Source organism: Methylolobus aquaticus (genome assembly GCF_054172105.1).
In genome coordinates this window covers 229,681-339,230 of sequence record NZ_JBSYXP010000006.1, presented here as the reverse complement: position 1 = coordinate 339,230, position 109,550 = coordinate 229,681, and the positions used below count along the sequence as shown (strand labels likewise).

At 63.1% G+C, this 109,550-nt stretch carries 116 protein-coding genes and 2 tRNA genes (2 of these 118 only partly in view); 79 read left to right on the top strand and 39 right to left on the bottom strand.

Going from position 1 to position 109,550, the window contains the following annotated elements; translation table 11 throughout:
* The 9 genes from secY to ACW73L_RS10690 form a co-directional block, all read left to right on the top strand.
* On the top strand, positions 1-1,258 hold the 3' portion of the coding sequence (secY, locus tag ACW73L_RS10730) for a preprotein translocase subunit SecY (protein WP_498921894.1). Its footprint begins 59 nt before the window's first position; 1,258 of the gene's 1,317 nt are visible here — the last part of the coding sequence; its start codon lies off the left edge, out of view; it ends in the stop codon at positions 1,256-1,258.
* Between the two features lie 37 nt (positions 1,259-1,295).
* Positions 1,296-1,409 (top strand): 50S ribosomal protein L36, encoded by a 114-nt coding sequence (rpmJ, locus tag ACW73L_RS10725; RefSeq protein ID WP_082054193.1) that lies wholly within the window; start codon positions 1,296-1,298, stop codon positions 1,407-1,409.
* A 74-nt stretch (positions 1,410-1,483) separates the two neighbouring features.
* A complete protein-coding gene (gene rpsM / locus ACW73L_RS10720) occupies positions 1,484-1,840 on the top strand; it encodes a 30S ribosomal protein S13 (protein WP_139556318.1) in 357 nt (118 codons plus the stop codon).
* 27 nt (positions 1,841-1,867) lie between these two features.
* The gene (gene rpsK / locus ACW73L_RS10715; protein WP_139556319.1) at positions 1,868-2,251 is read left to right on the top strand and encodes a 30S ribosomal protein S11; all 384 of its coding nucleotides are present in this window, start codon (positions 1,868-1,870) and stop codon (positions 2,249-2,251) included.
* A gap of 16 nt (positions 2,252-2,267) precedes the next feature.
* Positions 2,268-2,888, top strand: coding sequence for a 30S ribosomal protein S4 (rpsD, locus tag ACW73L_RS10710; RefSeq protein WP_498921893.1), 621 nt, complete (start codon positions 2,268-2,270; stop codon positions 2,886-2,888).
* 22 nt (positions 2,889-2,910) lie between these two features.
* Complete coding sequence (locus ACW73L_RS10705) at positions 2,911-3,891, top strand: DNA-directed RNA polymerase subunit alpha (protein WP_498921892.1); 981 nt, start codon at positions 2,911-2,913, stop codon at positions 3,889-3,891.
* A 59-nt stretch (positions 3,892-3,950) separates the two neighbouring features.
* Positions 3,951-4,322 carry a 50S ribosomal protein L17 gene (rplQ, locus tag ACW73L_RS10700; RefSeq protein WP_498921891.1) on the top strand — a complete coding sequence of 124 codons (372 nt, stop codon included), beginning with the start codon at positions 3,951-3,953 and terminating at the stop codon, positions 4,320-4,322.
* Between the two features lie 182 nt (positions 4,323-4,504).
* Positions 4,505-7,384, top strand: a complete 2,880-nt coding sequence (gene glnE, locus ACW73L_RS10695) for a bifunctional [glutamate--ammonia ligase]-adenylyl-L-tyrosine phosphorylase/[glutamate--ammonia-ligase] adenylyltransferase (RefSeq protein ID WP_498921890.1) — start codon at positions 4,505-4,507, stop codon at positions 7,382-7,384.
* A 39-nt stretch (positions 7,385-7,423) separates the two neighbouring features.
* Positions 7,424-8,362: a branched-chain amino acid transaminase gene (locus ACW73L_RS10690; RefSeq protein WP_498921889.1), complete on the top strand. Its 939-nt coding sequence runs from the start codon at positions 7,424-7,426 to the stop codon at positions 8,360-8,362.
* A gap of 88 nt (positions 8,363-8,450) precedes the next feature.
* On the opposite strand, the gene ACW73L_RS10685 is transcribed toward ACW73L_RS10690, so the two are convergent.
* From ACW73L_RS10685 to rpmB, 3 genes are all read right to left on the bottom strand, one after another.
* Entirely contained in the window at positions 8,451-9,818 is a 1,368-nt protein-coding gene (locus tag ACW73L_RS10685; RefSeq protein WP_498921888.1) for a DegQ family serine endoprotease, read from the bottom strand.
* A gap of 305 nt (positions 9,819-10,123) precedes the next feature.
* Positions 10,124-10,279, bottom strand: coding sequence for a 50S ribosomal protein L33 (rpmG, locus tag ACW73L_RS10680; protein ID WP_139556326.1), 156 nt, complete (start codon positions 10,277-10,279; stop codon positions 10,124-10,126).
* 30 nt (positions 10,280-10,309) lie between these two features.
* The gene (gene rpmB, locus ACW73L_RS10675; RefSeq protein WP_139556327.1) at positions 10,310-10,546 is read right to left on the bottom strand and encodes a 50S ribosomal protein L28; all 237 of its coding nucleotides are present in this window, start codon (positions 10,544-10,546) and stop codon (positions 10,310-10,312) included.
* A 108-nt stretch (positions 10,547-10,654) separates the two neighbouring features.
* Here rpmB and gshB point away from each other — a divergent pair, with 108 nt between their 5' ends.
* Genes gshB through ACW73L_RS10640 form a run of 7 tightly spaced genes read left to right on the top strand, consistent with a single transcriptional unit; the run spans position 10,655 to position 16,457 of the window.
* Positions 10,655-11,611 carry a glutathione synthase gene (gene gshB, locus ACW73L_RS10670; RefSeq protein WP_498921887.1) on the top strand — a complete coding sequence of 319 codons (957 nt, stop codon included), beginning with the start codon at positions 10,655-10,657 and terminating at the stop codon, positions 11,609-11,611.
* A gap of 3 nt (positions 11,612-11,614) precedes the next feature.
* A complete protein-coding gene (locus ACW73L_RS10665; protein ID WP_498921886.1) occupies positions 11,615-12,580 on the top strand; it encodes an energy transducer TonB in 966 nt (321 codons plus the stop codon).
* A 38-nt stretch (positions 12,581-12,618) separates the two neighbouring features.
* On the top strand, positions 12,619-13,185 hold the full coding sequence (locus ACW73L_RS10660; protein WP_498921885.1) for a YqgE/AlgH family protein: 567 nt from the start codon (positions 12,619-12,621) through the stop codon (positions 13,183-13,185).
* The gene (gene ruvX / locus ACW73L_RS10655) at positions 13,178-13,648 is read left to right on the top strand and encodes a Holliday junction resolvase RuvX (RefSeq protein ID WP_498921884.1); all 471 of its coding nucleotides are present in this window, start codon (positions 13,178-13,180) and stop codon (positions 13,646-13,648) included. The genes ACW73L_RS10660 and ruvX overlap by 8 nt, the downstream gene beginning before the upstream one ends.
* A complete protein-coding gene (gene pyrR / locus ACW73L_RS10650; protein ID WP_498921883.1) occupies positions 13,645-14,172 on the top strand; it encodes a bifunctional pyr operon transcriptional regulator/uracil phosphoribosyltransferase PyrR in 528 nt (175 codons plus the stop codon). The genes ruvX and pyrR overlap by 4 nt, the downstream gene beginning before the upstream one ends.
* Before the next feature lie 6 nt (positions 14,173-14,178).
* The gene (locus ACW73L_RS10645; protein WP_498921882.1) at positions 14,179-15,177 is read left to right on the top strand and encodes an aspartate carbamoyltransferase catalytic subunit; all 999 of its coding nucleotides are present in this window, start codon (positions 14,179-14,181) and stop codon (positions 15,175-15,177) included.
* The gene (locus ACW73L_RS10640; RefSeq protein WP_498921881.1) at positions 15,174-16,457 is read left to right on the top strand and encodes a dihydroorotase; all 1,284 of its coding nucleotides are present in this window, start codon (positions 15,174-15,176) and stop codon (positions 16,455-16,457) included. The genes ACW73L_RS10645 and ACW73L_RS10640 overlap by 4 nt, the downstream gene beginning before the upstream one ends.
* A gap of 1 nt (position 16,458) precedes the next feature.
* Here the strand turns inward: ACW73L_RS10640 and ACW73L_RS10635 are convergent, their stop codons facing one another.
* The 3 genes from ACW73L_RS10635 to ACW73L_RS10625 are packed head-to-tail and all read right to left on the bottom strand — an operon-like array spanning position 16,459 to position 19,863.
* Positions 16,459-16,635, bottom strand: a complete 177-nt coding sequence (locus tag ACW73L_RS10635) for a hypothetical protein (protein WP_498921880.1) — start codon at positions 16,633-16,635, stop codon at positions 16,459-16,461.
* The gene (locus ACW73L_RS10630; protein ID WP_498921879.1) at positions 16,635-17,444 is read right to left on the bottom strand and encodes a hypothetical protein; all 810 of its coding nucleotides are present in this window, start codon (positions 17,442-17,444) and stop codon (positions 16,635-16,637) included. Before ACW73L_RS10630 ends, ACW73L_RS10635 begins: the two co-directional genes overlap by 1 nt.
* Positions 17,434-19,863 carry a Lon protease family protein gene (locus ACW73L_RS10625; protein ID WP_498921878.1) on the bottom strand — a complete coding sequence of 810 codons (2,430 nt, stop codon included), beginning with the start codon at positions 19,861-19,863 and terminating at the stop codon, positions 17,434-17,436. Before ACW73L_RS10625 ends, ACW73L_RS10630 begins: the two co-directional genes overlap by 11 nt.
* Positions 19,864-20,035: 172 nt before the next feature.
* Here ACW73L_RS10625 and rdgC point away from each other — a divergent pair, with 172 nt between their 5' ends.
* Both rdgC and ACW73L_RS10615 read left to right on the top strand, forming a co-directional pair.
* Positions 20,036-20,950, top strand: a complete 915-nt coding sequence (gene rdgC, locus ACW73L_RS10620) for a recombination-associated protein RdgC (protein WP_498921877.1) — start codon at positions 20,036-20,038, stop codon at positions 20,948-20,950.
* A 40-nt stretch (positions 20,951-20,990) separates the two neighbouring features.
* Positions 20,991-22,313 (top strand): L,D-transpeptidase family protein, encoded by a 1,323-nt coding sequence (locus tag ACW73L_RS10615; RefSeq protein ID WP_498921876.1) that lies wholly within the window; start codon positions 20,991-20,993, stop codon positions 22,311-22,313.
* A 124-nt stretch (positions 22,314-22,437) separates the two neighbouring features.
* On the opposite strand, the gene ACW73L_RS10610 is transcribed toward ACW73L_RS10615, so the two are convergent.
* A complete protein-coding gene (locus ACW73L_RS10610) occupies positions 22,438-22,713 on the bottom strand; it encodes an oxidative damage protection protein (protein ID WP_498921875.1) in 276 nt (91 codons plus the stop codon).
* Entirely contained in the window at positions 22,710-23,825 is a 1,116-nt protein-coding gene (gene mutY, locus ACW73L_RS10605) for an A/G-specific adenine glycosylase (RefSeq protein ID WP_498921874.1), read from the bottom strand. The genes ACW73L_RS10610 and mutY overlap by 4 nt, the downstream gene beginning before the upstream one ends.
* A gap of 117 nt (positions 23,826-23,942) precedes the next feature.
* Here mutY and lptM point away from each other — a divergent pair, with 117 nt between their 5' ends.
* From lptM to ACW73L_RS10575, 6 genes are all read left to right on the top strand, one after another.
* A complete protein-coding gene (gene lptM / locus ACW73L_RS10600; RefSeq protein ID WP_139556337.1) occupies positions 23,943-24,065 on the top strand; it encodes an LPS translocon maturation chaperone LptM in 123 nt (40 codons plus the stop codon).
* 4 nt (positions 24,066-24,069) lie between these two features.
* On the top strand, positions 24,070-25,317 hold the full coding sequence (gene lysA, locus ACW73L_RS10595; protein WP_498921873.1) for a diaminopimelate decarboxylase: 1,248 nt from the start codon (positions 24,070-24,072) through the stop codon (positions 25,315-25,317).
* Positions 25,314-26,153 carry a diaminopimelate epimerase gene (dapF, locus tag ACW73L_RS10590; protein WP_498921872.1) on the top strand — a complete coding sequence of 280 codons (840 nt, stop codon included), beginning with the start codon at positions 25,314-25,316 and terminating at the stop codon, positions 26,151-26,153. Before lysA ends, dapF begins: the two co-directional genes overlap by 4 nt.
* A complete protein-coding gene (locus tag ACW73L_RS10585; RefSeq protein WP_498921871.1) occupies positions 26,150-26,866 on the top strand; it encodes a DUF484 family protein in 717 nt (238 codons plus the stop codon). The genes dapF and ACW73L_RS10585 overlap by 4 nt, the downstream gene beginning before the upstream one ends.
* Positions 26,856-27,767 (top strand): tyrosine recombinase XerC, encoded by a 912-nt coding sequence (gene xerC / locus ACW73L_RS10580; protein ID WP_498921870.1) that lies wholly within the window; start codon positions 26,856-26,858, stop codon positions 27,765-27,767. Before ACW73L_RS10585 ends, xerC begins: the two co-directional genes overlap by 11 nt.
* Positions 27,768-27,838: 71 nt before the next feature.
* A complete protein-coding gene (locus ACW73L_RS10575) occupies positions 27,839-28,900 on the top strand; it encodes a DUF2333 family protein (protein ID WP_139556342.1) in 1,062 nt (353 codons plus the stop codon).
* Between the two features lie 87 nt (positions 28,901-28,987).
* Here the strand turns inward: ACW73L_RS10575 and yjgA are convergent, their stop codons facing one another.
* Both yjgA and ACW73L_RS10565 read right to left on the bottom strand, forming a co-directional pair.
* Positions 28,988-29,503: a ribosome biogenesis factor YjgA gene (gene yjgA, locus ACW73L_RS10570; RefSeq protein ID WP_498921869.1), complete on the bottom strand. Its 516-nt coding sequence runs from the start codon at positions 29,501-29,503 to the stop codon at positions 28,988-28,990.
* A 21-nt stretch (positions 29,504-29,524) separates the two neighbouring features.
* Positions 29,525-29,707, bottom strand: coding sequence for a hypothetical protein (locus tag ACW73L_RS10565; protein WP_139556344.1), 183 nt, complete (start codon positions 29,705-29,707; stop codon positions 29,525-29,527).
* Positions 29,708-30,110: 403 nt separating this feature from the next.
* On the opposite strand from ACW73L_RS10565, the gene ACW73L_RS10560 reads away from it, so the two are divergent.
* Positions 30,111-31,076 (top strand): AEC family transporter, encoded by a 966-nt coding sequence (locus tag ACW73L_RS10560; protein WP_498921868.1) that lies wholly within the window; start codon positions 30,111-30,113, stop codon positions 31,074-31,076.
* Between the two features lie 41 nt (positions 31,077-31,117).
* Here the strand turns inward: ACW73L_RS10560 and ACW73L_RS10555 are convergent, their stop codons facing one another.
* Both ACW73L_RS10555 and ACW73L_RS10550 read right to left on the bottom strand, forming a co-directional pair.
* Entirely contained in the window at positions 31,118-31,582 is a 465-nt protein-coding gene (locus ACW73L_RS10555) for a DUF3429 domain-containing protein (protein WP_498921867.1), read from the bottom strand.
* A gap of 161 nt (positions 31,583-31,743) precedes the next feature.
* Positions 31,744-32,598 (bottom strand): M90 family metallopeptidase, encoded by an 855-nt coding sequence (locus ACW73L_RS10550; protein WP_498921866.1) that lies wholly within the window; start codon positions 32,596-32,598, stop codon positions 31,744-31,746.
* Between the two features lie 145 nt (positions 32,599-32,743).
* Between ACW73L_RS10550 and smrA the strand changes: the two genes are divergently transcribed.
* Both smrA and ACW73L_RS10540 read left to right on the top strand, forming a co-directional pair.
* Positions 32,744-33,349, top strand: coding sequence for a DNA endonuclease SmrA (gene smrA, locus ACW73L_RS10545; protein ID WP_498921865.1), 606 nt, complete (start codon positions 32,744-32,746; stop codon positions 33,347-33,349).
* Between the two features lie 3 nt (positions 33,350-33,352).
* A complete protein-coding gene (locus ACW73L_RS10540; RefSeq protein ID WP_498921864.1) occupies positions 33,353-34,438 on the top strand; it encodes a phosphotransferase enzyme family protein in 1,086 nt (361 codons plus the stop codon).
* Positions 34,439-34,491: 53 nt separating this feature from the next.
* On the opposite strand, the gene ACW73L_RS10535 is transcribed toward ACW73L_RS10540, so the two are convergent.
* Complete coding sequence (locus ACW73L_RS10535) at positions 34,492-35,076, bottom strand: 3'-5' exonuclease family protein (RefSeq protein WP_498921863.1); 585 nt, start codon at positions 35,074-35,076, stop codon at positions 34,492-34,494.
* A gap of 130 nt (positions 35,077-35,206) precedes the next feature.
* On the opposite strand from ACW73L_RS10535, the gene ACW73L_RS10530 reads away from it, so the two are divergent.
* The 4 genes from ACW73L_RS10530 (at position 35,207) to ACW73L_RS10515 (ending at position 39,016) form a co-directional block, all read left to right on the top strand.
* Complete coding sequence (locus tag ACW73L_RS10530) at positions 35,207-36,103, top strand: ATP adenylyltransferase family protein (RefSeq protein WP_498921862.1); 897 nt, start codon at positions 35,207-35,209, stop codon at positions 36,101-36,103.
* Between the two features lie 90 nt (positions 36,104-36,193).
* On the top strand, positions 36,194-36,583 hold the full coding sequence (locus ACW73L_RS10525; protein WP_498921861.1) for a hypothetical protein: 390 nt from the start codon (positions 36,194-36,196) through the stop codon (positions 36,581-36,583).
* Between the two features lie 58 nt (positions 36,584-36,641).
* Complete coding sequence (locus ACW73L_RS10520; protein WP_498921860.1) at positions 36,642-38,000, top strand: MBL fold metallo-hydrolase RNA specificity domain-containing protein; 1,359 nt, start codon at positions 36,642-36,644, stop codon at positions 37,998-38,000.
* Positions 38,001-38,071: 71 nt separating this feature from the next.
* A complete protein-coding gene (locus ACW73L_RS10515) occupies positions 38,072-39,016 on the top strand; it encodes a TraB/GumN family protein (protein WP_498921859.1) in 945 nt (314 codons plus the stop codon).
* Positions 39,017-39,060: 44 nt separating this feature from the next.
* Here the strand turns inward: ACW73L_RS10515 and ACW73L_RS10510 are convergent, their stop codons facing one another.
* From ACW73L_RS10510 to ACW73L_RS10490, 5 genes are read right to left on the bottom strand one after another with little or no spacing between them, the layout of a single operon-like run.
* Positions 39,061-39,429 carry a hypothetical protein gene (locus ACW73L_RS10510; RefSeq protein WP_498921858.1) on the bottom strand — a complete coding sequence of 123 codons (369 nt, stop codon included), beginning with the start codon at positions 39,427-39,429 and terminating at the stop codon, positions 39,061-39,063.
* 1 nt (position 39,430) lies between these two features.
* Positions 39,431-39,979 (bottom strand): GNAT family N-acetyltransferase, encoded by a 549-nt coding sequence (locus tag ACW73L_RS10505; protein WP_498921857.1) that lies wholly within the window; start codon positions 39,977-39,979, stop codon positions 39,431-39,433.
* Between the two features lie 54 nt (positions 39,980-40,033).
* The gene (locus tag ACW73L_RS10500) at positions 40,034-40,396 is read right to left on the bottom strand and encodes a GIY-YIG nuclease family protein (RefSeq protein ID WP_498921856.1); all 363 of its coding nucleotides are present in this window, start codon (positions 40,394-40,396) and stop codon (positions 40,034-40,036) included.
* Positions 40,397-40,410: 14 nt separating this feature from the next.
* Positions 40,411-41,187, bottom strand: coding sequence for a Nif3-like dinuclear metal center hexameric protein (locus tag ACW73L_RS10495; RefSeq protein WP_498921855.1), 777 nt, complete (start codon positions 41,185-41,187; stop codon positions 40,411-40,413).
* Positions 41,188-41,200: 13 nt separating this feature from the next.
* A complete protein-coding gene (locus ACW73L_RS10490; protein WP_498921854.1) occupies positions 41,201-41,671 on the bottom strand; it encodes a hypothetical protein in 471 nt (156 codons plus the stop codon).
* Positions 41,672-42,045: 374 nt separating this feature from the next.
* Here ACW73L_RS10490 and ndhC point away from each other — a divergent pair, with 374 nt between their 5' ends.
* The 24 genes from ndhC to ybgF all read left to right on the top strand — a co-directional run bounded on the left by ndhC (position 42,046) and on the right by ybgF (position 65,875).
* Positions 42,046-42,459, top strand: coding sequence for an NADH-quinone oxidoreductase subunit A (gene ndhC, locus ACW73L_RS10485; protein WP_498921853.1), 414 nt, complete (start codon positions 42,046-42,048; stop codon positions 42,457-42,459).
* Positions 42,460-42,470: 11 nt separating this feature from the next.
* Positions 42,471-43,109, top strand: coding sequence for a NuoB/complex I 20 kDa subunit family protein (locus tag ACW73L_RS10480; protein ID WP_498921852.1), 639 nt, complete (start codon positions 42,471-42,473; stop codon positions 43,107-43,109).
* 12 nt (positions 43,110-43,121) lie between these two features.
* Entirely contained in the window at positions 43,122-44,912 is a 1,791-nt protein-coding gene (gene nuoC / locus ACW73L_RS10475) for an NADH-quinone oxidoreductase subunit C/D (protein WP_498921851.1), read from the top strand.
* Between the two features lie 10 nt (positions 44,913-44,922).
* The gene (gene nuoE / locus ACW73L_RS10470) at positions 44,923-45,426 is read left to right on the top strand and encodes an NADH-quinone oxidoreductase subunit NuoE (protein ID WP_498921850.1); all 504 of its coding nucleotides are present in this window, start codon (positions 44,923-44,925) and stop codon (positions 45,424-45,426) included.
* Positions 45,426-46,703: an NADH-quinone oxidoreductase subunit NuoF gene (gene nuoF, locus ACW73L_RS10465; RefSeq protein WP_498921849.1), complete on the top strand. Its 1,278-nt coding sequence runs from the start codon at positions 45,426-45,428 to the stop codon at positions 46,701-46,703. Before nuoE ends, nuoF begins: the two co-directional genes overlap by 1 nt.
* Entirely contained in the window at positions 46,703-49,399 is a 2,697-nt protein-coding gene (nuoG, locus tag ACW73L_RS10460) for an NADH-quinone oxidoreductase subunit NuoG (RefSeq protein WP_498921848.1), read from the top strand. Before nuoF ends, nuoG begins: the two co-directional genes overlap by 1 nt.
* Positions 49,396-50,352, top strand: coding sequence for an NADH-quinone oxidoreductase subunit NuoH (gene nuoH, locus ACW73L_RS10455; RefSeq protein ID WP_498921847.1), 957 nt, complete (start codon positions 49,396-49,398; stop codon positions 50,350-50,352). The genes nuoG and nuoH overlap by 4 nt, the downstream gene beginning before the upstream one ends.
* A 50-nt stretch (positions 50,353-50,402) precedes the next feature.
* Positions 50,403-50,918, top strand: a complete 516-nt coding sequence (gene nuoI, locus ACW73L_RS10450) for an NADH-quinone oxidoreductase subunit NuoI (RefSeq protein WP_498921909.1) — start codon at positions 50,403-50,405, stop codon at positions 50,916-50,918.
* A 10-nt stretch (positions 50,919-50,928) separates the two neighbouring features.
* Positions 50,929-51,429 (top strand): NADH-quinone oxidoreductase subunit J, encoded by a 501-nt coding sequence (nuoJ, locus tag ACW73L_RS10445; protein WP_498921846.1) that lies wholly within the window; start codon positions 50,929-50,931, stop codon positions 51,427-51,429.
* The gene (gene nuoK / locus ACW73L_RS10440; protein ID WP_498921845.1) at positions 51,426-51,734 is read left to right on the top strand and encodes an NADH-quinone oxidoreductase subunit NuoK; all 309 of its coding nucleotides are present in this window, start codon (positions 51,426-51,428) and stop codon (positions 51,732-51,734) included. Before nuoJ ends, nuoK begins: the two co-directional genes overlap by 4 nt.
* A 12-nt stretch (positions 51,735-51,746) precedes the next feature.
* On the top strand, positions 51,747-53,582 hold the full coding sequence (gene nuoL / locus ACW73L_RS10435) for an NADH-quinone oxidoreductase subunit L (protein ID WP_498921844.1): 1,836 nt from the start codon (positions 51,747-51,749) through the stop codon (positions 53,580-53,582).
* Entirely contained in the window at positions 53,582-55,066 is a 1,485-nt protein-coding gene (locus ACW73L_RS10430) for a complex I subunit 4 family protein (protein WP_498921843.1), read from the top strand. Before nuoL ends, ACW73L_RS10430 begins: the two co-directional genes overlap by 1 nt.
* Entirely contained in the window at positions 55,063-56,511 is a 1,449-nt protein-coding gene (locus tag ACW73L_RS10425; protein WP_498921842.1) for an NADH-quinone oxidoreductase subunit N, read from the top strand. Before ACW73L_RS10430 ends, ACW73L_RS10425 begins: the two co-directional genes overlap by 4 nt.
* A gap of 646 nt (positions 56,512-57,157) precedes the next feature.
* Positions 57,158-57,904, top strand: a complete 747-nt coding sequence (locus tag ACW73L_RS10420; protein ID WP_498921841.1) for a YebC/PmpR family DNA-binding transcriptional regulator — start codon at positions 57,158-57,160, stop codon at positions 57,902-57,904.
* 100 nt (positions 57,905-58,004) lie between these two features.
* Positions 58,005-58,511 carry a crossover junction endodeoxyribonuclease RuvC gene (ruvC, locus tag ACW73L_RS10415; RefSeq protein WP_498921840.1) on the top strand — a complete coding sequence of 169 codons (507 nt, stop codon included), beginning with the start codon at positions 58,005-58,007 and terminating at the stop codon, positions 58,509-58,511.
* The gene (ruvA, locus tag ACW73L_RS10410) at positions 58,508-59,104 is read left to right on the top strand and encodes a Holliday junction branch migration protein RuvA (protein ID WP_498921839.1); all 597 of its coding nucleotides are present in this window, start codon (positions 58,508-58,510) and stop codon (positions 59,102-59,104) included. Before ruvC ends, ruvA begins: the two co-directional genes overlap by 4 nt.
* 13 nt (positions 59,105-59,117) lie before the next feature.
* Positions 59,118-60,146: a Holliday junction branch migration DNA helicase RuvB gene (ruvB, locus tag ACW73L_RS10405; protein ID WP_139556375.1), complete on the top strand. Its 1,029-nt coding sequence runs from the start codon at positions 59,118-59,120 to the stop codon at positions 60,144-60,146.
* Positions 60,143-60,568, top strand: coding sequence for a tol-pal system-associated acyl-CoA thioesterase (ybgC, locus tag ACW73L_RS10400; protein WP_498921838.1), 426 nt, complete (start codon positions 60,143-60,145; stop codon positions 60,566-60,568). Before ruvB ends, ybgC begins: the two co-directional genes overlap by 4 nt.
* On the top strand, positions 60,558-61,235 hold the full coding sequence (tolQ, locus tag ACW73L_RS10395; protein ID WP_498921837.1) for a protein TolQ: 678 nt from the start codon (positions 60,558-60,560) through the stop codon (positions 61,233-61,235). Before ybgC ends, tolQ begins: the two co-directional genes overlap by 11 nt.
* Positions 61,232-61,669 (top strand): protein TolR, encoded by a 438-nt coding sequence (tolR, locus tag ACW73L_RS10390; RefSeq protein WP_498921836.1) that lies wholly within the window; start codon positions 61,232-61,234, stop codon positions 61,667-61,669. Before tolQ ends, tolR begins: the two co-directional genes overlap by 4 nt.
* Positions 61,666-63,024 carry a cell envelope integrity protein TolA gene (tolA, locus tag ACW73L_RS10385; RefSeq protein ID WP_498921835.1) on the top strand — a complete coding sequence of 453 codons (1,359 nt, stop codon included), beginning with the start codon at positions 61,666-61,668 and terminating at the stop codon, positions 63,022-63,024. The genes tolR and tolA overlap by 4 nt, the downstream gene beginning before the upstream one ends.
* Position 63,025: 1 nt before the next feature.
* Positions 63,026-64,333 (top strand): Tol-Pal system beta propeller repeat protein TolB, encoded by a 1,308-nt coding sequence (tolB, locus tag ACW73L_RS10380; RefSeq protein WP_498921834.1) that lies wholly within the window; start codon positions 63,026-63,028, stop codon positions 64,331-64,333.
* 72 nt (positions 64,334-64,405) lie between these two features.
* On the top strand, positions 64,406-64,954 hold the full coding sequence (gene pal / locus ACW73L_RS10375) for a peptidoglycan-associated lipoprotein Pal (RefSeq protein WP_498921833.1): 549 nt from the start codon (positions 64,406-64,408) through the stop codon (positions 64,952-64,954).
* Between the two features lie 3 nt (positions 64,955-64,957).
* On the top strand, positions 64,958-65,875 hold the full coding sequence (gene ybgF, locus ACW73L_RS10370; RefSeq protein WP_498921832.1) for a tol-pal system protein YbgF: 918 nt from the start codon (positions 64,958-64,960) through the stop codon (positions 65,873-65,875).
* A gap of 84 nt (positions 65,876-65,959) precedes the next feature.
* Here the strand turns inward: ybgF and bamJ are convergent, their stop codons facing one another.
* Positions 65,960-66,682, bottom strand: a complete 723-nt coding sequence (gene bamJ, locus ACW73L_RS10365; RefSeq protein ID WP_498921831.1) for a BamJ family beta-barrel-assembly machinery protein — start codon at positions 66,680-66,682, stop codon at positions 65,960-65,962.
* 546 nt (positions 66,683-67,228) lie between these two features.
* Between bamJ and gltX the strand changes: the two genes are divergently transcribed.
* The 4 genes from gltX (at position 67,229) to ACW73L_RS10345 (ending at position 69,121) form a co-directional block, all read left to right on the top strand.
* On the top strand, positions 67,229-68,638 hold the full coding sequence (gene gltX / locus ACW73L_RS10360) for a glutamate--tRNA ligase (protein ID WP_498921830.1): 1,410 nt from the start codon (positions 67,229-67,231) through the stop codon (positions 68,636-68,638).
* A gap of 42 nt (positions 68,639-68,680) precedes the next feature.
* Positions 68,681-68,756, top strand: a tRNA-Ala gene (locus ACW73L_RS10355).
* Positions 68,757-68,783: 27 nt separating this feature from the next.
* Positions 68,784-68,859 (top strand) — tRNA-Glu (locus tag ACW73L_RS10350).
* Positions 68,860-68,959: 100 nt separating this feature from the next.
* Positions 68,960-69,121, top strand: coding sequence for a hypothetical protein (locus ACW73L_RS10345; RefSeq protein ID WP_201276122.1), 162 nt, complete (start codon positions 68,960-68,962; stop codon positions 69,119-69,121).
* A 582-nt stretch (positions 69,122-69,703) separates the two neighbouring features.
* On the opposite strand, the gene ACW73L_RS10340 is transcribed toward ACW73L_RS10345, so the two are convergent.
* A complete protein-coding gene (locus ACW73L_RS10340) occupies positions 69,704-69,868 on the bottom strand; it encodes a hypothetical protein (protein ID WP_498921829.1) in 165 nt (54 codons plus the stop codon).
* A 587-nt stretch (positions 69,869-70,455) separates the two neighbouring features.
* On the opposite strand from ACW73L_RS10340, the gene ACW73L_RS10335 reads away from it, so the two are divergent.
* Positions 70,456-70,692 (top strand): DUF2934 domain-containing protein, encoded by a 237-nt coding sequence (locus ACW73L_RS10335; RefSeq protein ID WP_139556383.1) that lies wholly within the window; start codon positions 70,456-70,458, stop codon positions 70,690-70,692.
* 378 nt (positions 70,693-71,070) lie between these two features.
* Complete coding sequence (locus ACW73L_RS10330; RefSeq protein WP_498921828.1) at positions 71,071-71,271, top strand: dodecin family protein; 201 nt, start codon at positions 71,071-71,073, stop codon at positions 71,269-71,271.
* 63 nt (positions 71,272-71,334) lie between these two features.
* On the opposite strand, the gene ACW73L_RS10325 is transcribed toward ACW73L_RS10330, so the two are convergent.
* From ACW73L_RS10325 to ACW73L_RS10315, 3 genes are all read right to left on the bottom strand, one after another.
* Complete coding sequence (locus ACW73L_RS10325) at positions 71,335-72,036, bottom strand: Crp/Fnr family transcriptional regulator (protein ID WP_498921827.1); 702 nt, start codon at positions 72,034-72,036, stop codon at positions 71,335-71,337.
* A gap of 124 nt (positions 72,037-72,160) precedes the next feature.
* Positions 72,161-72,373 (bottom strand): DUF2934 domain-containing protein, encoded by a 213-nt coding sequence (locus ACW73L_RS10320; protein ID WP_139556386.1) that lies wholly within the window; start codon positions 72,371-72,373, stop codon positions 72,161-72,163.
* Between the two features lie 420 nt (positions 72,374-72,793).
* Complete coding sequence (locus ACW73L_RS10315; RefSeq protein ID WP_498921826.1) at positions 72,794-73,531, bottom strand: PRC-barrel domain-containing protein; 738 nt, start codon at positions 73,529-73,531, stop codon at positions 72,794-72,796.
* 1,064 nt (positions 73,532-74,595) lie between these two features.
* Here ACW73L_RS10315 and ACW73L_RS10310 point away from each other — a divergent pair.
* The 3 genes from ACW73L_RS10310 (at position 74,596) to ACW73L_RS10300 (ending at position 76,275) form a co-directional block, all read left to right on the top strand.
* A complete protein-coding gene (locus ACW73L_RS10310) occupies positions 74,596-75,126 on the top strand; it encodes a hypothetical protein (RefSeq protein ID WP_498921825.1) in 531 nt (176 codons plus the stop codon).
* A gap of 115 nt (positions 75,127-75,241) precedes the next feature.
* Positions 75,242-75,700, top strand: a complete 459-nt coding sequence (locus ACW73L_RS10305; RefSeq protein ID WP_498921824.1) for a ferritin-like domain-containing protein — start codon at positions 75,242-75,244, stop codon at positions 75,698-75,700.
* A 203-nt stretch (positions 75,701-75,903) separates the two neighbouring features.
* Positions 75,904-76,275, top strand: a complete 372-nt coding sequence (locus ACW73L_RS10300; RefSeq protein WP_498921823.1) for a c-type cytochrome — start codon at positions 75,904-75,906, stop codon at positions 76,273-76,275.
* Between the two features lie 78 nt (positions 76,276-76,353).
* Here the strand turns inward: ACW73L_RS10300 and ACW73L_RS10295 are convergent, their stop codons facing one another.
* The 3 genes from ACW73L_RS10295 to coxB all read right to left on the bottom strand — a co-directional run bounded on the left by ACW73L_RS10295 (position 76,354) and on the right by coxB (position 80,343).
* Positions 76,354-76,725: a hypothetical protein gene (locus tag ACW73L_RS10295; protein WP_498921822.1), complete on the bottom strand. Its 372-nt coding sequence runs from the start codon at positions 76,723-76,725 to the stop codon at positions 76,354-76,356.
* Positions 76,722-79,289 carry a cbb3-type cytochrome c oxidase subunit I gene (locus ACW73L_RS10290; protein ID WP_498921821.1) on the bottom strand — a complete coding sequence of 856 codons (2,568 nt, stop codon included), beginning with the start codon at positions 79,287-79,289 and terminating at the stop codon, positions 76,722-76,724. The genes ACW73L_RS10295 and ACW73L_RS10290 overlap by 4 nt, the downstream gene beginning before the upstream one ends.
* Positions 79,290-79,356: 67 nt before the next feature.
* A complete protein-coding gene (coxB, locus tag ACW73L_RS10285) occupies positions 79,357-80,343 on the bottom strand; it encodes a cytochrome c oxidase subunit II (protein ID WP_498921820.1) in 987 nt (328 codons plus the stop codon).
* 196 nt (positions 80,344-80,539) lie between these two features.
* Between coxB and ACW73L_RS10280 the strand changes: the two genes are divergently transcribed.
* Both ACW73L_RS10280 and ACW73L_RS10275 read left to right on the top strand, forming a co-directional pair.
* Positions 80,540-81,112, top strand: coding sequence for a c-type cytochrome (locus tag ACW73L_RS10280; protein WP_498921819.1), 573 nt, complete (start codon positions 80,540-80,542; stop codon positions 81,110-81,112).
* Positions 81,109-81,633 (top strand): c-type cytochrome, encoded by a 525-nt coding sequence (locus tag ACW73L_RS10275; protein ID WP_498921818.1) that lies wholly within the window; start codon positions 81,109-81,111, stop codon positions 81,631-81,633. The genes ACW73L_RS10280 and ACW73L_RS10275 overlap by 4 nt, the downstream gene beginning before the upstream one ends.
* Positions 81,634-81,687: 54 nt before the next feature.
* On the opposite strand, the gene ACW73L_RS10270 is transcribed toward ACW73L_RS10275, so the two are convergent.
* The 11 genes from ACW73L_RS10270 to ACW73L_RS10220 form a co-directional block, all read right to left on the bottom strand.
* Positions 81,688-82,875, bottom strand: a complete 1,188-nt coding sequence (locus ACW73L_RS10270; RefSeq protein ID WP_498921817.1) for an NAD(P)/FAD-dependent oxidoreductase — start codon at positions 82,873-82,875, stop codon at positions 81,688-81,690.
* Positions 82,876-82,894: 19 nt separating this feature from the next.
* Positions 82,895-83,293, bottom strand: a complete 399-nt coding sequence (locus tag ACW73L_RS10265) for a hypothetical protein (protein WP_498921816.1) — start codon at positions 83,291-83,293, stop codon at positions 82,895-82,897.
* 254 nt (positions 83,294-83,547) lie between these two features.
* On the bottom strand, positions 83,548-85,689 hold the full coding sequence (locus ACW73L_RS10260) for a hypothetical protein (RefSeq protein ID WP_498921815.1): 2,142 nt from the start codon (positions 85,687-85,689) through the stop codon (positions 83,548-83,550).
* Between the two features lie 58 nt (positions 85,690-85,747).
* Positions 85,748-86,857: a hypothetical protein gene (locus tag ACW73L_RS10255; protein WP_498921814.1), complete on the bottom strand. Its 1,110-nt coding sequence runs from the start codon at positions 86,855-86,857 to the stop codon at positions 85,748-85,750.
* Positions 86,858-86,860: 3 nt separating this feature from the next.
* Positions 86,861-88,360 (bottom strand): MBOAT family O-acyltransferase, encoded by a 1,500-nt coding sequence (locus ACW73L_RS10250; RefSeq protein ID WP_498921813.1) that lies wholly within the window; start codon positions 88,358-88,360, stop codon positions 86,861-86,863.
* 194 nt (positions 88,361-88,554) lie between these two features.
* Positions 88,555-88,977, bottom strand: a complete 423-nt coding sequence (locus ACW73L_RS10245) for a GtrA family protein (RefSeq protein ID WP_498921812.1) — start codon at positions 88,975-88,977, stop codon at positions 88,555-88,557.
* 134 nt (positions 88,978-89,111) lie between these two features.
* A complete protein-coding gene (locus ACW73L_RS10240) occupies positions 89,112-90,125 on the bottom strand; it encodes a glycosyltransferase family 2 protein (protein ID WP_498921811.1) in 1,014 nt (337 codons plus the stop codon).
* Between the two features lie 254 nt (positions 90,126-90,379).
* Positions 90,380-90,868, bottom strand: coding sequence for a polyhydroxyalkanoate synthesis repressor PhaR (phaR, locus tag ACW73L_RS10235; protein ID WP_498921810.1), 489 nt, complete (start codon positions 90,866-90,868; stop codon positions 90,380-90,382).
* A gap of 22 nt (positions 90,869-90,890) precedes the next feature.
* On the bottom strand, positions 90,891-91,637 hold the full coding sequence (gene phbB, locus ACW73L_RS10230; protein WP_498921809.1) for an acetoacetyl-CoA reductase: 747 nt from the start codon (positions 91,635-91,637) through the stop codon (positions 90,891-90,893).
* Positions 91,638-91,714: 77 nt separating this feature from the next.
* Complete coding sequence (locus ACW73L_RS10225; RefSeq protein ID WP_498921808.1) at positions 91,715-92,893, bottom strand: acetyl-CoA C-acetyltransferase; 1,179 nt, start codon at positions 92,891-92,893, stop codon at positions 91,715-91,717.
* 97 nt (positions 92,894-92,990) lie between these two features.
* The gene (locus ACW73L_RS10220) at positions 92,991-93,320 is read right to left on the bottom strand and encodes a phasin family protein (RefSeq protein WP_498921807.1); all 330 of its coding nucleotides are present in this window, start codon (positions 93,318-93,320) and stop codon (positions 92,991-92,993) included.
* Between the two features lie 343 nt (positions 93,321-93,663).
* On the opposite strand from ACW73L_RS10220, the gene phaE reads away from it, so the two are divergent.
* From phaE to ACW73L_RS10195, 5 genes are all read left to right on the top strand, one after another.
* Positions 93,664-94,788, top strand: coding sequence for a class III poly(R)-hydroxyalkanoic acid synthase subunit PhaE (gene phaE, locus ACW73L_RS10215; RefSeq protein ID WP_498921806.1), 1,125 nt, complete (start codon positions 93,664-93,666; stop codon positions 94,786-94,788).
* Positions 94,789-94,809: 21 nt separating this feature from the next.
* A complete protein-coding gene (gene phaC, locus ACW73L_RS10210; RefSeq protein WP_498921805.1) occupies positions 94,810-95,865 on the top strand; it encodes a class III poly(R)-hydroxyalkanoic acid synthase subunit PhaC in 1,056 nt (351 codons plus the stop codon).
* 184 nt (positions 95,866-96,049) lie between these two features.
* Positions 96,050-96,283, top strand: a complete 234-nt coding sequence (locus ACW73L_RS10205) for a FeoA family protein (RefSeq protein ID WP_498921804.1) — start codon at positions 96,050-96,052, stop codon at positions 96,281-96,283.
* A complete protein-coding gene (feoB, locus tag ACW73L_RS10200; RefSeq protein WP_498921803.1) occupies positions 96,280-98,613 on the top strand; it encodes a Fe(2+) transporter permease subunit FeoB in 2,334 nt (777 codons plus the stop codon). The genes ACW73L_RS10205 and feoB overlap by 4 nt, the downstream gene beginning before the upstream one ends.
* A gap of 16 nt (positions 98,614-98,629) precedes the next feature.
* Positions 98,630-98,854 (top strand): FeoC-like transcriptional regulator, encoded by a 225-nt coding sequence (locus ACW73L_RS10195; RefSeq protein WP_498921802.1) that lies wholly within the window; start codon positions 98,630-98,632, stop codon positions 98,852-98,854.
* A gap of 12 nt (positions 98,855-98,866) precedes the next feature.
* Here the strand turns inward: ACW73L_RS10195 and ACW73L_RS10190 are convergent, their stop codons facing one another.
* The gene (locus ACW73L_RS10190) at positions 98,867-100,210 is read right to left on the bottom strand and encodes an alpha/beta hydrolase (protein ID WP_498921801.1); all 1,344 of its coding nucleotides are present in this window, start codon (positions 100,208-100,210) and stop codon (positions 98,867-98,869) included.
* A gap of 69 nt (positions 100,211-100,279) precedes the next feature.
* On the bottom strand, positions 100,280-100,540 hold the full coding sequence (locus ACW73L_RS10185) for a hypothetical protein (protein WP_498921800.1): 261 nt from the start codon (positions 100,538-100,540) through the stop codon (positions 100,280-100,282).
* On the opposite strand from ACW73L_RS10185, the gene ACW73L_RS10180 reads away from it, so the two are divergent.
* From ACW73L_RS10180 to ACW73L_RS10145, 8 genes are all read left to right on the top strand, one after another.
* A complete protein-coding gene (locus ACW73L_RS10180; protein ID WP_498921799.1) occupies positions 100,539-101,087 on the top strand; it encodes a hypothetical protein in 549 nt (182 codons plus the stop codon). The genes ACW73L_RS10185 and ACW73L_RS10180 overlap by 2 nt on opposite strands.
* A gap of 39 nt (positions 101,088-101,126) precedes the next feature.
* A complete protein-coding gene (locus ACW73L_RS10175; protein WP_498921798.1) occupies positions 101,127-102,605 on the top strand; it encodes an alpha/beta hydrolase in 1,479 nt (492 codons plus the stop codon).
* Between the two features lie 283 nt (positions 102,606-102,888).
* A complete protein-coding gene (gene parC / locus ACW73L_RS10170; protein WP_498921797.1) occupies positions 102,889-105,141 on the top strand; it encodes a DNA topoisomerase IV subunit A in 2,253 nt (750 codons plus the stop codon).
* A 218-nt stretch (positions 105,142-105,359) separates the two neighbouring features.
* On the top strand, positions 105,360-107,060 hold the full coding sequence (gene gspE / locus ACW73L_RS10165) for a type II secretion system ATPase GspE (protein ID WP_498921908.1): 1,701 nt from the start codon (positions 105,360-105,362) through the stop codon (positions 107,058-107,060).
* Positions 107,061-107,064: 4 nt separating this feature from the next.
* Positions 107,065-108,282, top strand: a complete 1,218-nt coding sequence (locus tag ACW73L_RS10160; protein WP_498921796.1) for a type II secretion system F family protein — start codon at positions 107,065-107,067, stop codon at positions 108,280-108,282.
* 71 nt (positions 108,283-108,353) lie between these two features.
* The gene (gene gspG / locus ACW73L_RS10155; RefSeq protein WP_498921795.1) at positions 108,354-108,788 is read left to right on the top strand and encodes a type II secretion system major pseudopilin GspG; all 435 of its coding nucleotides are present in this window, start codon (positions 108,354-108,356) and stop codon (positions 108,786-108,788) included.
* A gap of 5 nt (positions 108,789-108,793) precedes the next feature.
* Entirely contained in the window at positions 108,794-109,264 is a 471-nt protein-coding gene (locus tag ACW73L_RS10150; protein WP_498921794.1) for a GspH/FimT family pseudopilin, read from the top strand.
* A gap of 9 nt (positions 109,265-109,273) precedes the next feature.
* Positions 109,274-109,550 carry the beginning of a type IV pilus modification PilV family protein gene (locus ACW73L_RS10145; protein WP_498921793.1) on the top strand. It continues 344 nt past the right edge of the window, so only the first 277 of its 621 coding nucleotides appear in the window; the start codon lies at positions 109,274-109,276; its stop codon lies beyond the right edge, outside the window.

Sequence of the window (109,550 nt, the reverse complement as noted above, 5' to 3'; positions counted from 1 at the left end):
GCTGTTCGTGCTGGGCGCGCTATTCGTCTACCGAGTCGGAGCGCACATCCCGATTCCCGGGGTGGATCCGAAGGCACTCGCCGCTCTATTCTCGCAGCAGGGTGGCTTCCTGGACATGGTTAACATGTTCTCGGGCGGTGCCTTCAAACGGTTGAGCATTTTTGCTCTCGGCATCATGCCATACATCTCGGCGTCGATCATCATTCAGTTGATGACCGTCGTGGTGCCGCAGCTGGAGCAGATAAAGAAGGAAGGAGAATCCGGGCGTCGCCGGCTCAACCAGTACACGCGATACGGAACCGTCGGGCTGGCCAGTTTCCAGGCGATCGGTGTCGGGCTCGCGCTGCAGAATCAAACCGCCGCGGGATCATCGGTCGTGATTGCGCCTGGATTTCACTTTCTCTTCGTCACGGCCGTTTCGCTCGTCGCCGGAACGGTATTCCTGATGTGGTTGGGTGAGCAAGTCACCGAGCGGGGGATCGGGAATGGGATCTCGATCATCATCTTTTCTGGCATCGTTGCCGGTTTGCCGTCAGCGATCGGGGGTACGCTCGAACTCGCGCGCACCGGTGAAATGGGGCCGATGAGTATCGTATTGCTCTTCGCGTTGGCGTTGGCCGTGACGGCGTTGGTGGTTTTCGTCGAGCGAGGGCAACGACGGATCACGATCAACTATGCGAAGCGTCAGGAAGGGCGTCGGATGTATGCCGCGCACAAGAGCTTCCTGCCGTTGAAGCTGAATATGTCTGGTGTCATCCCGCCGATTTTCGCGTCTAGCATCATTCTGTTTCCGACGACCATCGCGGGTTGGTTTGGCAGTAGCGAAAACTTATCCTGGCTTCAGGATGTTGCCACAGCACTGTCGCCGGGCCAGCCGCTCTACGTGTTCTGTTACGCCGCTGCGATCATCTTCTTTTGCTTCTTCTACGCGGCGCTGGTCTTCAATACTAACGAGACGGCGGACAATTTAAAGAAGTCTGGGGCCTTCGTGCCTGGCATACGGCCTGGTCAACAGACAGCGCAATACATCGACAGCGTAATGACGCGTTTGACGCTGATCGGCGCGATGTACATCACAGCGGTGTGCTTGTTGCCGGAGTTCCTGATCGTGTACTGGAATGTGCCGTTCTACTTTGGTGGTACGTCGCTGTTGATCATCGTGGTCGTGGTCATGGATTTCATGTCACAGATCCAGACCTACATCATCTCGCATCAGTACGAAGGGCTTCTGAAGAAGTCCAACATCAAAATTAAATGACGATCGGCAGTCTGCCGGCGACCGGAGGGCATAAGTCATGAAAGTAAGAGCTTCCGTAAAGAAGATCTGCCGCAACTGTAAAGTTTTGAAGCGGAAGGGCACTGTCCGCATCATTTGTAAGGATGCGCGGCACAAGCAGCGCCAAGGCTGATTATTGGTCTTTGCGTTAAACAGTGATATGATTCGCGATTCACTTAAACGGGCCAGTATAGCTGGAGAAGGAAAATGGCACGAATTGCCGGCGTAAACATACCGGACCATAAACACGTGGTGATCTCGCTGCGTTCCATCTACGGAGTCGGGGCTACACGCGCCGGGGTCATCTGCGAGCGCGCCGGGATCGATCCCGCCGCCAAGGTCAAGACGCTCAACGACGAACAGATCGATCGGTTGCGCGAAGAAGTGGGTCGGTTCGTCGTTGAGGGTGACCTTCGGCGCGAGACCTCGATGAACATTAAGCGGCTGATGGATTTGAGCTGCTTCCGCGGGCTTCGTCATCGTCGCGGTCTGCCCGTTCGCGGTCAACGCACTCGGACCAACGCACGCACCCGCAAGGGGCCGCGCCGGCCCATTCGTAAGTAAGGTCTGGCTCAGAGGTTTCGGACAGAAATGGCAACAGGTCGCTCGACAAAAAAGATCAAGAAGGACATCAGTGATGGCATCGCGCATATCAGCGCGTCCTTCAACAACACGATCATCACGATCACGGACCGAAAAGGCAATGCGCTCTCTTGGGCCAGTGCCGGGGCTTCGGGCTTTCGCGGCTCTCGGAAGAGCACGCCATTCGCGGCGCAGGTTGCCGCTGAGAAGGCGGGCAACATCGCGAAGGAATACGGCATGCGCAACCTCGATGTTCGCATAACCGGCCCGGGTCCGGGTCGCGAGTCCGCGGTGCGGTCGCTCAACGCGCTTGGTTTCAAGATCACCAACATCGTCGACACGACTCCCATCCCTCATAACGGTTGCCGGCCGCCCAAGAAGCGGCGTGTCTGAATACGGAGCTGTGTAAATGGCAAGATATATTGGTCCCAAGTGCAAGCTGAGCCGCCGCGAAGGCAGCGATCTGTTCCACAAGTCGCGTGGCAAGTCGCTAGAGTCCAAATGCAAGCTCGATCAGCCTCCTGGGCAACATGGCCAGAAGCGTGCGCGGCTGACGGATTACGCTGCCCAGTTGCGGGCTAAGCAAAAGCTGCGTCGCATCTACGGCGTGTTGGAACGTCAGTTTCGCGGCTACTACCAGGAAGCTTCGCGCCGCAAGGGCTCGACAGGTGAAAACCTCCTCAGCATCCTGGAATGCCGGCTCGACAATGTCGTCTATCGCATGGGCTTTGCGTCGACCCGAGCGGAGGCGCGGCAGTTGGTCAGCCACAAGGCGGTTTGTGTCAACGAGAGCGTCTTGAACATCCCGTCCTACCTGGTGAAGAGCGGTGATGTGATCACCATCCGCGAGCGCGCCAAGGCGCAGCAGCGGATCAAGGATGCACTCCAGGTCACGGAACAGTACGGGTTTCCGTCCTGGGTCGATGTGGATGTAACCCAGATGAAGGGTACTTTCCGGATGCCTCCGGAGCGCGCGGAACTTGGCTCGGACATCAACGAGCAGTTGGTTGTCGAACTCTACTCCAAGTAATTACCTCCCCTCGGAAGCGTCTATGCAGAATCTTGCTGATTTGATAAGACCGCGACTGATAAGCGTCAGTCCTATCGAAAGCCACAGTGCGCGCATCGTCATCGAGCCGCTGGAGCGGGGCTTCGGTCATACGCTCGGCAATGCACTGCGCAGGGTGCTCTTGTCCTCCATCCCAGGATGTGCAGTCACCGAGGCGGCTATCGATGGCGTGCTGCATGAGTACGCCTTCATTGACGGCGTGCAGGAAGATGTGATCGACATTCTTCTCAACCTGAAGGACTTGTCGATTAAGTCGCATGGCGACGAGGCGAGTCTGCGATTGGAAAAGACAGGGCCTGGCGTCGTGCTGGCATCGGACATCGCTCTCACGCATGACGTCGAGATCATCAATCCGGATTTGGTGATTGCCCACCTGACAAGCCCCGTGAAGCTCTCGATGGCGCTGCGCGTACAGAAGGGGCGGGGCTATCAATCGGTCGCGTCCCGCTTGGTGGAGAGTGAGGCACCGATCGGTACGTTACATCTGGATGCTTGGTTCAGCCCGATCAAAAAGGTGTCATATTTGGTCGAGAGCGCGCGTGTTGAACAGCGCACCGACCTGGACCGCCTGGTGATCGAGATCGAGACCAACGGCACGGTCGATCCGGAGGAGGCGGTCCGCGATGCGGCGTCGATACTGAATCAGCATCTTTCGGTGCTGCTGGATCTCAATACGGAGATGGTCTCGAAGGTGGATCATCCGCCGACGCATTTTGATCCATTGCTCATGCGCCCAGTGGACGATCTCGAGTTGACGGTACGCTCTGCGAACTGCCTGAAGGCGGAAAACATCTTCTATATCGGTGACCTGATACAGCGCACCGAAGTTGATTTGTTGCGGACTCCAAACCTCGGCAAGAAGTCGTTGATGGAAATCAAGGACGTGCTTGCGACGAAGGGTCTGCAACTGGGTATGCGCTTAGAGAATTGGCCCCCCGAGGGGCTCAAGCGGCCAGGACAGTGAGCATCCGGTTGCGTGCGCGACCCTGAACACACTAAACAATAAGCTCGTAGGACAATTCCATGCGTCACCGTAAAGCCGGTCGAAAATTCAACATCGACAGCTCTCACCGCAGCGCGCTATTCCGGAACATGGTCAATTCCCTGTTCCAGGTTGAAATGATTCAGACGACCCTGCCTAAGGCCAAGGAATTGCGTCGTTATGCGGAGCCCTTGATCACACTGTCGAAGCGCAATGACAGCGTGGCCGGTCGGCGGCTAGCATTTGCGCGCATGCGTGATCGCGCTGCCGTAACCAAACTGTTTGACGAACTGGCACCGCGCTACAAGGATCGTCCAGGCGGGTATCTGCGTATCATCAAGTGCGGTTATCGTCCGGGCGACAACGCCCCGATGGCCTACGTAGAGTTGGTGGATCGCACTGTAGACACCTGACGGTGCAGGCCGCGGCGCAGCTCAAGTCGGCGCGGCCGTACCCCCGTAGTTTTGGACGCCGGACGTCATGTCTCGGCGTTCGTCCCTTCCCACGGGCACGATCGCGTGCCTGCCTTCACCCGTCCGTGGTGCCTAAACGGGCCGCGTTCCGACTCGCACACTGTGGTGGGTGAGCTTCCGGCATGACAGATTCCATCTCTGGGCCCGCCGCCGCACCGATCCTCCCTGACTTCGCAACGATTCCCGCTAGCATACAAGCTCGGGCCACAGAAAACTGGTCGGCCTTCCTGAAGCAGTACGGCGGCTTGGATTCGGTCCCGCAAGCGATCACCGATTCCGTCGTACTCGTGTGGTCCGCAAGTCCGTTCGTGATGCAATGGTGTTTGCGGGAGCCGGAGTGGCTCGCAGCAGCGGACACGGCCCAACGGCTGCTTAGGCCCACGTGCCTTGCGGCGTACCGTGAGTTGCTGAGGTCGGCACTGTCGTCCTGCTCCAACGAGGCGGACCTCGGGCCCGTCCTGCGGCGCTTCCGGATGCGGGAGATGGTGCGCCTGGCCTGGCGGGACATCGCAGGATTGGCCGACATCGATGCGACGCTACGCGAGACCTCCGAACTCGCGGAAGCCATCGTCTCCGAAGCGCTCGCCGTCCTTTTTGATCGCGCTTGCAAGGCAACCGGCACACCGCTTAACCCGGAAGGCGACGTGCAGCCGTTGTGCGTGGTCGGTATGGGCAAACTCGGGGCCTGGGAACTCAACTTTTCCTCGGATATCGACCTGATCTTCCTCTTTCGCAGCGAGGGAGCCTTTCCGGACCGGCGGGCAACGAGCTATTCGGAATTCTACACGCGCCTGGGTCGTCGCCTCATTCAGCTCCTTGACGAAACGACCGATGCGGGCTTCGTATTCCGCGTCGACATGCGCCTGCGGCCTTTCGGGGACAGCGGGCCACTGGTCATGAGTTTCGATGCGCTAGAGCTTTATTTCCAGACACAGGCGCGTGAATGGGAACGCTACGCGATGGTCAAGGCGCGTGTCATCGCGGGCGATTCGGTGTCGACGCGACAACTTGAAGCGTTGATTGAGTCCTTCGTCTACCGCAGGTATCTGGACTACCGGGCGTTCGGGGAACTGCGGGATCTCAAACAGAAGATCCTTACGGAGGTTCTGCGGCGCGATCGCCAGGAGAACATAAAGCTGGGTCTGGGCGGGATACGGGAAATCGAATTCGTAGCTCAGGTCTTCCAGTTGATTCGAGGAGGTCATGAACGCGGCTTGCGCGACCGTCGTGTCATTCAGACTCTGGCCGCGCTGGCGCGGCAGGGCCACCTGCCGGAAGCGGTGGTCCGTAAGCTGACGGAATCTTATCGATTCCTGCGCACGATCGAGAATCGGCTGCAGGAGTATCAAGATCAGCAGACCCACGACTTGCCGCAGGGGCCGGACCGTCAGGCGCTTCTGGCGTGGTCGCTCGGCTATGTGGATTGGCCCGCGCTAAAGGCTCGGGTCGATGACTTGCGGCGTCAGACGCACGAGGTCTTCGAGCAAGTGATGGCGGCGCCACATACCGAAGGGGAGGAGCAGGTCTATTGCGTCGGCGGGGAGTTACCATCCACTGCGTGGCTGGAGGCAATAGGATTTCCGGATCCGGAGCGGGCGTGGCGGTTGCTTGAGGATTTTGAGCACGCGCGCCCGGTGAAACGCCTGACGAGCCGCGGGGCTGCCGACCTCAATCGGGTGATGCCGCTGATTTTGCGGGCGGTCGCTACGAGTCTCGATCCCGAGTTGGCTTTAGGGCGCCTGCTGCGACTCCTTGAGTCCATCGCGTCGCGCAGCGTCTACTTCGCGCTATTGGCGGAAAACCCCCTGGCCTTGTCGCAACTCGTCAGGTTCGCCGTTGCAAGCCCCTGGATCATCCAACATATTACCCAGTTTCCGGTATTACTGGACGAGTTACTGGATCCCCGGGCGCTCTATCGTCCGTTGAGCCGCTCGGAACTGGCGGCAGAACTTCAAGAGAAACTCAGCCTGGTCGATTTGGGCGATGCCGAACAGCGAATGGTGGCATTCCGTGAATTCAAGCAGGCGAACATTTTGCGCGTGGCGGCGACCGACATCATGGGCGTGACGCCTCTCATGGTGGTCAGCGATTATCTGAGCTACCTCGCCGAGACCCTGGTGGAAGGCGTGCTGCGGGAGGCGTGGCGCATGACCGCTGGCCGGCATGGTGGGCCGCCCGGTTCGGCCGGTCCCGAAGACCTGCGTGGTTTTGGCGTCGTGGCCTATGGCAAGCTCGGGGGCCTGGAGTTGGGGTATGGTTCGGACCTCGATTTGGTCTTTCTCCACAACGCCCCGGATGTTACGACGTTGACCGAGGGCTCCAGTCCGGTGACGCTGGCCGAGTTCTATGCGCGGGTCGCCAAGCGTCTGGTCTCCCTGATGACCACACAGACGCACGCCGGTGCCTTGTATGAGATCGATCTGCGTTTGAGACCTAGCGGGAATTCCGGATTGCTCGTGAGCAGTCTGGAGGCGTACGAAACTTATCAGCGCGAGTCGGCGTGGACTTGGGAGCAGCAATCCCTAGTGCGGGCGCGCTTCATCGCGGGGGACGCGGCCGTGGGCGAGCGTTTTTCCGATATCCGGCGCGACACGCTGGCATGCCCGCGTGACAAGACGACGCTGCGCGCCGAGGTCGTGGAAATGCGCGAGAAGATGCGTCAGCACCTGCTCGTTGTTGATTCGCAGGTCTTTGATTTGAAACAGGGGGTTGGCGGTATTGCGGACATCGAGTTTATTGTACAATTTGGAGTCCTAGCTAATGCTGCCGCCGCCCCTGCGATCACGCGGTGGACCGATGTGGTTCGCCTGCTCGATGCCTTGCGGGATGTGAATTTCCTCTCGCCCGAAGACGCGGAGACGCTCCGAAACGTCTACTGCCACTATCGCGCCCAGGGTCACCGCTGCGCCTTGCGGGAAGAACCCGCGCTGGTTCCGCGCTGCGAGAATGCTGCCGAAAGGGCCGCTATTCAGCGGATATGGCAACGCATTATGCAAGATTAGTGACGCTTCACGATTAATTTCCCATGCAGGAGTGAGTCCATGGCGATGGAGGATAGAGACGGTGTGATCTGGCTGGACGGCGAATGGATCGATTGGCGCGACGCCAAAGTCCACGTGCTGACCCACACACTGCATTACGGGTGCGGCGTTTTCGAGGGTCTCCGGGCCTACCAGACCGACCGCGGCGCGGCGATCTTTCGGTTGCGTGACCATACTGATCGCTTGTTCCGCTCGGCACACATCATGGCGATGTCCATGCCCTATGACAGGGACACGCTCAACCGCATTCAGTGCGAAGCAGTCACCCGCAATCGGTTGGCGAGCGCCTACATTCGCCCGATGTGTTTCCTGGGCAGCGAAGGCATGGGGCTGCATGCGAGCAACCTGAAGGTCCATGTGATGGTTGCCGCCTGGGAGTGGGGCAGCTACCTCGGTGCGGAGAACATGACCCGGGGCATCCGCGTGCGCACCTCGTCTTTTACGCGCAGCCACGTCAACAGTGCCATGCTGAAGGCCAAGGCGAATGGCAACTACCTGAACTCGATCCTGGCGGTTAAGGAGGCAGTTGCAGCCGGGTGCGACGAAGCCCTGTTGTTGGACCACGAAGGCTTCGTCGCCGAGGGTAGCGGTGAGAATATCTTCATCGTACGGAATGGCTGCCTGTACACGCCGGATCTGACATCGGCCCTGGAAGGAATCACGCGCGAGACGATCATGACGCTCGCCGCTGATCTGGGTATCGAGGTGCGCGAAAAGCGCATCACGCGGGATGAGGTCTATGTTGCGGATGAAGCGTTCTTCACGGGTACGGCTGCCGAAGTGACGCCGATACGCGAAGTGGACTCTCGCAGCATTGGTCCTTATGGTGGTCGTGGGCCTATCACTGAAAAGCTGCAGTCGCTTTATTTTTCGTACGTGCATGGGAAACAGGCGGAGCGTACGGAATGGCTGAGCTATGTCGACCGCATAGCTGATTGACCCCGGGCGGTGCGGGTTGCGGCCATCGCTTCAACGGCGACGGCGCAACCCCTCAGCAAACTACCCGAGTACGAAGCGCGTCCTCGGGCTAACGCAGCATCAGGAAGAAGGCGCCGCTGCCGCGCTGCAGGTTGAGCAGTAACTCCTTGCTGCCTTTGGCGGCGGCGGCGAGATCATCCAGATTGGTGATCGGGCGGCGGTTCGCCATCACCAGGATGTCCCCCGGGCGCAGTCCCGCAGCCCAGGCATAGGAAGCGCTGTGGATCCGCTCGACGAGTACGCCTGTCGCAGGCGCATCCGGCGGCGTGTTCTCGAGCACGGTTCCAGCGAGTTTGGGGTGAATCTTGTTGCCGTCTTCACGGACGATTTTCGGTGCGGCAATCTCGGCGTTTCTTGTCACCGTGTCGCCCTTGTGGATCACCTCGACCTCGACCTTCTCGCCGACGCGCAGCAATCCGATGGCATTGCGGACGTCCATGCTATTCCTGACTTTGCGGCCGTTGATCGCAAGCACGATATCGCCAGGTTCGAGCTGAGCGCGGGCCGCCGGCGAGCCCGCCTGCACCGAACTGATCACCGCGCCGTGATTCTGCGGCAACGAAAAGGCCTGAGCGAGTTCCGGTGTCAGATCCTGGGCGCTGATGCCAAGTAGACCGCGGCGGATCTCGCCGTGCTCGATCAGTTGGTCCTTGATCTGGGCCGCCATTTTCGACGGGATGGCAAAGCCGATGCCGACGTTCCCGCCGCTCGGCGCGATGATGGCAGTGTTGATGCCGACCAGTTCCCCGTTCAGGTTCACGAGCGCGCCGCCCGAGTTGCCGGGGTTGATCGATGCGTCCGTCTGTATGAAATCCTCGTAACCCTCGATCCCGAGGCCCGATCGACCCAATGCGCTGACGATCCCGGAGGTGACACTCTGACCCAGGCCGAAGGGATTGCCGATGGCCACGACGAAATCCCCGACTTCCAACTTATCCGAATCGGCGATGGGTAGTGCGGTGAGATTCTGCGGCTCGGTCTTGATCACGGCAACATCCGATTCGGGATCGGTGCCGACCAGCGTCGCGTTCAGCTGTCGACCATCGCTGAGCGTGACCGTGATCTCCTGTGCCTTGTCGATCACGTGGTTGTTCGTGAGGATATAACCCCGCGCGGCATCGACGATCACGCCCGATCCGAGGCTGGAGGACTGGCGTTGTTGCGGTGCGTCCGGCATCTGGAAAAAATGCCTGAAAAACGGATCGCGCATGAGGGGGTGCTCTGCCGTTTCAATCCGCGTGCGCGTCGAAATGTTCACGACTGCCGGCGTTGTCTTCCGCAGCATCGGGGCGAGGCTGGGCAGCCGCTGTCCATCGATGCTGTCCGGCCAGGCGCCCAAGGCAGGCGCCATTGGCTGCAATCCGCCCAGGCAGGCCAGTGCGACGACGGGGAGTAAGGGAATCCGAACCTTGCGCATGAACCTCACCTTAAGTGTGCAATCGTTGGCGTTGGGGAGGAGCCGTGGGGCCCCTTGACCATCCTGCCGATATGCTTCGTGCGAACCCGAATTTCAAGGGGGCGAGGGCGTGCAATGGCGCACCGCGGGGCAGGGTGGGGCGTGCAGGTTTCAGCGCAGCATGCCGGCGGGGCTCAGAGGCGATGCTGGTAGGGGTTCAAGCGGAGTGAAGCGACAACTTCTTCCTCCGGGTGCGCCTGCGTTGAGTGGGGCGCGGTGGTTCAAGCGATGGGGGCAGGCGCGTCCGGGAGCGCCTGCCCAGGCGGTCATTTGATCTTGCCTTCCTTGTACATCACATGCTTTCGCACGACCGGATCGAACTTCTTGATTTCCATCTTTTCCGGCATGGTCTTCTTGTTCTTGCTGGTCGTATAGAAATGCCCGGTTCCTGCTGACGAAATAAGCTTGATTTTGTCCCGCATCAGAGTCGCTCCTGATTTCTGGCGATGGGTTTAGACGGTTACGCCGCGTTTCCGCATGTCAGCCAACACAGCTTCGATGCCGTTCTTGTCGATCGTCCGCAGACCCTGGTTGGATACGCGCAGCTTGACCCAACGGTTTTCGCTGGCAACCCAGAAGCGGTGATCATGCACGTTAGGGTTGAAGACCTTCTTGGTCTTGTTGTTAGCATGGGAGACGTTATGGCCTACAATACGGCGTTTACCCGTTACCTGGCACGTTCTGGACATCGTGAGCCTCGAAACCTTGAGTGAGATCAAACTCCGCTTTATATATGAAGCGAGTCGCAGTCGTCAATCCCTGCGGGCCGCGCCACACTGGGGTTCGGAGGGGCCGCGATGAGCCTGAAGCTCGGTATCGTCATGGATCCGATCGGCAAGATCAAGATCGAAAAGGACACCAGTTTCGCGCTGTTGCTCGAAGCGCAGGCGCGTGGTTGGTCGCTCTACTACATGGAGTTGAACGACTTGTTCCTGCGGGATGGCCGCGCCTTTGCTCGCGTTCGCTTGCTCAGCGTAACGCGCAACGAAGACGCGTGGTACCGCTTCCACGGCGAGGAAACACTGCCTCTGGACGCACTCGATGTCGTCCTGATGCGCAAGGATCCGCCCTTCGATCAGGAATATATCTACGCAACCTATCTGCTCGAGTGCGCGGAAAACCACGGCGTTCGTGTCATCAACAGGCCCCGCTCGCTGCGCGACGCCAACGAAAAGCTGTTCACCTCGTGGTTTCCACAATGCTGTGCGCCGACGCTGGTGGCACGGGAAGCGGCACGTTTGCGGGAGTTCCTGCACGAGCAGGGAGAGATCATCCTGAAGCCGTTGGATGGCATGGGTGGTGCCTCGATCTTTCGCGTTGCGCTGGGTGATCCTAATCTGACGGTGATCCTCGAGACCATGACCCGGCACAATACGCGGTTCGTCATGGCGCAGCGTTATCTGCCGGAAATCGTCGACGGCGACAAGCGCATACTCGTCGTCAACGGAGAGGCCGTTCCCTACGCTCTGGCGCGCATTCCCGCGGCGGGTGAGAGCCGTGGCAACCTCGCGGCCGGTGGTCGGGCCGAAGGCCGGCCGCTCACGGAGCGCGATTGCTGGATTGTGGCCCAGGTTGCGCCCGAACTGAAGAAGCGGGGACTGGCCTTCGTCGGGCTGGACGTCATCGGCAATTATCTGACTGAGGTCAATGTCACGAGCCCCACCTGTGTACAGGAGCTTGACCGTCAGTTCGGACTCAATATCAGCGCCCGCTTGATGGACCACGTCGCAGCGACTGTCGCCGAGGCTTCCTGATCCATGAACAGCTGGCCGCAGTCCGGCGATCGTTTGCTGCCCTTTCTGCTGGCAGCGCTGCTGCTGCACGGCGCGGTGCTGTACGCAGTGCGGCTCGATCTGCCGTCGGTCGCGATCAACCGGCCGCCGGCCACCGTGCTCGACATCGCGCTGGAGCTTACGCCGACGCCGGTGGCCGTTGACGCGGCGGGCCAGGTTCCCGCCCAAGCCGAGAGCCGGCCGGGCGCGATCGATGCGCCTGAGGTTAGCTCCAAGGCCGGACCGATCGGGCCACGTGTCGCCGACGGGCCTGCCGCAGTGGTCAGTGCCGGCAGTGCGCGAGCCTCTGCAGCAGACGCGCCGGCGATCGCAACTTCCACTCCGGTGCCGAAGCCTCTGCCGCGGAAGGAGCGAGTGGAACGCGCACCTGCGCGCAGCGTTCAGGCGGCGACGGAGGCGCCCGTCGCGGAGGCGCCGGTTTCGGCCGTGCCATCGGGATCGGACGCTGCTGAGGGGGCGGCGCCGCCTGTCGAGCGGCCTCGGGTGACGTCATCGCTCCTAGACCGGCAGATTAGCGAGTGGACGGCCTCGTACACCGAGACCCGGGCCAGGGAGTCCGCAATGCCGGCTCGGACGGCTTATGTAGCCCAGGTGACGACTCATCGCTATGCCGCGGATGCGTACGAAAGGGCATGGCAGGACAAGGTGGAGCGCATCGGCAACCTGAACTACCCTGAAGAAGCGCGCCGCAAGAACTTGAGCGGAGGTCTGCTGCTGACCGTCGGTGTCAATGCGGACGGCAGTCTAAAAGGCATCAATGTCGTAAAGTCATCCGGGCACGCGGAGCTTGATGAGGCGGCCGTCAGGATCGTTCGCCTCGCGGCGCCGTTCGCGCCGTTTCCCTCGCAGTTAAAAGCGGATTACGATGTGCTCGTAATCACCCGCACTTGGCGCTTCTTTACCGATCACCATCTGTCGACCGCGCCTTGACGCTCGGCAGCACCTTGCCGCTCCGACAAAGAACAGCCATGAACGAGCAAGCCGACAATCTGACCAATCATTTCCTGATCGCCATGCCGGGCCTGGCCGATCCGATTTTCGCCAAGACGGTGACCTACCTCTGCCAGCACAGCGCCGATGGTGCCTTGGGCATCATTGTCAACCGGCCGTCGGAACTCACACTGGGCGAGGTCATGGAGCAGATGAATATCGAAGTGGAGACGGCTTCCGTCGGACAGGCGCAGGTCTACTTCGGTGGGCCGGTCCATCGCGAGCGAGGCTTTGTGCTGCACGAGCCGGGCGAACAATGGGATTCGACGCTGACGGTCTCCGACTCCATCGCGCTGACGACATCCCGGGACATTCTCGAAGCGATCGGGTCCGGTCGCGGCCCCCGCCGTATACTGGTCGCGTTGGGCTATGCCGGGTGGGCGAAGGGCCAGTTGGAACGGGAGATCGGCGAGAACGCCTGGTTGAACGCGCCGGCCGAGGCGCCTATCCTGTTCGATCTCCCGGCCACGCAGCGCTGGAAGGCCGCAGCTGGGCTGATGGGAATCGATATCGGACTGCTGGGCAGTGCGGCGGGCCATGCCTGAAGTACGCCCCGAGAGTATCGCTGGCGTGGTCGTGGGCTTCGACTTCGGAACCAAGCGGATCGGCGTTGCAGTCGGTCAGACCGTGACCCGCTCGGCCGCGGCGTTGTGCACGATTCTGATGGGCCGTAAGCACGAACCTTGGAAGACCATTTCGGAGATCCTGACGACCTGGCAGCCGGCGGCATTCGTCGTGGGCTGGCCCTATGCCCAGCCAGGTGAGGAGAATCCCGTTCAGGTCGCGATCGGACATTTTGCCGCCGGCCTAGCCAGACGGTACCGTTTGCCTGTCTTTGCTTTCGACGAAACACTTTCGACGGCCGATGCACGCACGCGTTACTTTGCCGGAGATCACCACCGATCAGTTCGGTTTGCCGCTCAGAAGGACGAACTGTCCGCGCGACTGATACTGCAATCCTGGCTGGATGAACCGGCAGCCTCGACCCTTGCCGAGACAGTCCCATGAACGTCGTGGAGAGGCGAGACGCCACCGAGGATTTCGACGTGCCGACGCTGATCGATACGCTTGAAGCAAGCCTGCGGCGAGAGATCGAGCGGCGGGGCCTCGTGCATCCGGCGATGGTCGGTATCGAGACAGGCGGGGCCTGGATTGCGGCGGCCCTGCACACCCGCCTGGGTTTGGCGGAGCCGCTCGGCCTGCTGAACATCTCCTTTTATCGCGACGATTTTTCGACGGTTGGAGTCCATCCGCGTGTGGGTCCCAGCCGCTTGCCGTTCAACGTTGAAGGCCGTGACATCCTGCTGATCGACGACGTGCTATTTACCGGACGTACCATCCGCGCTGCGCTCAACGAGATTTTCGACTACGGCCGCCCGGCGCGGGTGGTGCTGGGTATTCTGGTGGAGCGCAGCGGGCGTCAGATTCCGATTCAGGCGGACTGCATTGGCGGGCACGCCTCGGCCGGACAGAATCAACGGATAAAACTGGTCGGGCCCGAGCCGCTGCGGCTGGTTACTCAGCAGGTGTGATGCCGCGTGAAGCACACTCAGATCGGATCCTTGCAACTCGACACCGCCGGTAACCTTCGCCATTTCCTGACCGTCGAAGGCCTGAACGCCGGCCTCCTGAACCGCATCATGGACACCGCGGAGTCTTTTTGCAGTGTCACCGAACAGACGGTCAAGAAAGTGCCTCTGCTGCGCGGCAAGACCGTCGTCAATCTCTTCTTCGAGAACAGCACGCGCACCCGCACGACTTTCGAGTTGGCGGCCCAGCGCCTTTCGGCCGATGTGCTGAACATCAATATCGCGACCTCCGCGACGGCCAAAGGCGAAAGCCTGCTGGACACGATTCGGAACATCGAGGCGATGCAGGTGGACATGTTCGTGGTCCGTCACGCTCACAGCGGGGCTGCTCACTTCATCGCAGAGCATGTCGCGCCGCATGTCAGTGTGATCAATGCCGGCGACGGCCGCCACGCGCACCCGACGCAAGCGATGCTGGATTTGTTCACGATTCGCCGGAGCGGGCGGGACTTTCCCTCGCTGAAAGTCGCGATCGTCGGCGACATCCTCCATTCCCGGGTCGCGCGTTCGGAGATACATGCGCTGCGCCTGCTCGGCGTGCGTGACATCCGGGCGATTGCGCCGAGGACGCTGCTGCCGATGCACGCCGAAGACCTGGGTGTCAGTCTTTGGACGGATCTCGATGCGGGTATCGAGGGTGTGGACGTGGTCGTCATGCTGCGGCTGCAGCGCGAACGGATGAGTGGGGCATTCATCCCGAGCGAGCGGGAGTATTTCGCGCGTTTCGGGTTGACAGAGCGCCGTCTCGCCCTGGCCAGGCCTGACGCGATCGTCATGCATCCCGGGCCGATCAACCGAGGCGTCGAAATCGACTCCAACGTCGCCGATGGACTGCAATCGGTCATTCTGAAGCAGGTTCACTACGGTATACCGATCCGCATGGCCATCATGTCTTTGGCCATGCGCAGTGGCACCGAATTCGATCCCGGAGCAGAGCGTCGGGTATGAGCGCCGAGCGATTATTGATCAGCGGCGGGCGGGTCATCGACCCGGACAGCGGCATCGACCGCGTTGGGCCGGTGTGCAGCGCCGACGGGGTAATCCTGGCGGTAGGCCATCAGCCCGCGGATTTCCAGCCCGACCGTGAATTGCAGGTGCCGGGGCACGTGGTCTGCCCGGGCTTCATCGACTTGTCCGCACGGCTAAGGGAACCCGGGCAGGCACACAAGGGTACGATCGCTAGCGAGGGGGCGGCCGCGCTCGCCGCGGGTTTCACGACGGTTTGCATGCCACCGGACACGGTGCCGGTGATCGATTCCCCTGCTGTCGTCAAGCTGATCCTGGAGCGTGCGCAGCAGGCCGGCCGCATCCGCGTGTTGCCGATCGGTGCCCTGACGAGGGGGCTCAATGGACGCGATCTCAGTGAACTCGGCGCCCTGCAGTCGGCCGGATGCCGGGCTGTCGGCAATGCGGGGGTGCCGCTCGCGAACAATCTGGTTCTGCGCCGTGCGTTCGAGTACGCCGCCAGTTACGATCTGCTGGTGTGCTTGCGTCCGCAGGATGCGGCATTGCGCGACGGCGGTTGCGTTCACGAGGGTGCCGTCGCTATGCGGCTGGGTCTGCCCGGTATACCGGAAGCGGCCGAGACCGTTGCGGTGGCGGAAGCCCTCGTGCTGGCCGAACTCACCGGAGTCCGTTTGCACTTCGGCCAGGTCAGCAGCGCCCGCGCCATTCGCTCGATTACCAGCGCGCAGCAGCGCGGTCTGCCGGTGACGGCGGACACGGCACTGCACCAGCTGCATCTGACCGAGCGGCACGTCGACGGCTTCAACGCGATGTGCCATGTCGATCCGCCCCTCCGGACCGAAGCGGATCGGGCTGCGCTGCGGGCCGCTGTCGCAGCCGGTACTCTTGCGGCGCTGTGCTCGGATCACCAACCGCACGACCCCGATGCGAAACTGCAGGTTTTCCCGGAGACCGAGCCCGGCATGGCGACGCTCGAGTGCATGCTGCCGCTGGGTCTGAGTCTGGTCGCTGCGGGTGTCTTGTCGCTGCCGGAGTTGATTGCCCGGCTGACCGTGGGTCCGGCTCGCATCCTCGGGCTCGGGTCCGGGCGCCTGGCCGTCGGAGCCCCAGCCGACATCTGCATCTTCGACCCCCAACGTTGCTGGAAGGTCGACGCGACCAGTTGGCGGAGCGCGGGACGCAATACCCCGTTTTGGGGTGAGGACATGGTGGGCCGAGTCACGACCATGGTGATCGGCGGCTGCGTCGTCGAGCAGGTTTGATTCAAGCGAGTTTTTCCCTTTCGGGTGCCTGCGCCGTCGCAGGGACGCCCCGACTGATGCCGGTCGGCAGGATGACGATGGCGCATCGTGCGGCACTCACGGCGCGGATCAGGATCGAACGGCCGCCCGCCCGCGGGCGTTGCCTGAACGCCGCGAACTCGCCCAAGTGCGGCGTCATCAGACCAGCATCAACGGCCAGTCCGCACTGTCGGCCATCGCCTCGATCAGCGCCTGCTCGGTGCGCGGGACGACCAGCATGCGGCAACCGCTTTGCCGCAAACGGCGCAACAGGTCAATCGGCTCGAAAGGATGGATCTCGACGATCCGGCTGATAGCAGGCTGCGGCGCTTGCCCTGAAGCCAGGCTGCGCTGCAGTTCCTGGGTCAGTTCAGGCGGCGAGCGCGGCACCGCTACGCACAGGGGCCGCTTCTCGCAGGCAGCCACCTCTGCGGCCACCACTACCGCGGACAGGCTCGCCGCGGTGCCGTCGAAGACCGACCACAGGGCTTCCCGCTGCACCGCGGGGGCGATGGTGCCCGCTCTCCTGGTTACCGACAGGCGTGGTCCGGCCCGCTCCGCAGCCGGGCGATCCCGACGACGACCGATCACGAGCACATCGATGTCGCCAACACAGGCCAGGGCCGTGGGAACGAGGTGCCCCCGGAGCGTGCGGACGCTGCCGCGAATCTTCAGTTGCTCGGCCAGGCGCCCTAATTCCTGCCGGATCTGAGACAGGCCAATGCGCTGAGCGCGCGAGACCCGGAGCGGGTCGAAAGCGCGTTCGGTGCCGAAAAGGCGGTCGACCTCCCGAGTGAACGGCAGTTGGGCGCTGTTGAGTAGGTTCAGCTCCTCGACGAACACGGCGTCGATCTCGGCTCCGCGTCGCGCCGCCAGGACGGCCGCCAGTTCGAGTGAGTCGAGATCTCGGCGACAAACATCGAACGCGACGACGATTCGCAGGCGGGAGGCAGGAGGCTTACTGTTCATTCGAATCGGTCTTGTCTGCCTGCATCCAGCGGCGTTGAATACGTGCGAACTCAAGCAGTTTGGTTTCGATACGGCCGTTGAGGCTGTCGCCGGGAAAGTTCCCGGACGCATCGCGCTCGCCTGCGGAAACGCCCAGCAGCAGTTCCAGCGCCTCGTCGAGTGAATCGACCGCATACACGTGAAAATTACCCCCGCGCACGGCGGCGACCACATCGGCGCGGAGCATCAGGTTCTTGACGTTGGCGCGGGGGATGATAACGCCTTGGTCGCCGGTAAGGCCTCGGGCATGGCAGATATCGAAAAACCCTTCGATCTTCTCGTTCGCACCGCCGATCGGCTGCACTCGTCCGTGCTGGTTGATCGAACCCGTCACGGCGAGATTCTGCCGGATCGGCAACTCGGCGAGCGACGAAAGGATTACGCACAATTCGGCAAGCGATGCGCTGTCACCGTCGACCTTGCCGTACGACTGTTCGAACACCAGGCTGGCCGAGACCGAGAACGCCTGCGCCCGGGCAAACCGGGCGGCGAGCAGATTCGACACGATCATGACGCCTTTGCTGTGAATTGCGCCGCCGAGCTCTGTTTCGCGTTCGATGTCGATGACTTTGCCGCTGCCGGGCCGGGTCGTCGCGGTGATGCGCGACGGCTGACCGAAGGCAAAGTCGCCGAGGCTGATCACCGATAGGCCGTTGATCTGGCCCACCGCCACGTCGCTGGTGTCGATCAGCACAGTGCCGCGCTGGATCGCTTCGTAAAGCCGCTGTCGGATCCGATCCGAGCGCCTGGTCTGCTCGTCGATCGCGGTCTGGATATCCTCCCGCGTGATGACGTTGCGTCGGGCTTCCGTGGCCCAGAAGTCCGCCTCTTTCAGTAGGTCGCCAAGGCGTTGCAGGTGTGTGTTGAGCTTTTCCGCATCCTCCGCCCAGCGTGCGGATTCGTCGATCACGCGGATCACCGCGTCGCGATCGAGCGGATGCAGTCCTTCGCGACGAGAGAGGCTCGCGATCAGGCGGGCGTACATCGCGGTGCTGTCGGGAGTCCGGTCGATGGTCTCCTCGAAATCGGCTGAGACCTTGAACAGGCTCCGAAACTCCGGATCGTAGACGTTCAGCAGGTAGTACAACAGGCGGTCGCCGATCAGCACGACCTTTGTGCGTAGCGGAATCGGTTCTGGTTCGAGCGTGCCGGTACTCATGAGGCCCAGGGTTCGCTCGAGGGCCTCGACCCGAATTTCACCGGCCTGCAGCGTCCGCTTCAGGGTTTCCCAGGCGTAGGGCTGCAGCAGCAATTTTCGGGCGTCCAGCAGCAGATAGCCGCCGTTCGCGCGATGCAGGGCGCCGCCCTTGATCATCGTGAAGTCGGTCAGCAGCGCGCCCATCAGGGCCTGATACTCGATGCGGCCGACCAGATTGCTGTGGGTCGGCAGGTCCTCGAACACAACCGGTGCCGCGGCGGCATCATCATGGGCTACGATCAGGTTTACCTGATAGCGCTGCCCGGGACTCTGCCGCGCACTCTGGCCGAACAGGCCGCCACTGCTACCCTCTGGCTTCGGGAAAAACTCATCGGCGTGATCGACGATGTCCTGCCGGGCTGCGTCGATGAACTGTTTGACCCCGTCCATATGGCCGTAGCGTTCGGCGAGGTCGCTGATCAGGTGATTGACCGCGAAGGTGGCAATCTCCCGGTTTAAGTTCTTCAGCTTCTCTTTGGCTTCCTTGCGCCAAGGCTGGAACTGACGGAGTAGTTTTTGCAGCGCCTGATGAAGTTGTTCGATGGTCTCACGGATGTGCTGCTGGTCGGTCTCGGCGAGCGCATGGTATTGATCCGGGCTCAGGACCTCGTTCTCCGGGTTGATCGGGGCAAAGGCGAACCCGGTTGGTGTTTCGATCAGGGCTACGTGTTGCCGCTTCGCTTCGCGGCGCAGTTCGTTGAGGGCGTTTGTCTCACGTTCCTTGGCCTCTTCTTCGATTTCCTCCGTTCGTGTCCGGTATTCCTCGCCTTCGAATGCCGCCGGGATCGAGATGCTGAGTTCCTCGATCACGTGGGTCATATCCGCCGCGAAGCGCCGGCCGACGCCGGCCGGCAGGCTCAGTACCTTGGGTTTGGAGGGGTCGGTGAAGTTGTTTACGTAACACCAGTCCTCAGGTTTCGGTTGATGTTCGGCCTCGCGTGTGACGATTTCGCGCACCGCGGTCATCTTGCCGGTGCCGGTGGGCCCCAGAGCGAACACGTTGAAGCCCTTACGCGGGATCGAGACGCCGAAACGAATGGCCTTGAGGGCACGTTCCTGGCCGACGACCACGCCGATATCGGCCAGTTCATCGGTCGTCGCGAACGCCAGTTGCGAGGGGTCGCAGGAGTTGAACAACTGGTCCGCGGGCAGGGGGCGGGGACCGAGGGTGGGGATCGTCACGCGAGACTCCCGGGTTGCTCTGGTCGGGTAGGCGCATCATCGGACACTCGGCTGTGTCTTGGCAAATCGGGGCGCCGGCCGCGGGCCGTCGGCTGAACAGCCGGTTGCTGTCGGTGACAACCCGGTCCGGATTGGCGATACTACGCGGCTTTTTGCGGGTCACTTGCTCGATATGTGGTTCAAGAACTTAGCCTTGTTTCGCTTTACCACCCCGTTCACCATGCCGTCCGAGGAACTCGAGGCGCGTTTGGCAGAACGGCGCTTTCGCCCTTGCGGCCGAACGGATCAGATGAGCGCCGGCTGGGTGCCGCCCACCGGCCTGGCCGATGCATCGCTGGCACACGTGATCGCTCCGTTCATGATGGTGACATTGAAGCAGGAAGAGAAGATCCTGCCCTCGGCCGTTGTCAATGAGCAGGTGGCGGAGCGGGTCGCGGAGATCGAGGTTCGGGAAGGGCGAAAGCCGGGCAAGCGGGAACGATCGGAACTGCGCGACCATGTGGTCATGGAACTGATGCCCCGCGCGTTCAGTCATTCCCGTCGTACCCATGCTTATATCGATTCCGAGCGCGGCTGGCTCGTCGTGGACAGCGCGAGCGGTCGGCGGACAGATGACTTGACCAGCCTGCTGCGCTCGACGATCGGTGAATTGCCGATCGCTTTCCCGGCCACCCAGGAACAGCCGCCGCTCGTCATGACGCGCTGGCTGGCGGATGGCGAGGCGCCGGCTGACATCACCATCGAGCAGGAATGTGAGCTGCGCGCCGCCGATGAGGACGGCGGCATCGTGCGCTGTCGGCGTCAGGACCTCGGGGTGCCGGAAATCCAGCAGCATCTGGCCGCGGGAAAGCAGGCCATGCGTCTGGCCCTGCGTTGGCAAGACCGGTTGAGCTTCACGCTGGACGACCGGTTGGTCGTGCGCCGCCTGCGGTTTCTCGAGACCGTTCAGGAACGCGCCGGCGAGATCGAAACCGATGATGCGGTACAGCGCTTCGATGCCGATTTCGCGATCATGAGCCTGGAATTGGCGGAGTTTCTTCCGCGTTTGCTCGAACTTTTCGGCGGAGAACGCCGTCAGAGCGTATAATGATGATTTTTCAGGCTATTAAGGTTGGTGCCACAACACGATGACCAAGTCCCTATTCCAGATCTTGAAGTGGATTGCTATTTCCTTCAATGTCTTAGCGCCAATCGCTGGCAATGCCGAAGTTTATCGGCTCCCGGCTGCCGGCGACGATCTGATCGGCCGTATCAAGTACGCAACGGCCGGTGATGAAGATACGCTGATCGACATTGCGCGGGAAAACAGCCTGGGCCAGGAAGAAATCGTCATGGCCAACCCGACGGTGGATCGCTGGCTGCCCAAAGGTGGCACGAAAGTATTGATTCCCCGGCAATTCATTCTGCCGGATGCCCCTCGCAGCGGGATCGTGTTGAACATCCCGGAAATGCGCCTGTACTACTATCCCGGCGGTTCGGCGCCGGCCGTCACCAAGCCCAAGCCGGCTGCGCCCAAGGCGCAGCCTGTCGCAGCCAGCGGCGGAAGGTATCAGACCCACATCGCGCGCAAGGGTGAATCCAGCCGCGCGGTAGCGAAATCGGCGCCGACGGTCGAGCCGGTCGAGGCGGTTGCAGTCAGCAGCGCGCCGTCGCGCGACGTGATCACCTACCCGGTCAGCATCGGACGCATGGATTGGCGCACGCCACTGGGCGCGACTCAGGTCATCCAAAAGGTCAAGGACCCGTCGTGGCATCCGCCCGAATCAATCAAGAAGGAGCATGCCAAGGACGGTGACATGCTGCCCGACGTCGTACCGCCCGGTCCCAATAACCCGCTCGGGCAGTTCGCGATGAAACTCGGCGTTGCCGGTTACCTCATTCACGGTACCGACGTCGACAAGGCTTACGGGATTGGTATGCGCGTGACCCACGGCTGCATTCGCATGTACCCGGAAGACATCGCGAAGCTGTTCCCTCTGGTCAATGTCGGAACCCCGGTGCGACTGGTGAATCAGCCCGTGAAGCTCGGCTGGATCGGCGACGATTTGTACATGGAGGTGCACCAACCGCTGGACGAGGACCGGATGAGCTACGGCGAACTTCGTGATCTGGCGATGGGGCTGATCGACAAGAAGACCTCAAGTCGGCCGGTATCGATCAACAGTGCGGCGCTGAAGAAGGAACTGGAACATCCGACGGGCGTGCCGGTGCTGATCTCCGGAATCGCATCCGTATCGGATGCGCCCGAACGCGCCACTCCGTCGGCACTCGAGGCCTCGTCCCCCCGTTCGAACCCACCCGCGTATGCGGCGCCGGTGGAGTCTGCTCCCGTATCATCGAGTGAACCGTATCCCGCGGAGGAATCCCTGGCGAGCCCGCCGGAGCCCGCCTACGTGCCGACGGCCCCGGAGCCGGACGATTCCGAAGAGGCTGATGACGCCGGTATCTGATCCAGCAGCCCTTATTCCCGTATAGCGGTCGGGTTAATCGGGGCGGAGCGGCCGGCGGATTGTCGGCCGCCGGCCCCGACCGACCCCCTGATGCGCCGGAGCGTTTGTCGTTCTGCCGCCCGTGCTAAGGCTCTTTGGGCGGAACGTAACCCTCCGGCATGGCGGCGCCACTGCCGAACAAGTACTTGTCGCGTTCCTGGGCGAGGAACGATTTGGCCTGCGCTTCGAAGGGTGTCAAGCGATGTTCATTGATGAGCATCGTCTGCAGACGCAGCCAATCCTGCCAGGCCTGTTTCGAGACATTTTCGAAGATCCGCTGCCCGGCTGCGCCGGGAAACGGTGGTTGCTCCAGTCCTTCCGTTTCGATGCCCAATTTCGCGCACTTGACCATTCTGCTCATGTTCTGGCTGCTCCAAGGTAATTGTTGAATTGATCCAGTAACCGACGCACAGGCGCCGGCAAGCCCAGGTCCGAAGCGTGGTCCGGGGACGTCCAGCACGAATGCGCTTCCGACACTCGATCCGGGGGGCGTGTGGTTTGCATTCGGACCGCGACGAAGTCCAGATGGAAGTGGGTCAGCGTATGCCGCCGTGCCGGCAAGTCGGCCAAGTGCTCGGCCCGAAGGCTGTTCTTGAGCAGCCACGGGGCGATCTGCGTGGTGTCGTCAAACATCGGAAAGCACCAGAGGCCGCCCCAGACCCCGGTGGGTGGCCGGCGTTCCAGGAAGATGTTGCCCGCTCCGTCTTCGAGGATCAGCATCGTGTAGCGCCGCACCGGCACCGTGCGACGCGGTCGCGGGCTCGGCAGCGAACCGACCCGCTGCTCGGAACGGGCGCGACACCCGGGGGACAGGGGGCAGTGATCGCAAGCCGGGCGGCCGCGGGTACAGACCAGCGCCCCGAGATCCATCATGGCCTGATTATAAGCATCAGAGCGGTCGGGTGGTGTAAGCCGGTCGGCGGTCGCCCACAAGGTCGCAGCGACTGAGGCGGTGCCGGGCCAACCTTCGATGCCCCAGTAGCGGCACAACACGCGTTTGACATTGCCGTCGAGGATGGTCGCCCGCATGCCGAAACCCAGGCTGAGAATGGCGCCGGCCGTGGAGCGTCCGATACCGGGCAGGTCAGCCAACTCATCGAGCGTAACCGGCAGGGCTCCTGCGTAGCGTTCGGCGACGATCTCCGCGCAGCGATGCAGGTTGCGTGCGCGGGCATAGTAGCCGAGACCCGACCATAGGGCGAGCACGCGCTCCGCGGGAGCGGATGCCAGCGCAGGAATGTCCGGAAAATTTGCCGTGAAGCGCTCGAAGTAGGGCACAACGGTCGCGACCTGAGTCTGTTGCAGCATGATCTCGGAGATCCAGACTCGATAGGGGTCGCGTGGATTTTGCCAGGGCAGGTTCTTACGACCGTGGATATCAAACCAGGCGAGAACGGAGTGCCTGAATTGTTCGACCGACTCGTGTGTGGGCGTCGGAACCGGAGCTTCCGGATTGATCCGTGGGCCCCTCAAACTCGCCCCCCAGTGCCCTTATCGACGAGCGACAGATCCGCCCAACGCAAAGGGAAGCGTCCGCAGCGGGATTCATTTAGAATTAAGAGACTGCACGGATGGGAAACGTTTTCTGACATGCTCCGGATTTTCAAGCTCAGTTCCCTGACGGTACTCGCCGTCCTAGTCCTGTCGGCCTGTGGCCAGAAGGGCCCACTTTATCTCCCGCGCCCAGGCGAAGACCCCGAGCAGCAGCGCTGACCTCATGGATCATTTTAACTACCGCGACGGCATCCTGCATGCCGAGGCCGTGCCTTTGCCCGAGATCGCCAAGCGTTTCGGCACGCCCGTTTACGTTTACTGTCGGGCGACGTTGGAACGCCATTTTCATGCCTTCGATCGCGTATTCGAAGGCTGGCCGCATCTGGTCTGCTACGCCGTCAAGGCCAACTCGAACCTGGGCGTGCTCGATGTACTGGCCCGACTTGGCTCCGGCTTCGACATCGTTTCGGTTGGGGAATTGGAACGTGTCCTTGCGGCGGGTGGCTCTCCGGAAAAGGTTGTGTTTTCTGGAGTCGGCAAGCGCGAAGACGAGATGCGCAGGGCCCTCGATGTCGGTATCCGTTGCTTCAATGTCGAGGTTGCGGAAGAACTGGACCGTCTGAGCCGCCTGGCGGGAGAGATGGGCGTGGTCGCGCCCGTGTCGATACGGGTCAATCCCGACGTGGATGCCGGCACCCATCCCTATATTTCGACCGGTCTCCGCGAGAATAAGTTTGGGCTCGATATCGACGCGGCGCTGGTGCAATACCTGCGGGCTGCGCGCCTGCCGAACCTCGACATCGTCGGCATCGATTGCCATATCGGCTCGCAGTTGACCAGCGTCGAGCCCTTTCTCGATGCACTGGATCGAATACTCAGGCTCGCGGACCGACTGAGCGATGCGGGTATCCGGATCCGCCATCTGGATCTCGGCGGCGGTCTCGGTATTCGCTATCAGGATGAGATCCCGCCGGAGCCAGCTGACTACGCGGCCGCGGTCATGGATCGGCTGCGCTCGCGTGACTACGAAGTTTTGATCGAGCCGGGGCGGGCGATCGCCGGCAACGCCGGGATCCTGCTGATGCGCGTCGAGTATCTGAAGTCCACGCAGGCCAAGCACTTCGCGATCGTCGATGCGGCGATGAACGACTTGATCCGGCCGGCGCTGTACCAAGCCTGGCAGGAGATCGTGCCGGTCAAGCAGGGCGGCGCCGGGCCCGAGCGGACCTACGACATCGTCGGTCCGGTCTGCGAAACAGGCGATTTCCTGGGCAAGGAGCGGTCGCTCGGGCTCGAAGTCGGCGATCTGCTCGCTGCCCGTTCCGCCGGTGCCTATGGCTTCAGCATGAGCTCGAATTACAATTCTCGTCCCCGTGCGGCCGAGGTGATGGTCGACGGCGCCAAGGTCCATCTGGTACGTCAGCGCGAGGACGTGCCGCAGCTGTTTGCTGGAGAATGCCGGATCGAATGAGACCGACTCGCGTTCCTTTCGTCAAGATGCATGGGCTCGGCAACGATTTTGTCGTGTTCGACGGTGTCCGCCGGAGGCTGGAACTGGATGCCGGGCGCGTGCGTGCGATCGCGGATCGTCATTTTGGTATCGGTTGCGACCAGGTCCTTCTGGTCGAACCCGCGACGAAGCCCGGGGCACACTTTTCCTACCGTATCTTCAATGCCGATGGCGGCGAAGTTGCCCAGTGCGGCAACGGTGCGCGCTGTTTTGCGCGTTTCGTCCGGGAGCAGGGACTGTGCGACGCCGACGATGTCATCGTCGATACTCGTGCCGGTCGCATGGTCCTGCACCTCCAACCGAACGGGGACGTGAAGGTCAACATGGGCGTGCCGCGTCATGCCCCCGAAGAGATTCCTTATCGTGCCGTCGCGGAAGCCCCGCTTTACAGGCTGACGATCGACGGGACGGAGATCGGATTCGGGGCAGTTTCGCTGGGAAACCCGCACGCGGTGATCGTTGTGGATGATGTCGATCTGGCGCCCGTAGCCACGCTTGGCAGGCGCATCGAGTCCGATCCGGCCTTTCCCGAGCGCGTCAATGTCGGATTCCTCGCCCCGGTTGACCGGCAGCAGGGACGTCTGCGGGTCTTCGAGCGGGGATCGGGTGAGACGCTGGCCTGCGGCAGCGGTGCCTGCGCCGCCGTCATCGTCGGGATCGAGCAGGGGTTGTTCGACGATACGGTGCACCTCGATCTGCCCGGAGGGAGGCTGCAGGTTCAGTGGAGCGGTAGAGGACACCCGGCCTTCCTGATCGGGCCAGCCGTCACAGTATTCGAAGGCAGTATCGATTTATGAGTTCAAAGCCAGCCCAACAGTCCGAACAGGGCCTGCGGTCCATCGATGTGGCCGCCTACCTGAGCGCCCACCCTGACTTTTTCCACCAGCATCAGGACCTGCTGGAAGTGATGAACGTCCCGCATCCCTGTGGCGACGCCGTGTCTCTGGTCGCGAAGCAGATCGACGTGCTGCGGGACAAGAACCGGAAGCTTCAGGTTAAGCTGAGCGAGATCGTGCAGAACGCTCGCGACAACGACGCCGTGTTCCGCCGGATACACGAGTTGACGCTCGCCCTGCTCGAAGCGACCAGCGTCGACGATGCGCTCGCCTCTCTGCGCTGGATCCTGCACGAGGCCTTTCAGGCGGATTTCGTGACGCTGCGGGTATTCGACCCGCAGCCTGCGATGGCGCTTTCGGATCTGTACACCTCGCAGGACCGTGCGGAGTTGAGCGCAATCCGCCCGATTCTCGATGCCGGGGTGCCAGTCTGCGGCGTGCCGAGCGCCGACAAGATTCGCTGCCTTTTCGATTCGGATGGCGATGAGGTCCTGTCATATGCGCTGATTCCGTTGCGGCACGCCGGCGTCAAGGGGTTTCTCGCCATCGGGAGCCGTAGCGCACAGCGCTTCCAGACCACGATGGGGAATTTCTTTCTCGCCCAGATCGGTGAGATCGTGGCGGCGCGGCTGGCTGATCTCCTGCGTGCCATCGGCCGAGAGCATGACGGCTGAGTCATTCGCCGGCGTCGCCGAGTTTCTCGAACGTTGCGGACAGCGTGGCTCGGAGCACACTGCGGCCGCCTACCGCCGCGATCTGGCGCAGTTCCGGGCGTTCTGCGCTGACCTGGGGATCACCGGCCTCACCGAAATCCGGCCAGGACACGTCAAGGCCTTCATTGCCGACCGGCATCGAGCGGGCATGGCGACTCGCAGCCTGCATCGTAAGCTCGCCGCAATCCGCAGCTTTTTCGATTTTCTGACCCGCCGCGGTGAGCTCACGCACAATCCCGCGCGAGCGGTCCGCGCCCCGAAGCTTGCCCGGAGTCTGCCGTGCTTGCTCGATGTCGATCAGGTCGGTGGGCTGCTTGCCGCCGAGGCCGACGATGGGCTGGAGGAACGTGATCTCGCGATGTGGGAACTGTTCTACTCTTCGGGCCTGCGGCTCGGCGAGCTAGTCAAGCTGGACGTCAGGGACGTGGACCGGGAACAAGGCTGGGTTTTGGTGCGCGAGGGGAAGGGTCGCAAGTCGCGCTACGTGCCGCTGGGGCGCTATGCCAACGAAGCCCTCGGCCGCTGGCTCGACGTGCGCCCCGGCTTTGCCGTGACCGGAACGGACGCATTGTTCGTCAGCCAAAGAGGCAGCCGGATCGCGGCGCGTACCGTGCAGGTCCGGCTCAAGCGCTGGCAGGCCCTCAAGGGCGGCGATCAGCCGGTACATCCGCACATGCTGCGGCATTCCTTCGCCAGTCACGTGCTGGAGTCCGGCGGGGACCTGCGGGCTGTGCAGGAAATGCTGGGCCATGCCAATCTGAGTACGACCCAGATTTACACTCACCTTGACTTCCAGCGTCTGGCCGCCGTTTACGATCAGGCCCATCCACGCGCTCACAAGGTCCGTGACAAGAAGCGCTGACCGCGGCCGACCTCGTCGCCAACGGATTATGAGCTATAATCGCGCCCACCCCTAAGATACAGGAACTGATGATGGCATTCTCGCCTCAGAAACCCCCGGGTAAGTCGAAGGCGTCCAATTCCGGACTCTTTCGGGCCTTTCACCCGGAAACGATGAAGGAGAAAGGCGTCTCGTGGACGATCGCCATGCTGTCGATCATCTTCATCGTCGTGTTTCTCGCCATCGCCGAGTACTGGGGCGAGGAGCCGGACCGTTTCGACGTCGTCGCAACGGCCGCCAAAGAGGGTAAGGTCAAAGATGCCAAGCAGTTGCCTCTCGGCTATACCTACGCGACGACGGTCATCCAGGTCGCGGAAACGCTGCTGACCAAACCCGGCGGCTTTCTGGTCAACGACATGTTCCCCCCGGGCGTGTTCGAGGACAATATGCCGAGTTGGGAATACGGTGCGTTGACCGCGCTGCGCGACTCGACCTCGGCCCTGCGTAACCACATCGCGCGCGCTCAGTCGCAGTCCAAAGAAGATCCCGACCTCGCACAGGCCGAGCCGTTCTTCTATTTCGATCACACGTCGTGGCAGCTGCCGTCATCCGAGTCTGAATACCAGAAGGGAATCGAGGCCATGCGGCGTTACCGCGCCCGGCTGTCGACCCGCGACGCCAGCTTCTTCTCGCGCGCCGACAACTTGCGTCAATACCTCGAAATCCTGGAGAAACGTCTCGGCAGCTTGTCGAACCGCCTGAGCGCCAGTGCCGGTGATACCGGTCTGGTCGCGGCCGACCTGGTGCCCCAGAACACCAATCCGGCTGACCGTCGCCAGACGATGCCGAAGACCCCTTGGTGGAACATCGACGATATCTTTTTCGAGGCGCGGGGATATAGCTGGGCAGCGATGCACGTCCTAAAGGCCGTCGAATTCGATTTCCGTGAAATCCTGGGGAACAAGACCGCGCTGGTTTCGCTGCAGGCGATTATTCGCGAACTCGAGGCCGGCCAGGCGCCTTATCTGAGTCCGATTATCCTGAACGGCGGGGGGTTTGGCATCTTCGCCAACTATTCACTGACGCTGGCGAATTATATCGCCCGTGCCAACGCGGCCACGATCGATCTACGCAATCTACTCCAACAGGGGTAAGCGTCCTTCTCGGCCTTCTCAGGTTATCTCGCGGGGCACGCAACAGGGGTGGGCTCCGCGCCAGAGAAACCAGATTCCGCGCGGTCCCTATTCCGACCGCGCTTCCGCGAACAGTTCCCGCAGATATTTGAACAGCAGCCGCGCAGCGCGCGGCGGCTGCGCCCGCAGCCGCTCGGTGCGCGCAGTTTCCACCAGGCTTCGGAGTTTCGGCCGGTCTGCTTCCGGGCATTCTGACAGAAGGGATGCGATGGCGCTGTCGCCATCGGTCAGCAGACGGTCGCGCCAGGCTTCGATGCGGTGCAACGACCGCATTGTCGCCGCGCTCACCTGCGTCAGTGTCCTCAGCTTTTCCCGGATCGGCTCGGCGTCGACCTGCCGCAGCAGTTTGCCGATGTATTTTCGCTGCCGTTTCAGCGATCCGTCCTGTTTCAGAGACTGTCCCTGACGGAGAGCGTCGTACAGTTCCCCAGGCAGTTCCATCCGTGTCAGTTGGTCCGGCGACAGGGCGAGCAGGTCGCTGCCCAGGTCCTGCAATGACTGAGCTTCCCGTTTGAGGCTGCTCTTGCTGGGGCGTTCGGTTCCGTTTTCTTCGAATGAGTCCATCGCACGTTCGGGCTTGGCTTTTCAGGTCAGGAGGATCAGGCCGATCACGAACAACACGACGAAGCTCAGCGGCCAGAGGACGCTTGGCCAGTGGCTCGGCGCATGGCGGCTGAGTGCCAGGGCCGAGCGGATCCCCGGTGTCCACCAGATCAGCACCAGGACGACCAGAGCGCTCAGCAATATCGATTCCAGCGTGGAAGGCATCTGTCATCTCTCGCCGTCAAGGTGTGGGAGACGCTACGCGAAACCGGCGAGCAGGTAAAGCCCAAGGTTGCCGGAGACTCTGGTGTGGCTGCTGCTGCACCGGCTGGTCCGACCGGCACGACCGCGGCTGGTGTCGCAGGCAATCCCCGTCGAGCGCGGCGTCGGCGCGTACGGCCGTTTGCTCCGTAGACATTTCGTCAGGCCGACGAACCGGCAGGCCGAGTCTTGCCGCCGCCCGCCCGGACCTGCCGGTATGGCCGCTCGGTCAAGCTGTTAAATTGTGCTGACGTCATGGACTGAGGGTGTGTGCCGCGCATTCGTGCAAGGCGAGGGCGTGCAACTTGGGCATCCGGGGGCGTCCCCGGCGTGATGCGTCGCTAACCACTATTGCTTGGGGTCGGTCATGCTGTTTCTGCATATTCTCGCGCTGATGATGCCGGTCATCATCCCGGTCGCACTGGGCTTTACGTTCATTCGCCTCGGCATCTTCCGGCCGGAGCATGGCGACGCCCTATTGAAGTATCTCCTCTACGCCACGTTCCCGGCGATCATCCTCGATCACCTTGTCGGTCAGCCGCTCGCGGTGTTGTTTCAGCCCGCCTTCACCGCCGCGACGCTGGCGTTTGTGGTCATCATGTATGGGGTGGTGTTGTCCGTTTATCTCTTCGTGCTTCATCGCCCGATGCCGGAAGCGGCCATGGCGGCGCTGACCGGTTCCTTCGTTTCGGCCGGGATCGTTGGCCTCCCGATCATGCTCGACCTCATCGGGCCGACCTATACCATCGTCCCCGTAATCGCCAATACCGTGATCAGTCTGGTCACGGTGGTCCCTATCACGGTTCTGCTGATCCAGATGAGCAGGCGCAGCACTTCCTCGAAGCTGTTTCCGACCCTGGGGCGGACGTTCGTCGATGTGTTGAAGAACCCGCTGGTCCTGTCCGCCATCGCCGGACTTCTGCTTTCGCTGCTCGCTGTCCCGATTCCCGGCTGGCTGCACGAAACCTTCGAAAAGGTCGGCGACGCGACTTTCGCGACGGCGCTCTTCGCCGTGGGCATGGGGATCGACCTGACCCTGATGCGGACCGATCTGTCGCAGATCCTGGTGTTGTCTTTCTTCCGGATCGTGTTCTCGTCAGCCCTCGGCATGATGTTGGCCATTGCCTTCGATCTGGCCCCCGGCTATGCGGTGTCCTTTGTCATCATGGCATCGCTGCCCGCGGCGAAAAGTATCCCGCCGATCGCGCAGCAATATGGGGTATTCGTCGGTCAGTCGTTTCAGGTCGTCACGCTGACAACCCTTGCCATGGTGATCGCGATGCCCATCGTCAGTTATCTGAGCGGATTGCTCTGGCCCGGCATCCTACGTTAGCCACGCTCGGTCCCTGGGATGGCCCTACTTGGGCTACGGATTCAGGACAGGCGTAAGCGGGCGACGGCCAGGATGAGGCAGAGCGCGGCGACAGTCGTCAAACTGGTGCGCAGCGGCGGGTACCATTCGGGCACACTGAAGCGGGACTCGAACTGTTGGTCTGCCCCGTATTGCGCTGCAAACGAGCCGGCCATCAACAGCAAGCCCGACTCGGCGGGCACCAGAAAGGATGACCAAGCCGCAGCCGCCGGGACGACGCTCCAGCCCATTGAGGTCATTCGATCGCCATACAGCATCTTCGGATGTACCAGGGCCAGCCCCCAGTGTATCGCCCCGACGAAGCTGAGGACGACGGCACCGTAACTCGACAGCCAGAACACCAGATTGTTGCGGTACTCCGACGGCAGTGCGTAGAGTCCGCTCGTCAGCACGACGAATGGCAGCATCGCTGCTGTCCCCAGCCAGAACGGAACGGGCGGAGTTGGGTTGATCGGGCGGGTGTTCATTTCTATGGACCGAATGGGAACTGCGTATTCACGGATGAATCATAGGCCGCTGGGCCGATTCTAGCGACTGTTTGACCATACCGGTGGGGGTGGTGGTTCCGAAACACCGCCCTGGCCGGCGTATGGACCACGATCTTGTGGGTCGCGGCGTGCCGATCAGGTCAAGTGCGCGAGGCGAGTCGTGTCGCCGGATCCTGACGATAGAACTCGACCAGAAGGCCATAGACCAGCGGGTAGAAGGCCTTGACCAGACCGGGGGTCTCGAAGAATGCCTCGCTCATGACGGCGAAAAATTCGGCAGGAGATTCTGCCGCGTAAGGGTCCAGCGGCTGAGGTTCATCGCGCTCGACAGCGCTCACGAGCTTCTCGAACGCAGTGCGAAAGACATGGCTCCAGTCCGACACTCGCATGTCGGGATGGAGTGGCGGGAATCCGTCGGTTTCCCCGTTCAGGGCATCGAGCTTGTGCGCCATTTCGTGAATGACCACATTGTAGCCCTCGCCGTGCCCCGAGGCTTCGACATCGGCCCAGGACAGAACCAGCGGTCCACGATCCCAGGATTCTCCGCTCAGCACCTCCGACCACTCGTGCATGACGCCCGCAGCGTCGACCTCGCTCCGTGGCCGGATGAATTCGCCGGGATAAACGATCACGGTTCGCCAGTCTGCGTACCATTCGCCGTCGAGGTTGAGAATCGGTAGGCACGCCTGCACGGCGATCAGGAGCCGCATCGGTTGATCCAGTTGCAAGCCAAGTACCGGCTCGAACCGCTTCCGCGCGAGGAAGAGTGTGGTGAGGCGCCTTAGACGTTCGTCCTCCGCGGCAGACAGGTCGCGCAGCAGGGGCAAATCCCGGAGGGTATGGCGCCAGAGTGTCTCATCTATAGGATGACGCTCCAGTAGCCGCTTTTCCTGGAGTCGATGCCAGTGTCGGAACATCGAGATCAGAATGATGTCTGGAAAGTTAAGGACAGCGCGATACTCTGACCGGGGCGCGAGCAACGCCGCCTTGCGCAAACCCGGTCATCAGTCAGGACGCGCAACCGCCGGATGGCTCTGCGGATCGAATTTTTTCTCCGATTTCCGTGCGCATTTTTTGATAAGCTCGGGCCGCAAGCCGCATGCGGTCAAGCCGCTCCCGTTCCTTTTTTCCGTTGACGTCATGCGCATCAAAGACGACGACCTCGAATTTTTCTCTCGCGAAATGGCCGATGTCCAACCGCTAAAGGCGGTCGAGCGCGTCGTGCAGAAGCCGCACTTTGATCGAACCCCCGGCCAGCAGTATCGGCGCGATGCCGCTCAGCGGGCGCAGACCCAGAACGACAACTTCCTGACGACAGCCTTTGTGGAACTCGTTCATCCACAAGCCGAACTGAGTTTCATGCGCCCAGGCATGCAACATGGTGTGTTCCGCAAACTCAGGCAGGGTGCTTACCCGATCGATGCCGTGCTGGACCTGCATCAGCTGACGGTTGAGCAAGCGCGGTGCGAAGTTTTTCAGTTCATCCGGGACTGCATGGCCCGTGACGTGCGCAGCGCGCTGATCAGCCACGGCAAAGGCGGGCGGCATCCCGATCAACCGGCCGCATTGCTCAAGAGCTATGTGGCGAAGTGGCTGCCCCAGTTTCCCGAGGTCATGGCCTTTCACAGCGCGCAGGGGTTTCATGGTGGCACAGGCGCTGTCTATGTACTGCTGAAAAAGAGCGAGCGCCAGAAGCAGCGCACGCGGCGCCGCCTGGGCCTGATCGACGCGAAGCCGGAGCTCTGACCGGTGGCTGCTTCGGCTGACGAGCGCTGGCGGACGATCGCCGGCCGATTCGCACTGCCCGGGTGCGTGCTGAGCGTTCGTCCGTTCGGCTCGGGTCTGATCAACACCACGCTGCTGGTCGAAACGGATCCGCCGGCGCGGGTCATCCTGCAGCGGATCAACCGCCGCGTTTTTCCCGAGCCTGCGCAGGTGCAACGCAACCTGAGGACGTTGCATGATCATCTGGCCAGCGCGAGGGCGCCAGGCAGGTTGGCCTTGCAGCTGCCGGGCATGATACCGACGCTCGACGGCGTTGATTTCCTTATCGACGACGAAGGTGAAGTCTGGCGAGCGCTCGATTTCATTGACGGAACGCAGTCGTTCGACGCCATCGGGGACGAGGTTCAGGCAGTCGAGATCGGGCGAGCCCTGGGCCACTTCCACGCGCTGCTCGCCGATCTCGATCCGGACCGCCTGCACGATACACTGCCGGGTTTTCATGTCACGCCGGGCTATCTGGCCACATTCGATCGCGTCCATGCGGATTTCGGTGGAGAAAGGCCCCCCTCGCTGCGGGCTGCACTGGAGTTCGTCCGGGCGCGCCGCGAATTCGCTGGCGTTCTTGAGGACGCGAAAGCTGCGGGCGCGCTGACTGATCGTGTGATTCACGGCGACCCTAAACTCAACAACATTCTTTTCGACGAGTCCACGGGAGTCGCGGTTGCGATGATCGATCTCGATACCGTGAAGCCGGGCCTGATCCACTACGATCTCGGCGACTGCCTCCGGTCGTGCTGCAATCGCGCAGGGGAAGGCGGAGCGGAGTCGGTGGAGTTCGACGTCGAACTATGCCGCGAGGTGTTGGCTGGCTATTTTGCCGAAGCGGAGCACTTCCTGACAGGGTCCGACATCGCCTACCTGTTCGATGCCATTCGGTTACTGCCGTTCGAACTCGGTCTGCGGTTCTTGACCGATCATTTGGCGGGCGACCGCTATTTTCATGTGACGGAGCCGGGCCAGAACCTCCGGCGCGCGCAAATCCAGTTCCAGCTAGTGGACAGTATCGAGCGTCAGCAGAAAACGATTCGGTCGGTGTGCGGGAGCGGGTGAGAGGGCGGAGCGATACCGGTCATGGTCAGTGCAGTGCCTGATGCCAGCGGTCGCTAGGAATTTCCCAGCGCCTTCGCCGAGTTCTCCTTGAACATGTTCATGAACAATTCACCCTGTTCCTTCGCATCGTCAAGTGCAACGTGCGTATGCGATCCGCCTGACAACCAGCGCTTCGGCAGATAGTTCTTGCCGCTCTTGCCGAACGGCTTGCGTCGCATGCCCATGGCGTAAGAGCGAATGTCGATGCCGTGCTCGGAGAATGGACGCCGGCCGGTGAAGCGGATCAGATACCAGTACACCCACATGAAATCCCAGGTCGCCGGCCAGGCGACGAAAATCGGCAGGCCGGGCAGCGTCTCGATCCAGTCGGCGAAGCGGGTCATAGCAGCCGCCGGGGACTGCGGGCTTTGGCGGCAGGCTTCCCAGGCTTCCGGGAATTGCAGCCACCACTCGGTCATCGCGGGGTGCGGCTGGGCATCTGGCAAAGTCTCCAGGTTGACGAAAAAGTCGCCGATGTTTTCGCCTTCGGCCGTATACGCGACGGCGCCCAGACTCAGCATCGAGTGGGGTCCGGGAATGGGACCATCGGCTTCGATGTCGACGCTCAGAAAGATTTCGGGGGGGCGGGGCTTGTTCATGGGCCTGGATTGTACCTGATCGCACAGGGCAGCATGCGGCGGACGCAGCGGGCTTCGCTGGCCTAGGGAATCTGCGTCCGGCGTGCTACCCTGCAGGAGACTTCACCGCAGCGGCTCGGAGGCGAGGCTAATGAATGCGCCCTTTCCGAAAGGTCGATTCTGGCAACTGGTCATGCGGCGGGCGGCTCGGGCCCGGGTTAACGGGGCTTTGCAGCCCATCGACACCGAGCGGGTTATGACCCGCGACCGCGGTATCCCGTTCATGTTGAGGAGCGCGCGCAATCTGGCCGCAAAGGCGCTGGCGAGCGGCGACGGCTCGGGCGCCGGAGAGGGCGCCAACCCCTTCCTTCCCTACGATCCGGACCTCTTCGTCTGCGATGTCAGCGCGAGTCACCTCTGTCTGCTGAACAAATTCAGCGTCGTCGATCATCATCTGCTGATCGTCACGCGGCACTTCGAACCGCAGGAAAACATGCTGACCTTTGCGGATTTCGAGGCGGTCTGGACCTGCCTGTCAGAGGTCGACGGCATCGCGTTTTTCAACAGCGGCAGAGCCTCGGGCGCAAGCCAGCCGCACCGCCACCTGCAATTGGTTCCGCTGCCCATGAGCGACGCGCCGGACCCGTACCCGTTCGCGCCGCTGTTCGCCGCCGGATCGGGCTCCGACATCGCCCACATTCCGGAACTGCCGTTCCGCCATGCCGTGATGTGGATACACCATGAGGTCGGGGATACGCCGCAGACGCTGGCCGAACGCACGCAGGCGGAGTACGGCTTGCTGCTCGATGCAGTCGGTCTGGCACCGATCGATCTGGATCGGGCCGTGCGCGCGTCGGGCTCGTATAACTTGCTGTTGACCCGGCACTGGATGATGATCGTCCCGCGCTCCGAGGAGCGTTATGGCACGGTCTCGGTCAATGCGCTGGCATTTGTAGGCTCGTTGTTCGTCAAGCGCCACGAGGAACTCGAGCAGATACTCGAGTCCGGACCGCTGGCGGTGCTGACCGAAGTCGCCCTGCCGCGATGAATCTTTCGCGTACACTGCGCACCCGCATTGCGCGTTCCGGTGCCCGATGGGCGCGACCGCCTGAAACTTACGCCAAGGTTTACGACGACAATGAACAGAAAGCTCCTCCTTACCGCAGCCGGGTGTCTGGTACTCGCCGGTGCCAGCCCTCAGACCTATGCCGAGCGCTCGGCCACGAGCGCCAAGGGTGCCACGTCCCGAGGGAGCTCGGGAGCCGAGGCCGATGTATCGGATCGAGCCGAAGAGATGTTAAGGAAGCGCCAGCAGGACATGATTGCCATGCACGATTTGATGCACCGGATCCGGGACGCTAAGGACCCGCAGGAAAAGGCCCGCCTGATGGAGCAGCATCTGCAGATGCTCAGGGACAACTGGCTGGAGATGCGGGCCCACCGCCGGCCTCGCGCGGCATTGCGGCGTGGAGGCAAGAGCCCCGATGAATCCGATACCGACGGCTCGCCGGTCGGCGACGAGCCCTGAGTTCACGGACCAAGGTCCGAACAGGCGATAGAGGGGCAGGCTTGCCGGGAGGTTTCGCATGAAGCTGGCATTCTATGGCGCCACCGGGACCGTGACGGGGTCGAAGTATCTTGTGACGACGGACAACCAGCGGATCCTCGTGGACTGCGGCTTGTTCCAGGGTTACAAGCAGCTCCGTTTACGCAATTGGGAGCGCTTTCCGGTCGATCCGGGCAGCATCGGGGCGGTTGTCCTGACCCATGCGCACATCGATCACACGGGCTATCTGCCGCTGCTGGTGCGCGACGGATTTCGGGGACCAGTCTATTGCACGCCGGCAACCCGGGCCTTATGTGAGGTCCTCCTTCCGGACTGTGCCCATCTGCAGGAGGAGGAGGCGGAGTTTGCGAATCGTCGCGGTTACTCGCGGCACCGGCCCGCGCTGCCGTTGTATACGCAGGACGATGCGGCCGCGGCGCTGAAGCGGTTGCAGGTCTGCGATTTCGATACTCCTTTTGCGATCGGAAAAGACCTGTTGGTCGAGCTGGCGCCATCCGGCCATCTGCTGGGCTCCGCTTTCGTCACGCTCGACCACGGTTCTTTGCGCCTGGCATTTTCAGGCGATCTGGGACGCCCGCACGACCTGACGATGCGGCCACCGGTCAAGCCCCCGCGCGCGGATTATCTGGTGCTGGAGTCGACCTATGGCAATCGGCGCCATCCGGCCGTCGACCCTTTAGGGGTCCTGCGCGATGTCGTGAGCCGCACTGCGGCCCGCGGCGGCGTCGTGCTGATCCCGGCATTTGCTGTCGGACGAGCGCAGACGGTGCTGTACTGCATCCGGCAGCTGAAGTTGCAAGGCGCAATCCCTGACTTGCCGGTCTACCTGGATAGCCCGATGGCCATCGACGCGACCCAGATCTTCCGTCGTTTCGCCGGTGAGCATCGTTTGGGCAGTGACGAAAGCGAGGCCATGTGCCGCGATGTCAGCTACGTGAACACGGCTGACGAATCGAAGGCGCTCAGCGCGTCGCGTGCGCCGATGATCCTGATTTCCGCGAGTGGCATGGCGACGGGCGGGCGGGTGCTGCACCACTTGAAGGCCTTTGCGCCCGATGCACGCAATACCATCCTGTTCACGGGCTATCAGGCTGGCGGTACGCGCGGTGCCCGGCTGCTCGGCGGTACCGACGAAATCAAGATCCACGGCGATTACGTGCCGGTTCGTGCAGAGATCGGCGTGGTCGACAATCTTTCGTCTCACGCCGACTATCAGGAGACGCTCGACTGGCTGCAAGGGTTCGCGACTCCGCCCACGGAGATCTTCATCACCCACGGGGAGCCTGAAGCCGCGGATGCGCTGCGGCTGCGGATCGCGGAGCGCCTCGGCTGGCGGGTTCGCGTGCCGGAGTACCGCGAAGTGGTGGAGCTGAACTGAGGGTGTCCGCGGCCGGCAGCGCGCTGCTCCGCCTGGCCGCCCCCACGACAGGAGTGTGTTGGAGGATGTGCGTGCGAAGACCGACGTGGGCGCAATGGGCGCCGATCTTCTTCTTGTGGCTGACCTGCTTGGTGGCGGTCGCGGCGGCACCCGGCGACGCGGACCTGTCCTGTCCGCCGTTGAATCTTGCGGTATCCCCGTCCGAACCCACCCCGTCATCCCATGCGCGCGGGTTGCTGTGGAGGATCACCAGGGGTACGGCAGCGCCGAGTTACCTGTTCGGCACGATACACCTTGGCGACCCCGCGCTCGTGAGGATTCCAGAGCCAGTAGCCGACGCGTTGGATCGTAGTCGGCGCTTCGTCATGGAGGCGAAGCTGGATGTTGAGGAGATGGCGAATTGGTCCCGCAGCATGCTAAATGCGGACGGCGACGCCCTGCGAAGCGAACTGGGCAGCCCGTTGTTCGGCCGCGCGATGGCCTTGTTGCCCCGCTACGGGATTCCGGACGCGATCGGTGCGATGTTGAAACCCTGGGCCTTGTATCTGACCTTGAGCACCCCGCCCGCGACGGGGGGATTGCCGCTGGATTTGGTGCTGGCCACGCGGGCCGAGGGTCAGGGCAAGACCGTCGAGGGCCTCGAAACGGTGGCTGAACAGGCTGACGTCATCGCCGGTCTGCCACGGGAGGAGCAGGTGGCGCTGGTCCGCGATGCGGTCTGTTACTACGACACGCTGCAGGCTGACATCGAACAGACCAAACAACTCTATCTGAACCGTGATCTGGGTGCTCTCGCGGCGATGGCAACCCGCTACGGGCTCAGCGAGTCAGCGCGGTATCGTCATCTTCTGCAGCAACTCTTGTGGGATCGCAACGCCCGGATGGTCGACCGGATGGAACCCTTACTGGCGGGCGGCGGCGCCTTCATCGCCATAGGCGCGCTCCACTTGCCGGGCCCGAAGGGCCTGCTGGGCCGGCTGGAGGCGCTCGGCTATCGTGTGACGCCCGTCTACTGAGCCCGACGCGGCTCGCTACGTGCGCGCGGTCGAGGACACGAGCGCTAACCGGTGACCGTCAGGGTCAGGGTACCGGCGAGCAGCAACGTTGCCAGCGCGACGGCCAGTCCCGCTACCGCGGCGACCGCACTGCTGCTACGTCGTTTTGCGCTTGAGATAGTCCGGTGGGCGACGGCAATCCCGGCCGCCGTTGCCAACAGGATCGCTGCTGTGCTCAGTAGCCCGTGTTCACACCAGGGACAGTTATGGGGCGCGGTCGGGTCGAAGTAACTGCAATGGGCCGCGAGGCCATGCCAGGGCCAGTCGCAACCACAGCTGAAAAGCCAGCCGCACAGCGGCGTCACGAGAAAGGCGACGCCGCCCGCGACCGCCAGAGAGCGACGGTCGGTCAGAAGGCGACAAAGGGAAAACATGTTATGCGGCCCCGCTTGCCACTGTCTTGCTCATGACGTAGTCGTCGTAGACGAAGCCGCTGCCCGCGTCGGAAATCTCCTCCTGAGAGATTCGGAATCCGGCCCGTTGGTAGGCGCGGATCGCTCGCAGGTTCTTCTTGAAGACATAAAGCCGGATCTCCGGCAGCGCCTGGTCGTGGGCGGCGCGCTCGGCACAGGCCAACGCATGGGCCCCGAAACCCATCCCGTGGCATTCCGGCACGACGTACAGTTTGCTGAGCCACAGGAGCGGTTCGGCCGGATCCGAACGCCAGGCGACGAAGCCCACGCGGGTCTGTTCCCGCTCGATCCAGCGGTAGGAGGCGCCGCGGTCGATGTCGGCCGCGATCAGCTCGGGACGATAGGCACGATCCCACAGGTGCCTTATGGCTGCCAGGGAGAGAATGTCCGGGTAGTAATGCCGATGCCAGATGTCCCAGGCCATCGCGGATACGGCCTCGGCATCCAGCGGCAGCACCGGTGTCAATCGAGGTTCCTGTCGCAGGCCGTTCGTCGTGGCGGTGTCGCGCATAGGGGATGTTGATGCGACCTGCATCAGGCAGGCCCGCGGCGATGCTCGACCGGGCTAACGGGAACCCGCCAGCGTGCCGACATACTTCAGATGACTGCCACAGCCGAAGCGGCAGTCCCCCGCACCGAACCGGGGTACCAGAATATGCCCTCCGGTGACGCCATTGAGCAGGCATTCCGGCCGGGCGAAGCTGGTGACCGCTTCGATGGCGACGCCCCGGGCGCCGAGCAGATAGTCGATGTGCCAGCGTGCCGGCTTTTCGGCCGTCAGATGGCGTCCGATCCGCGCCGCGAGGTTCCGCCGCGCGCTGCCGGTGTACACGTAACGGCCTGCAGGAAAGTCGCATAGACCGAGGGCCCCGACGCGGACGCTCAGAGGTTCCGGAACCACGATATGCAATTGGTAGGCTCGGTGCACGGTTGCTGATGTCCTTAGGCCGGGTTGTCGCTGGGTATATAGAAACAGTCCAAAGCGAAGGCGTCGGACACGTGAGCCATGAGCGCCTGGATCCCGAACTGCTCGGTCGCGTGGTGCCCGCCCGCGAACATGTAGATGCCCGCTTCCCTTGCTTCATGCCAATCATGCTCGCTCATCTCGCCGGTCACGTAGGCGTCGAGACCGGCGGCCACCGCCTCTTTCCAGCCGCCGTTGGCGCCGCCCGTGATGATGCCGATCGAGCGGATCGGCCGCGGGTCGTCGGGGGACGCCAGCAGCACCGCATGATCCAGCGCCGTCTGCAGACGCATCCGTAACGCGGTCGCGGATAGCGGCTCGGGCAAGCAGCCGCGGATACCAGTGGGCCGGCCCTGATGGTTGCCGAAGGCATCGCATTCAGTCAAGCCAAGTCGCAGACCCAGTTGCGCGGCGTTGCCGATCTCCGGATGCGCGTCCAGCGGCAGATGGTAGGCGAACAGATTGATCCGGTGGCGCACCAGAGGGAAAACCCGTCGTGCGAACGGTCCGGTCAGGGTGCGTGCGCCGTGGAACTGCCAGAAAAGCCCGTGATGGACGATCAGCGCCTGTGCGTCCTGTTGCACCGCCACGGCCGCCGAGTGCGCCGTAGCCGACACCGAGAACGCGACCCGCGCGATTTCATCCGCTCCTTCGATCTGCAGCCCATTGGGGCCGTAGTCGGCGAATAAGGCCGGCTCGAACAGTTCGGTCAGAAACCGGTCGAGTTCGGCGCGAGTCGTCGTGGCCCGGCCCACGAACAGGCGGCCGTCAGATGTCCTGCACCCATTCGGCGTCGCGGACGAACCGCTGCTTTTCGCGATGCTCCATTTCGGCGAGGTTCTGAAAGACTTCGCGCGCATGGGTATCGTCGATCTCGTTGGCGGTTTCGCGGTAGATGGCAATCAGTGCGTCGTCGAAGCGCATCGCCATCGTGATCACGTCGTCCACCGTCAGGTTGCTGCGCGTACTGGAATGGGCGAGCAGCCCTTCGATGTTCGAACTCGGCGCGTATTGCAACCACTGATCGAGTATCTTGCGCCGCGTACCTTCTTCGAAGCGCTCCATGGCCTGCTGACGGTTTCGCTCATGCCGGCTGAGGTAATCGAGCACCATCTTGACCCGGGTCTGTTCGGACTGAAGCCCGAGTTGATCGTAGGTCTCGCGCAGCCGTGCGTGCAGATCGATACCGTAGGCGAGTACGTCCTTGACCTGCTCGAAATTATGCATTCTGGTTGTCATGATTCGATCCTCACTGTATTCGATTCCCTCCGGTCGCGGCGGTCGTTCCGCTCCGCACGGGCAAGTCGGACCGGACGGTGTCCATCGGGATCCAGCACCGTCGCACGACCTGTCCGAACGCACATCATAGCGCCGAACTTTTCGCAATGGCATAGCCCCTGATGCCCGGTACGGGTGGCGGAGCGGGCTGGCTTCCGGGCGGTACGCGTTTGTGTTCGTGTCACGCCTCCAATGTGTCTACGATGCCGCCGGCTTGGCTTAGCAATCCTTCCCTAGTCGGAGGATTAGCTGTACAGTCGGCAAACATTCCGGGATCGCGCGCCGGGGAGCGCGCGGACCATGGTGTCGGCGGCGGGCAATGCCCAGGGGGTTTCATGAACGTCGATCGGGTGCAGGTCGAGGCGCTCGTGCCGCTGGCGATCTACTTCCTGCTGATACTCGGCGTTGTCGGCGTGATGCTGGCCATTCCCCGCTTCGTCGCCCAGCGCCGCCGCAGTCAGGCGCGCGACGAGCCCTTCGAATCCGGCATCCTCTCGGTCGGCGATACCCACCTGCACCTCGGCGTGCATTTCTGGCCGATCGCGATCTTCTTCGTGATATTCGACCTGGAAGCCATCTTCATCTTTGCCTGGGCCGTTGCGGTGCGCGAGGTCGGCTGGCCGGGGTATCTGGAGATGCTGGTGTTCGTCGGTGTGCTGCTGGCCGCACTGGTTTATCTGTGGAAGCTGGGCGCGCTCGACTGGCGAACCCGCCGGCAGCAGCTGCAAGATTCATTGTTCTCGGACTGAGGGTAAGCGCGATGCCCTGGACCTTGACCCGAGCCAGCGACGATCCCGCTCCGCGGCCGGGCGGAGCACCGAGCGAGGCTGCCATGAGCCGCAACGTCGTGCTGAGTCGGCTGGATGACCTGATCGCCTGGGGTCGCTCCCATTCCGTCTGGCCGTTCAACTTCGGCCTGTCGTGCTGTTACGTCGAGATGGCGACTGCCTTCACCAGCCGCCACGACATCGCCCGTTTCGGGTCGGAGGTGATCCGAGGCAGTCCTCGTCAGGCCGATCTGATCGTGATCTCCGGCACCGTTTTCCGGAAAATGGCGCCGGTCGTGCAGCGCCTCTACGAGCAGTTGCTGGAACCGCGCTGGGTCATCTCGATGGGGTCCTGCGCGAACTCCGGCGGTATGTACGACATCTACAGCGTCGTGCAAGGGGTCGACAGCTTTCTGCCGGTCGATGTTTATGTGCCGGGTTGTCCGCCGCGCCCGGAAGCGCTGCTCGAGGGGCTGATCTTGCTCCAGCAGTCGATCGGCAGGGAGCGCCGCCCCATGGGTTTCGTGGTCGGCGAGGGCGGCCTTCAGGCAGCACCCAAGCCGAGCCAGCGGGAGTTGAAAACGGCTGAGCGCATGAAGGCTGACCACCTCCGGGATCCGGGGCAGGTGTAGCGGGTTTCCAGGATGATCGAAGCCGCGTTGCAACGTCCGCCCCCCGCTGTCGAGCCGCCGGAGCCGGACATCGTGGCAGCCTTGCGCGGGCGCCTCGGTCCAGCCGGTTTGCTGTGCCATCAGCCCACCCAGGACGGGATTCCGACCTGCTGGGTCGCTGCAGACCAGGTCCTGCGCGCGCTGCGCTACCTGAAGGACGAAGCCGCGCCCCGCTATGCGATGCTCTTCGATCTGACGGCGGTCGACGAGCGCCTCCGCCGTCACCGGGTCGGGCTCCCGGACAGCGATTTCACGCTGGTCTATCAGCTGTTGTCGTTTGACAGCAATAACTGGTTCCGGCTTAAGCTCGCTCTGCCTGCAGGCACTGCGAGCGCGCCGAGCATCACCGGTCTGTGGGCGTCTGCGAACTGGTACGAACGCGAGGTTTACGATCTGTTCGGCATCGAGTTCGCCGGGCACCCGAACCTGCGCCGGATCATCATGCCACCGACCTGGCAGGGGCATCCGCTCCGGAAGGACCATCCGGCCCGCGCGACCGAGATGGGTTTGTTCAGTCTTCCGGCAGAGCGCCAGGCCTTCGAGCAGGAAGCCTTGCGCTTCGTGCCCGAGGAGTGGGGGATGCGGCGCAGCGGGGAGGACAACGACTTCCTGTTCCTGAACCTCGGGCCAAATCATCCCAGCGTGCACGGCGTGTTCCGCATCGCGTTGCAGCTGGATGGCGAGGAGATCGTCGACGCCGTGCCGGACATCGGCTATCACCACCGCGGCGCCGAGAAGATGGGGGAGCGCCAGAGCTGGCATAGCTACATCCCCTACACGGACCGGGTCGATTACCTGGGCGGCTCGCTGAACAATCTGCCCTACGTGATGGCGATCGAGCGGATGACCGGCATCGAGGTGCCGCCGCGCGCTCAGGTCATCCGGGTCATGATTTCGGAGTTCTACCGGATCGCCAGTCATCTGCTGTTCTATGGAACCTTTGCCCAGGACGTCGGCCAGATGTCGCCCGTCTTCTACACCTTCGTCGATCGCGAGAAGGTATTCGACATCATCGAGTCCATCACCGGTGCGCGGATGCATTCGAGCTTCTTCCGGATCGGCGGTGTTGCTGCGGATCTGCCACAGGGGTGGGACCGGCGTGTGCGCGAGTTCGTCGATTGGCTGCCACCGCGCCTGGACGAATACGACGGCATGGTCATGCAGAACGGTTTGCTGAAACGGCGCACGCAAGGGATAGGGGTTTACGACACCGAGCAGGCCATCGCCTGGGGCGTGACCGGCGCCGGGCTGCGGGCCACCGGGCTGGCCTGGGACTTTCGCAAGGCGCGGCCTTACTCCGGCTACGAGAATTTCGAGTTCGAGGTTCCGACCGGTCGCAACGGGGACTGCTACGACCGCTGCGCCGTGCGAGTCGAGGAGATGCGGCAGAGTGTTCGCATCATCCGGCAATGCCTCGCGCACATGCCCGAAGGTCCGTACAAGGCGCAGCATCCGCTCACGACGCCACCGCCCAAGGAACGGACGATGCATGACATCGAGACCCTGATCCAGCATTTCCTGAGCGTCAGCTGGGGGCCGGTCATTCCGCCCGGCGAGGGCTTCGCCTGCGTCGAGGCCACCAAGGGCTTGAACGGCTACTACCTGACCAGCGATGGTGGCACGATGTCGTACCGGACGCGTATACGGACGCCGTCGTTCGCGCATCTTCAGTTGATCCCGGAAATGGCCCGGGGCCTGATGATCGCCGATCTGATCGCGATCCTGGCCAGCATCGATTTCGTCATGGCCGACGTGGACCGGTGAGGAGCTAATGATGACGCCGGAAACGATCCTGACCGCGGCCGAAATCGCCGAGATCCAGGCCGAACTCGCGCATTACCCGAGCCCGTCGGCGGCGTCGATCGAGGCGCTCAAGGTCGTGCAGAAGCACCGCGGCTGGGTGGCGGACGAGCCGCTGAAGGCCGTAGCTTCCTTGCTGAACATGTCGCCCGAGGATTTGGATGCCGTCGCGACGTTCTACAACCTGATCTTCCGCCAGCCGGTGGGTCGCACGGTGATCTACTGCTGTAACAGCGTCAGCTGCTGGATGCTCGGGGCCGATGCGGTCCGCGAGCGCCTGTCGGAGCGGCTCGGCATCGGCCTCGGCGGGACGACCCCGGATGGTGCGTACACCCTGTTGCCGATCGTCTGCCTGGGCGCTTGTGACCATGCGCCGGTCGTCATGGTCGGCGAGCGCCTATGCCACGATGTCAGGCCGGCACAGATCGACGCGGTCTTCGCCGACGAGGTCGGTCCGGCAAGCACGGAGTCGGCGTGATGAGCGGTACCGCTACCCCACTGACGCAAAACGTTCGCCCCGACGGCGCCGCGGCGACGCTCGAACAGTATCGGCGAACTGGCGGTTACCTTGGCCTGACCCGTGCTCTGGAGACGCTGTCGCCGCAGGCCGTGCAACAGGAGGTCAAGGACGCGGGACTTCGCGGCCGTGGCGGCGCCGGTTTTCCGACCGGCGTCAAATGGGGGCTGGTGCCGATGGGCGACGACGCGGGGCAAAAGTATCTGGTCGTCAACGCCGACGAGATGGAACCGGGCACCTTCAAGGACCGCTACCTGATGGAGCGTGACCCGCACCAGCTGATCGAGGGTGTCGCGATCGCCGCCTACGCCGTGCAGGCGAGCGTCGCCTACATCTTTCTACGTGGCGAATATCATGTGGCGGCCCAGCGGCTGAAGCTCGCGATCGGCGAGGCCGAACAAAATGGCTATCTGGGTGCGAACATCGGCGGCTCGTCCTTTGGCCTGGAACTGCATCTGCACAGCAGCGCCGGCCGCTACATCTGCGGTGAGGAAACCGCGCTGCTCAACTCTCTCGAAGGCAAGCGCGCGACGCCGCGGGCCAAACCCCCGTTTCCGCAGATCAGTGGTCTCTGGGGAAGGCCAACGGTCGTCAACAATGCCGAGACGCTGTGCAATGTGCCGCACATCATCAGGGAAGGCGTGGATTGGTACCGCGCGCTGAGCGCCAGTGTAGATGCCGGCACCAAGTTGTTCGGCGCCAGCGGGCAGGTTCGGCGCCCTGGCCTGTGGGAACTGCCGATGGGCACGACGATACGCGAGATCCTCGAAGACCACGCCGGCGGCATGCGGGACGGCTACCGGCTCCGCGGCCTGCTGCCCGGCGGGGCGTCCACCGACTTTCTGCTGCCGGAACACCTCGATCTGCCGATGGAGTTCGACGCCATCGCCAAGGCCGGCAGCCGGATGGGCACCGGCACGATGATCGTGCTCGACGACCGTACCTGCCCGGTGCAGATGGTGTTGAACCTCGAGCGTTTCTTTGCGCAGGAGTCCTGCGGTTGGTGCACCCCTTGCCGCGACGGTCTGCCGTGGACGGTGCGCCTGCTCGAAGACCTCGTAGCCGGTAATGGGCGGGCCGAGGATTTGGAGCAACTGGGCCGCCTGTGCCGCATGATGGGGCCGGGAAACACCTTTTGCGCGCTCGCGCCCGGAGCGGCCGAGCCGCTGCAGAGCGCTTTGAAGCATTTCCGCGGCGATTTCGAACGCTATTTGCCGCGGCAGTCGGAGGTCGCCTGATGGTCGGAATCGTCGTCGATGGCGAGCGACATGAGGTCCCCGCCGGCGGCAATTTGCTGCAGAGCCTGTTGTCGCTGGGGCTGGACCTGCCGTATTTCTGCTGGCACCCGGCGCTGGGTTCGGTCGGCGCGTGCCGCCAGTGCGCGGTCGTGCAGTATCGGGACGAGAACGATGCGACTGGCCGTCTCGCGATGGCATGCATGACACCGGTCGCCGAGGGTCTGCGGATCGGCTTGAAGGCGCCGGCTGCGGTCGAGTTCCGCGCCGGCATCATCGAACTGCTGATGACGAATCATCCGCACGACTGCCCGGTCTGTGAGGAAGGCGGCGAGTGTCATCTGCAGGACATGACCGTGATGACCGGCCACACCTTCCGGCAGTACCGCGGACTCAAGCGCACCCACCGCAATCAGTACCTCGGCCCGTTCATCAACCACGAGATGAACCGCTGCATCGCCTGTTACCGCTGCGTACGCTTTTATCGCGACTATGCCGGAGGCGATGACCTGCAGGTATTCGCCTCCCGCAATCAGGTCTATTTCGGCCGTTTCGAGGACGGTGCGCTGGAGAACGAGTTCAGCGGCAACCTGGTCGAGGTCTGCCCGACGGGTGTGTTCACCGACCGTACCTTCAGCGCGCATTTCACGCGCAAGTGGGATCTGCAGACCGCGCCATCCGTTTGCGTGCACTGTGGCGTGGGGTGCAACACGACGCCCGGCGAGCGCTATGGCACGCTGAAGCGGGTGATCAACCGCTATCACGGGGAGATCAACGGCTATTTCCTGTGCGACCGGGGACGTTTCGGCTACGGTTTCGTGAATTGCGCCGATCGTCTGACCGAACCGATGTTGCACGGTCAGCCGGTCACGCGCGCCGAGGGTAGCGCGCGACTGAGGGATGTGATCCTCAAGGGCGCGATCGGGATAGGCTCGCCGCGGGCCTCGCTCGAGGCGAACTTCGCGTTGCGCGAACTGGTCGGGCCCGAGAACTTCTATGCGGGGTGTGCTGACGCCGATTACGCGATGCTCGACACGATACGGCGCGTGCTGGCGTCATGGCCGGTGCATAGCCCGAGCTTGCGCGAGGTCGAACGGGCCGACGTCGTGCTGGTACTGGGCGAGGACGTCGGCAATACCGCACCGCGCCTCGCGCTGGCGATCCGCCAAGCCACTCGAAATTGCCTGTTGGCCGCTGCCGCGGAGCTGAAGATCGCGCCGTGGCAGGATGCCGCCGTCCGCGAACTGGCCCAGCAGACCCGCGGCCCGCTGTTCCTCCTCGCGACGACGGGGACGCGTCTGGACGAACTGGCCGAGGTCGTGGTCCGGCGAACCCCTGCCGACATTGCCCGGCTAGGTTTCGCGATCGCGCATGCGCTGGAGCCTTCGGCGCCTGCCGTTTCCGGGTTGTCCGACGAGGACCGGCAACACGCCAAGTCGATAGCCGAGGCCCTCGAACGGGCAGGCAACCCACTGGTGGTCAGCGGAACCGGCAGTGGGGAGCCGGCCATCGTGGAGGCTGCAGCGCAGATTGCCGGCGCGCTGAGTCGCCGCCGCAAGCAGCCGGCATCCGTGTCCTTCGTCGTGCCCGAATGCAACAGCCTGGGTCTTATGCTGCTGGACCCGAAGCGCCTGGGCAAGGCGCTGGAGGGTGCAGAGAGCGGATCAGTGCCGGCGGCAATCGTGCTTGAGAGCGACTTGTTTCGGAGCGCGAGAACAGAGGCGGTCGAAAGCTTCCTGTCACGCGTGGGGGAAACGGTACTGCTCGATCACTCGCCGCAGGCAACCGCTCACCGAGCTCAGATCGTGCTGCCGGTAGGCACTTTCGCCGAGACCGAGGGAACGTTCGTCAACGGCGAGGGCAGGGCGCAGCGGTTCTTCGCGGCGATGTCGCCGCGCGGCGCAGCGATGGATAGCTGGCGTTGGCTCGCCGAGGCACATCCCCGACACGATTGGCAGTGCCTGGACGAGGTCACAGGGGCCTGCGCGGCGGCCATTCCAGTCCTGGCCCGGATGGTCGATGCGGCGCCCCGCGCGGATTTCAGGATCGATGGGCTGAAGATCCCCAGACAGACGCACCGCCGCAGCGGGCGGACGGCGGCTTCCGCGCATATCGATATCCGCGAGCCGCAGCCGCAAGACGACACCGACTCGGCCCTGGCGTTCACGATGGAGGGTGATGCTTTCGATGCGCCGGCGGCGCTGCGAACCTACAGCTGGGCGCCGGGTTGGAACTCGAACGGCCAGTCGATAGCCAAGTTCCAGGGCGAGGTCGGCGGCGCACTGCGCGGAGGCGATCCGGGCGTCCGGCTGTTTGAGCCGGTTCAGCGAGGTGCAGCCCCCTGGTTCACCGAGATACCCAGAGCCGTAGCCGCCGAGCCCGGCGTGTGGCTCACGGTTCCGCGATATCACGTGTTCGGCAGCGAAGCACTTTCGGCGCGCGCCGAATCGGTCATGGAGCGCATCCCGGCGCCTTATGTCGCCTTGCATCCCAGCGATCTCGCTCGGCTGGGACATGCCGATTCCGTGGAGCTGAACTGGGACGGCTTTCGGGAAGTGCTGCCGGTGCTGGCCGACGACACCGTGGTTCCCGGCACCATTGGCGTGCCGGTTGGCCTCCCCGGCATGCCCAGCGGTCCCTGTCCCCGAACGTTGGCATTGCGCAAGGCCGAGCCACACGGCTCCGGAGTCAGCACGTGAGCGTGGGGTCGCCGCTGAATATCGGACTGATCCTCGGGGCCGTGATCGCGACGGCCGCGGTGTTGATCTGGGTCGAGCGCCGGCTGCTGGCCGTCTGGCAGGACCGGCTGGGCCCGAACCGGCTAGGACCTTTGGGCCTGCTGCAGGTCGCGGCCGACATGATCAAGATCCTCAGCAAGGAAGACTGGGTTCCGCCCTTCGCCGACAAGGGCGTGTTCGTTTTCGCACCCACCGTCATCATGGTCACCATGCTGACCGCTTTCGCGGTCGTGCCGATCGCACCGGACGTCGGCATCATCGACTTCAATTTCGGGCTGCTGTATTTCCTCGCCTTGTCGTCGCTATCGGTCTACAGTGCGGTGCTCGCGGGCTATGCATCGAACAACAAGTATTCGCTGTATGGCGCGTTGCGCGCCTCGGCGCAGACGCTGAGCTACGAGGTCTTCATGGGCCTGTCAGTCATGGGGGTGGTGATGCTGGCCGGCACCTTCGACCTGCGGGTCATCGTCGAGGCCCAACAAAATCTCTGGTACATCGTGCCGCAATGCCTGGGATTCGCGGTGTTCTTTCTCGCGGCGCTGGCCGAGAGCCACCGGACGCCGTTCGACCTTCCCGAGGCCGAACACGAACTCGTCGCGGGTTTCCATACCGAATACTCGGGAATCAAGTTCGGCATGTTTTTTGTCGGCGAGTACATCGGCATCACGCTGAGTTCGGCCATGATGGTGACGCTATTCTTCGGCGGCTGGCACGGTCCGTTGTTGCCGCCCGTGGTCTGGTTCGTGCTGAAGACCGCGGTTTTCGTCATGCTGTTCATCCTGATCCGCGGTGCGTTGCCGAGACCCCGCTACGATCAGTTGATGGCCTTCGGCTGGAAGGTCATGCTGCCGCTGGCCTTGCTCAACCTGATGCTGACCGGGGCGCTGGTGCTGTGGGTCGGGGGTGCTGCCTGATGGCCGGTCTGCGGCAGATCGCTATGCAGGGGCGGGCCGTGCTGGGCCTTGTGCTGAGTCAGTTCCGAACGCTGTGGCGGGTGCTGGGACATACCTTCACGCGGGCCGACACGGTCGAGTACCCCGAACAGAAACCCGCGCTGTCGCCGCGGTACCGCGGGCGCATCGTGCTCACGCGGGACCCGGACGGTGAGGAACGCTGCGTCGCGTGCAACCTATGCGCCGTCGTGTGCCCGGTCGCGTGCATCGCGCTGCAGAAGGCCGAGGACGCGCACGGCCGCTGGTATCCCGAATTCTTCCGCATCAATTTCTCGCGCTGCATTTTGTGCGGGCTGTGCGAGGAAGCCTGTCCGACCTACGCGATCCAGCTGACCCCGGACTTCGAGATGGCCGAATACGACCGGCGCAACATGGTGTACGAGAAGGAGCATCTGTTGATCGACGGCCCTGGCAAGTACCACGACTATAACTTTTACCGGGTCGCCGGCAAGAGTATCGGTGGTAAGGACAAGGGAGAGGGGGAGCATGAAGCGCCCCCGATCGATATCCACAGCCTGCTGCCATGAAGGAACAGGCATGCTGCTGATGCTTTTCTACACCGCCGCGGCCGTCGCCGTGATCTCGACCGTATTGGTCATCACCCAGCTGAACGCGGTGCATGCGCTCTTGTACCTGATACTGTCGCTGATCGCATCGGCAGTCGTGTTTTACCTGATGGGGGCCTATTTCGCCGCGCTGCTGGAGGTGATCGTCTACGCCGGCGCCGTCATGGTGTTATTCCTGTTCGTCGTGATGTTGCTGAACCTCGGCCAGCGGACCATCGAACAGGAGCGGGTCTGGCTGCAGCCCGGAAGCTGGCGTGGTCCGGCAGTGCTGGCAGGCGTGTTGCTGACCGAACTGTTGTGGGTGCTTGCAACGGGGTCCGCAGCGGAAACCGGCCATGTCGTCAGCTCCAAGGAGGTCGGCATCCGGTTGTTCGGACCGTATGTGTTGGCGGTCGAACTGGCCTCGATGCTGCTGCTGGCGGGTCTGGTGGGGGCCTATCATCTGGCGCGCCGCGGGGACCGGCTGCGATGAACGCGATACCGATGGAGCACGGTTTGGCGCTGGCGGCCATCCTGTTCGCGCTCGGACTTATCGGCGTGATGGTGCGGCGCAATCTGATCTCGGTATTGATGTCTCTCGAAATCATGCTGAATGCCGCCGGACTGGCCTTCATCGTCGCGGGTTCGCGTTGGGACCAGGCGGACGGCCAGATCATGCTGCTGCTGGTGCTGAGCCTGGCCGCGGCCGAGGTCGGCGTGGCGCTGGGTCTGGTCATGCAGGTCTACCGGCGTTTCCGCACGCTGGACATCGACGCGCTAAGCCAGATGAAGGGCTGACGGAGACCACCGATGCAGGGATTGTTGCCACTGATTCCGCTTTGTCCGCTGCTCGGCTGCCTCGCGCTGATCTTCGGCCAGGGGATGATGCCGCGCCGGGCCGTGCCGTGGGTTGGAGCCGGTTCGGTTGGGCTGGCCGCTTTGCTGACCGGCATGGTGGGAGGCCAATTCCTGGGCGGCTCGCTGGAGCCCGTCACGGTCACGTTGTGGACTTGGCTGCGTTCCGGGGAACTCGGACCGGATTTCGCGCTGTATCTGGATGCCCTGTCTTTATCGATGCTGTTCATCGTGACCGGCGTCGGCTTTCTGATCCATGTCTACTCCGCCGGCTTCATGGCGGACGATCCCGGTTACGCGCGCTTCTTCGCCTACATGAACCTGTTCGTCGCCGCGATGCTGATATTGGTGCTGGCCGACAATCTGGTGCTGCTGTACCTGGGTTGGGAAGGCGTCGGTCTATGCAGTTATTTGCTGATCGGCTTCTGGTACCCGGAGCCTGCGAACGGTGCTGCGGCACGGAAGGCCTTCGTGACGACGCGGGTCGGGGACACCGCGCTGGCGCTGGGCCTGTTCCTGCTGTTCGCGGAATTGCGGACCTTGGACATCCAGCCGCTGATGGAGGCGGCGTTTAATCACTGGACATCCGGCGATCCGACGGCCACGTTGGCCGCCTTGCTCTTGCTCGGCGGTGCGGTCGGCAAGTCGGCGCAGTTGCCGCTGCAGACCTGGCTACCGGACGCTATGGCAGGACCGACGCCGATCAGTGCGCTGATCCATGCGGCCACGATGGTGACGGCCGGGGTCTACCTGATCGCCCGCATGCACAGTCTGTTCGAACTGGCTCCCGACGTCATGTTGCTGGTCGCGGTGGTCGGTACCTTGACCTTGCTGATGGCGGGCTTCAGCGCGCTGACCCAGACCGACATCAAGCGCATCCTTGCCTATTCGACGATCAGCCAGATCGGCTACATGTTCCTGGCCCTCGGTGTCGGCGCATGGCCCGCGGCGGTGTTTCATCTGATGACTCACGCTTATTTCAAGGCGCTGCTGTTTCTGGGCGCCGGCGCGGTGATCCATAGCTACCACCACGAGCATGACATCTTCCGGATGGGAGGGCTGCGCCAACGCCTGCCGGTCGCCTTCTGGAGCTTCGTTTTCGGCAGCGCGGCGCTGATGGCCCTGCCATTCACGTCGGGCTACTACAGCAAGCACGAGATCTTGCTCGCCGCGTACGAGGGCAGGGGGGGCGCATGGCTGTGGGCCGGGGGCCTGTTCGGCGCGATGCTGACGGGACTCTACAGTGCCCGGCTCCTCTTCGTCGCGTTTTTCGGGCGCGCGAACACGCACGCGAGCGAGCAGCTCGGATTGAGCATGAAGCTTCCGCTGTTGGTGTTGTGCGGGCTTTCGCTGCTGGGCGGGTTCTGGGTAATTCCGTTGGCGAGCGTGTTCGGAGAAACGGCGGTCGTGCCTCATCCCCCTGACGGGATCGGCTTGATCAGCACGTTTGCGCCATTCGTCGGTATCGCGATTGCGGCGGCCTTTTATTGGCAACGCCTGTATTCCAGCGACAACCTGATGGCCTCTGGCCTGGGCCAGTCGCTGTACCGGCTCTGGTTCAGCGGCTGGGGCTTCGACTGGCTGTACACGCGCGCGTTCGTCGAACCGTTCAAGTGGTTCGCTCGAATCAATCAGCGCGACGGTATCGACGGGGTGTACCGCGGCATCGCGGCGCTGGCGAGCGCTGGCCATGCGCAGGCCTCGGCGGCGCAGAACGGACGGCTCCGGTGGTACGTTGCCAGCCTCGTCAGCGGCGCCGTGCTGGTGGTCGCGCTGGGAGCCTGGTGGTGATGCTGGCTTTACTGATTGCCATCCTGGCGGTGGGCGGGCTGGCGGCCTGGTACGGGGAACGTGCCGGTCCCGATGCCCCGCGCTGGATCGCGCTGGCGGCGATCTCGTTGGTCGGACTGTTGCTGCTGCCCTATTTCGGTCCCGCGGTCTCGCCGACCGATGGAGCCTGGTTGTCGGAGATTTACGCGACCTGGATCCCGCGGTTCGGTGTCGGGTTTCATCTCGCGCTCGACGGTTTGAGTCTGGCTCTGGCGGTGCTGACCGTGCTGCTCGGCGCGGCGGCCGTGGCCGCATCCTGGACCGAAATTCGGGATCGGGTCGGCTTTTTTCACTGCAACCTGCTGTGGACCCTGGCCGGTGTGCTCGGCGTGTTCCTGGCGATGGACCTGTTCCTGTTTTTCGTCTTCTGGGAAGCGATGGTCGTACCGATGGCGCTGTTGATCGCTATCTGGGGGCATGAAGACCGCACTGTAGCGGCGATGAAATTCTTCCTGTTCACGCAGCTCAGCGGGCTGCTGATGCTGCTCGCGATGATCGGCCTGGTGTTGCTGCATCATCAGAATACCGGCATTTTCACCTTTGATTATCCCGCCTTGTTGAACGCCGAGCTCGACGGTGACGTCGCGCGGTGGCTGATGTTGGGTTTCTTTGTCGCGTTTGCGGTGAAGCTGCCTGCGGTCCCGTTTCATACCTGGTTGCCCGACGCGCACACGCAGGCGCCGACGGGCGGCAGCGTGCTGCTGGCCGGCGTGCTGCTGAAGACCGGGGCCTATGGCTTGCTCCGTTTCGTGCTGCCGCTGTTTCCCGAAGCGGCTGCCGCATTCGCGCCGGTTGCGCAAGGGCTGGGCGTCGCCAGCATCCTGTACGGCGGCTGGCTGGCTTTCGGGCAGGATGACATGAAGCGCCTGATTGCCTACACCAGCATCAGCCACATGGGCTTCGTGCTGGTCGGTGTCTTCGCCTGGAACGAGCAAGGCATTGACGGGGCCGTCATGACGATGCTCGCGCACGGCATCAGCGCCAGCGCATTGTTCATGCTGGCCGGCGGACTGCAGGAGCGCATTCACACCCGCGACATGCGTCGGATGGGGCGCTTGTGGGCGGACGTGCCGCGGATGGGCGCGATCGCGCTGTTTTTCTCCGTCGCTGCCCTTGGTCTTCCGGGGCTGGGCAATTTCGTCGGCGAGTTTCTGGTATTGCAGGGCGGATATCTCGTCAGCCCGGTGATCACCGCCATTGCCGCAATGGGCCTGGTCGTCGCGCCGGTCTATTCTCTGATCCTGATGCAGCGCGTGTTTCAGGGGACTTGTCTCGAGCCGCACCGCCTGTCTGATTGCGGTGGGCGTGAGTTGGCGGCCTTCGGCGTGTTGATGCTGGCCACGCTCTGGCTGGGCCTGTATCCGTTGCCCGCATTGACGGTCGCGAAATGGGCTATGGCGCCGGTTATGGAACTCTCGTACAGCGGCGAGGATCCGCCACCATGAGTGCAGCAGCTATCGGGTCGGCCGAGTTGACCGCGCTGCTGCCGATTGTCACGCTGGGGACGACGGCTGTCGTCGTTTTGTTGTGGATCGCGTTCCGCCGCGATCATGCAGAAGCCGTCTGGCTAGCCCTCGGCGGACTGTCCGCGACGCTGCTCGCGCTGGCTCCGGCAGCCGGGACGGGCTCGCGGGACGTGACCGGACTGCTGCGCATCGATGGCTATGCGCTGTTCTTCATCGCCTTGTTCTGCCTGGCCGCGATCATTGTCGTGCTGCTGGCACGCGATTATCTGCGGGAGCGTGCCGAGCAGCCGGAAGAGTTCTATCTGCTGCTGCTGACGTCATTGCTGGGCGCCTCGGTGCTCGCGGCCAGTACGCACTTCGCTTCGTTCTTTCTGGGCCTGGAAACCCTGAGCATCTCCTTGTTCCCGCTGATCGCCTATGCGACGCGCGATGCGCGCGCGCTGGAAGCCGCGACGAAATATCTGGTGCTTTCAGGGGTGGCGTCGGGCTTCCTGCTGTTCGGCATGGCACTGGTCTATGCTGAGACGGGGAGTCTGGCCTTCGGTGGTACCGCACCGGCCGCTACAGCGGTGATGCAGGCCGGTGCGGTGCTGATCCTCGTCGGTGTGGGGTTCAAACTGTCGTTTTTTCCGTTTCACCTGTGGACCGCCGACGTCTATCAGGGCGCGCCGGCGCCGGTCACGGCGCTGCTGGCGACCGTGTCTAAAGGCGCGGTGTTTGCCGTGTTGCTGCGGTATGGCGTCGATACCCCGCTGGCGCGCTTGCCGATGTCCGAGACGGTCCTCGGTACGCTGGCCGGGGCCTCGATGCTGGTCGGGAATCTCGCAGCATTGGCGCAGCACAATCTGAAACGCTTGCTGGCCTATTCCTCGATCGCCCACATGGGGTATTTGCTGCTGGCCGTCATCGCCATGCAGCGGATCGGTCCCGCGCTCGCCGCCGAAACGCTGGGTTTCTACTTGGCTGCCTATACCCTGACGACACTGGCGGCCTTCGGCGTGATGACGGCGATGAGCCCGGCCGATCGGGAGGCTGAGGAAATCGGCGACTACGCCGGACTGTTCTGGACACGGCCCGCGATCGCGCTGTTGCTGACACTGTCCCTGCTGTCGTTGGCGGGTATTCCGCTGACGGCCGGGTTTATCGGGAAGTTCTATCTGTTTATCGCGGCGAGTCACGCGGCGTTGTGGCCGTTGCTCGGGCTGTTCGTCGTCGGCAGCGGCCTCGGCCTCTATTACTACCTTCGGGTCATCTTCCGGATGGCCGCGTCCGTCGGAGAAGGAACGGCACCCGGGCCATCGGGAGCGCTGCGGGTGAGCCTCGGCACCGAGGCGGCGCTGGCGTTTCTGGGGCTTTCCATCGCCTTGCTAGGGCTGTTCCCGGCGAGTCTGATCGACTTTCTCGCGGCCGAGGCGCTGCGCTAACGCCCGGATGCGACACGCCGCAGTGCACGATCGTTCATCCGAAATAGGGCCCGAGTAATTGTGCGACTGCCGATTGCGCGCGACCGGTAGAGTTTAGCCGGCTGATGACTCTGCCGCCTGAATTCTTTATCCGGTCGACCGAGAAGGATTCCCGGTGCCGGCGGCCACCTTCATGAACGCGCCAGGAAAGCCGCATGCAGACATTGGTACGCGTAGCGCGTGTCCCATGTCAGAAACGCGCAATACCGAATCCGCAATTCCTGTAGGCAGGCGACGATCTTTCTGGCAGTGTTGGGACAGGGACGACGCGCGTAGGAGCGAAGCAGAAATGACAGCGCTGCTTCCATGTTTTCCATAGGAGGAGGTCGCGGCATGGGTCTACTCCGACTGGCTTATTTGCGAATCATTCTCATCCAAGCCGTGGCGAATTGCAACCGCTCGGGTCGAGGGAAAGCGCATTGAGCGACGCTTGCCGCTGCGTTGCTACCCTCGGATTTGCCAATGGCCGGATCGAGCGAGCGGGCGTCCGAATAACGGTTGCCGGCTTGGTTCCGCAGATCTCCCTTGAGCACGCTCCGGGCGGGTTGCCCGTCGCGGAGGTGTTACAATCGCGCGCTCTAGTTCGGCAAACAGACAGTGACGGAGCATGGCAGGTCATAGTAAGTGGGCGAACATCCAGCACCGGAAAGGGGCTCAGGATGCGCGGCGCGGCAAGCTGTTCACGAAGCTGATCCGGGAAATCACGGTATCGGCGCGGCAGGGCGGTCCCGAGGCGGCCAATAACCCGCGGCTGCGGGCAGCCGTGGACAAGGCCCTGACCGCGAACATGTCCAAGGACACGATCGACCGCGCGATCAAGAAGGGCGCGGGGGCCGGGGAAGGCGACAACTACGAGGAAGTGCGCTACGAGGGGTACGGGCCGGGCGGCGTCGCTGTCATGGTCGATTGCCTGACCGACAACCGCAACCGCACCGTCGCTGAAGTCCGGCATGCCTTTTCGAAGGCGGGCGGTAACCTGGGCACCGACGGGTCGGTCGCCTATCTGTTCACCAAGGTCGGGCAGCTGAGCTTTCCGGCCGGGGTCGAGGAAGACCGGGTGATGGAAGCGGCCCTCGATGCCGGTGCCGACGACGTGATCACGAACGACGATGGATCCGTCGACGTGCTAACGGTGCCGGAGCAGTTCGAGGCCGTGCGCGACGCGCTGACCACAGCAGGTCTTGTCGCCGAGAATGCCGAAGTGACGATGCGGGCCAACACCGCGAGCAAGCTCGACGCCGCCGACGGCGAAAAGATGATCCGCCTGCTGGAACGCCTGGAGGACCTCGACGACGTGCAGAACGTCTATTCGAATGCCGACATCAGCGAAGAGATTCTTGCGAAGATCGCGTGAAGCGGGTGTATGTATTGACGGTCGTACCGCGAACGGCAATGCCCGAGGCTGACGCGACAACTTCCCCTTGCAGCGCGGGCCGCGGCCCGGCGGTCGCCGTTTGACGCGCGTACTGGGCATCGACCCGGGTTCCCGCATCACCGGTTATGGTGTGGTCGACGAATTCCCCGGTCGCCTGGCCGTCGTCGCCTGCGGCTGCATCAAGACCGAAGCCGATTCGTTTCCCGAGCGTCTGCGACAGATCTACCAGGGCATCTTCCAGGTTGTCGAGGAGCATACGCCCACCGAGATCGCGATCGAGCAGGTGTTCGCCCACAAGAACATGGACTCGGCGCTGAAACTGGGCCAGGCGCGGGGCGCGGCGATCTGCGGCGGCATCGCCGCCGGCCTGCCGGTGCACGAATATGCTGCCCGTGAAGTCAAGCTGGCGCTGGTCGGAAAGGGCAGCGCCGAGAAGCAGCAAGTCCAACACATGGTTCGCATTCTGCTCTCTTACAAGGAACCGCTGACCTTGGATGCCAGCGATGCGCTGGCAGTGGCCTTGTGCCATCTGCATCATCAACAGACACGGCGCCGGATGCAGCGAGTCGCCGGGGTGGGGCGATGATCGGCTTTCTACGCGGTAAGCTGGTCGCAAAACGCGCACCTTCGGTGCTGGTCGATGTCGGTGGCGTTGGCTACGAGGTCGATGCGCCGATGTCGACCTTCTTCCAGTTGCCCGAGCCCGGCGTCGAGGTGTTGTTGTTCACGCATCTCGTCGTTCGGGAAGACGCGCATAGCCTGTTCGGCTTCCTGTCCGAGGAAGAGCGCGCGCTGTTCCGCAACCTGATCCGGGTGACCGGAATCGGGGCCAAGCTGGCGCTCGGCATCCTGTCCGGTGTCAGCGCCGACGAGTTCCAGCGCTGCGTGCTGGCCGAGGACACCGCGCGTCTGGTGCGCCTGCCCGGCATCGGCAAGAAGACGGCCGAGCGCCTGATCATCGAACTGCGCGACCGGCTGCCGCAGACTCCAGCCGGCCTTGACCTGCCGGCGCGCGCGGTCACGCAGCAACCGCGGGGCGCTGCAGACGAGGCAATCAGCGCGCTGCTGGCGCTGGGTTTTCGCCCGGCCGAGGCCAGCGCGCTGGTCCAGGCCATACCGGCTGAGGGCAAGACCAGCGAAGACCTGATCCGCGCCGCGCTGCAAGCGGCCGCTCGATAAGTAGCGGATTGCCGTGACGCAGTCCCGCCTGATCAGCCCCGGCGCCGATTCCGACGACGAAGCGATCGACCGAGCGATCCGCCCGCGCCGGCTTGACGATTACGTCGGCCAGGCCGCGATGCGCGAGCAGATGGCAATCTTCATCCAGGCCGCGCTGCAACGTCGCGAGGCGCTGGATCACGTGCTGATCTTCGGTCCGCCCGGACTCGGCAAGACGACACTGGCCAACATCGTCGCCAACGAACTTGGCGTGCAGATCCGGCACACCTCAGGCCCCGTCCTGGAAAAGGCCGGCGACGTTGCCGCACTGCTGACCAACCTCGAACCGCGCGACGTACTGTTCATCGACGAGATCCACCGGCTGAGCCCGATGGTCGAGGAAGTGCTCTATCCGGCGATGGAGGACTACCAGATCGACATCATGATCGGGGAAGGTCCGGCCGCCCGCTCGATCAAGCTCGACATCCCACCCTTCACGCTGGTCGGTGCAACGACGCGCGCCGGTTTGCTGACCTCGCCGCTGCGCGACCGCTTCGGCATCGTGCACCGACTGGAGTTTTACTCGGTCGACGAACTGACGCAGATCGTCACGCGCTCGGGCCGTATTCTCGGGCTGGCCATGACGCCCGAGGGCAGCCGCGAGGTGGCCCAGCGCTCGCGCGGTACGCCACGGATTGCGAACCGGCTGCTGCGGCGGGTCCGCGATTTCGCGCAGGTCATGGCCGACGGCGAAGTGACGCTGGAGGTGGCCGGCAAGGCGCTCGAGATGCTGAAAGTCGATCCGCACGGATTCGATCAACTCGACCGCAAATTCCTGATGACGATGATCGACAAGTTCGACGGCGGCCCGGTCGGTCTGGACAACCTCGCGGCAGCGATCGGCGAGGAACGCGGCACGATCGAGGACGTGCTGGAGCCCTATCTGATCCAGCAGGGTTTCATCATGCGCACGCCGCGCGGGCGCGTCGCGACGCGCAGCGCCTATCTGCATTTCGGCCTGGAGCCGCCGCGCTTCGCGGGCGCGACCGAGGAATTGTTTTGACCGCCGCTGCGGCGCGCTTTACCTGGCCAGTTCGTGTCTACTACGAGGACACGGATGCCGGCGGCGTCGTCTATCACGCGAATTACCTCCGTTTCATGGAACGGGCGCGAACGGAACGCCTGCGGGCACTCGGTCTTGAGCTGACCCATCTGCAGGAAACCGAGGGTCTGGTGTTCGCCGTACGTGGGATGGAGGTCGATTACTTGAGGCCCGCGCGCCTCGGCGACCAGTTGCTGGTCACCGCCGATGTCGACGACATCAAGCGTGTCAGCCTGACCTTTCGACAGGCCGTTTACCCGCCTGAGTCCGCCAGCGATGCCTATTGCACAGCCCGCGTGCGCGTCGTCTGCCTGTCCGCGGATGGCTTTCGCCCGATGGCCATGCCCGATCATTTATTGGAGCGGATCCGCGATGTCGCCTGAAACCTCGCTGCTGGAACTGGTCGCGCACGCGAGTTTCGTGGTGCAACTGGTGATGCTGGCGCTGCTGGCCGTGTCGATCGTGTCGTGGACGTTCATCTTCGGCAAGTACCGGGAGATCAAACGGGCCGAGGCAAACTGCGAGGCGTTCGAAGAGCGCTTCTGGTCGGGTATCGATCTGACGGCGCTGTACCGCGAGCTCTCTCGTGACGAGCACGAAAGCGAAGGGGTCGAGAGCATTTTTCGGGCGGGGTTCAAGGAGTTCGCCCGACTGCGTCAGCAGGCGGGCATCACGCCGGAGGCCCTGATTTCCGGCGCGCAGCGCGCGATGCGGGTGGCCCTGACGCGGGAGGTGGAACTGCTCGACGAACACCTGCCGTTTCTGGCGACGGTTGGCTCGACCAGCCCCTACGTCGGATTGTTTGGAACGGTCTGGGGAATCATGAATGCCTTCCGTTCCCTGGGGAATGTCAAGCAGGCCACGCTGGCAATGGTCGCTCCGGGCATCTCCGAGGCGCTGATCGCGACCGCCATGGGCCTGTTCGCGGCGATTCCGGCGGTCGTCGCCTACAACCGGTACACCACGGCAATCGACCGTCTGGCGAACCGCTACGAGACCTTTGCCGACGAGTTCCTGAGCTTGCTGCACCGTCAGGCGCACGCGCAATGAACGCTCCGCGGACGCGCGGCCGTGGCCGGCGCCGGGCGATGTCGGAAATCAACGTCGTTCCCTATATCGACGTTTCGCTGGTGCTGCTGATCATCTTCATGGTCACGGCGCCGATGCTGCAGACCGGAGTGGACGTCGACCTGCCCGACGCCAACGCCAAACCCATCGACGCTCAGGCGGAATTCCCGGTTCTGGTAACCATCGACGCACAGGGCAACCTGTTCGTCGACGTCGGCAATCAGGGTGATCGGCCGGTCGCGGCAGAGGCCTTGACGCGTCAGATTCAGGCGGCGCTCGCCCGCAAACCGGGCCGGGCCGTGCTGATACGGGGCGATCGGGCCGTGGACTACGGTCGCGTGATCACGGTGATGGCAGCGCTGAAGGAGGCCGGTGTGCCCAGCGTCGGCCTGATGACACGCCCAATCGAGCAATGACCGCACCGTCCGCGCGCGGCTGGGCCGTGTCGTTCGGGTGGTCGGTCCTGGTGCACCTCCTGTTGCTGATGCTACTGGTGTTGCGGTTCGACCGGGTAACGGAGGTTAGGCCGCCCGCCCAACCTGAAATCATCGAGGCTCACGTCGTCGAGTCCGCGCCGGTGAAGTCGCGCACGAAACCGCCGCGTTCGATCCCGGCGCCACCCGAAGCTAGACCTCGCGAGGAGCCCGCAACGGCGGCCGGTCCTGAAGACGCAGGTGGTCAGGCGGTGCGCCCGGTCGAGGTGCCTCCCGAAGAGACAGCGCCGTCGAGTCCGGATCCTGCCGAAAAGGCTACGGCTAGCCGCCGAAACGAGGAGGCGCGCCAACAGGCCCGGGCGCAGGAACGGGATGAGGAAGCGCAGCGTCGCCGTCGCGCGCTGGAACACGAGGCGGCCCGGAACGCGGCCCGCGCGCAGGCGGAGCTTCAGGCGCGGGCTGCCAAGGAACAGGCCGAGCGTGCGCGAGCCGAGCGGCTCCGCAAGGCGGAACACGAGGCGGCGGCCCAGGCTGAGCGCGAGGCGCAGGCCGCAAAGGCCGCACGGATGAAAGCCGAGGCCGAAAGTCGCGCCCACGCCGAAGCAGTGCAGAAAGCCGAGCGGACTGCGCGAGAGAAAGCGGCACGGGAGTCTGCTGCGAAGTCCGAGCGCGAGGCGGCTGTCCGCGCCCAGTCGGAACGGGAGGCCGGGGAGCGCGCTGCGCTGGCGGCTCGGGCCAAAGAAGAAGCTGAACTCAGGGACAAGGCCGCGGCGGAACTGGCAGCGCGGCGGCAGGCGGAGCGGGACGCGAAGGAGCAGGCGGAACGGGCGGCGGCACGAGCCAAGGCTGAAGCTGCAGCGAAGGCCGCCGCTGAAAAGGCCGCGAAGGAACAGGCCGCGCAGGCCCGGGCCGAAGCCGAATTGCAGCAGAGGCTGGAAAAGGACGCTCAAGAGCGGGCCGCGGCCGTGGAGCGGCGGGAACGACAGGAACGCGAGCGGGCCCTGCGCGAACAACTGGCGCAGGAAGCCGAGGCCGGGGATGAGGCCCGTATCGATGATGCCGCCCAGCAATGGGCGATTAGCAAGATCAAGCCGCGCATCAAGGCCCGTTGGGTCCGGCCGCCTTCAGCGGGCCGCGGTATGTCCTGTAAAATGCGCGTCAGTACCGACGCCGGTGGGCAGGTTACCGGCGTGGTGCTCGGCAGTTGTTCCGGGGACGCGGCGTTCGCCCGTTCGGCCGAAGCCGCGGTCATGAAGGCCTCACCCTTGCCGATGCCGCCCGATCCCCGCGTGTCGGCACGGTTGCGTTCCTTCCAGATCACCTTTCAACCCGAATAGCATGCGTCAGCCCCATTCCCGTCGTCGCTTCGCAGCCTGCTTCTTGTGCCTGGTAGCGGGCATCTGCTGGCTCGGTCTCGCGATGGCCGAGGTGTCGCTGAAGATTACCGAGGGCGCAGAGGGTGCGACGCCGATTGCCGTGGTCCCGTTCGGTGGTGCCCAGGGCGGCGACAACATCGGCGCCATCGTCGCCGCCGATCTCGAGCGCAGCGGGCGGTTCACGCCACTGCCCGTAAGCGCGATGCTGGAGCAGCCGACGCAGCCGTCGGAGGTCCGGCTCCGTAGCTGGCAGACTCTCGGTCAGGATTATCTGGTGATCGGGCGGGTGCAGCCGGGCGGTGGCGATCGCTACGTGGCCGAGTTCTCCCTCTACGACGTGCTGAAGGATGCGCCACTGCTGGAGCAGCGCTTGCCCTTTGCGGGCGCCGAGCAACGCCGCGCCGCGCATCGTATTGCGGACATCATCTACCAGCAGCTGACCGGGGAGGCCGGTGGGTTCGCCGCTCCGGTGGCTTTCGTGACCGTCAGCGGTCGCAGCGCGCAGGAGCGGAAATACCAGCTGCAGATCGCCGACGCGGATGGTTTTGGAGCACATACCGTCTTGAGTTCGCGAGAGCCGATCATGTCCCCGGCCTGGTCGCCGGACGGCACCCGTCTGGCCTACGTGTCCTTCGAGGACGGGAGTTCGGCCGTGTATGTGCAGACACTCGCCACCGGTGCCCGGGTCGTCGTGTCCAAGCGCAAGGGGATCAACGGCGCGCCGGCCTGGTCGCCCGGCGGACAGGAGCTGGCGCTGACCTTGTCCAAGGACGGGAACCCGGACATCTATGTGATGGCGATCGACAGTCGCGCGCTGCGCCGGCTGACGGATTCCCCTGGGATCGACACCGAGCCGGCCTGGTCGCCCGACGGGCGGAGCATCGTGTTCACGTCCGATCGGGGCGGACGCCCCCAGCTCTACCGGATGTCGGCAGCCGGCGGACAGGCCCAGCGCATCAGTTACGAGGGGGACTACAACGCACGCGGGGTGTACTCCCCGGACGGCCGTTACCTGGCGATGGTGAACGGATCCGCCGGTCGCTATCGCATTGCGGTGATGAACCTGGGGACGGGGGCGCTGACGCACGTCAGTCGCGGCCCACTGGATGAGTCGCCCGGTTTCTCGCCCAACGGCCGCATGCTGCTGTATTCGGCGCGCATCGACGGCGCCGCGCGGCTGGTGGCGACGCCGCTTGCCGGTGGCCGGGAGGAGGTACTGCAGATCGGCCCGGCCGACGCGCGCCAGCCGGCCTGGTCGCCCCGGGAGTAGTCATGGCAGTGCGTGCCGGCGACCAGGGACTGTGCGGTTTTACATGAGGCGCGAAGGGCGCGAGGAGGCACGATGGCCTTGAGGTTTTGGAATGGCGCGGCGTTGGCATTGGTCGTCTCGCTTCAGGGGTGCAGTTCCACCGAGACCAAGCCTGATGCTGCGGCCCCGACAGGCTACGGGCGCGGCGGTGCGGCGCAAGTCGGCCGCTATGACCCCGCCGACGCGGCGGCGCAGGGGCAGCAGCGTGCGCGTGGAGCAGCCGATGCCGCCATGGGCTACCGGGCCCCGTCTGAACGCGTGATTTATTTCGAGTACGATAGCGACGACGTACTGCCGGAGTACGTGCCGCTCGTCAACGCACACGCGGCGTTTCTGAGCGCCAACCCGAAGCGTGTCGCAACGCTGGAGGGTCATGCCGATGAGCGCGGCTCATCCGAATACAATGTTGGGCTGGGAGAGCAGCGGGCAAGGGCGGTCGCCCGCATGCTGGGACTGCAGGGCGTGTCGGAAGGCCAGTTGCAGATCGTCAGTTACGGCGAGGAGAAGGCGGCCGACTTCGGGCATGACGAGGTCGCCTGGCAGCGCAACCGCCGGGTCGAAATCAACTATACGGGACGTTAATCGATGCGTGGATACCTGATCGTGGTAGTGGCGGGGCTGGGTCTGGCGATGCAAGCCGGCGCCTTGCGGGCAGCGGAACCTTACGACGTGTACGATCGTGCTGCCGGGTACGGGGTCGATACGCTCGAGCGCCGCGTGGAAAAGCTCGAGAAGAAACTCTCCGGGCAAGCCCTGAGCGGCATCAATGAACAAGTCGATCGGCTGCAGTCCGAGGTACAGCGGCTGCGCGGTGAACTCGAGAAAGCGACCAACGAAGTCGCGCGGGTCAAGAAGCTGCAGAAGGAGGAGTTCGCCGACGTCGAAGCGAAGCTACAGCAACTCGGCAAGGCGCAGACCGACCTGCAGGCACAGGTTCAGGCGCTGACTCCGCCCGCTCCCGGTGCGGCGCCCGGCACGGTGCCCGGCGACGGCAGTGCGCCGATACCTGGGCAGCCGACCGATCCGGCGGCAGCAGTTCCAGGGCAGGCTCCGGCTCCCGGGACAACGCCTGCCGATCCGGCCGCTGCGCAGGCGGCAGCGGCTCCGCCCGCTGTCGCACCACGGGAAGCGGCTTACCAGAAGGCCTTCGGTATTCTGAAGGAAGGCCGCTATCCGGAGGCCATACGGGAGCTTAAGGCATTCCTGACGGCATACCCGAGTGGGGAATATTCCGACAACGCGCAGTACTGGCTGGCTGAAGCTTTTTACGTGACGAAAGACCCAGCGGCGGCGCGCAGTGCCTTCGACACGGTCATCAAGAGCTATCCGCAGAGTTCGAAAGTCGCCGATGCCATGCTGAAGCTCGGCTTCATCGACTACGACATCGGGCAGTACGCGCAGGCTCGCGCGACGCTGAGCGAGGTCATGCGGACTTATCCGAACTCCAGTGCCGCAAAGCTTGCGGAAAAGCGGCTGGAGCGGATGCAGCAGGAAGGGCGATAGCGGAGCGATGATTGGTGTAGCCGGCGGCCGTCGAGGACGCGCCGCCGGTTACGGGGACCGGGCCGGGACCCTGTCCGCGTGTTCCTACTTCTTTTTCGGTTTGGCCTTGGCTTCGGCGGCCGGCTTTTCGATGCCGAGCAACTCCACCTCGAACACCAGCGTGCTGTTCGGCGGGATCGGTCCGACGCCCGCTTCGCCGTAGGCTAGAGCGGCCGGGATGAAGAGCTGCCACTTCGAACCTTCGCCCATCAACTGCAGGCCCTCCGTCCAGCCCTTGATGACCTGATCCACACGGAACGAGGCCGGCTCGCCCCGCTTGTACGAGCTGTCGAACTCGGTGCCATCGGTGAGCGTCCCCTTGTAATGCACCTTGACGGTGTCGCTGGCCTTCGGCTTCGCGCCTTTCCCTTCCGTGACGACGACGTACTGGAGACCGCTGGGCAGCGTTACGACGCCGGGCTTCTTGGCGTTTTCTTCCAGGAAGGTCTGCCCAGCCTTCAGATTCTTGTCGCCGGCTTCCTTTTGCGCGGCTTGCGCCTTTTCGGCCAGGCTCTTCCGCAGATCAGCCATCGTCTTGGCCATGGCTTCATCGGTCATGGCGGATTTGGCGCCGGACATGGCATCCTGAATGCCTTTCGTAAAGACCTCGGGATTTACCTCGACGCCCTGCTTCTTGAAGTCGCCGCCGATCTGGTGGCCAATGCTGTAGCTCACGCGGTCCTTTTCGTCCTTGAATGCGGCCTCGTCGGCATAAGCCACGCCGGTGAGCCCGATGATCGAGGCCGTGACGGTCAGAACATGTTTCATTCTCGCTCCTTCAGTAGTGGGCATGTGGGTAAAGGATTCCTTGGCTTCCTGTCGCGAGCGCGGCATGGTGGGGATCGAGACCTTCGCAAGGACTCCTCCCTGTTGTCGCCAGCGCCCAGCGCGGCGCAACATTGTCGCAGGATGTGCCGCAGCGTGCACTCATCGGCTCGCCGGGCCGAGCCTTGCGGGCGATACTGGATTGGAACGGTGTCCGACGCTCCGCAGAGAACGGGCAGCGTTGAAAACAGGGGTCCCTCTGTTCCTGGGTCGGGCCTTCGGACTCAACTCCCCCTTGATCGATCGGCCCAAAGCGGACATCATCCGCGCTGGCTTTGACCCGGCGGCGACGCACGGAGCCCGCGAGGCCCGGCGGTTTTGCCGCCGACTGCTGCAGCGCAGCCCGTATCTCGGTCGCAGCTATCGCTTGTTGCGCTCAACGCGTGGGATATTCCGATAGCGGCGCCGTTCCGACGCACTGGCTATCGCCTCATGCCCAGAAGCGGATGAGCGTGCCGAGCTGACCCTACCATCGCAGGATCCGTAACAATGACGATACGCACTCGATTCGCCCCCAGTCCGACGGGTTATCTCCACATTGGTGGGGCGCGAACCGCGTTATTCTCCTGGCTTTATGCTCGCCGGCATGGCGGGACCTTCGTACTTCGCATCGAGGACACCGATCTGGAGCGGTCAACCGCCGAGTCGGTCAATGCGATCCTCGAAGGTATGACGTGGCTCGGACTGGAGTACGACGAAGGGCCGTTTTACCAGACGGAACGCTTCGACCGGTATCGCCAGGTCACACAACAGTTGCTCGATGAGGGCAAGGCCTACAAATGCTACTGCACCAAGGAGGAACTGGATGCCATGCGGGCGGATCAGATGGCCCGCAAGGAGAAACCCCGTTACGATGGACGCTGCCGCAACCGCAGCGAGCCGCGCCCGGGCGTCGACCCCGTGGTGCGGTTCCGCAATCCTGACGAAGGTCAGGTTACCATCGAGGATATGGTGCGCGGCCAGGTGCTGGTCTCGAATGCCGAACTCGATGATCTGATCATCGCGCGCTCGGACGGGACACCGACCTACAACTTTACCGTCGTCCTGGACGATCTCGACATGGGCATCACGCATGTCATTCGGGGTGACGACCACCTCAGCAATACGCCACGCCAGATGAACATTTTGGCGGCATTGGGTGCGCCGCTGCCGCGGTATGCGCATGTGCCGATGATTCTCGGCGCGGACGGCTCGCGCCTGTCGAAGCGCCACGGTGCGGTCAGCGTGATGCAATACCGGGACGACGGTTATCTGCCGGAGGCGGTGTTGAACTATCTGGTCCGTCTGGGTTGGTCTCACGGCGATCAGGAAGTGTTCTCGCTCGACGAGATGATCGAACTGTTCGATCTGGGCCAGATCAACCACTCGGCCTCGAGCTTCAATCCCGACAAGCTGCTGTGGCTGAACCATCACTACCTGATGCACGGCGACCCCTTGCATGTCGCCCATCATCTGCGTTGGCATCTGGGCCAACTGGGCATCGATCCGACCGACGGTCCTGATCCGGTCGAGATCGTCAAGGCACAGCGGGAACGCTGCAAGACCCTGGTCGACATGGCCAGGCACAGCGCGTTCTTCTACCGCGAGTTCACCGCGTACGACGAGAAGGCCGCGCAGAAGAATTTCGCCGGCGACGCGCCGCGGGTGTTGGAGGCGTTGCGGGCGGCGCTTTCGGATCTGTCGGACTGGCAGCGCGAGGCCATACATGGGGTGCTGGCCTCTACGGCCGAGGACCTGGGCGTCAAACTTGGCAGTGTGGCCCAACCGTTGCGTGTCGCCGTGACAGGGACGAGTGTATCGCCGCCGATCGATGTGACGGTGGAATTGCTGGGCTGCGAGAAGACCCTGTGTCGCATCGACCGGGCCAGGGAATTCGTTCGGGCGCTTGGTTTGGGGTAGACAAGTCCAGCAGGGCTGCTATAATGCACGGCTTACGCGGCTGGGGCCATAGCTCAGCTGGGAGAGCGCAACAATGGCATTGTTGAGGTCGGGAGTTCGATCCTCCCTGGCTCCACCATCCTCAACCGCGTAAGTATCTGTTCCTGTCCCCATCGTCTAGAGGCCCAGGACACCGCCCTTTCACGGCGGCGACGGGGGTTCGAATCCCCCTGGGGACGCCAATGACAAAGACGACTTGATCGGCGCATCGAGTCGTTTTCGGGCAGATGGGCGGAGCCCATTCTGACGCGATTTTCCAGCTGCTTCGAGGTTGCCTGCACGATGGCATCGATTGCTCGGACTCTGCTGAAATTCTCCATCTGGCTGGTTTTCTTCCTGCCTATGACCGCCTGCAATACTTGGTCCGGTTTCGGCAAGGATTTGCAGCACCTGGGCAAGAGCATCGAAGATCGCGCCAAGGAATCGCCGTCCACCGACAAGTAGCCACCGTCGGTTGATCTCCCCCAACCGCTGCTCTGCTTCGTTTGGGCGGTTTCCATGGCAATCTAAGGTTTCCCGCTTGTCCCAGTCGCCATTCGTTACGAAATGTACGGCGGCGGACGCCTGCCAGCGTGTAGTGCACAGAGCGCTCACATGCCGCCAGTTTCCGCTTGTTGACGCTCGACTCGAGTAACGAATCAGTAGCGAACGGGCAGGGCTCATAATCGTCCCTAGAGGGCACGGCCCATGCGAGGTGCGCTCAACGGTTCGCGCAATCACTCCTCCTTGCGACGCCTGCGAGCCCTTGGGTTGCCCTGTATTTCAAAAGGGTAAATCCACGAAAAGCCGGACAAGTTTGGGGATAAGGATGTCGCATTCGGCCTACAACCGCTCTGGCGCTCGGGAGTTATCGATGCTTTCGCATGAGATGCCGACAACCCGGGCATCTCGGTGCTGTGAGGTTGCTCAGCCAGACCAGCAGCGCAAAAGGGAAGCAGCAGACCATCGCCAGGAACCGCAGGATATCGACCAGCCCTTACGATGCGTGCTCGCATTAACGGGCGAAACGCCCTGGTCACCAGATTTCTAGCGGTCGCCGCTGCTGATTGGATCGTGTTCGGTCTCCACGTCGAATGCGTGCGACGGCCAAAGATTACCTGCCCTGTCTTCTTTGTCGTCAAGCTTGCCGTAATCGGCAAAGAGTTCGTCCGGGAGATCGTCCAGGGAGTCCGGGTTGGTTCTGGTGCCCATGCTGTGCCTTAAGGGGATCATGGCGAGTTGTTGGGTACCGAAAGCCGTTCGCAGACGGTGAGCCTTGGGGGGATGGCGCCGACATTGACAGTCGATCGAATCTCTCGATCCGTCAGCTTTCGGTATGGGGCTCGATGGTAACGGAGAAGGAACAGGTCCGTCACTCGGGAGAATCCGCATCGGGGAGTAAGCTAATGCCTGCCGATCAGAATTTGGGCCCGGCCCTGAGTCAACTGGAATAGCTCACAGGTTGGTTGGATTCGTAGGGGGCGCAGAGGGCGAAGGAGATCGCGAGAAGGAGTACCCACAGTGTCGGAATGTCCGTCAGGACGTCTCGGTGTTGAAGACGGTTCGATGGCAGGTCCTGTGTCCCCGAGAGGCTTTTCAGTCCGGAGTTGGGCATCTGGACTTCCGTGTACTCCTTATGCTTCAGGACTCACTCCGTAGTAGTACGGATGGCGAGGCCGTTGCCGAGGCGGTAACTTTGCCTGTCCGTTCGCCCGACAGCGGGTAGGGAAGCAGGAGCGTTCATTAGAACGGGGGGCTGGACGCGAAGTGTTCCAATCAAGATTCGCTGGAGGCAAAGCATGAGCGTGGAGACCGGAAGCAAAGCAGCTGAATGGTTGCAGCGGCAGAGTTCGCAGTTGAGCATCGAGCTTGCCAGGCGTTTGACGCGCGAAGCCAGGATTGCGCGAGTAGCCTATGCGCGGGCCGCGCGGAGAGGGTTCGAACCGGGGCATGAACAGGAAGACTGGCTGGCAGCCGAGCACGAAGTGGATTCCGTTTTCGACAGGGGCCGCACACCGAACGTGCTCAGGGATTGACGTTACCGCGGGGCCTTGTCACCTTCCGGATCCATCCTGTGGCAGGGCCCCTGCGACGCCATTGCGGATGCGGTGACAGCGTAAACGCTGTCCATTTTTCATCGCCGAAAGCCGGATAACGAGCTTGAACTCGTGGCGCAGAACCCCGAGCCGCCGGATATCGATGCTCGGTGTCGTTTCGCTTCGAAGCTCGGCAATGAATCCGCCTGCGCAACCCGTAACGTTCCCTTACCCCCAGATTGAGTTTCGTCAATGTCAGACCCGGCCGGCACGCATTATCGTGACGGCATTGGAGCCCGCAGGGCCTCAGGCCCGGCGATCGCGGCTATCCGCGCAGTTCCAATGGTTTGTAACGCGGATTCAGAGGGGTAATGTGTCATGAGCGTACTGAAAGTGGTCGAGATTCTCGCGGAGTCGGAGAAAAGCTGGGAAGACGCGGCGCAGAATGGCATCGACAAGGCGGCCCGAACACTGCGCAACATCCGCTCGATTTACGTCAAGGAAATGGAGGCCAAGGTTGCGGACGGCCGGATTACGGCTTACCGAATCAATGCCAAGATCACGTTTGAACTCGAGTAGTGGCGCAGCGCGCCGGCTGGTGACCGGCGCCGCCCCAAATCACCTCTTGCCCTTGGCACAACCTTAGTCGTTGGCCAGGGCCTGCAAAGCCAGAGCATCTCGCCGATAGCGGACCACATGGCTGCGGCTTCGCTCTGCGCTTAGAATGCCACTGCGTTTGAACTGCGCCAGGGTGCGGCTCACGCTTTCCGGAGTGACCGCCAGGATACCGGCCATCTCGTCGCAGGTCAGCAGTTCCACTTCGGACGAGCGTTCGCTCCCGTGCATGCAGGCCAGGAAATTGACCAAGCGCGCGACCCTTGCCCTGACCGGACCACAGCAGAACTGCGTAAGCCACAGGTCGGCGTCCTGCAAACACTCATACCAAGTCTCGGTCAAGCGGCAGTACAGGTCTGGGTGAGTCTGCTTGAGCCGGCGGAGCCGGGTCAACGAGAGACGGTAAGCCTCGACCGGTCCCACGGCAATTGCAGCGTGTTCGGTGATTGGATTGAGCAGTCCGCCCAGTCCGATCCATCCGCCGCGTCCAAGCAGGCGTACGATCCTGTCCCGTCCCTCGGGCCGGGTGGCAATCAGCTTGACCAGGCCTCGGCGGATGAAGAAGGCAGAGTCTGCCGCGTCGCCCTGGGTGCTGATCACGGAGCGGGGAGGGTACCAACAGCGCCGTGCGCTGCGGGCCATGGCCCGCAGAGCGATGCGGTCCGTACCCTTGGTCGGCTGCTGTGGAAGAGCCAGAGTAGTTCCAGCGCGGCCACCTTCCAGGCGCATCTGGGTTGCTGTTGCGCAGCAAAGCATGAGTTACCTCGGACAATCGATCTCGGCCGGAAGCGCTTGGACTCCTGCCTGGAGTTCAGGGACATCGCGGTCGTGGCGATGACGACGTGACGCGGTGCTACGATGCGCACTCATGCTGGTCGACCTCTCGTTCGGCCGCCAGCCAGTCATCGAGTTCATGGCCGGCTTCGAAACCTCGTGCCTCGGATTTTCGATAAGCGAGAGCGGCGATCCGCAGTTCGCGGCACGCCTCTGCCGACTGGGCGCTTTCCTCCTGGGGAGGAGGTGACGTGAACTGGATAGGGTTTGCGATTGCTTTCTGCGCAGCCATAGGGTGTCTCCGAATTCCGCTGTGGGGTGTGGATCGTGGATCAGAGCCAAAGGTCTGCGGAGACCAGCGGGCTCGGTGGCGCTTTCCAAGAGCCTACCGGACGCTCAGTGTGGCTGAAATCCGTGTGCTTACCTAGATAAAGCAGCCTAGTTGTCAGATCGGCACCGCCGGTTGGCCGAGGACGTCCCTGTCCAGAGAAGCGGTGCCATCCGGCTTGGGAGGTAGATCCAGGGAGAGGGTGTTCGCGGCCAGGTATTGAACGCGGGGCCGGACCAGATCTACCCAGTGTCTTGTGAAACGAGCACCCGCAGGACTCGCCAAAGGAAGCAGGGAGAGGGGCGGAACCCGTTCACCATGCCATGCCGGCTGAGCGTCGATCGGGATTTCTCTAGGTGGGAGCGGAGCTCGGTGAGTGTTGGCTCAGCTAGCGCCCGGGCGTTTCGCATAATGCGTATCGAGAGCCGCCAGGTCGGCTGGGCTGATGGTCCTGGTTCGATCGTAGGGTGGCGCGGTTCGGATTGATTCCCGGCTCAGGTCGACCGTCACCTGGCGGAAGCCCCAGTCGACTCCGAGTATCCACATCGGTGCGATCAGCACGTGCTTGCCCGGGAGCCAGTTGCGGGTGGCGACTTCCAGGAACCGAATCTTCCAGTCGGGCTCTTCCAGAATGAAATCCTCGACATGACCGATGTCGCCGTCTTGGGCATGGATGTGATAGCCCTTGAGTTCTGCACTGTCGCGCAGGTGCGGATGGGCCGGCTTTACCGGCGCCTCGAGGTGTTCTGTTGCCGGTTCACGCGGTTGGAACAGACCCCAATCAGGCGTTGCCACCCGATAGGGCGGCGGACTGACGAAGCGTTCGTATTGCTGCTCGTAATGGGATGAGACGGGCGGGTGGGTGTCGGCCAAGGGAGCGCCTTCGATCTGGCGGCAACTCAGTGCCACATCCAGGCAGTGGGCGTCGGTAACCGTTTCTCTGACTGTTGCCGGTGCGAGGAGCACCTCCCGCCCGAACACCCAGCTCCCCGTGCGCACGACAAAATAGCGCACGACCCAGTCCTGATCATCGAAATAGACCTTGACCAGGGTACCGATTATGCCGTCCTCTGCCAGCAGACTGTAGCCGGTCAGTTCTCGCAACCTACGGAGTTGATTCATGGTTTTGGGGAAACGTGGTCAGGGTGGCAATCAGCGGTCGATGCGATGGGCGATGGCAGAGCCCAGCGGGGAAAGCGTGAGCTGCCACAATTGGGTGTGCCGGGCCCGGAAAGCGCCTGCAAAGCTGAGCAGGTCGTAGTGCCGCATTCGCAGGAGGTGCTCTCCATAGCGTCGCTTTCAACTCGCCCAGACGCTCGATCCAGGGCCGGCCCGATCCGGCTGCGCCGCTTTCCAAAAGGCGGAAAATCAATTGGTCAGGGGATGTGCATTCCCACCACCCGTCCACGTAGCTCTCGCCCAGGCCCAGGGGTCTCTGGGCATGGACGCGGTTGTAGAAGCGTTCATCATTCACCTGGATGTCCCAAGGACGGTTGCCTTGGGGTCTCACGTCGGCACGTGCGAGCAATTCCTCAACGAGCTTTCGGGCGTGGTCTCGTTTCGTGCGCTGTCGCTCCAGCGGGCGAAGGCTATGCGCGGCCATGGAAAGCCCTCCTGATTACGCCAATGAGCAGGCGGCCGGTTCGGCTGATCGTGGCGTGACGGTCCAACACGTCATCGTCAACGACTGGTGCGCGAACGGTACGTCCCTGTTTCGCAGAATCCACCGGACCGAGCCCGTCTGCATTGACAAATGTCATTGATCGCTGGCAATCGGTTCTTGCGGCGGAGGCGACCAGGTTCTGCCTGCTTACCGACGATCCAGCCGCAAGGGCCCGAGTCCGTTGACCCACCGTCGCGAACACTCCGGGCCACTGCCGGGAGGTGTGTCGCTTGTCGGCGCGGAGACGACCCGAGGGAACGATCGTCGATCCGGGGGCATCTAGCGGAGAACTTCCCATCGTTCCCGCTATCGCCGCCCACCGCACGGAATGATTCATTACACGCTTTCCGGGACGCCGCCAATGCGTACGATTGCCGTCGGTAGTTGCACGTATGTCGTCAGGACTTGACGCCTGATATGGTGACTTTCTGATGCCGTGCCGCTGTCCCGGACGGGCGGTGCCCTTGAGGCGTGGCGGCGGGTCGGTTCTGCCGGTGACTATCGGGTATTGATGAGGTTCGGCATGACGTCCGCGCGAGACGATCAAGGTAAGGCGAAAAAGATCGCGGCGAGACTGGGCAAGAAGGGAAAGCTGGCCCTGGCGCGCCCCCAGCGCACACGGTGCGCCTGGCGTATCGTCTATCGCCACATGGCATGGGCTGGCGGCGTTGGCCTGATGCCTTTCCCCTTCTTCGACCAAGTGGTCATCGGTGGTCTGGTCGGAAAAATGCTGGCCGAGTTGTTCGAGCTGTACGGTGTCGAAGTGACGGAGCACAAGATGAAGACGATCATGGCCGCCGTGCTCGGCGGTGCCCATACCGAGTGGCTGTCGGTGTATGTGCTGGATTATGTGAGGCGATATCTGCCCGCCGTGTCGCCCACGACGATGCGGGTCACGCGACCCGTCATGGCCATGGCCGTTACCTACGCGTTAGGCTGGCTGTTCCTGGAACACCTCGATGCGGGTGCCTGGCGTTCGGAGGGCTCGACAGTCGGTCCACTACCGCCATCACTGTCACTACAGCCGCCTGTCGCAAGCCGGGATACAGGATGAGACCACAGCCCGCCCAGGCTTGGATCCTGTTCCATGAATAGCAGGCGGGGCCCCTGCGGCCGGTTGTTGTTTCTGACCTGAAGCGGGCTTAATCCAGAGATAGCGGGAGGTCCAGATGGCGGGGAATCGAATCGAGCGCAGCGAAGTCATTGCGACGCTGAACCAAATCCTCGAGTCCGAACTCGCCGGCGTAGTGCGCTACATGCACTACTCCTTCATGGTTTTCGGCTACAGTCGGATCCCCGTGGTGGGCTGGTTACGCGGACAGGCCAATGAATCGCTGGTGCATGCTCAGGAGATCGGAGAGTTGATCACCGCACTTGGCGGACACCCATCGCTGGGCATCGGGGAATTGCTGGAGACACATCACCATGATCTCGGCGATATCCTCCGCGAATCGCTGGAACACGAACGGGCCGCGATAGGCCTGTATGAGCAATTGCTGGAGCTCGTTCAGGGTCGGAACGTGATGCTGGAGGAGTTCGCTCGCCAGAAGATCGCCGCCGAATGCCAACATCTGAGCGAGGTGGATAAGATGCTGCGGCAGCCCAACGGGGTTCCGGTCGGCGCTTGATGGACGTCGCAGCAGCCGGTCATGAGCGACCCCGATCAGGTGGCCCGTTCTCAGAACTCAGACAGAGTGCTTCGCGCTCCTCCGGTAACGGGTCTAAGCGCACCAGCGATGCGCCGCGCCGACGCGGGAATGAGGGCTGTCGGCCGGGTTTTGGGTTTCGGGTTCACGCTGGTCAACCGGCGATAAGTCGCGGTCCGCGGGCGGTGTATACCGCAGCCGTCGTCGTGCTGGCGGCCTTTACGGGCGGCGCGGTCAGCGCGACCAACCTTCAAACCGTGAATGCCAGTCCGAGTGCGGGCGATCCCGTTCAGGGTCGCGCGCTGGTGCGGTCTTTCGGTTGCGGCGCCTGCCACGTGATCCCGGGAATTTCCGAAGCGGACGGTATCGTCGGGCCGCCGCTCGACCGCATCGCCGAGCGCGCCTATCTGGCCGGGGTTCTCGCCAACACACACGAGAACATGGTGCGCTGGCTGCGCGATCCCCCTGCCGTCGATCCAGCAACCGCGATGCCCAAAGTCGAAATGAGCGAAGACCAGGCGCTCCATATCGCGGCCTTTCTGTATACGCTCCGATGATGCGGGCGATCCGCGCGCCGAGCCACGCTGCATCGGCGCTGCATCAATAATAGCTGTGCGAGGCTTGGCCACCGCGTGTCATGCGGCGCAATTCGTCAGCAGCAACAACGGGAGCGTCTCCCAGGCGATGGCGACCAGCGCCAGCGCGCATAGGGCGGCGGTGATCCAGTCCACGAAGTGCGCGCTGCCGTCCGACACGCGCTGATGCCGCGCGGACCGAACGGCCCGGGCAATCATCCAGCCCGCGATCACGCCGGCTGCAACCGTTGCCGCGCCGATGACTCCGGTCAGCAGGCTGACGCCGAGCCAGCGTTCAGCGTCCCATCCTCGGGCGCAGACGACCGCCGTGGTCGCATAAATGAACAGGAAATGACCGCCCCAAATCAGTACCCCCGACAGGATCCGGACTGCTGTCCGAATGAAGGCGGCTGCCTGCGAAACATGGCTCATAGGAATCGCGGGGCACCGTGGAGGATGGCCAGGGTCAGCAGTCCCTGAAGCATCGTGTACAGCCAGAACAGCCGGGTGTTGTCGAAAGTCGCCCGCCGCTCTTGTGTCAGGAGCCCGGCGACGGAGCGCGCAATCGTGTAGCACGCCATGACCAGGGCCACCGCGACAAAAAACCCCTGATTGGCCAGCAAGACGTAGACGATGGCTGCGTAGGCGCTGTCGGTAGGCCTTAATCCGGATTCCCAGTGACTGGAGAGGTCGCTCAAAAAAGCCCCTACCAGCAACGTCACCGCAAGCGACAGGGCCCAGCAAAGGCGACGTGGAGGCTGTCGCCGCGAGGCTAGGGCGTGCTGGGCGTACTGGAGCAGTGCGGCACTGCCCAGCAAACACAGCAGGGAACGAAGGACCTTGGTGTCACTGGCAAGAGTGGACGCCTCAGCGGGCCACATCCCCGGTGAAACTGTCCAGAGGTAGAAGTAGGAGAACACATAGCAGGCAAACATCGTCGCAGACACCAGACTCAACACGATCATCGCCCACCAGGAATGAGACATGGGACCGGTCATGTAGACCGGTAGCATGATGCCGCAACCGATTGGCACCGGTGGCTGCGAAGGCCCGGGGTCGGTAGTCCACAGCCAGCGAATCACCATGATCAGTGCCACGCCGCCGGCGAACACTGCAGGAATCAGCCATTTGATCGTCAATAGCAGGAAGAAGGCCGCTGTGGCTATCGCTGCGATCAGAGTGGTCCAACTTGGCCCCGGCATCTGCAGCACATAGAGTGGCCGGGCGTGAATCGGGCTGGTGATGAGGGTTTCGCGGTAGCCAGTGGGAGCGCCGGGGAGGAAGTAGGCGCCTGCGGCGACGTCCTCGGCCATATTCGGCTGATCCCACAAGGGTTCGAGACTGGTCACGAAGGGAATGCTGCGGGACGCATAGTTTCCGTTCGGCAGCCATTCCAGCGTACCGGCGTCCCAAATATTGCCGATGCTGCGCGTGGTTGCCGGCCGGAGGTTCCGGATTAGGTCGACTAGAAACAGCCCCACGCCGGCGGCGATCAGGAAGGCTCCGACCGTCGACAGCAGGTTGGGAAGGTCCCAGCCCATGCCGGCGGGATAGGTATAGGTGCGTCGTGGCATGCCCAGCAAGCCGGTGAAATGCATCGGGAAGAAGGTCACGTTGAAGCCGACGAAAATCAGGCCGAAGACCCATCGCCCCAGACGCTCGGACAAGGCCCTGCGGCTGAGACTGGGGATCCAGTAGTAAAAGGCGGCGAACAGCGGGAAAACCATTCCACCGAACACGACATAGTGCAGGTGGGCGACCACGAAGTAGGTGTCGTGGGCCTGCCAGTCGAACGGTACGGCGGCCAGCATGACGCCGGTGAGCCCGCCCAGCACGAAGACGAACAGGAACCCCAGGATGAACAGGGCGGGCACCTTGAACTGCAGGCGTCCCGCGGCGATGGTCGCGAGCCAGGCAAAGATCTGAATCCCGGTTGGGACGGATACCGCCATGCTGGCAGCGTTGAAGTAACTGAGCGACAACTGGGGCATGCCGGTGGCATACATGTGATGCACCCAGAGGCCAAAACTCAGGAAACCGGTCCCGATCAACGCGGCCACCACCAGCCGATATCCGACCAAAGGGGTCCGCGCCATGGCCGGCAGGATCATGGAAACCATGCCTGCCGCCGGCAGGAAAATGATATAGACGTCAGGATGTCCGAAGAACCAGAACAGGTGCTGCCACAGCACCGGGTCACCGCCCTTGTCGGCGACGAAGAATGGCCAGTGAAAGCTCCGTTCCAACTCCAGCAGCGCAGTCCCGGCAATCATCGCCGGAAAAGCGAAGATGACCATCAGCGCGAACACCAGCATCGCCCAGCAGTACACCGGCATCTTGTCCAGGGACATGCCGGGTGCGCGGGTCAGCAGCACGCCCACGACGATTTCGACCGCGCCCGCGATGGCGGAGATTTCGATGAAGCCGATGCCGAGCAGCCAGAAATCGGCGTTGTCGCCTGGATCGTATTCGAAACTCGTCAATGGCGGGTACATAAACCACCCGCCACGCGGCGCGAGTTCGAAAAACAGGCTGCAGAAGAACACCAGGCCGCCGACCAGATAGGCCCAGAAGGCGAATGCCGACAGTCGCGGGAACGGCAGGTCGCGTGCTGCCTGAATATTCGGCAGCAGCAGCACGCTGATGCCTTCGACCGCGGGGATTGCGAACAGGAACATCATGACGGTGCCATGCATGGTGAAGACCTGGTTGTAGGTCTCGGGTCCGAGCAGGGTATTTTCCGGAACGGCCAGTTGGGTTCGCATCAGCAGCGCCAGAACGCCGGCGAGCAGAAAGAACAGGAACGCGGCACCGACGTAAACCAGGCCGACGAAGATGTTGTTGACCTCGGTCAGGAAACGGATCCCAGACGGGAATTGCCAGGCCCGCTCGAGGGTAACGAGTTCGTCGTCGGGCCGCGGCAGCGTGTTGGGCAATTCCATCAGCACACCCTGGCAGAGACGGCTCGCGGCCGACGAGGCACGTTGCACCGGCATCCGTGGGCTCGCGCGACGCGACGCCCTGTCTCACTGTGCCCGAGGAGGGCCTGGTCGTGGCTGCCGCTCATTTCAGGCTCGCGAGATAGCCTGCCAACGCACGCAGATCCTCACCGGAGTAGCGGTCAAACGAGGGCATGTGACTCCCCATTTTGAGATGTTGACTCGAGGCGATCCATCCGGCGAGTGTGCCGGCATTGTTGGGTAGTGTCCCTGCAGCGATCCAGTGCCGGCTGCCGACATGCGTCAGGTCGGGGCCGTGCTCGCCCCGGGCCGAGGTGCCGCGAATCGTATGGCAGTCAGAGCAACATTCTTTTTGCCCGCAGTCAGCGGACAGGAACAGGTACTCGCCGCGTCGCAGGAAGGGCTCCTTCGGTAACGCGGCAAGCCGCCGCTGCGCGGCTAGCCAGTTGGCGAAGTCCGCGGGCGGTTGAGCCGTTAAGTGAAACGCCATCCTGGCGTGCTGCGCGCCGCAGTATTCGGCGCACTGCCCGCGCCACGTGCCGGGCCGATCGACGCGGAGCCGGATGCTGTTGGTGCGTCCGGGGATCATGTCCAGTTTGCCCGCGAGGTTCGGGATCCAGAAACTGTGGATAACATCCTGGGCCGTCAGCTGGAGGTGCACCGCTTGACCGGTAGGAACGTGCACCTCGTTGGCGGTGGTGGCCTCGATCGTGCCATCAGGCGTGAGGTAATGCACTTCCCACCAGAACTGATGCCCGATGACGTGCACCTGTACGGCCCCCGTGTCGTCGATCTCGACGATCCGGCTCGCCGTGACGAGCGAATAGGTCAGGAGGCCCGATAGCACCAAGAGCGGGAGTGCGATGCCGCCACCGACGATGAATCGCAAGCGTGCCACCCGCTCCCGGTACCGGCCCGCTACGGCATAGGCCGCCAGCACCATGACGCCAACGAAGATCACGACGGCGCCGACACTCATGACCCAGCCGAGGTCGGCGATCAACTGGGCGACCGGCGTCTGCGGGTGCAGTACCGACTGAATCTGATCGGTCGGCGCGTCGAGCCAGGACTGGGTTGAGTGCCGGGTCATGGGCCAGTGGATACCTTTCCGGGCTGGGGGCACCCCACCTTAATGGGCGGCCGCGCCGCACCGCAATCCGTAATCGCACGCATTGACGGGGGCCATGCGTGCGGAGTGCAATCCCTTCATCTGCGGTTAGCGTGCGCAATGGTGCAACGCTGCGCGTCCGAGAGAGTGAATAGACGTTCGTCCGGCGATTTCCCCGATGCAGCCATTCAAGCCGTTTTTCGTTCACGGACTCATCGCGCTGGCGTTCCTGGGTGGCGTAGGGGCGATCGGAGCGGGGCTTGTCGTTTACTTCGGTCTATACAACGTCGCCGCGGTCGATCAGCACACCTCGCCGGTTTACGCCGTTCTGGACTACGCATTGGCGCAGGCGATTCGCCAGCGGGCCAAGGGAATCGAGCCTCCCGCGGACCTGTCCGACCCGTCGCGGACCGACAGTGGCTTCATGCTGTTTCGTAAGCACTGTGTCGGGTGCCACGGTGCGCCAGGCATACCGCCGGGTGATGCCGGCAAGGGCATGTTGCCGCATCCAACCAACCTTGTTGAAAGCGCCCGGGGACTGCGACCGGAGGAGATCTTTTGGGTGGTCAAGAACGGCATCAAGATGACCGGCATGCCGGCCTGGCAATTCCGTTTTTCGGACCCGGAGATCTGGGCGATCGTCGCCTTCCTGCGCGAACTGCCCTCGCTGTCAGCGGATGAATACCGAGCGCTAGAGTGGGAGGCGAGCAGCGTGGTGCCGCTCACGGCACCTAGCGGAAGCTTACGGTGAGCCTTTGGCGTCCGCTGCCGATCCGGTTTCTGGCGAGCCGGTGGGGAATGGCCCAAGCGCCCCGGTTGCCCAAGCGGCACGTCGGCACTTCCGCGCCTCGAGGGGAGCGCGTACCGGGTTTCCAGGGACATAGCGAAAACCTGAGAGACAGGGGTTTCCGTCTGGGACGGCTCGCCGTGGCGATAGCCGGGCTGGTAAGTTGCGGCCGCGGCGGCGAGTCGACCGCGTTGCGCGAACTCGGCGGGGATGCGGTCCGCGGTGTCGTTGCGCTGCAGCAGTATAGCTGTGCCAGCTGTCACCATATCCCCGGTATCGTCGGCGCGACGACCCGGGTCGGGCCCCCTCTCGGCGGAATCTCGAGGCGGAAATACATTGCCGGTGTGCTGCCCAACACGCCCGACAACATGTTGAGATGGCTGCAAGACCCGGTGGCAATCGCGCCGCGATCCGCGATGCCGAATCTCGGGGTCAGCGAGCGGGATGCGCGCGACATAGCCGCCTATCTGTATCGCCTGGATTGAGCTGCCAGGGTGGTCGATACCTGCACCCTGGCGGCACAAACCTGATTCCCGAAGCTATAGCCTGCCTTTGAGGTCTGCCGCGCTGAAGGGGCCGGGTTCCGCGATCAGTGACCGTGCTGCCGGCACGCGTTCCCAGACGTTCCACAGCAGCACGCCACGTACCCGGCCATCGCGGAGGTAATAGACGACGCCCTTTCGGTACGGCTGAATCCAGTCCTCAACCGTTTCGGCCGTGGCGTCGAGGCGACCGACGGCCTCGTAACCCAGATCGAACAGATCCGAGTAGAAGAAGGGCAGATGGTCGTAGCGTTCTGCTGCACCGGCCATGTTGGCGCCGGCCATCCGGCCCATGGTCAGCGCATTGTCCTCATGCTCGACCCGAAGTCGTTCGCCGAGGAGCGGATTGTAGAAGTTCGCGACGTCGCCGGCCGCGTAAATGTCGGAAGCGCTGGTCCGGAGGCACTCGTCGACCACGATCCCGTTGTCGGTTCGCAAACCGGCCTTCTCGGCCAGCACGACGCCCGGCAAGATACCGAGTCCTGCTATGACCGCATCCGCCTCGATGAGCGACTCCGGCGTGGTCCCACTTTGCTGGAATCGCAACGAGGCCCGTTCACCCACGCGGGAATAATGGCTCAGAGTGCAGCCCGAGAGAATGGATACACCCCGCTGCGCAAAGTAATCCGTGACGAAGCGACTGAGGCCCGCCGGGAACAGGCGACTGCAGATACCGTCTTCCGGAAAGGCCATCACGACGTGCTTGCCGATCTGGTTCAGGGCTGCGGCGATCTCGGACCCGATGAAGCCGCCCCCGATGACGGCGAAGCGGTCGTGTCTCTCGGCCAGCTGCGACAGCTGCAGATAATCCGCATAGGTGCGAAAGTAAATGATCCCTTCGTCGGTGTCCGAGAGGCGCCGCGGTTCACCCCCCGTGGCCAGCAAGAGTTTGTCGAAGCCATAGACCTCCTCTCTGTGGTCGGTCACCTTATGCGCCGTGGGGTCGAGCAGGGTGGCGGCCCGCCCCAGGTGCAAGGTAATGCCCAGGTTCTCGGTGCGGAGCCAGATGGACTCGGGGGATTTGCCCAGCCAGAGCCCTTTCGAGAGCGGGGGGCGTCGGTAGGGCGCGTGGGCTTCGTGGCTGATGATACCGACGGTCCCGTCAGGGTCGTGTTGTCGAATGCCGCGCACGGCGGCGTCCGCGGTCATGCCTCCGCCGATGATCAGATATCGGTAGTGATACATGGCAATGCTCCCCGGCCGCTCAGGCCATGGGTTGTGATGGAGTTTGCGCTTTGGCGCGACCGCCGGGCACCTCAATGGGGTCCGTGGCGCCCACGGTTAGCATGATCGCGCTATCGTCCGGCCGATCGATCCAAAGTCCGGTCTCAGCACCGTCGTCGCCTTCCAGCATGAAAAGGGATGCGACTTCGTGCACGCATTCGGTGAGGTGCAGCTTTCCCTCGCCCAGGCACAGCGTGATGTCGCGTTGATTCGGGTCGAGGGTCACTCCGGCGAAGGGCAGTTCGCGCGCAGTGCAACGGGTCGCTGCACTGTCACCGGTTCCTTTGACGAAGGTTGTCGCGAGTTGGCCGCGGTGGTGCCGGCTGAAGCGCTCGCAAAAGTCTGGCCATTCGGCTGGAGGGATGTCGACACGTCTCATCGATCGGCTCCGCGAAAGGGATCGGTCAGAACGGATCCGGCGCGCCACGTAACTGGCTCCCGGCCCTCGGGGTGTATCCCGTTAGGCAACACGCTAACACGCTGTCTGAGCATGCAGAATCCGTACGTTTACCGAGTTCCGTCTCCGCGCGATGGCCGGATCAGGCGGCGTCCGGCTGCTACCAGCGGTCGAGGTCGGAGTGAGGCCTGGCAGGACGATTCCGCGCGATCAAGGGGGCGGGTACGCTTTGGGGATCAGGGACGGGGCGCAGCAGGAAGGGTTTGCGGCACGGAGTCGGGTGCATTCTGGTGCAGGGTGATGGACTGGATGCGCACGACAGCCCGTGTGCCGTCGGACATCTGGTTGCGTATTGCCAGCAACGAGACCTTCCCGGCATCCGGGGCACGGACCGCCATCGATATGGGTGTTTCGGTCTGTGCGATGATGTTCTCGCTGACAACGCGATCCGGTGAGCCGCGCTCGATCAGCGCCACGCTGGCCCGACCGCGGGTCAGCTTCAGCGTCAAGCCGACCGTGGCGGCGGTGCCGGCCGAAAAGGCCTTCGCCAGGTCCAGCGTCGCATCCCAGCCGAAGAATTTCTCGCCTGTAGTCAAGGTCGCACCGTCGGCGTCGTAACGCAGTGTGGCCCCAGGTCCGGCCCGAAGCCTGGTAGCCGGAAGCTTCGCTACGGTTGGGGCGGGCGGATGATCGAGCACGACCTGCGCGAGCACGACGCCGAAGTCCCCGGACTGCAACTGCCGTCGTTGCGCCAGACGGTACGCGATTCCGGCCGAGCCGAGTTCGGCCAAGGCCGCGTCGACGCGTGCCGGAGAATAGTCGAGGATGACCAGATGCGCGAGTTGGGGATTGCGAAGCAGCTCGAGGGCCTCAGGTGACAGTGGCCCGAGTGCGACCGGTTGCGCGTCCTTCAGTCGCAGCTGGCTGAAGGGCAACTGGATCGATTGGATCATCTGTAGGCGCCGGTCCGTGGCATCGGGCGTATACCAGAAGGCGAGTTCTTTGCCATCGTCGGAGAAACGCGGCAGCAGATCAGCCACCTGCAGCGCAACCCGAACCAGATCGCGGTCGTTGCTTTCCGGTTTCCCCAGCAACACGTTGTAAACGCCGCTACCCGCCTGCAGCAAGGTGGTGGTGGCGAGTAGGCCCGCGAGGGCAAAGGGCCGCAAACGAGGCCTTGTTCTGGTCAATACCATTAGCCCTAGCGCAGCAGCGACCACCGCGACCAGCCAGCCCAGGCGCGGGGGGTGGGCGCCGGTCAGGCTGAACGCCAACGGGGCGGCGACGAGGCCAAGGGCAACGGCGACGGTCACCGAAACTCGGTCCCGGGTCTCGGCAAGGTTTACCGCCACTCCCGCCACTGTGCCCAGAGCGAGCATCAAGGCCGCTTGCCAGTAGGCGGCATAGGGATAAAACGACAGCGAGTACCCGTCGAGTGCGAGGTCCGTGATCCAATAGAACGCGACCAACAGCGTGAGGTAAGCCGTGGACGCCAGAGCGAGCCGATCGCGTGTCCAGCGCCAGACGCTGAAAGTGCCGATCATGACGACGAAGGGCGCGTAGATATGTGGCGAGTCGAACAGCCATTCGCCCGGAGGACGCGTCCATTGCTTGGCATCACCGCCGGCGAGGCGCAGGCTGATGTCGATGACCGGCTGCAGGAGCGAGCGAACGCCGAACAAGCCATGGTAGATGAATGTGAAAAAGGCCAGCAGGATGACCGCGCCCGAGAGGACGGTCGCGAGTTCCCTGGCAATGCGCGCCGGCGACTGGCCCCAGTTCAGAATGGCGTAGGCCGGCAGCCCGAATGCGATCATCACGCCGGCGTAGACGTTGCCGCTGACGCCGGCGCAAAGCAGGATGCCGGCGATAAGCGCGGAGACGCCGGATCGGCCGTGTTCACGAATCAACAGCAGCATGCCGAGTATCGTAAAGGGTACGGCAGTCGAGTCGACGTAGGTCGACAGCAGGATGCGCGCCGTGACCGGACTGAATGTCCAGGCGATTACCCCGAGCAAGGCAGCCCGACGTCCGTAACGCTCCCCAAGTACCGCATACAGGGCGAAGCCGACCGCAACCGCCAGCAGATAGCGCAGCACATGAAAACCGGTCAACAAACCGGGGAGCGCATTGAAACCGAGTTCAGAGAAAATCGGTCCGAAACGGACCGCGTAGTAGATGAAGCCGTAGCGATTGACCAGATCGACGAAATTATGGGCATAGCCCAGGTAGTACATCGCATCCGTGAAATTGTTCTGCGAGATCGGCGGCAGGCGGAGCAGCACAAAGGCGGCCAGCGGCAGCAGCAGGATCGCGGCCGTGTCCCGGAGTGGTCGGCACGTTCGGTGGGGCGAGACGCGCGGCATGAGAGAGTTCATCGAATAACCGGTGGGTTGCCTTCGGGAAGCCGCTTTTCGAACCACTCCGCGCCGGACATCAAGGCCGCCCCTTGCTGTTAGTTGGACCGAGGAGCCCGCCGGCGATGGGGGTTCGAGCGCTGGCGTACTGGGTTCTATGTGCCGACAAATGGGCGGCGATGTTCTCCCTCGTGACGCGCATGCCGAAATGCTCGGCGACGTCCGAGCCAGATGCGCCGCAGGCCCGCCGCAGTATGCGATCGCCAATGACTTCGTTGAAGTGCAATGGGTCGTCGTAGTTGCCAGCGTCCTGCGTCACGGCGTTGTAACCGGAAAAGTCCCAGATCTCGCCCGCGTCGGCCACGATCTTACCCATCCATTCCGTGTATGCATCGATGCTGAAGCTGGCGTACTGGTCCAGCCGGTACGGCGGGACGATCAGGATGCGGTTGGTCCCCGCGCGTTCGAGAATGCCGATCGTGCGCCGGAACTCCTCGCGTCCATCTCCGGTTGCCGGCAAGCGGCTCTCTCGTCGTCCTTTCAGATCCACCGCGGCAGCCCCCAGGGTCGTGGCGAACAGGCGGCCGCCGTCGAGCAGCGGAGCGGTCGCGTACAGCGGTGGTTCCAGAGGCCGGTTCCCGCGCTCCCAAGGGGCGGACGACGTCGTACGCCAATGCCCCTGGAGGAAGATCCACAGGATCCTGGGCTGGAATAACAGGTACTTGGCATAAAAGCCCAGGTTGGATGCGCCGCTGATGAGCGGGTGATCCTGCCGGAGGAGATCGAGCGGGTCACCGAGCACGGACTGCAGATCGAAATCGATCGCAATGATGACTTGCGAAACGGTGCGGGTCCGGGTCAGCCACTCCAGCTTTTGGCGGATGCCAGCGCCATTCTCGAGGCTTGCGCTCAGGTTGAAATAACGGTGTTCGGACCCGCAAGCAGTGCTTGCGGATGTCGACTCGAGAAAGCCGGCGCGTGACGAGCCGAGGATGAAGGCGTTGTATTGGGGCTGTCGCCGCAGGTACTCGACCTTCAGAAAACGTGTATTGGGTTCGAAGTTGCGCTTCGGAAAGCGGACGATGCCGAACACGCAGTAGGTATCCGCGATGACGGCGATCAGGACCTGCAGCAGGCACAGGCCCAGAAAGACGCTCAGCCACCAGCGATTGAAAGCCTGTGGGCGCATCGCTCAGAACTGGTAGTAGAGGAACTCGGTCGGGCGAGCCAGAAACATTACCGCCAGCCAGGCGAGTATCGCGGTGCCGACGGCCCAGGATCGTCCAATTCGCAGTTTGCCGGAGGGCACAGCCAAGGCTTGCGCGAGCAGGGGATCGGTCTGCCGCCGAAGACTGGGGGCCCACCAGCATATCCCGCAGAGTATGGCGATCCAGACGAAGACGGTCGCGTCTTGCAAGCCCGTGGGCAGATGGGGGAAGAGCCGGCCAGCCTGCAGGGTCCAACCGCTGGGCGTGCCGAGTCCCAACATGGATTTGTACAGCGTGAGCGTGGCGAACAAGTCCCCGGCCCGGAACAGGACCCAGGCAGCCACCACGGCGATGAACGTGACGCTCCAGCCGAAGGCCCTTTCGCCCGCACCGGGCTGGGCGGGAAGCCAGTGCCGGCGGCTGCGCCAGTCGCGCCAGCGATGATTGATGATCACGTATATGCCGTGCAGCGCGCCCCATAGAACGAAGGTCCAGTTCGGGCCATGCCAGAGTCCTCCCAGCAGCATGGTCAGGAAAATGTTGAGCGACTGCCGCAGCGTGCCGGCCCGATTGCCACCCAGGGGTATGTAGAGATAATCGCGAAGGAACAGCGACAGGCTGATATGCCAGCGCCGCCAGAAATCGATAATGCTGGTGGCCTGATAAGGCGCATCGAAGTTCCAGGGAAATCGAATTCCGAAGAGCAGGGCCCCGCCTACGGCCATGTCCGAGTAACCGGAAAAGTCGAAATAGAGTTGCAGCGTGTAAGCCAGAGCGCCCAGCCACGCCTCGGCCAGGGTCAGGGCGTCGGCCCGCGCCGCGCTGTCGAAGACGGCGCTGGCATAGGGCGCCAGATGGTCGGCCAGGATGACCTTCTTGAACAGGCCGATGCTGAACACCATGAGGCCGAGGCTTAGCAGAGGACTGGCCAGCGAAAAGTTGAACCGCCGAAACTGCGGAATGATGTCACGGTGATGGACGATGGGGCCCGCGATCAGATGCGGAAAGAAGACGATGAACAGGGCGTAGTCCAGAAAGCCGTAGTCATGCACATAGCCTTTGTGGACATCGACGAGAAACGCGATCTGATTGAACGTGAAGAACGAGATGGCGAGCGGCAGCACGATCGATTGCACCGGGAAGCCCGTTCCCGTCAAGGCATTCACGGTGCCGATCAGGAAGTCGGTGTATTTGAAGTAGGCCAGCAGGCCCAGATTCGCCGCGATGGCGCCGGTCAGCAGCGCGCGGCTTCTCAGACGGTGACGACGAACGCGGTGGATGGCCAGACCCGCGAGGTAGTTGCCCGCAATGGAGCCGATGAGCAGGGCCAGATACGCACTGCGCCAGTACGCATAGAAGGCGAGGGAGGCCACGACCAGCCACAGCGTCGGCAACGCAGTCGAACGCCACCGCCCCAACAGCAGGAATACGCCGAGCACGAGGGGTAGGAACAGAAAGACGAACTCGTAGGAATTGAACAGCATCGGCAGGGGTAGGCTTGACGGGGCCAGCTATCGCGACTGTAGGGAGCGAGCCGGACCGAAAAGTGACGAAAGCGCTTGAATGCGGTGTCAGTGAACTCGGGTCAGTAGGTAACCTTGCATGCCGGGCAGGGTGTTTGGCGAGGTACTCGATGTAGGCGTCGCCGCCGCGCCCGGATGGGACTGTCAATCGTTCGTCAAGGCTCGGAACCGCGGAGTGGTCGGGATAGGTTCGCGGCCGGGCTCGGCACGTGCGGAGTAAACACGAACCATCGGCTCAGTGCAAAGAAAATCAGCGTATAGACGGGCATGCCGGCGGCGTGGGCAATGGTAGGTTCTACGCTGGAGCGGCGCAGCGCCAGAACCAGCCCCAGGTTGCAGGCATAGGCAATCCCGAACACGGCCAGGAAACGCAGCAGCCCGGGAAGCACTCGCACGCGGCTGCGGAAGGTCCAGTTGCGATTCAGCACATAGCTTTGCAAAAGGCCTAGTGTGTAGCCTGTTACGTTGGACGGGACGTCGGACCAGCCCAGCCAGAACAGGCAAACGTAGATCGTGCCGAGCCCGATGGCGGTATTGGCAACGCCGACGACCCCGAAACGCACGGCCTGTGTCAGCACCGGGGGTATGGCGGGGCGTTTCGGAATGGGTTCGAGGACATTTCTCCGCGCGCCACGTGGGAGGCCAGCGCGAGCTCTCGGGCGTGGTCGGCCATCCCCGACATGGATGGTCAGACGGAGTTGGCGCGGGCGACTCAACTGAGGCTGACCGAGGACGGCGGCGAGGGTGGGCACTCGCCCGACGACAAACCGGTCTGTGTGATGACTTCGCGGATGACGAACAAGGGCCGCCGTTTGGCTTCGAGGTAGGTTCGTCCGAGATACGCGCCCATGATGCCCAGGCAGAAGAGCTGGATGCTGCTGAACACCGAAACGACCAGAATCAGGCTGGTCCAGCCGGCGATCGTGTCGCCCTTGGACCACTGAACGAGCGCATAGAGCGCCAGTGCAGCGGCTCCAGCCATGGCGGTGAGCGCCAGATAAAAACTCAGATGCAACGGGCGCGTCGAGAACCCGGTGATCGCGTCGATGGCAAACGAGAACATCTTGCCCAGCGTGTACTTGGTCGACCCGGCATACCGGGGCTCCCGCACATAGGGCACGGCCTCCTGCCGGAATCCGACCCAGGCCACCATGCCGCGGATGAAACGGTGTTGCTCGGGCATGTCGTTCAGTACGCTCAGCACGCGCCGGGACATGAGGCGAAAATCGCCGGTATCGACGGGAATCCTGATCGACGAAAAGCTGTAGAGAATCCGGTAGAACAAGGCTGCCGTGATCTTCTTGAACCAAGTCTCCCCATGCCGTTCCTGACGCTGGCCGTACACGACGTCCGCGCCCTGGTCCATCCGGTTCATCATTTCCCCGAGCAGTTCCGGTGGATCCTGCAAGTCGGCGTCGATGATCAGGATGCGTTCCCCACGACATAGGTTGAGTCCGGCGGTAAGGGCCAGTTGGTGGCCGTGATTGCGCGCCAGATCGATGCAGACGAGATGGGAGTCCTCGGACGCCAGCACGCGCATCGCCGCGAGCGTCCGGTCGGTCGAGCCGTCATTGACCAACACGATCTCGTAGCTCTCGCCCACCGTTCGCTGCGCGACAGCGGTCAGCCGGCCATGCAATGCAGCGAGCGAATCCGCCTCATTGAAGCACGGTACGACGATAGAGAGCCGGCAGTTACCCGCCGGTGTCGGCCCAGATGATGGCATACGGGTTGGAGGGCGCTGTTCGGGGTTCACGGGATGGTCTCCCAGGCGCGATGCGCGTCATCGATCCAAACAGGGGGCATGCGGCAAATAGCGGGCGTTGAGGTAGTCGGGCTCGGACGGTATCGCGAGAGCGCTGCACGTGGCGCCATAGAGCGCTCGTTCGAGGGTGGCCTCATGGGGGCGATAGCTCCTGTCGTCCGGACTTGCCCGAAAGAGTCCGGGAGTTAACGACCCGAGATTATATCGCGAAAAACTCAGCCGTCTTGGGGGGGCTCGGTACCGGCTTTGCGATTCGTGCCGAATCCGTAGGGCTTGAAGGCATTTTCCTGCAGCGATTGCCACAATTTGAGGTTTTGCTCCGCGAGTTCGGTGAATGCGGAAACCGGTCCGTGCTTGAGCAGCCCGTCCATCTGTTCCTGCACGAGCCGCTGCTGCTGCAGAAAGATGTCGAGACTCTGTTTGAGATAGGTCGTCATGAAACCCTGCATCGCATCGCCGTAGGTGCGAATCAGTTGTTCCAGGATTTCAATCGTGAAAATGGGTTGGCCCTTGTCCTCCTGCTCCAGAATGACCTGGAGCAGGAGGCTGCGGGTGATGTCCTCGTCGGACTTGGCGTCGACGACCCGGAACTTCTCGCCGGACCTCACCAGTAGCCGGATATCCTCGATCGTGATGTAGCGGCTGATGCCGGTATCGTAAAGGCGCCGGTTCGGATATTTCTTGATGATGCGTTCGCTTGCCATACCGGGACCCGCGTGAAGCGGCTCAGCCCATGTGCTGGCCGCCATTGATGGAAATGTCCGCGCCGGTAATGAAACCCGACTCGTCGGCCGTCAAAAAGGCGACCAGTCGGGCGATTTCGGAAGGCTTGCCGAAACGGCCGACCGGGATTTCCGCAACGATCTTGGCCCGATGTTCCTCCGGCACGGCCATGATCATCGGCGATTCGATGTAGCCGGGAGATACCGTATTGACCGTGACGCCCTTGCGGGCCGCTTCGCGCGCGATGGACATCGTGAAGCCATGGATACCGGCCTTGCTGGCGGCGTAGTTGGCCTGTCCGAACTGCCCTTTCTGACCATTGACCGACGAGATGTTGACGATGCGGCCGAAATTCCGATCCGTCATGCCTTCGATGACACAGCGCGTCGTGTTGAACACGCTGTCGAGGTTGGCGTGAATGACGGCATGCCACATCTCGGGTGTCATCTTGCGCAGCGACGCGTCACGGGTAATGCCGGCCGCATTGACCAGGATGTCGATGGGGCCGATGCTGTCCTCGATCTTTTTGAACACACTCGCGGTGTCGTCGAACTCAGCGACGTTGCAGCCCAGGGCGTGCGTCGCGTAGCCCTCGTTGGCGCGCTCGGCCACCCATTCGTCGAGGCGGCAGTCGGGTGTTCCGGGAAGGCACAATGCGACGACCTTACGCCCGGCAGCGGCCAGATGTTTGCAAATTTCGGTACCGATGGTCCCGGTGCCGCCGGTCACGACTGCGACTCTGGTGCTCATGATGGGGTCCTTCGTCTAAGGGGTGGAGAAGTCTATGGTGCGGAGCCGCGGCCCGATCGGCAGTGTCGATCGCTTGGCTAGCGTTCCACAGCGATCGAAATGCCCTGTCCGCCGCCGATGCACAGTGTGGCCAGGCCCTTGCGCGCGTTGCGCCGGCGCATCTCGTATAACAGCGTCACTAGAATGCGGGCGCCGGAGGCGCCGATGGGATGCCCCAACGCGATGGCGCCCCCATTGACGTTGATCTTGGACGTGTCCCAACCCAGATCGCGGTTAACGGCGATGGCCTGCGCCGCGAAGGCCTCATTGGCCTCGATGAGGTCGAGTTCGTCAAGGCTCCAGCCGGCGCGGTGCAGGCAGCGTCGCGTCGCGCTGATGGGGCCCGTGCCCATGATGGCCGGCTCCACGCCCGCGGAGGCATAAGCGGCAACGCGGGCCAGCGGTTCGAGGTCCAGCCGGCGTGCCAATTGCTCGGTCATGACCATGACGGCCGCGGCGCCATCGTTGATCCCCGAGGAATTGCCCGCGGTCACGCTGCCCGGCGTCCTGAATGCGGGCTTCAGTTTCGCCAGTGACTCCACTGTCGTGCCGTGTCGCGGGAACTCGTCGGTGTCGAAGATCAGCGGCGGGCCTTTGCGCTGGGGGATTTCGATCGGCGCGATTTCGTCCTTGAACACGCCGGACAGCTGGGCGGCCTCCGCCTTTTGTTGGGAAGCGGCCGCGAACGCGTCCTGCTCCTCGCGACTGATGCCGTAGCGGTCCACGATGTTTTCTGCGGTGATACCCATGTGGCAGTCGTGGAAGGCGTCCCACAGGCCGTCGACGATCATGCTGTCGATCAAGGTCCAGTCGCCGAGACGGTTGCCGTTGCGCGAATTCGGCAGCAGGTGCGGCGCATTGCTCATGTTCTCCTGCCCGCCGGCAATGACGATCTCCGAATCGCCGCAGCGCACCGACTGAACGGCTAGCTGAACCGCCTTGAGTCCGCTGCCGCAGACCTTGTTGACGGTCGTCGCGGAAACTTCGACCGGCAGGGCCGCGTGTATTGCGGATTGCCGGGCTGAGTTCTGGCCGGTGCCGGCGGTCAGCACTTGGCCCATGATGACTTCATCGATTTGCCGGGCTTCGAGGCCCGTCTGTTCGAGGAGCGCGAGGATGACGCGCGCTCCGAGCTGGACGGCCGGGATCTCCGCGAGCGCACCGCCAAATTTGCCGATTGCGGTCCGCGCCGCCGCGACGATCACGACTTCGTCCATTTCGGGCTACTCCTGGATAAGGGTGGGCTGTGAGCCGGTGAGCTATGGTAGACCCGGCGCCCGCGGACGAGCAACCCGCGGGCGCCGGCCTAGATCACTATTTTGGTTCGGCGACCTCCGTGCCCCAGGCCGAGAAGGCATCGCGTGCTTCCTTGACGACCTCAAGCCCTTCTGTCGCGCGCCCCATCAGCTTGCGGCTGAATTCACCGGCGAGCTTGCTGCTTTCGGCCGCCCATTTCTGCGGGTCCTTCAGTTCCCCGAGCAATGCCATCTGGCGTGTGCTCACATCGAGACAATCCTGGGCTATGGACAAGCTGTAACGCGTGCACTTTTCAGCCGATTGTGCGGCGATTTCGCTCCAGCGCATCATCGGAGCCAGGGCAGCGCGGTTGATCTCCAGCCATTGGTCGTACATCTGCGTGTTCATGGTTGCTCTCCTCGTGCTTCGTCGATCGTGCCCAATGAGGGTGGTGCAGTGCAGCATAGAATCCTTGTTGGTTTGTGTCAACAGTCATGAGGAGTCGAGCCAGGAAGGCCTGCGAAGCCGCGGAATGAAGCCCTTTCGGAGCGGTCCATGAAGGATAGAATCCGTAGAAAAGTTATTAGAAACAATGGGGAAAGATTGGCGATGTGTGCTGTAGTTGGGAAATTGGCCGTCCTGGAGTCACCGCCATCGATGGTGAGAACTGATGCTATTGCATCGCACCACCGCCCTGCGTATAGTCGCCCCTCAGAAGGGTGTGGCACACACGATATCTAGAGGAGCGGCCATGAGCGATTCACCATCTTCCACGAGCGGTCCGTGGGCCGATGCGTGGATGCAAATGCAGCGGCACTACTGGGACGCCTGGAGCGATCTGACGAAGCGCGCGTCCGACAGTGCGGCACCGAAAAAGGCCGCTCCGGACGCAACACCCTGGACGCAGGGCCTGGACTACTGGTCGAAAATGATTGCCCCGGTCATTCCTTCCGAATCGCGCGCCTGGGTCGACAAGATTCTCGAGATGAACCAGAGCTACGCGCGGATGGGCGACTTGCTCTGGCAGGCGGTCTCGGCCGGCCCCGATACGGGGCAGAACCTGACTTCCTGGTGGGAGGGGGTCACCCGGGCTATGCAGGAGATGCAAAACAAGGCTTCGTCTGCGGCTCCGGCCGCGGGTAACGAGTCCTGGAACGGCTTCGCCACGCTGTGGGGTTTGCCACTCGACCACTGGAGCCGAGTCACGTCGGCCTGTTCGGTGTTTCCGGGAGACATGAGCAAAGCCCTGCATGATTTGAATGCGGCGCGCCGGAGCGATGCGCTGCCGGATTTCCTGTCGGGTTGGCTATCGACGCCGACCTTGGGTTACACACGCGAGTCGCAGGAAGAGATTCAGCGGCTCGGCCAATGCCTGCTCGACTACCAAAAGGCGATGCAGGACTATTCCGGCGTGCTGTCCGGAGTGGTGGCCCGGGCCGCCGAGCTGTTGCGGGAAAAGGCGACCGAACGCGTTGGCCAGGGGGATGCCTTCGAGAGTGTCCGGGAGTGTTACAACCTGTGGGTCGACTGCGGCGAAGAAGCCTACGCCGAGATCTGTGCATCCGACGCGTTCACCCGGTCTCAGGCCGCCATGACGAATGCGCTGATGGCGCTGAAACGCCAGGAGCAGTCGATGATCGACGAGGCGCTCAGTGCCCTGAACATGCCGACCCGTAGGGAATTGGACACGAGCCACCGCCGCGTTCACCAACTGCAGCGCCGCGTCTGGAAACTCGAGGAGGCGCTCAACGCATCCGGCATCGCTGAACTGCGGGCGGAAATGGACGCACTGCGGACCAAACTCGCGGCAGTGCGGTCCGCTGCGCCGGCACCAGCCAGCACGCGGCGGGCAGCGAAAGCCAAGGACGAGACCTAACCCCGGAGTCAGGAGAGCGACATGTTACGTCCCGACCAGATAGTTCAGGAACTCACGGAGTTCAACCGCAAAGTGGCGGCCGGCATCGGCGCGCTCGGACAGATCGGCGACATCGACGTCGGTGCCAGCGAGAAGGATCCCGTGTATCAGGAAGACAAGGTGATCCTGTACCGTTTCCGTTCGCGCACTCCGGATCCGGCCAAGGTGCCCTTGCTGATTGTCTATGCGCTGGTCAACCGGCCCTATATGGCGGATCTGCAGGAGGACCGGTCCATGATTCGCGGGTTGCTTGACCAGGGCCTCGATGTATACCTGATCGACTGGGGCTATCCCGACGGGGCCGACCGCTACCTCGATCTTGACGATTACCTTAACGGGTATCTGCGCCGTTGCGTCGATTTCATCTGCCGCGAACACAAGCTCCCGAGTCTCAATCTGCTGGGTATTTGCCAGGGAGGGACCTTCAGTCTGTGCTTTTCCGCCATGCACCCGAATAAGGTTCTGAACCTAGTCACGATGGTGACACCGGTCGATTTCCACACGCCAGACAACGTGTTGGGCAGGTGGGTGCGGGATCTGGATGTCGACCTGATGGTCGACACGCTCGGGAACGTGCCCGGCGAATTGCTGAACTGGAGTTTCCTTTCTCTGAAGCCGTTTCGCCTTACCGGCCAGAAATACATCGACATGGCGGACATCTTCGAGGACCCGGTAAAGCTGAAGAACTTTCTGCGGATGGAAAAGTGGATCTTCGACAGTCCCGATCAGGCCGGCGAAGCCTATCGCCAGTTCATCACCTGGTTCTACCAGGAAAACCGGCTAGTCGCAGGCGGGCTGCGAATCGGCGACCATGCCGTCGACCTGCGCCGGATCACGATGCCCCTGTTCAATGTCTACGCGACGGAGGACCACCTCGTGCCACCGGCAGCGTCGATCGCGCTCGAGCAGCATGTTGGCACCAAGGACTACACCACGATGGCGTTCAAGGGCGGTCACATCGGTATCTACGTCAGCGGTCGCGCCCAGAAGGACATTCCGCGCGGAGTGGCCGAGTGGCTAAAGGCGCGGATGCCTTGAGCCGCCCCGGTTCCGGCGTAAGGATGTCAGGGCGGGGTTCAACGCCGCATCATGCGGCGCGGATGCGAGATCGTCGAGTCTGAAGCTTGTTCCTTTGCTCGGTTGGCATTAGGATAATCATTATCATTTGGTGCTGAACGAGAAGGGTGGTCGCGACCTGTCGCGCGCCCGTGGAGACATATTGATGACCCTGCGCGATCTCGCCGCTGGTGAACTGGGCCGGGTTCTGGGTTTTGCCCCCGGCAGTCGGGCGTATCGGGCGCGGCTGCTGGCCATGGGGCTCACGCCCGGAACGGATTTCGCGGTCGTGCGCTTCGCGCCATTGGGCGATCCGGTCGAGATCCGCGTTCGCGGCTTCGCCCTCAGTCTGCGCCGAAACGAAGCCAGTGTGGTGCTGGTCGAGAGGCGCGCCGCATGAGCAAGCGGGTCATCGGCCTGGTCGGCAATCCGAATTGCGGCAAGACCACCCTGTTCAACCTGCTGACCGGCTCGCGCCAGCGCGTCGGCAATTGGCCGGGCGTCACCGTTGACCGTAAGGAGGGCCAGTATCGCGACGGCGACCTCGAGGTCTCTGTGGTCGATTTGCCGGGGATCTACTCGCTGGACGTTCTGCAGGAGGATAGCGCCCTGGATGAAAAGGTCGCTCGGGACTACATTCTGTCCGGCCAGGCGCAACTCTTTATCAACATCATCGATGCGTCCAATCTGGAGCGCAATCTTTACCTGACGACCCAATTGCTCGAGATGCAGGTCCCGCTGCTGATCGTGCTGAACATGATGGACGTCGCCACCGACCTCGGCATCGAGATCGATGCCAATGCACTGTCGCGGCGCCTCGGTTGTCCAGTCGTGCCCGTCGTCGCCGTACGCGGCAAGGCCTTGGAAACTCTCCGGGAACGCATCCGCAGACTACTCGAACAAACTCGGATTGCCACCACTCGCGTCGCCTATGCACCCGCGATCGAGGCCGCAGTCGACGAACTGGTATCGATACAGGGCTCGGTGGTGCACGAGGGGCGCCAGCTCGACACGCGCTGGCTGTCGCTCAAACTGCTTGAAGGGGATGTGCCGAGCGTGCGGCTGGCGAGCCCCGCCGCCGTGCAACGGTTGCCCGAACTGCTGGCGCGTATCGAACATGAGACCGGCGAGGAGGCCGACATTCTGATCGCCGACAGCCGCTATGGCTTCATCAATGCGATCAGCCAGGACATCGTGCGCCGCACGACGCGTCTGCGGCGCAGCATTTCGGACCGTATCGATCAATTGGTTCTGAACCGCCTGCTCGGCATACCCATCTTCCTGGGCATGATGTACCTGATGTTCATGTTCACGATCAACGTCGGGGGTATTTTCGTCGATTTTTTCGATCAGATCGGGGCCTTGCTATTCGTCGATGGGCTGGCGGTAGTGCTGGAGCGCCTGCACAGCCCGGATTGGCTGTCGACGCTGCTGGCGAACGGTGTCGGCGGTGGTTTGCAAATCATCGCGACATTCATCCCGATCATTGGCTGCCTGTATCTCTTCCTGTCCTTCCTGGAAGATTCCGGCTACATGGCGCGGGCGGCCTTTGTGATGGACCGCCTGATGCATTTCATCGGGCTTCCCGGCAAGTCGTTCGTACCGCTGCTGGTCGGTTTTGGCTGCAACGTTCCGGCCATCATGGCGACCCGGACCCTGGACAGCGAGCGCGACCGGTTCCTGACGGTGGCGATGAACCCCTTCATGTCCTGTGGTGCGCGGTTGTCGGTGTATGCCCTGTTCGTCGCAGCGTTTTACCCGAGTGGCGGGCACGATGTCGTTTTCGCCCTGTACCTGGTGGGCATCGCCGTCGCGATTCTGACGGGCTATGTCCTGAAGAAGACGCTGTTGGGTGGCGAAGCGACACCCTTCATCATGGAATTGCCGCCCTACCATCTGCCGACCGCGAAAAGCGTACTGCTGCGGACCTGGGATCGCCTCAAGAGCTTCATGTTCGGAGCGGGGAAAGCGATCATCGGGGTAGTGGTCATATTGAGTTTCCTGAATAACCTGGGTCGGGATGGATCCTTCGGACACGAAAATTCCCAGGATTCGATCCTCAGCGACATCGGACGCGCCATCACTCCGGTGTTCTCGCCCCTGGGCATCACACCGGACAACTGGCCCGCCACGGTCGGCATCTTCACCGGAATTTTCGCCAAGGAGGCCGTCGTCGGCACGCTGAACGCGCTGTACACGCAGGTGGCGGCCAGCGATGCGGGTGCAGCGTCGGCCGTCGGGTCGAAACCCTTCGACTTTCTGGAGGGTCTGAAGGCGGCCACGGCGACCATCCCCGAGAATACCTGGGAGGCGTTGGGGACCTACGCCGACCCTTTCAAGCTACGCACGGTCGGCGATACCGATGCATTGGCGGAGGAGGGCACCAGCGACGTCAGTCTCGGAGCCATGGTCTCGCGTTTCGACGGGGGTATCGGGGCTTTCGCCTATCTCCTATTCGTCCTGCTTTACATACCCTGCGTCGCGGCGACCGCCGCGATCTATCGCGAAACGCACTGGCGCTGGGCCGCCTTCGTCGTCGCCTGGACCACGGGCATCGCGTATGCGGTGGCCACGGTGTATTACCAGGCGGCCACTTTCGCCCGCCACCCCGAGTCCTCCCTGATGTGGATTGGCGGGCTGACCGCGCTATTCGTCGTGGTGGTCGTGTTGCTGTGGACCGTGGGGCGGCGGGGGGAGGCTCTTGGCCCTCCGGTGCCGATGAAATCCTGATCGGGAGAGACGCGCCATGTTGCTGGTTGATCTTCGCGACTATATCGCTGCGCGCGGTCGTGTTTCGATGCGCGACCTCGCACTGCATTTCCAGGTGGAGCCCGAAGCGGTTCGGGGCATGCTGGAGCACTGGATTCGCAAGGGCAAGGTGAGCCGCGACGCGGCGTGCCCGCCCTGTGGTTCCGGCTGCTGCAACTGCGCCACCGATCTCACCGAATTCTATCTGTGGAACGGAGCCTGACGACGGGTAAGCTCAGTCGGCCGTCGGCTGCGCCGATTCGAACGATGGTGCTTCCCGGGCTGAAGCGGCCACCTCCCGCAACAACCGCCGCTTGATGGCGACGACGCGCTGTGGGTAGTCTGACGGAAAAGTCCAATAGGGGAATCCCTGGGCCGTCCGGCTCTGGTTCAGGCCGCGCGCCTCTGGCGGGATGTGGAACAGGAACTTCAGCAACACATCGCTGCTGACCCAGGGGTGGTCGTACCAAAATGCGTGCGCGCGCCGTGGCATACCCGGGATCGCTTCGGGCTTGACGTTGATCAGGTCGAAGCTCAAGCGCGCGGCGGCGCCGATCAACCAGTGAGACTCCGCCTCCGACAATTCCGAGGGGTCGGGATTGCCGAGTCTGGAGCCGCCGTGCAGCCACTTGGACAGGCCCAGCGCGGCGTCGTCGAGATTAGCGGAGACGGTGACCCGGCGGGTGGCGTCCAGATACTGCGGCAGCTCGGCAATGAACGTGCGCAGTGCAATGTCGGGTGCCGCGAGATACACTTCGCCCAGCCGCGGTGGGGATTGCGGGCGCCCGCGTCGGGACGGTCGGTGCAACGCCGCCAGGCCTGGACTGACGATTTGCGCGCCGGCGCTGTAGGCCAGCACGTTGATGTGTTCCGCGGCCGTGTGCGTCGCCAGCAATTCGTACAAGCGCGCGAAGACGGGAACTGATGCGCGTGCGTTCCGGACGTCGGTAAAGTACCTCAGGCCGCTGCCGGCTGACGGCCAGATGAAGGCCAGAACGACCGCGCTGCCGCCCGTGAAGTGGCGGAACTGCGCGGCCTGTGCGCTGGCCAGTTCGACCGTGGAATTGGAGCCGTGCACATAGATCGTTAGATCCTTGTTGCGACTTCTCGCCAAGGCGGCGTCGATCGCTGCGAGGAAGCGACGGGTGTCCGGTTGCAGATCCCCTGTGTCCTCATCTTCTCTGACGACCGCGAGTTCCTCCAGCGACTCAAGTTGCATTCTCGGGCGCATCGTGCGGGCAGGCGTCACTGACACGCGATACAACTCATCCCAGGTTTTTTCCATCGGACCGATTCGCACCGCGGCTTGCCCCACATACAGGCTCATGCCTGGCAAAATCGTGTGGACCCGGGCGCCGCGCGGTCCGACCGGCAAACGATTGGTTGCGTAGAAGACACTCACGCGATTCGACTTTTCCTCGGCGGGGGCCGTCGCGAAAGGGCTCAGTTCGCCCGAGGCGAATACTGCCGGGACCGGCATCAAGCGGGGCGCGGGTTGGCAGCCGGTGAGCAGGCTGGCCACCAGCCCCACGGATCGCAGGGTGAGGGTACGGAAGTCGGGTATCAACGGGCGCAGCACCAGTGACGAAACCGCGTCGACTAAAGGCTGGCGAGGCCGTCGCCGACGCGAAATGGTTTACGGCCCATTTTAGGCCAAGTCGCGATTGCGCATCTTCTCGGAGCGCAAGGGGGTGCTGTTCCGACCCGAGGCAGCGAACAGTTCGAGGTGCTCCGTCGACGGCAGTCGCTGTCCGGTTCCTGGCCAGCCCTCGTCCGCATTGAAGCGGTAGCGAGGGATACGGTAGCCTTGTCGCAGGGTCTGGCCACTGATTCTGCGTCGTGCCTTAAGCCTCCGCATTGCCCATTGCAACTCGCCTCGTTCGTCTCCCAATGCCTCGTCCGTACTCATGACCGATACCTATGTTCACCCCAGGCCACGGTTGCCGTTCTGGCTGCGTTGCCTGATTGCTCCGCTCGAATGGTCGATCGCGCTGATCATTCTGTTCGAAGAGTGGGGCTGGGAGCCGATGCAGCGACTGATGGTCCGCTTGGCGCGCTTGCCTGCGATCGCGGCGCTGGAGCGCCGCATCGCCTCTCTGCCGCCGGGTGGAGCGCTCGCGGTCTTCGCGCTGCCGACCCTGCTGATGCTGCCGGTAAACGTCCTAGGGGTCTGGCTGGTAGGCCAGGGACAGGCCCTGGCCGGCCCTCTCGTCATCATTGCCGCGAAACTCATCAGCACGACGCTGATCGCGCGAGTATTCACGCTGACCCGTCCGGTGCTGATGGAACTCCGCTGGTTTGCACACTTCTACGCCGGCTGGAAGCGGTGGGAAGCGGCGCTCGTAGAGCCCGTTCGCGCTTCCTGGTTGTGGCGAACCGGGCGTGAACTGCGGGGCCGGTGGCGCGCCTGGCGCGCCGCGCGTGCCAGTGTTGCCGGGGATGCACGTCGTGGGTGAGGTCGAGGTCTCACGGCCAATGTCTTGCGACTGTCGGCGATGAGGGACCGGCTCGCCGCATCAGTTCGCTACGCCCTGGCTAGCGTGGTGCTTGTGGCCGCGACGCTATTCGCGGCGCGCATTTATGACGCGCAGCGGGGGGCGCCGCTTGAACTGTGGCACCGGTTTGTCCCGCACGAATGGAAGGCCGAGCAACTCGACCAGACGGATTGGGCCGGGTATCTGGCCCAGGAAGCGTCCCTGTTCGACGAGGTGCAGCACGAGGTGACGGAGCGCTTGCCGGCGGAAGACCGGGTTCCGGTTAACCGCTACTTCACGGGCAGTCCGGTTTACCCGGGCCGCTTCCCGTCGGACTGGAATCGGTCCTACATCCTCGAGCCTGACGGTCCGCCCATCGGCGCCGCAGTTCTCCTGCATGGCCTGACGGATTCGCCCTACAGCTTGCGACACATCGCGCGGCGCTATCGGAAGCTGGGGTATGTGGCGGTGGCGATCCGGCTGCCCGGGCACGGGACCGTGCCCGCAGCACTGACTGAGGTCGATTGGCAAACCTGGCTGGCTGCGACGCGGTTGGCGGTACGGGAGGCATCCCGGCGCATCGCGCCCGGAGCACCGCTGCATCTGATCGGTTTCTCGAACGGCGGGGCGCTGGCAATGAAGTACGCGCTCGATGCCCTCGGTGACGCGCGATTCACGCGTCCGTCGCGCGTGGTGCTGATCTCGCCGATGATCGGCCTGACCCGTTTTGCGCGTTTCGCGGGGCTCGCCGGCCTGCCCGCGATGCTACCGTCCTTCGCCGAAGCGGCTTGGCTCAGTGTGCTGCCGGAGTTCAATCCGTTCAAGTACAACTCGTTTCCGGTCAACGCGGCACGGCAGGCCCACTTACTGACCCAGGCGCTGCAGCAGCGGGTCGCAGACTACGCAGGCGATGGTCGGCTGGCGCAACTGCCGCCGGTATTGACCTTCCAGTCCGTGATGGACTACACGGTTACGACTCGCGCTGTCTTGTCGGCACTGTATGATCACCTTCCGGCCAACGGCAGCGAGCTGGTCCTTTTCGATCTGAACCGGGGCGCAGAGCTCAGTCTGTTGCTATCGCCCGAGGCCGAGACGAAATTGAGCCGGATCCTGCCGCCGCCCCCGCGGCCTTATCGCCTGACCGTGGTGACGAATGCCAGGCCGGATGGTTCAGCCATGGTCGAGCAAACGACCCAGTCCGCCGAGACGACGGAACGGACCCGGCCCCTGGACATCCCGTATCCCTCCGAACTGTACTCGCTTTCACATGTGGCACTGCCCTTTCCGCCGGATGACAGCCTGTACGGCCGTCGACCCGATCCGCACGAGGATTTCGGCATCCACCTCGGTACACTGGCGCCGCGGGGCGAGCGCGGGGCGTTGGTAGTCGGCCTGGATGCGCTGCTGCGCGCGACCTGTAATCCCTTCTTCGACTACATGGCCTCACGCATAGAGGAGGGTATCCCGCGGCCGACGCCGGCCGCGGCGGTCGGTCCTTAGGAAAACTTCAGGATTGACGCAGAACTTTCCGCGATGCAGGGATGACTCGCCCGGACCCAACGTTGTCAACGTTCGACCCGCTGCGGTGAGGCGAAACCGCGTTCTGTCTCACCCGCTCCGAACAAAACCAGGATGGGTTTTGTTCAGAGTTTCCCTCGGAAACTAGCACGCGGTGCCCCACTGGATTCGGAATGTCCGCTGGTGCACCGGTCTACTGGCGCGAAACGGAGGGCGGCCGCTGTGCTAAGTTACGCGCCTCGCGCAACGACCCAGATCTGACCCGATGACCGATATCGTCCCCTTCGAGCGAATGCCGGTGAAGGATTTCACCGAAAAGGCCTACCTCGACTACTCCATGTACGTGATTCTCGATCGGGCGCTGCCGGCGCTGGCCGATGGCCTGAAACCGGTGCAGCGGCGGATCGTCTATGCGATGTCCGAGCTCGCCCTGGGCCCGCAGAGCAAGCCCAAGAAATCCGCCCGCACGGTGGGTGACGTGCTCGGCAAGTACCACCCCCATGGCGACATGGCGTGTTACGAAGCGATGGTGCTGATGGCCCAGCCGTTCTCATATCGCTACCCGCTGATCGACGGCCAAGGCAACTGGGGTTCGCCCGACGACCCCAAGTCGTTTGCAGCGATGCGCTACACCGAGGCGCGGCTCACGGCTTATGCGCAGACGCTGCTCGCGGAGCTCGAGCAGGGCACGGTGGATTGGGTGCCGAATTTCGACGGAACGCTGGAAGAGCCGTCGCTGCTTCCGGCGCGCCTGCCCAATCTGCTGTTGAACGGAACCTCCGGCATTGCCGTCGGCATGGCAACCGACATCCCTCCGCACAATCTTCGCGAGGTGGTCGCGGCCTGTATCCACTTGCTGGATCATCCGCAAACCGGTGTCGAAGCCCTTTGCGAACTGATCAAGGCGCCGGACTTTCCGACCGAAGCCGAGATCATCACGCCGCGGGCCGACATCGTGCGCATGTATCAGACCGGGAACGGCTCGATCCGGCTGCGCGCGCGCTATGAAGCGGAGGACGGCAACATCGTCGTAACGGCGCTGCCCTACCAGGTTTCGGGCGCGAAGGTTCTGGAGCAGATCGCCGCGCAGATGCAGGCCAAGAAACTGCCCATGATCGAGGATCTCCGGGACGAGTCCGATCACGAGAACCCGACCCGGTTGGTGATCATGCCGAAATCGCGGCGCGTCGAGGTGGATCAGGTCATGTCGCATCTGTTCGCGACCACCGATCTGGAGCGGAGTTACCGGGTCAACCTGAACGTGATCGGGCTGAACGGCAAGCCGCAGGTGAAGAATCTGCAGGAGATCCTGGCCGAATGGCTTCAGTATCGCACTACGACCGTAAGGCGCCGGCTGCAGCATCGCCTCGACAAGGTGCTTGCGCGGTTGCACGTCCTCGAAGGCTTGTTGATCGCCTTCCTGAACATCGACGAGGTCATCGCGATCATCCGCCACGAGGACGAGCCCAAACCGGCGCTGATGAGGCGTTTCGGCCTCACCGATATCCAGGCGGAGGCGATCCTTGAACTGAAGCTGCGCCATCTGGCAAAACTGGAGGAGATGAAGATTCGCGGTGAGCAGGCCGATCTGGAAGCGGAGCGGCAGAAGCTGGAGGCGACGCTGGGTTCGCAGCAAAGGCTGAACACGCTGATCAAGAAGGAGTTGACCGAAGATGCGGCGAAGCATGGTGACGCGCGACGTTCGCCGATCGTCGTGCGCAAGGCGGCTCAGGCGATCGACGCGACGGCCTTGGTCGGCAATGACCCGGTTGCGATAATCCTTTCCCAGAAGGGCTGGGTGCGTGCGGCCAAGGGCCACGACGTCGACCCGACAACGCTGACCTACCGCTCGGGGGACGGCTTTCTGGCAGTGGCGCTGGGGCGGTCGAACCAGCCGGCGTATTTTCTCGACTCCACCGGACGCAGTTACAGCCTGCCGGTGCATGATCTGCCCTCGGCCCGGAGCCAGGGCGAGCCCCTGACCGCCAAGCTGAACCCACCCGCAGGGGCGCAGTTCAGGACCGTCATGGCCGGCGGCGAGGACGACTGGCTGCTGATGGCGACCGACAGCGGTTATGGTTTCCTGGTGCAGCGGGGTGAACTGAATGCCAAGAATCGAGGCGGCAAGGCCCTGCTGACCGTGCCGGAAGGCAGTCAGGTCCTCGTGCCGGTGCGTGTTTCCGACCCCGAGCGGGACTGGATTGCCGTCGCTTCGCTGCAGGGCCGGTTGCTCCTGTTTCCGGCTGCAGACATTCCCAAGCTGAACAAGGGCAAGGGCAACAAACTGATCGAGATCAAGCCGGCGGATCTCGCGACGCGCGAGGACCATATCGTCGCGCTCGCCAGCGTCGCGCCCGATTCGGCCCTGAAGGCCCAGGCAGGCAAACGCGGCCTGACTCTGCAGTTGGCGGACCTCGAACACTACCGAGGCCCGCGCGGACGGCGTGGCAACCATTTGCCCCGGGGATTTCAGCGGGTCGAGTCCCTGGAGGAGGTTCCGAGGGGTCTGCCGCGCTAGAGCGCCGGTAGCCTCTGAGGCGGCCGGCGGTGGGTGTCGACCGCACCGGCTGCCGCGGCGCTGATGTAAAACTTTTGTAGCCTTGCCGGCCGGGGTGTGGACGGTGGCAGGTCGAATCGCTATGCTCGCGGTTTGATTTTTCTCGAAAACGGCAATTCCCATCTACATTGGCAACCGTTCTTAAGACCACGGATGATGCGGCGGTTCCTTCCGCACCGATCGTTCCTGCGAATAGCTACGACCGTTTCGCGGAGTTGCTGGTCCAGCGCGGGAAGATTCGCGATACGGATCTGGCGCGCGCGCGCCGTCTCGCCGCTCAGGCCGACGATCTGCGGCTACCTGCCCTGCTGGTCAAGCTGGGCGTGGCATCCGAACGCGATGTCGCCGAGGCCCTGGCCGAGATCAGCGGACTGCCACTGGTTGCCCCGGCCGACTATCCCGAGGCGTCACCGTTGCCGGACACGGTGCCGATACGGTTCCTCAAGGAAAATCATGTCATTGGGCTAGCCTACGGTGACGACCGGGCACTGTTTGCGGTCACCGACCCTTTCGACGAACCGCTATTCCATGCTTTGGATCTGGCCTTCGAACCACCGGTGCGTGTGTCGGTCGGAATCGCGGCGGAGATCGATCGGGCGCTGGAGACCCAGATCGGGACGGGCAAGAGTGCGATGGGGCAGATCGTCGCCGATCTCGCCGGAGATGGTGACATCGACGAGGCCGATGTCGAGCATCTGAAGGATCTCGCTAGCGAAGCCCCGGTGATCCGGATGGTCAACCTCATCATGCAGCGGGCGGTAGAGTCGCGTGCCTCGGACATCCACGTCGAGCCTTTCGAAGAGCGGCTGAAGGTGCGCTACCGCATCGACGGGGTCATGCGGGAAGTCGAGGCGCCCCCGGTCCGTTCGACCGCGGCGGTGATCTCGCGCATCAAGATCATGGCCAAGTTGAATATCGCCGAGCGGCGTTTGCCGCAGGACGGGCGCATCAAGTTGCAGGTGCAGGGCAAGGAACTGGATCTGCGCGTATCGACCGTACCGACGATGTACGGCGAAAGCGTCGTGATTCGCTTGCTGCACAAGGAGAGCATCGTCTTCGATTTCTCCTCGTTGGGCTTTCAGGGCGCGGCGCTCGACAGTTTTCTGAATGTGCTGGCATTGCCGCACGGCATTATCCTGATCACCGGTCCGACCGGCAGCGGCAAGAGTACGAGCCTGTATACAGCGCTGCACAAGATCAACACCCCGGAGCGAAAGATCATCACCGTTGAGGATCCGGTTGAATACCAGTTGGAAGGCGTCAACCAGATCCAGGTCAAGCCGCAGATTGGCCTGAACTTCGCCAGCGCGCTGCGCGCGATCGTGCGTCAGGATCCGGACGTCATCATGATCGGTGAGATGCGCGACCTCGAAACGGCGCGAATCGCCGTGCAATCGGCACTGACCGGTCACTTGGTCTTGTCGACGCTGCACACCAACGACGCTGCGGGCGGGGTGACCCGGTTGCTGGATATGGGCCTCGAGGACTATCTGATTGCGTCGACCGTCAATGGCATCCTGGCGCAGCGCCTGGTCAGGCGGTTGTGCCAGGACTGTCGCCAACCGTATCCGGTCCTGCCGGAAGTCGCGCATGAACTCCGTCTTCGGACGTGGCAGCCGGATGGCGATCTGGTCCTGTACCACGCCGGCGGGTGTGAGCGTTGCGAAAACTCGGGATATCGCGGCCGGCTGGCGATCGTCGAATTCCTGGTCATGAGCGATGACTTGCGTCGCCTGGTCATGAGCCATGCGCAAGCCCGACAGATCGAGGAGCGGGCTATCCAGGAAGGAATGCGGACGATGTACGACGACGGCATTCGAAAGGCCTTGGCGGGTTTGACGACGGTGGAGGAGATCCTCCGGGTTACGTCGAGCGACTGATCCCATGCCCTTGTTTTCCTACAAGGCCGTCAGCCGTGACGGCGAAGCCATGGAAGGAGAGCGCGAGTCGGCAGACGAAGCGACGCTGGTGGCCGCACTGCAGGCCGAAGGCTTTATCCCAATACAGGTCAGGCTCGCCGGGGCGCGGCTGCTGCCCTGGGGCGGGTCGCGGGCATCGCGGCTCAAGCTGAGCCACAAGGAGATCATGCTTTTCACGCGGGAACTGCTGACGCTGCTGCAGGCGGGGTTGCCGCTGGACCGCGCCATGGCCGTGCTGCTTGACCTGACGGCGCACGAGCCGAAGCTGAACGCACTGCTCGATCGCGTGCTCAAGGCGGTCAAGGGAGGCACCCAGTTATCCGAAGCGCTTGATGCACAAGGCGGCGTCTTCTCCCGTTTCTATGTGAATCTAATTCGTGCCGGCGAGGCGGGCGGTGCACTGGAACAGGTTTTACAGCGCCTGACGGAATACCTGGAGCGCTCCAAGGAGCTGCGCGACACGGTGGTCACGGCGATGATTTATCCGGCAATTCTGCTGGTGATGGCCACGCTGTCCCTGATGGTATTGCTATTGTTCGTCGTGCCGCAGTTCATGGAATTATTCGAGAGTGCCGGCAAGGAGTTGCCGCTGCCGACGCAAATCGTCATCGCGGTGGCTGAGGGCTTGCAGAACTGGTGGTGGTTGATCCTGCTGGTCGTCGCCGGTATCGTGCTGATCCTGCGAAGCCAACTGGCAGACCCGCGTCATCGCCCGGCTTTGGACCGGCGCCTGCTGTGGGCCCCCCTGGTCGGTGAGCTGATCCGGAAACTCGAGACATCCAGCCTGAGCCGGACACTGGGCACCCTGCTGCAGAACGGCGTGCCGTTGTTGACGGCCATGGCAATCGTTAAGGAAACACTCAACAATCGGGCTGCCGCCGAGCGGGTCGAGGCCGTCGTCGGTGTCATAAAACAGGGCGGCGGGCTTTCCGCCCCGCTGGCCGAAGTCGGGTGGCTACCGGACCTTGCGATCCAGATGATCAAGCTGGGTGAGGAGTCCGGCCACCTGCCGGAGATGCTCGAGCGTGTCGCCAATACCTACGACAAGGAAGTCAGGATAACCGTCCAGCGTTTGCTGGCGCTGCTCGAGCCCATACTGATCGTCGGCCTGGGCGTGGTCATCGCCGGCATCATCGCTTCCATCATGATGGCGATCCTCAGTGTCAATGACCTGGCCTTCTGATGGTGGATGGCGTTCGGCATCGGCTGGCTTCACTTCCATTAGATTCGAACAACTACTCTACGGAAAACACCATGCGCCAACGAAATATACCGAGGGCCCAACAGTCAGGCTTTACGCTGATCGAACTCCTGGTCGTGCTCGCCATCATCGGCCTGCTGGCCGGTTTGGTCGGGCCACAAGTCATGAAGCACCTCGGCGAATCGAAAACCAAGGCTGCCCGCTTGCAAATCGAAGAGTTGTCCTCGGCAATCGACATGTACCGGTTGGATGTGGGTCGATATCCCGGTCCCGACGAAGGCTTGCAGGCGCTCATTGAACAGCCCGCCAGCGCCCGTGTCTGGAACGGGCCGTATCTGCGGAAAAAGAAGGTGCCGCTCGATCCGTGGAACAATCCGTATCATTACGTGGTGCCGGGACAACACGGCAAGTTCGACTTGTTCTCGCTGGGCGCGGACAACGCCGAGAGCGGCGAGGGCGAAGACCAAGACATTCTGGGCTGGGAGTAGGCTCTTTGGGTCATCCGCGGAGCCCGGCCACGGCAACAGGGTTCACGCTTTTCGAGATGCTGCTGACGCTGGCCTTGGCGGCCGGCTTGACCTTGATCGCGATGCCGAATTTCGGGCCGGCGATTGATTCCGCACGGCTCAAGTCGACCTCGCGGGATGTGGTGTCCGCGCTGCGGCACGCACGCAGCCTGGCGTTGCGGCAGCGCCGGGAGATCCGGTTCACGCTGGATATCCATCAGCACATTTACACCCTTTCCGACAAGCCGAAGATCTATCGATTGCCCGAGACTATTGAGTTGAAACTGTTCACCGCGGATTCGGAGATCATCGATCAGGGCCGAGGTAGTGTCCTGTTCTTCCCGGACGGTTCGTCGACGGGGGGGCGCGTGACGCTGGTAGCCGGTCCGCGTAAGCGGCTAATCGACATCAATTGGTTGACAGGGTACGTGAGCCTCACCGAAGAGGACGCCGGGTGATGCGCCGGGATGTTGTTAGCTTTCGCCATCTGCGCTGGCACCAACCACGTGTCTGATGGGGCTTGTGCTCGCCCGCGTCCGCCGGACGGGGGGTGTGGGGCTCCCCTTCCAGGCCGTCAAGCCGGCTTCTCGCTGCTGGAGACGCTGGTCGCCTTCTCGGTCCTCGCCATCTGTCTCGGTGTCGTGCTGCGGGTGTTCGGCGGGGGTGGGCGAGCTGCGGTTCTGACCGACGGGTACGCCCGCGCAACGACAATTGCCGAGTCGTTCCTGGCGGCGTTGGGCACGG

Excerpts from the sequence above, each read along its gene's own strand:
- rpmJ (WP_082054193.1), top strand. The coding sequence starts at position 1,296 with ATGAAAGTAAGAGCTTCCGTAAAGAAGATCTGCCGCAACTGTAAAGTT.
- rpsM (WP_139556318.1), top strand. The coding sequence starts at position 1,484 with ATGGCACGAATTGCCGGCGTAAACATACCGGACCATAAACACGTGGTG.
- rpsK (WP_139556319.1), top strand. The coding sequence starts at position 1,868 with ATGGCAACAGGTCGCTCGACAAAAAAGATCAAGAAGGACATCAGTGAT.
- rpsD (WP_498921893.1), top strand. The coding sequence starts at position 2,268 with ATGGCAAGATATATTGGTCCCAAGTGCAAGCTGAGCCGCCGCGAAGGC.
- ACW73L_RS10705 (WP_498921892.1), top strand. The coding sequence starts at position 2,911 with ATGCAGAATCTTGCTGATTTGATAAGACCGCGACTGATAAGCGTCAGT.
- rplQ (WP_498921891.1), top strand. The coding sequence starts at position 3,951 with ATGCGTCACCGTAAAGCCGGTCGAAAATTCAACATCGACAGCTCTCAC.
- glnE (WP_498921890.1), top strand. The coding sequence starts at position 4,505 with ATGACAGATTCCATCTCTGGGCCCGCCGCCGCACCGATCCTCCCTGAC.
- ACW73L_RS10690 (WP_498921889.1), top strand. The coding sequence starts at position 7,424 with ATGGCGATGGAGGATAGAGACGGTGTGATCTGGCTGGACGGCGAATGG.
- ACW73L_RS10685 (WP_498921888.1), bottom strand. The coding sequence starts at position 9,818 with ATGCGCAAGGTTCGGATTCCCTTACTCCCCGTCGTCGCACTGGCCTGC.
- rpmG (WP_139556326.1), bottom strand. The coding sequence starts at position 10,279 with ATGCGGGACAAAATCAAGCTTATTTCGTCAGCAGGAACCGGGCATTTC.
- rpmB (WP_139556327.1), bottom strand. The coding sequence starts at position 10,546 with ATGTCCAGAACGTGCCAGGTAACGGGTAAACGCCGTATTGTAGGCCAT.
- gshB (WP_498921887.1), top strand. The coding sequence starts at position 10,655 with ATGAGCCTGAAGCTCGGTATCGTCATGGATCCGATCGGCAAGATCAAG.
- ACW73L_RS10665 (WP_498921886.1), top strand. The coding sequence starts at position 11,615 with ATGAACAGCTGGCCGCAGTCCGGCGATCGTTTGCTGCCCTTTCTGCTG.
- ACW73L_RS10660 (WP_498921885.1), top strand. The coding sequence starts at position 12,619 with ATGAACGAGCAAGCCGACAATCTGACCAATCATTTCCTGATCGCCATG.
- ruvX (WP_498921884.1), top strand. The coding sequence starts at position 13,178 with ATGCCTGAAGTACGCCCCGAGAGTATCGCTGGCGTGGTCGTGGGCTTC.
- pyrR (WP_498921883.1), top strand. The coding sequence starts at position 13,645 with ATGAACGTCGTGGAGAGGCGAGACGCCACCGAGGATTTCGACGTGCCG.
- ACW73L_RS10640 (WP_498921881.1), top strand. The coding sequence starts at position 15,174 with ATGAGCGCCGAGCGATTATTGATCAGCGGCGGGCGGGTCATCGACCCG.
- ACW73L_RS10635 (WP_498921880.1), bottom strand. The coding sequence starts at position 16,635 with ATGACGCCGCACTTGGGCGAGTTCGCGGCGTTCAGGCAACGCCCGCGG.
- ACW73L_RS10630 (WP_498921879.1), bottom strand. The coding sequence starts at position 17,444 with ATGAACAGTAAGCCTCCTGCCTCCCGCCTGCGAATCGTCGTCGCGTTC.
- rdgC (WP_498921877.1), top strand. The coding sequence starts at position 20,036 with ATGTGGTTCAAGAACTTAGCCTTGTTTCGCTTTACCACCCCGTTCACC.
- ACW73L_RS10615 (WP_498921876.1), top strand. The coding sequence starts at position 20,991 with ATGACCAAGTCCCTATTCCAGATCTTGAAGTGGATTGCTATTTCCTTC.
- ACW73L_RS10610 (WP_498921875.1), bottom strand. The coding sequence starts at position 22,713 with ATGAGCAGAATGGTCAAGTGCGCGAAATTGGGCATCGAAACGGAAGGA.
- lptM (WP_139556337.1), top strand. The coding sequence starts at position 23,943 with ATGCTCCGGATTTTCAAGCTCAGTTCCCTGACGGTACTCGCCGTCCTA.
- lysA (WP_498921873.1), top strand. The coding sequence starts at position 24,070 with ATGGATCATTTTAACTACCGCGACGGCATCCTGCATGCCGAGGCCGTG.
- dapF (WP_498921872.1), top strand. The coding sequence starts at position 25,314 with ATGAGACCGACTCGCGTTCCTTTCGTCAAGATGCATGGGCTCGGCAAC.
- ACW73L_RS10585 (WP_498921871.1), top strand. The coding sequence starts at position 26,150 with ATGAGTTCAAAGCCAGCCCAACAGTCCGAACAGGGCCTGCGGTCCATC.
- xerC (WP_498921870.1), top strand. The coding sequence starts at position 26,856 with ATGACGGCTGAGTCATTCGCCGGCGTCGCCGAGTTTCTCGAACGTTGC.
- ACW73L_RS10575 (WP_139556342.1), top strand. The coding sequence starts at position 27,839 with ATGGCATTCTCGCCTCAGAAACCCCCGGGTAAGTCGAAGGCGTCCAAT.
- yjgA (WP_498921869.1), bottom strand. The coding sequence starts at position 29,503 with ATGGACTCATTCGAAGAAAACGGAACCGAACGCCCCAGCAAGAGCAGC.
- ACW73L_RS10565 (WP_139556344.1), bottom strand. The coding sequence starts at position 29,707 with ATGCCTTCCACGCTGGAATCGATATTGCTGAGCGCTCTGGTCGTCCTG.
- ACW73L_RS10560 (WP_498921868.1), top strand. The coding sequence starts at position 30,111 with ATGCTGTTTCTGCATATTCTCGCGCTGATGATGCCGGTCATCATCCCG.
- ACW73L_RS10555 (WP_498921867.1), bottom strand. The coding sequence starts at position 31,582 with ATGAACACCCGCCCGATCAACCCAACTCCGCCCGTTCCGTTCTGGCTG.
- smrA (WP_498921865.1), top strand. The coding sequence starts at position 32,744 with ATGCGCATCAAAGACGACGACCTCGAATTTTTCTCTCGCGAAATGGCC.
- ACW73L_RS10535 (WP_498921863.1), bottom strand. The coding sequence starts at position 35,076 with ATGAACAAGCCCCGCCCCCCCGAAATCTTTCTGAGCGTCGACATCGAA.
- ACW73L_RS10530 (WP_498921862.1), top strand. The coding sequence starts at position 35,207 with ATGAATGCGCCCTTTCCGAAAGGTCGATTCTGGCAACTGGTCATGCGG.
- ACW73L_RS10525 (WP_498921861.1), top strand. The coding sequence starts at position 36,194 with ATGAACAGAAAGCTCCTCCTTACCGCAGCCGGGTGTCTGGTACTCGCC.
- ACW73L_RS10520 (WP_498921860.1), top strand. The coding sequence starts at position 36,642 with ATGAAGCTGGCATTCTATGGCGCCACCGGGACCGTGACGGGGTCGAAG.
- ACW73L_RS10510 (WP_498921858.1), bottom strand. The coding sequence starts at position 39,429 with ATGTTTTCCCTTTGTCGCCTTCTGACCGACCGTCGCTCTCTGGCGGTC.
- ACW73L_RS10505 (WP_498921857.1), bottom strand. The coding sequence starts at position 39,979 with ATGCGCGACACCGCCACGACGAACGGCCTGCGACAGGAACCTCGATTG.
- ACW73L_RS10490 (WP_498921854.1), bottom strand. The coding sequence starts at position 41,671 with ATGACAACCAGAATGCATAATTTCGAGCAGGTCAAGGACGTACTCGCC.
- ndhC (WP_498921853.1), top strand. The coding sequence starts at position 42,046 with ATGAACGTCGATCGGGTGCAGGTCGAGGCGCTCGTGCCGCTGGCGATC.
- ACW73L_RS10480 (WP_498921852.1), top strand. The coding sequence starts at position 42,471 with ATGCCCTGGACCTTGACCCGAGCCAGCGACGATCCCGCTCCGCGGCCG.
- nuoC (WP_498921851.1), top strand. The coding sequence starts at position 43,122 with ATGATCGAAGCCGCGTTGCAACGTCCGCCCCCCGCTGTCGAGCCGCCG.
- nuoE (WP_498921850.1), top strand. The coding sequence starts at position 44,923 with ATGACGCCGGAAACGATCCTGACCGCGGCCGAAATCGCCGAGATCCAG.
- nuoF (WP_498921849.1), top strand. The coding sequence starts at position 45,426 with ATGAGCGGTACCGCTACCCCACTGACGCAAAACGTTCGCCCCGACGGC.
- nuoG (WP_498921848.1), top strand. The coding sequence starts at position 46,703 with ATGGTCGGAATCGTCGTCGATGGCGAGCGACATGAGGTCCCCGCCGGC.
- nuoJ (WP_498921846.1), top strand. The coding sequence starts at position 50,929 with ATGCTGCTGATGCTTTTCTACACCGCCGCGGCCGTCGCCGTGATCTCG.
- nuoK (WP_498921845.1), top strand. The coding sequence starts at position 51,426 with ATGAACGCGATACCGATGGAGCACGGTTTGGCGCTGGCGGCCATCCTG.
- nuoL (WP_498921844.1), top strand. The coding sequence starts at position 51,747 with ATGCAGGGATTGTTGCCACTGATTCCGCTTTGTCCGCTGCTCGGCTGC.
- ACW73L_RS10430 (WP_498921843.1), top strand. The coding sequence starts at position 53,582 with ATGCTGGCTTTACTGATTGCCATCCTGGCGGTGGGCGGGCTGGCGGCC.
- ACW73L_RS10425 (WP_498921842.1), top strand. The coding sequence starts at position 55,063 with ATGAGTGCAGCAGCTATCGGGTCGGCCGAGTTGACCGCGCTGCTGCCG.
- ACW73L_RS10420 (WP_498921841.1), top strand. The coding sequence starts at position 57,158 with ATGGCAGGTCATAGTAAGTGGGCGAACATCCAGCACCGGAAAGGGGCT.
- ruvA (WP_498921839.1), top strand. The coding sequence starts at position 58,508 with ATGATCGGCTTTCTACGCGGTAAGCTGGTCGCAAAACGCGCACCTTCG.
- tolQ (WP_498921837.1), top strand. The coding sequence starts at position 60,558 with ATGTCGCCTGAAACCTCGCTGCTGGAACTGGTCGCGCACGCGAGTTTC.
- tolR (WP_498921836.1), top strand. The coding sequence starts at position 61,232 with ATGAACGCTCCGCGGACGCGCGGCCGTGGCCGGCGCCGGGCGATGTCG.
- tolA (WP_498921835.1), top strand. The coding sequence starts at position 61,666 with ATGACCGCACCGTCCGCGCGCGGCTGGGCCGTGTCGTTCGGGTGGTCG.
- tolB (WP_498921834.1), top strand. The coding sequence starts at position 63,026 with ATGCGTCAGCCCCATTCCCGTCGTCGCTTCGCAGCCTGCTTCTTGTGC.
- pal (WP_498921833.1), top strand. The coding sequence starts at position 64,406 with ATGGCCTTGAGGTTTTGGAATGGCGCGGCGTTGGCATTGGTCGTCTCG.
- ybgF (WP_498921832.1), top strand. The coding sequence starts at position 64,958 with ATGCGTGGATACCTGATCGTGGTAGTGGCGGGGCTGGGTCTGGCGATG.
- bamJ (WP_498921831.1), bottom strand. The coding sequence starts at position 66,682 with ATGAAACATGTTCTGACCGTCACGGCCTCGATCATCGGGCTCACCGGC.
- gltX (WP_498921830.1), top strand. The coding sequence starts at position 67,229 with ATGACGATACGCACTCGATTCGCCCCCAGTCCGACGGGTTATCTCCAC.
- ACW73L_RS10345 (WP_201276122.1), top strand. The coding sequence starts at position 68,960 with ATGGCATCGATTGCTCGGACTCTGCTGAAATTCTCCATCTGGCTGGTT.
- ACW73L_RS10340 (WP_498921829.1), bottom strand. The coding sequence starts at position 69,868 with ATGGGCACCAGAACCAACCCGGACTCCCTGGACGATCTCCCGGACGAA.
- ACW73L_RS10335 (WP_139556383.1), top strand. The coding sequence starts at position 70,456 with ATGAGCGTGGAGACCGGAAGCAAAGCAGCTGAATGGTTGCAGCGGCAG.
- ACW73L_RS10330 (WP_498921828.1), top strand. The coding sequence starts at position 71,071 with ATGAGCGTACTGAAAGTGGTCGAGATTCTCGCGGAGTCGGAGAAAAGC.
- ACW73L_RS10325 (WP_498921827.1), bottom strand. The coding sequence starts at position 72,036 with ATGCGCCTGGAAGGTGGCCGCGCTGGAACTACTCTGGCTCTTCCACAG.
- ACW73L_RS10320 (WP_139556386.1), bottom strand. The coding sequence starts at position 72,373 with ATGGCTGCGCAGAAAGCAATCGCAAACCCTATCCAGTTCACGTCACCT.
- ACW73L_RS10315 (WP_498921826.1), bottom strand. The coding sequence starts at position 73,531 with ATGAATCAACTCCGTAGGTTGCGAGAACTGACCGGCTACAGTCTGCTG.
- ACW73L_RS10310 (WP_498921825.1), top strand. The coding sequence starts at position 74,596 with ATGACGTCCGCGCGAGACGATCAAGGTAAGGCGAAAAAGATCGCGGCG.
- ACW73L_RS10305 (WP_498921824.1), top strand. The coding sequence starts at position 75,242 with ATGGCGGGGAATCGAATCGAGCGCAGCGAAGTCATTGCGACGCTGAAC.
- ACW73L_RS10295 (WP_498921822.1), bottom strand. The coding sequence starts at position 76,725 with ATGAGCCATGTTTCGCAGGCAGCCGCCTTCATTCGGACAGCAGTCCGG.
- ACW73L_RS10290 (WP_498921821.1), bottom strand. The coding sequence starts at position 79,289 with ATGCCGGTGCAACGTGCCTCGTCGGCCGCGAGCCGTCTCTGCCAGGGT.
- coxB (WP_498921820.1), bottom strand. The coding sequence starts at position 80,343 with ATGACCCGGCACTCAACCCAGTCCTGGCTCGACGCGCCGACCGATCAG.
- ACW73L_RS10280 (WP_498921819.1), top strand. The coding sequence starts at position 80,540 with ATGCAGCCATTCAAGCCGTTTTTCGTTCACGGACTCATCGCGCTGGCG.
- ACW73L_RS10270 (WP_498921817.1), bottom strand. The coding sequence starts at position 82,875 with ATGTATCACTACCGATATCTGATCATCGGCGGAGGCATGACCGCGGAC.
- ACW73L_RS10265 (WP_498921816.1), bottom strand. The coding sequence starts at position 83,293 with ATGAGACGTGTCGACATCCCTCCAGCCGAATGGCCAGACTTTTGCGAG.
- ACW73L_RS10260 (WP_498921815.1), bottom strand. The coding sequence starts at position 85,689 with ATGAACTCTCTCATGCCGCGCGTCTCGCCCCACCGAACGTGCCGACCA.
- ACW73L_RS10255 (WP_498921814.1), bottom strand. The coding sequence starts at position 86,857 with ATGCGCCCACAGGCTTTCAATCGCTGGTGGCTGAGCGTCTTTCTGGGC.
- ACW73L_RS10250 (WP_498921813.1), bottom strand. The coding sequence starts at position 88,360 with ATGCTGTTCAATTCCTACGAGTTCGTCTTTCTGTTCCTACCCCTCGTG.
- ACW73L_RS10240 (WP_498921811.1), bottom strand. The coding sequence starts at position 90,125 with ATGCCATCATCTGGGCCGACACCGGCGGGTAACTGCCGGCTCTCTATC.
- phaR (WP_498921810.1), bottom strand. The coding sequence starts at position 90,868 with ATGGCAAGCGAACGCATCATCAAGAAATATCCGAACCGGCGCCTTTAC.
- phbB (WP_498921809.1), bottom strand. The coding sequence starts at position 91,637 with ATGAGCACCAGAGTCGCAGTCGTGACCGGCGGCACCGGGACCATCGGT.
- ACW73L_RS10225 (WP_498921808.1), bottom strand. The coding sequence starts at position 92,893 with ATGGACGAAGTCGTGATCGTCGCGGCGGCGCGGACCGCAATCGGCAAA.
- ACW73L_RS10220 (WP_498921807.1), bottom strand. The coding sequence starts at position 93,320 with ATGAACACGCAGATGTACGACCAATGGCTGGAGATCAACCGCGCTGCC.
- phaE (WP_498921806.1), top strand. The coding sequence starts at position 93,664 with ATGAGCGATTCACCATCTTCCACGAGCGGTCCGTGGGCCGATGCGTGG.
- phaC (WP_498921805.1), top strand. The coding sequence starts at position 94,810 with ATGTTACGTCCCGACCAGATAGTTCAGGAACTCACGGAGTTCAACCGC.
- ACW73L_RS10205 (WP_498921804.1), top strand. The coding sequence starts at position 96,050 with ATGACCCTGCGCGATCTCGCCGCTGGTGAACTGGGCCGGGTTCTGGGT.
- feoB (WP_498921803.1), top strand. The coding sequence starts at position 96,280 with ATGAGCAAGCGGGTCATCGGCCTGGTCGGCAATCCGAATTGCGGCAAG.
- ACW73L_RS10195 (WP_498921802.1), top strand. The coding sequence starts at position 98,630 with ATGTTGCTGGTTGATCTTCGCGACTATATCGCTGCGCGCGGTCGTGTT.
- ACW73L_RS10180 (WP_498921799.1), top strand. The coding sequence starts at position 100,539 with ATGACCGATACCTATGTTCACCCCAGGCCACGGTTGCCGTTCTGGCTG.
- ACW73L_RS10185 (WP_498921800.1), bottom strand. The coding sequence starts at position 100,540 with ATGAGTACGGACGAGGCATTGGGAGACGAACGAGGCGAGTTGCAATGG.
- ACW73L_RS10175 (WP_498921798.1), top strand. The coding sequence starts at position 101,127 with ATGAGGGACCGGCTCGCCGCATCAGTTCGCTACGCCCTGGCTAGCGTG.
- parC (WP_498921797.1), top strand. The coding sequence starts at position 102,889 with ATGACCGATATCGTCCCCTTCGAGCGAATGCCGGTGAAGGATTTCACC.
- ACW73L_RS10160 (WP_498921796.1), top strand. The coding sequence starts at position 107,065 with ATGCCCTTGTTTTCCTACAAGGCCGTCAGCCGTGACGGCGAAGCCATG.
- gspG (WP_498921795.1), top strand. The coding sequence starts at position 108,354 with ATGCGCCAACGAAATATACCGAGGGCCCAACAGTCAGGCTTTACGCTG.